Source organism: Qipengyuania aestuarii (genome assembly GCF_019711535.1).
Lineage (GTDB): Bacteria > Pseudomonadota > Alphaproteobacteria > Sphingomonadales > Sphingomonadaceae > Qipengyuania > Qipengyuania aestuarii.
Genome location: NZ_JAIGNP010000003.1, coordinates 788,813 through 897,227 on the forward strand (window position 1 = coordinate 788,813; position 108,415 = coordinate 897,227).

Consider the following 108,415-nt stretch of genomic DNA (forward strand, 5'->3'; position numbering starts at 1 on the left):
CTTTGCTCGTGCGGGTTCGAGTCCCGCCACCCGTACCAGACCGTGATGGGTGCCGGGCGACTGCTCCAGCGCCAGCGCTGCGGGATTAAAGCGGCCGGTTAACCATAACCTAACCATTATTCTCCACTCCCCACCCAGTTGATCAGGCCTGGGGACACTCGTGGAAAAACCGAACCAATCCATCAAAGTCGATGTCGCCATTATCGGCGCAGGCCCCGCCGGGCTGACCGCCGGCTATCTGCTGACCCGCCAGGGCAAGTCGGTCGCCATCATCGAGCAGGACGAAACCTATGTCGGCGGCATCAGCCGCACGGTCGAACACGAAGGCTATCGCTTCGACATCGGTGGCCACCGGTTCTTCTCCAAATCGCAACAGGTGGTCGATTTGTGGAACGAGATCCTCGGCGAAGACGATTTTATCCAGCGCCCGCGCATGAGCCGCATCTATTACGAGGGCAAGTTCTACAGCTATCCGCTGCGCGCCTTCGAAGCCCTGTGGAACCTCGGCATCCTGCGGTCGACCATCTGCATGGCGAGCTATCTGCAGTACAAACTTTTCCCCAAGAAGGAGGTGAAGAGCTTCGAGGACTGGACCGTGAACCAGTTCGGCCACAAGCTCTATTCGATCTTCTTCAAGACCTACACCGAGAAGGTGTGGGGCATGCCCTGCGACGAAATGAGCGCCGACTGGGCGGCCCAGCGCATCAAGGGCCTCTCGCTCTGGGGCGCGGTGACCGACGGATTGAAGCGCAGCCTGGGTCTCAACAAGAAACCGAACGACGGGCAGGCGGTGAAGACGCTGCTCGAAACCTTCCGTTATCCGCGGCTGGGTCCGGGCATGATGTGGGAAGCCGCGCGCGACAAGATTCTCTCCACCGGCAAGGGCCAGATCGTCATGGGCCACGGGCTCAAGCAGCTGGCCAGCGACGGCAAGGGCGGCTGGCGCATGAGCGCAGCCGGGAAGGATGGCGAAATCGTCATCGAGGCGGCGCATGCCATCAGCAGCGCCCCCATGCGCGAGCTGTCCAAGCGCCTGCATCCGCTGCCGCAGTCGACCCTGCAGGCCAGTGAGCTGAAATATCGCGACTTCCTGACCGTCGCCCTGATGGTGGAAGGCGAAGACCTCTTCCCCGACAACTGGATCTACATCCACGACAGCAAGGTGAAGGTCGGCCGCGTGCAGAACTTCCGCAGCTGGTCGCCCGAAATGATCCCGGACGCGGACATGGCCTGCGTGGGCCTCGAATATTTCTGCTTCGAAGGCGACGGCCTGTGGTCGAAGAGCGACGATGATCTGGTCGCCCTCGCGACCGACGAGATGGAAATCCTCGGCCTGGTCGATCGCAAGAAGGTCAAGTCGGGCGCCGTCGTGCGTCAGGAAAAGGCCTATCCGGTCTATGACGAGGATTATGCCGCCAATGTCGATGCCATGCGCCGCGAACTGGAGGACAAGCACCCGACGCTGCACCTCGTCGGCCGCAACGGCATGCATCGCTACAACAATCAGGACCACGCCATGATGACCGCCATGCTGACGGTCGAGAACATCCTGGCAGGCGAGCGGGTCTACGACACGTGGTGCGTCAACGAGGATGCCGAATATCACGAGGCGGGAGACGAGGGGCATGCGGCCTCGCTGCCCAGCCGCCGCCTGACCGAAGATCAATCGGCAGCTCTCGCCTCGGTGCGTGAGGTTCCCGAGCGCGTTTCCGGCGCCCGCGACGCAGCCTGAGATGTCGGACGTCGCGCTTCCGGCTGGTCTGATCAGTCAGACCGCTTCTGCATCCAAGGTCCTGTCGATCAACAGTACCCAGTGGCGCAGGTTCGGCAATTGGGCGCTGATCTGGCTGGTTCTCGCGAACGTGGCTTTCGTGGGCATGTGGGCAGTCGGAGCGCCGCCACGCGTCATCGACATCCTCGCTATCGGTGCGGTCGGGCTTCTTGTCCGACCTCTGCCCGTATGGGTGCGCGGTTTGGCCTTTCTTGCAGCGATGACCTATTCCGTCCTCGCTTTTATTGCAGGGCTGTTCAACCTTGCCCTCTCGTCGCTCCTTCATTCTCTGCGTTTCCTGGCGGAGATCAGGCCGATAAATTCGACCGAATATATCGTCGGAGGCGTGCTGCTCTTCGGGATCACCCTTTTGGCTCTGTGGCTTCAGCGACGGAACCAGAACTTCACCGATATCCGGCTGGTCGCCCTCGCGATTGTCGCCACCGCCGCGCTGGCGGCGTGCGATGCATTGATGGCGCAAGGAATGCGCGGCCATTACCAGCGCGCCGCCGTGGAAGGCACGCCCTTCATGTCGGGCAGCGAGCTTTCCGGCCTGGTCCCGGCGGATGGCAAGCCGAAGCGCCATCTGATGCTGGTCATGGTGGAATCGCTGGGCGAGCCCGTCGGGAACGCGGACATGGAGCGCCTTCTCTTCGCGCGTTACAATGATCCGGCCGTCACCGACCGGTTCGTGATCAGCAAGGGCGACACCGTCTATTACAACTCCACAACCGCAGGCGAGATGCGTGAATTGTGCGGACGGTGGGGCGATTATTACGAGGTGCTCGACAGGGTCGACGCTGCCTGCCTGCCCGCCAGACTTGCCGCTGCGGGCTATGGGACGCGGGCGTATCACAGCTTTACCGGCGGGTTTTTCGAACGTTCCTCATGGTATCGGAACATCGGGTTCCAGCATGAGGAATTCGGGCCGCAATTGCTGACGCGCGGGGCGCGGGAATGCGGCGGAGTTTTCCCGGGCGCCTGCGACCGCGATGTCCCGGCCTTGCTGGCCCAAGACCTGAAAGCGGCGGAAAAGCCCCAGTTCGTCTATTGGCTGACGGTGAATTCGCATCTGCCGGTGCCGCCAGGGATGAATCTGGATGTCGACGATTGCAGCCGGATTTCCGCCAAGCTTGCCGCCGAATATCCCATGATCTGCCGCCAGTTCGCGCTGTGGGACCAGCTTGATCAGGCGCTGATCAGGGAATTAACCGCTCCGGACTTCCCCCCGACCGACATCTTGATCGTGGGCGATCACATGCCTCCTTATTTCGATCGTCACCATCGCAGCCAGTTCGCGCCCGACCGCGTTCCATGGATGCTGTTGAAGTGGAAGGAGCAGCCGGCAGCGGATACGGCCGTCGCCGCCGGGGCAGGGAAAGCAAAAGAAGGCTCAATTGGCTGAGCTGCGAAACTCCAGGGCTGTGGCCCTTGCCCGGCGCTGGGACCTGATCAGGCTAGTGACCTATGGGTTCGCCAGCGTGGCGGCGCTGGCGGTAGATGTCGGCGTGTTCCTGCTGCTGCTCATGGCGCCCGTTTCGGCAGCAGGGGCAACAGCGGTCGGCTATTGCGCAGGCATCGTCACCCACTGGCTGTTATCGAGCAGGGTTGTCTTTGCCGATAGCGTGGTGGCGGCCGGGCCGCTGCGGCGCCGTCAGAAAATGCTCTTCGGAATTTCCGCGCTGGTCGGCCTGCTGCTGACGACAGTGATCGTCGCGAGTGCGGACCGGGCCGGGATCGACCCGCGGATCGGCAAGGTCTTCGCCATTGCGGCGAGTTTCGCGCTCACATGGCTCTTGCGCAGCAAGATCGTTTTTCGCCCGCTTTCCTGACATGACCGACAAAAGACCAGCCGACAAAGGTGCTTTTCCGGCGCTACCGCTCCTGCTCGCATGGGCGGTGATCTGCGCGATCCTGCTCGCGACGGGCGCGCAGGCGATGCTGACGCGCAGCTTTTTCGATCCCGACGATGCCATGCGGCTGGTGCAGGTCCGCGACCTGATCGGCGGGCAGGGCTGGTTCGATCTCACCCAGTACCGACTTGATCCCCCAACGGGCACGCCGATGCACTGGTCGCGGCTGGTGGATCTGCCGATCATGCTGGTGATTGCGGGCCTCACGCCGCTGATGGGGCAGGCAGCGGCCGAAACCGCTGCATTCGTGATCGTCCCTTTCGCCACCCTTGGCATTGCGCTGGCAGCCATCGGGCGGCTGGCCTGGAGCCTGCTCGGCACGCGCCCCGCCATTTTTGCCGTGGCAGTCTGCGGCCTCATCACGCCGCTGCTCTTCCAGTTCCTGCCAATGCGCATCGACCACCATGGCTGGCAGGTGGTGAGCGTGGCGATCGCCCTGTTCGCTATCGGCTGGCCGAAGGGCAAATGGGCCGCCCGCCTGGCGGGTGCCGCGATGGCATTCGGCCTGTCGGTCTCGCTGGAAATACTGCCGATGGCGGCAGCTTTTGCCGGCGTGCTTTTCCTGCGCTGGGCGCGGGGGCCCGAGCAGCGTTACTGGCTGATCGGCTATATGCAGGCCTACGCCGCTACGCTGGTGATCCTCTATATCGCCACGCGCGGTCTTGCGACGACGCCCTATTGCGATGCGGTCTCGCCAGCGCACCTCGCCTTCTTCGCCGTGGCCACGGTGGGCACCATGCTGATCGGACAAGCGCACCGGCAGGGATGGATTGCCCTTGTGGCCCTGTTCGCAGTGGTGGGCGCCGCCGCGGCTGCCAGCTACGCGATCATCTCGCCCGATTGTCTCGCGACACCTTTTGCCCGCCTCGATCCCATGGTCGACCGCTACTGGTACCGGCTGATCCTGGAGGGGCAGCCGCTGTGGAAACAGGCTGCGTCGCTTGCCGTCCCGGCGATCATCCAGCTGGCGGCCGCGCTCGGGGCGACTGTCGCGCTGTGGCGCGGTGCGAAAGGCCCGGAGAGAGGCTGGTGGTTCGATCACCTGCTGATCCTGCTGGCGGCAATCGCCCTGTCGGTGATGGTCACCCGCTCGCTCGCCTTTGCGGCGATTATCGCGGCGATCCCGCTGGGCTGGCTGGTTTCGCGCCTGCTCGACACCATCCGCGAGGAGGGAGCGACAGGCAAACGGATCGGAGCGCTGGCGATGCTTGTCCTGCTACTCGCGCCGTCGAGCCTGTTCAGCGCCGCAGAGCAGCTCGCGCCGGCCGCTGCGGACGAACGGAGCAAGGCTGCCGCGATCAATGCGGAAGACAAGTGCGACATTTATGGTTCGGCGGACCGGATCGCAGGCCTGCCGCGCGGTACGATCTTCGCGCCGATGGATATCGGGCCGGCCTTGCTACTCAACACCGGCCACGGTGTTGTGGCGACCAGCCATCACCGCGCGGCAGATGCCATGGGCGATGTGATCCGCGGCTTTCTGGCTGGTCCACCTCAGGCGCGCACTTATGTGACCAAACACGGGGCCAATTATGTCGTGTTATGCGCGGGCGTTGCCGAAAGTCGGCTCTATGCCCGCGCGGCCCCCGACGGTCTGGCGGCCCGCCTGCTCGGCGGCGAGGTGCCCGCATGGCTTGCACCGGTGGACCACGATGGTCCGGCGGAACTACGCGTCTACCGCGTCCTTCCTCAGGTTGGGCCTCAGACCGGGCGTCAGGCCGGGACGAAGTCCATCGCCACGCCATTGATGCAGTGACGCTTGCCGGTGGGTTTCGGCCCGTCGTTGAAGATATGGCCCAGGTGCCCGCCGCAATCGGCGCAATGCACTTCGGTGCGCGGATAGCCGATCTTGTAATCGGTGGCGGTGCCCACGGCTCCCTTGTCGATCGGGGCCCAGAAGCTGGGCCAGCCGGTGCCCGATTCGAACTTGGTCTTCGACGAATACAGCCGGTTGCCGCAGCCGGCGCAGACATAGGTACCTCTGCGCTTTTCCTTGTTGAGCGGCGAGGAATAGGGCCGTTCGGTCGATTCCTTGCGCAATACGCTGAATTCCGCGCTGGTCAGCTTCTTGCGCCACTGCGCCTCGCTCATCGAAACGGGATAGCTTTTCGCCTCTGCCCGGCCCGATCCACAGGCACTGAGGGCAACGAAACTGGCGGTGGCACCGATCCAGCCGAGTAGGCCGCGGCGCGTCTGGGTGTGTTCAGGCTTCATGGTCATATTAGCCTTATATCATAGAGTGGCTGAACCGGGGCTTTCCGGGGCTCAGAACTCCGACAGCTCTACCTCGAGCTTGCGAAACCCGTGCACGAAATTGGCGCGTACGCGCTCGATCTCGCCCTTCACATGCACCCGCAGCCGCCGCTTGTGCATTTCTTCCAGCAGCACCCGCAGCTGCAATTCCGCCAGCCGCGCACCGACGCAGCGATGGATGCCATAGCCGAATGCGATGTGCCGGCGCGCATTCTCCCGCTCGATATCGAGCTTGTCGGGATTATCGAATACCTGCTCGTCGCGATTGGCGGACAGATACCACAGCACGACCTTGTCGCCCTGTTTGATCTGCTGCCCGAAGACCTCGGTATCTTCGGTGCAGGTCCGCCGCATGTGCGCCAGCGGCGTCTGCATGCGCAGGATTTCCTGTACCGCATTGGGGATGAGGTCGGGCTGCCGTTCGAACAATTCGCGCTGGTCCGGATTCTTGTCGAGCTGGTAGATAATCCCGCTCATCGAATTGCGGGTCGTGTCGTTGCCGCCTACGATCAGCAGCACCAGATTGCCCATGAATTCTTCGGGCCGCATCTGACTCATCGCCTCCGAATGGATCATCATCGAGATGAGATCGTCGCCCGGCTCTTTATCCTGCGCGCGTTCCATCCACAGCGACTGGAAATAGGCCGCCATTTCGTGGAGGAAGCCCCAGCGCATTTCGTCCAAGCCGCGGACGGTGGCGAGTTCGGTATCGCCTGCCCAGTCGGACCACAGCGTCAGTAGGCGGCGATCCTCCCACGGGAAGCCGAACAGGATCGCCAGCATGCCCGTGGTCAGTTCGATCGAGACCTTGTCGACCCAGTCGAACACCTCGCCGCGGGGCAGCGAATCGAGCAGTTCGCCGGTGCGGGCGCGGATATCCCCTTCCATTTCGGCCATGCCGCTGGGGGTGAACTTGGGCGCCACGGTACGGCGCTGGCCGGTATGTTCGGGCCGGTCCATGGCGATGAACATGGGCAGTTCGCGCCGCTCGCCGCCGCTCTGGGCGATTTCCTCCTCGCTCAGGCGGTTGAGAATGGTGATGCCGCCATATTCCCAGCTCGACGAAAACAGGTCGGGCAGTGCCTCGATATGCTGGATCGCCTTGTGCTGGACGACCGCCCAATAGGGGCCGAACGGGCTTTCGGGGATGTAGTGAAGCGGACCTGCCTCGCGCATTTCGCGGAAGATCGGCTGCCAGGTGTTGTCAGCGTAAATATCGCTGCGGGACACATCCCATTTGTGCGGATGGTGCAGCCGCTGCTCGGGGTGCTCGTCGAAATGCTGCTTCAGCGCGGCATAGGCCGTAGGCGATGTGCGGCATTCGGGGCGGCTGGCGGCGGCGGTGGCCATGGCTCTCTCCTCGTGGCGACAGCGAGGCGCTGCCGCTATCCTCTCTCGCCCGGCATCCTGCCCTAACTTACACAGCTGTCAATAGTGCGTTGCAAAAGCGAACCCATGTCTTGCGTGCAAGCGGGTGGGAGAGAGGCGGCGCGCGCTATCGCCGCACGAGGCCGCGGCGCTTTGCCCGTTTGCCACCTGCCTTGCCCGATTTCATGACCTTGCGGCGGAAGAGTGTCGCCCCGGTTTTCACGAAGATCGCCACCCACAGGATCTGCCATGCCAGCGCCAGCACATGGGTCCACAGCACGGGAGACTGCGCCGCGCGGGCGACCATCGCATAGGGCGAGGATACCGGGAACAGCACGGCGAAGATCTCCGGACCCGAGCCGGGATCGCTCATCGAATAGGTGGCGAGGAAAAACACCGCCAGCTGGAGAATGGTGGCCGGCATCGACAGCGTCTGCACGTCGCGCACGGTAGGCGCCATCGATCCGATAGTCAGGAAGACCGAGCCGATGAGAAGATACGCCATCGCGAAATAGATAACGAACAGCGCGGTGAAGAGCGGCCAGCCCACGGCCGGTTCGGGCAGCGGCCCGAAGGCCGATTTGCCCAGCGCGAAGATCACTGCGCCGATGCTGCCCCACACGGCGATGCCCACGAAACTGACCGCCAGCATGGCGAACAGTTTGCCGTAGAAAACGGCGTCCATCGGAATGGCGGCGGCCAGGATCTCGATGATCTTGTTCGCCTTTTCCTCCACCAAATTGGACAGGACCATCCCTGCCAGCAGCATGGTCAGAAGGAACAGCAGCGTGATCGCGCCGGTGGCCGTGGCAGTCTGCGAACTGCGGGTATTGGCGACGCTGGAGCGTGTCGGCTTCAGCGCCACTTCGGGCATGGCTGCCGCGCCGCCGCTGCCTGCCTGAGCGCTGAGCAATGCGACTTCGCCGCGCCAGCTTTCGATCCGTTCGGGCGTGCCCGTGAGTTCGGGCCGCTCCAGCGTGCCGGTGAGCACGGCGCCGAAATTGCGCGAGCCATCGCCCAGCAGCGCCGCAGGCGCGTTACCACCCGTTGCGGGCACGCGCTCGATCCCGGGCAGGCTGATCGAATCCTTCAATCGCTCATGCGCGGCGACGAAAGCGGAGCTTCCGGCATCGTCCAGCATGACCGCCAGTTTGGGCGGCGCGGCGCTTTCCACTGCCTTGGCGCCCAGCGCACCGGCGGCAAAGCTGATCGCGGCGAAGAAGACCGGGCCAAGCAGGAAGAACAGGAAAGCCTTGGAGAACAGAATCGCGCCGAAATCGCGGCGCGCGATGACAAGGGCGGCACGCCACAGCGGCAGGCGGCTGGCATCGGCGCTCATGCGGGTTCTCCTGCTGCGGGGTCTTGCATGGCGCGGGCGGCGGCCTCGCCCGCGATTTCCACGAAGGCATCGTGCAGGCCGGCGCGCTCGATCGAAAGCGACAATATGCCCGCCTCGCCGTCGATCAGCCGCCGCAAGAGCGCCTCGATCCCTCCGTCAGGCATGGGGAAATACCAGAAATGTCCGCCGCCCTGCTTGGCATCGTGGCGGGCGTCGGCAGGCAGGGCCGTCCGCCAGTCGCCATCAGCCCGGTGCGTTTCCAGCCGGACCTGCGCGGGAATGCGGTCGCGCGCGGCGTCCACCGACCCGGCATAGGGCACGCGCCCGCCGGCGATGATCGCCACATCGTTGCACAGCCGTTCGGCATGGTGGATCACATGGGTCGAGAAGATTACCGTCGTGCCGCTGTCGGCAAGTTCGCGGATCATCACCTCCAGCTTGCCCTGGTTGATTGCGTCGAGCCCGCTGAAAGGTTCGTCGAACACCACCAGCCGGGGGCGATGCACCAGCGTGCCCAGTAGCTGGACGGTCTGCGCCATGCCCTTCGACAATTGCCGGATCTGCCGGTCGATCGCATGGGACAGGCCGTGCCCTTCCATCAGCTCGCGTCCGCGCCTGCGCCCTTCGTCCAGCGACAGGCCGCGCAAGGCGCCCATGAAAGCGATCGCTTCATCGCATTTCATCGCGGGGTAAAGTCCGCGTTCCTCAGGCAGATAGCCGATCCATTTCGCGATCTCGTGCGGCCGGTCATGGCCGAAGACACGGCGCACGCCCTCATCGGGGTCGATGATGCCCAGAAGCATGCGCAGCGTGGTCGTCTTGCCCGCGCCATTCGGGCCGAGGATGCCGTAGATCGCGCCTTCGGGGACGGATATATCGACCCCGTCGACCGCCAGCGTATCGTCGAAACGCTTGACCAGCCCGCGCGCTTCTATCGCAAGGGCACTGTTGTATTGATCGTCGTTTCGCGACATCGCGTCCATCGAACTCCCCAATGTGGAGTGTGACCTACCCTCGCCGGGTGAACGGGAGCAACAGCAAGTTTGGTTAAGACCGCGTCACTGGAAGAATTGCAGCATGCGCTGAGGCAGGAGGCGCGCGCGCTGGGTTTTGCCGCCTGCGGTTTCACCTCGGCGGTGGAGGATCCGCTGCGCACGGCACGGTTCGAGGAATGGCTGGCCGAGGGCCGCCACGGTTCGATGGAATGGATGGAAAGCCGCAAGGTCCAGCGCGCCTCGCCGCAGGGGCTGTGGCCCGAGGCGAAAAGCGTCATCGCGCTGGGCATGAGCTATGCCCCCGATGTCGATCCGCTCGCGCTGGCGGGTGATGAGGAGAAGGCCCGCATATCCGTCTATGCCCAGGGGCGCGATTATCACGATGTGGTGAAGAAGGCGCTGAAGGCGCTCGCCCGCTGGCTGATCGCGCGAGAACCGGACAGCGAACTGAAGGTCTTCGTCGATACTGCGCCGGTGATGGAGAAACCGCTGGGGCAGGCCGCGGGGTTGGGCTGGCAGGGCAAGCATACCAATCTGGTGAGCCGCGCGCATGGCAGCTGGCTGTTTCTCGGGGCGATCTATTCGACCATCGAATTCGCGCCCGATCCGCCGCATCGCGACCTGTGCGGAAGCTGCCGCGACTGCGAGGACGCCTGCCCCACCAATGCCTTTCCGCAGCCCTATCATCTCGACGCGCGGCGCTGCATTTCCTATCTCACGATCGAGCACAAGGGCCCCATCCCGGAGGAGTTCCGCGCCAGCCTCGGCAACCGCATCTATGGCTGCGACGATTGCCTTGCCGTGTGCCCTTGGAACAAGTTCGCCGACACCGCGCATCGCCATATCAAGCTGGCCCCGCGAGAGGAGCTTGCCGCGCCGCAGCTCGCGCGCTTCCTCGAGTTCGACGATGCCGGGTTCCGGCAGTTCTTTTCAGGCTCGCCGATCAAGCGAGTCGGGCGCGACCGGTTCGTGCGCAACTGCCTGTATGCGGCCGGTAACAGCGGCAATGCAGCGCTGAAACCGCAGGTGGCGAGGCTGAAAGCCGATCCCGATCCCGCAGTCGCCGATGCAGCCGCATGGGCCGCTGGGCGGCTCAGCCCATCTCCTTGAGCGCGATTTCGGTATCCGCCAGCAGGTCCGGATCGATCTCTGCACCATTGGCGACCAGTTTGCGCCCCTGCGCGTAATCCCGGGTATTGTTCACGCAATCGAGCGCGATCACCCGGCCTTCCCTGAGATAGATCAGGCTGAACTTGCGATCCGACGGCGTGCCGCGCAGGACGGCCTGATCATAGCCGTTCGAAATGCCCACCGTCTGCAGGCGCAGGTCATACTGGTTCGACCAGAACCACGGCACGGCATCATAGCTTTCCCGTTCGCCCATGATGCTTTTTGCAGCGACGCTGGCCATGTCGTTGGCGTTCTGGACCGACTCGAGGCGGATCACCGCATTGTCGGCATAGGGATTGGGATGTGCGGCGCAGTCGCCGATGGCGTAGATATCGTCGAGCGAGGTGCGGCCGTATGTGTCGACATCGACCCCGTTGCTGCCTGCCGCGCCCGCCGCGATCAGCGGTCCGACCGATGGCACGATGCCGATCCCGACGATCACGATCTCGCATGCGATCGTCTCCCCTGTCGAAAGGGTGACGCCGGTGACCTTCTCGCCGTCTCCTTCGATCCGGTCGACTCCGGTCTCGAGGCGGACTTCCACGCCCTGTGCGCGGTGTTCGGCCAGATAGAAGTCGGAAATTTCCGGTCCGGCAACGCGGGCCAGCAGGCGGTCCTGCATTTCCACCACCATGACCTCGCAGCCCAGCTTGCGCAGAACCGCAGCGCCTTCCAGCCCGATATAGCCGCCGCCCACCACAACGGCGCGTCTGGCACCCGCGGCGAGTTCGCTCTTGAGCGTATCGGTATCGCGCCGGTTGCGGATGGTATGGATGCCCGCGAGGTCCGCGCCCGGACAATCGAGCCGCCGCGCATCGCCGCCGCCGGCCCAGATCAGCTTGCGGTAGGACAGGCTGCTGTCGTCCGACAGGGTCAGCACATGCCGCATCCAGTCGACCTCGTTGACATTGCAGCCAAGGCGCAGGGTCACGTTCCGGTCGGCCCAGAATTGCTCGGGCCGGATCAGGATTTTCTCGAAGGGCTTTTCGCCGGCGAGATATTCCTTCGACAGCGGCGGGCGTTCGTACGGCGGGTTGCGGTCGCGGCTGATCATGAGGATGGGCTCCTCGTGACCAGCCTGCCGCAGCGCTATAGCAGCCTGCGCGCCGCTATGGCCCGACCCCACGATGACGACATCATAGTGCTCCATGCGCGGGAGGGCTGGCCTCAATTGCCGGTCGGGTCAAGCCTTGCGGGCCGTTTCACCGAGCCAGCAGGTTGCGTGCCATGCTTGCCACCTGGGCCAGCATCGCCGGGGCGACAGGGGTCTGCGCCTGCGCCCGGTCCACCATGGTGCGGAACTGGCGGATCGCGGTTTCATGGTCTTCCGCCCAAGTCTCGACGACGCCCGGCATATCGGTCTTGGCATCCTTTCTGCGCGCAAGGCGGCGCAGGAGTTCGAGCCGCATCTGCTGGAAGTCCCGGGCAAGGCCCGATGTCAGCAGCCGTTCCCAGACATCCGAAGGGTTCATCTTCGCCGCCGTGCTCTGTGCCCAGTCGATCCCGAGCATCGCCCCGAGATCGGAGAAGCCCTGCGTGACCATCTTAGGGCCGATGTCCGTATCGGCGGCGAGCTTCGCCAGGCCGACCGACCCGTCGAGGTCGAAGGTATTGGTCACCTTGACGGCAAGGTCGTCAGGGGCGCCGGCGGTGGTGAAGACTTCACGCAATTTCAGCGACTGGGTCTTCAGTTCGGCACCAAGCAATTGCTCGGAAGATTCGACGAGGACCTTCACCCCTTCGCCAAGTTCGGCGACCATGGCTGCCGGCTGGACGCGCCCGCCAGCCGTGCGCAGCACATCGGACATGAGATTGCCGGTGGCTGCGGCCAGACGGTCGAACAGGACCAGACGCCCGCTTTCCTCCATCTCGGCAAGATCGATTTCCGCCCAGAGAGTGCTGAGGTCGAACAGATGCGCGACGGCGACGAAGGCTGCCGCCACTTCGGACAGTTCGACGCCTTCTTCTTCGGCGAGCTCGAACGGATGTACCATGCCCATCCGGTTGACGATCGCATTGGCGAGCTTGGTTGCGATAATTTCGCGGCGCAGCCGGTGATTTTCGATCTGGGTCCGGAACTTCTTGCGCATCGGTTCCGGGAAGCTGCGCATCAGCAGGCCTTCCAGGATCGGATCGTCGGGCAGGTCGCTCGCCTCGATCGCGTCCTGCAGCACCAGCTTGGTGGAGGATAGCAGCACGGCCAGTTCGGGCCGGGTCAGGCCGATACCGTCGGTAGCGCGGCGCTGCAGCGTCTGGTTATCGGCCAGCCCTTCGGTCCGGCGATCGAGATTCCCGCTGGCTTCCAGCGTCTCGATCAGGTGCAGCTGCGACGCCATGGCCCGTTCGCCGCCGATTTCGGCGATGGAAATGGCAAGCGCCTGCAGGCGGTTGTCTTCCAGCACCAGCGCGGAGACCTCGTCGGTCATCTCTTCGAGCAATTCAACCCGCTTGGGCTCAGTCAGCTTCCCCGCGCGCTTGGCCGCCGCGAGGGAGATCTTGATGTTGACCTCGTTATCCGAGCAATCGACCCCGGCGGAGTTATCGATGAAGTCGGTGTTGCAGCGGCCGCCATTCTGCGAATATTCGATGCGCCCGGCCTGCGTGACGCCAAGATTGGCGCCTTCGCCGATAACCTTCGCGCGCACTTCCTTGCCGTCGACCCGCAAAGGATCGTTGGCCGGATCGCCGACCTGCACGTTATTCTCGGCGCTCGACTTGATGTAGGTGCCGATACCTCCGAACCAGATCAAATCGACCGGAGCCTTCAGAATGCCGGAAATCAGCACATCGGGTTCGATTTCCGCGACATCGAGGTCGAGGACCTTCTGCATCGACTTCGACAGCTTGATGGTTTTCGCATCGCGCGAATAGATACCGCCGCCGCGCGAGATGAGATCCGCATCGTAATCCTCCCAGCTCGACCGCGGGAGGTCGAACATCCGCGACCGCTCTTTCCAGCTTGCCGCAGGATCGGGATCGGGATCGAGGAAGATGTGCCGGTGATCGAACGCCGCGACGAGCTTGATTGCCTTGGACAGCAGCATGCCGTTGCCGAATACGTCGCCCGACATGTCGCCGCAGCCCACGACCTGGATCGGGTCGGTCTGGACGTCGATACCCTTCTCGAGGAAGTGGCGCTGGACACTGACCCACGCGCCCTTGGCGGTAATGCCCATGGCCTTGTGGTCATAGCCCTTCGAGCCGCCCGATGCGAAGGCATCGTCGAGCCAGAAATCCTTAGATTCCGCGATCGCATTGGCCACGTCGGAAAAGCGTGCGGTGCCCTTGTCGGCGGCGACCACGAAATAGGGGTCCTCGCCATCGGTGATGACTACACCGTCGGGATGCACCACCTTGTCGTCGACGATGTTGTCGGTGATCGACAGCAGCGTACGGATGAAGACTTCGTAGCTGGCCTGGCCTTCTGCCGCCCAGCCATCGCGGTCAATCGCTGGATCGGGCAATTGCTTGGGATAGAAGCCGCCTTTCGCCCCGGTCGGGACGATCACGGCGTTCTTCACCCGCTGAGCTTTCATCAGGCCAAGAATCTCGGTGCGGAAATCGTCGCGCCGGTCCGACCAGCGCAGGCCGCCGCGGGCGACAGGGCCGGCCCGCAAATGGATGCCTTCGACCCTGCGCGAATAGACGAAGATTTCGCGCCAGGGAATCGGCTTGGGCAGGTTGGGCACCAGCGAACTGTCGATCTTGAACGCCAGCGCCTCGTTCGCCGCCGGGGCGAAGGAATTGGTGCGCAGGATCGCGTCGATCAATGCGTTGTAGAGTCGCAGCAGGCGGTCGTCATTGATCGCCTTGACCTTGGACAGGCCGCGCTTGATCACATTGCGCGCATCGTCGACCGCGCCTTCCCGGTCGCCCTTGAAGGCGGGATCATGGCGGGCGGTGAACAAATCGATCAGCGCGCGGGTGATGTCGGCATTCTTGGCCAGCGCATCGACCACCGTGTAGATGGTGAAGCCCATGCCCGTCTGGCGCAGGTACCGATAAAAGGCGCGCAGCCAGTCCGCATGGGCGGCATCCAGCCCGGCTTCGGTGACCAGGCGGTTGAAGACATCGTTTTCGGCATGGCCATTGAGGACGGCAGCTATTGCCTCTTCGATCGTCTCCGAACGCTCGAACAACTCGCCCGCATCCACGCCCGGCGCCAGTTCGAGCGCGAAATCGTGGATGGTGCCCAGCTTTCCTTCATTCAGAACAGTGGGCATTTCGGCCTGTACGTGGAAACCGAAGTTTTCCAGCACGGGCACGGCGTCCGATAGCGGCAGGCTGCCTTCGGACTGGTACAGCTTGAGGTGCAGGTTAGACGGGCCATCCCGCTCTGAAAGATACAGCCGGGCGCCGCGCTGCGGCGCGTTGTTGGCGTCTTCTTCCGCGTCGTCTGCGTGGATGCCCAGACCGCGCAAGCGCGCAATGTCTTCTGCGGCCTCGCGCGGGCCGAAGCGCGCGCGGAAGGCGGTGGGGAAATGTTCGGCGAACCGGATCGCCAGCGCAGCTGCGCGTCCGCTTTCGACCATCGTGCCAAGTTCGTTCTCGACCGCTTCGCTCCAGCCGCGCAGGAGGGTCTGCAACTGCTGTTCAAGCAGCGCTTCGTCGGGCGATTTGGCGCCATCACGAATGTCGAGCACGAAGCGCAGCATGGCGAGATTGCCACCTTCGACTTCAAGGCTCCAGTCGAGCAGACGTGCCGCAGCGTTGTCTTCCAGCAGCGACTTGATCTGCAACCGGACCTGCGTCGCCAGCATGTCGCGCGGCAACCACACGAATGCGAACAGGTGACGGGCCAGGGGCGCTTCGACCAGCGAGAGGCGCGGACGCGGACGATCGACCAGCGCCATCATGGTGGTGGCGACGCGTTCGCAATCCTCTTCGCTGAAACCGATCAGGAGATCGTGCGGCAGCGTGGTCATCGCATGGACCAGCGCCTTGCCCGCATGGCCGCCCTCGTCGAAATTCAGGCGGTCGCGGATGCGGTCGACCCGTTCGCGCAGGATGGGGACAGCGCGTGGCGGGGCGGCCAGGGCAGCACTGGTCCAGACGCCGGCATGGACCGACAGGGCAGTGACCTTCTTGCCTTCCCGGCGCGGCACGATGAACAGGTCGAGCGGCACATGGCGGTGCACGCGTGAAATGTGGTTGGCCTTGATGATCAGCGGCGTGCGCTGATTGCCGCCCTTTTCGAACCAGGCGAACGCGCGTTCGAAGCTGCTGTCCACAAGCAATTCGGGCTCGCCTGCGCGGCAGATGCCCAGCGGGTCCTGCTGGCTCCCGTCGCGCAGCCGCACGACGTGGCCGAGCTGCGTCAGCATGCCCGACTCAAGCCATTCCAGAAGCGCGCTGCCCTCATCGTCGTCGATGGAGGCGGCATCGGCTTTCATCTGTTCCTGAAGCTTGGCCCAATCCTGTACCGCGGCGCGCACATCGGCCAGCGTCGTCTGCAGCTCTTCTTCGAGAGCGCGCCGCTGCTTGGCATCGACACGCGCGGTCTCGAGATAAATCATCGATTCCCAATAGGCGTCGTCAGGCTCGCCCTCATGGATCTGGCTGAGCGTGCCATCCTTGGCCCGGGCCACCGGGACGACCGGATGGACGAGACGGTCGATCGCGATGCCCAGCGCCGAGATCGCGTTGGCGGTCGAATCCACCAGAAACGGCATGTCGTCATTGACGATGGCAATGCGCGTATAGCGATGCCCTTCGGTTACCGACTCGATCCGCATCGCAACCTCGCCGAACTTGCGTTGCTGCGCCGTCGCAGCGACATATTCGGCTGCGTCCTTCATTCCCTCCGGGCTGAACGGCGTATCGCCGGGCAGCATGGAATCGCGCATGTGCTGGACAAGTGCGTCAATCTGGTTGGCAGGAACGGTAGCGGGCTTCGAATCGGTTTTGGAACCCATGGGGCCTCTCAAATATGACGCGAAAACTTGCCGCGCCTTGAAACATCCGAGTCTTCACCCGGTATCGATCAGACGCCGCGATTAGGCCCGTTGCCCAGCAAGGGCAAGGCACTGAACATGCATTTTCGCAAACCTATGCATGAACCACGGACGTAGCGTCAGCGCGGACAATCAGGCCAGCGCATCCAGCGCCAGCTTCAGGCTGTCGATGCGCGCTTGCGGGTCGAAGGTCGGGCCTGCAAAGATGATCTCATCGGCCTGGGTGCGTTCGGCGAACCGGTTGACGGCCTCTGCACATTGCTGAGGCGTCCCGATCGCGCTCGCCTGTCCGATATGGTCGAGCATCGCGGCCGCTGGGGGCGGCAGATGCGCGCGATAGCCTTCCACCGGCGGCTTGAGCTTCGAAGGACGTCCGGTGCGCAATGCGACGAAAGCCTGCATCTGCGAAGTTCCCAGCGTGTGCGCTTCATCCTCGGTTGCGGCGCAGAACAGGTTCATCGCGGCCATCACATGCGGCTTCTCGCAGGTTTCGCTCGGCTGGAAATCCCGGCGGTAGATGGCCAGCGCGCTGTCGAGATGGTCGGGCGCGAAGTGGCTGGCAAAGGCATAGGGCATGCCCAGACGTGCGGCGAGCTGCGCCCCGAACAGGCTCGATCCCAGCATCCAGAATTCGGGCCTTGCGCCAAGACCAGGCGTGGGATGGACCGCAGTATCGCCGGCCATTAAATCCTGCAATTCGACGACGTCCTGCGGGAAGGTTTCCGCCGCCCGGTGAAGGTCTTTGCGCAGCGCCCGCTGCAATTCCGGTCCGGCCCCCGGGGCGCGGCCCAGGCCGAGGTCGATACGGCCCGGGAAGAGTGCGTCGAGCGTCCCGAATTGCTCGGCGATCTGAAACGGCGTGTGATTGGGCAGCATGATCCCGCCCGAACCGATGCGGATACTGTCGGTCGCATTGCCGATATGAGCCAGCACTACCGAAGTCGCGCCGCCCGCAACACCTTCCATCGCGTGATGTTCCGCCACCCAATACCGTTTGCAGCCCGTCTCCTCGGCCCCTTGCGCCAAAGCGACGGCGGCCTCGAAGCTTTCGGTAAGGGTGCTGCCTTCGCGGACAGGGACGAGATCGAGGACGGAATATGCGGTCATTCTGGAGATGGTTTCCTTAGCTGGTCGAGATAGCCTTGCGCCCGCTGAGCCTCGGGGCTGTCCGGCGCGACTTCGAGGACCGAAGAAAAGCTCGCGATTGCATCGGCTTCGCGCCCCGACATGGCGGCGATTACTCCGGCTTCAAGTCCGACCTGAGGGTTGCGCGGATCCAGCAGCGCGGCGCGCTCGATCTGCGACTGGGCCTCGCCTAAACGCTGTAGCCGGCGCGAAAGGGTCGCTGAAAGCAGCCAGGCTTCGGCATTTCGTTCGTCGGCTTCGCGCGCCTCGGCGAGAGCGGCGGCGGCATCTTCCTGGCGGTCTGCGCGCACGAGAATGCGGGCAAGATCTACGCGAAGGCTGGCTGCCAAAGGTCCTTCTTCTGCGGCCAGCGCCATGCCTCCTGCGCGGTCGAGCAGCGGGAGGGCAGCTTCGATCTCTCCTTCGGCAACGGCTGCGTTACCCGCCATTGCGGCAAGCCGCGCCGAATAGGCCAGATTGTCTGCGGGGGCTTCCGCGCTGGCCAGTTCGAAGGCCTGCCGCGCCTCGTTCATGCGGCCAAGCTTGACCATGGCGAGGCCGAGGCAATGGGCGCTCTGCGCAAGGCCGAGATCGCTGTCTGCCGTCTCCCGCCAGCGCTGGGCCGTGTCGAGCGCGCGCTGCGGATCGCTGTTCGTCTGCTGCAGGCACTTGGTAAGCGCGCTTGCCTCGCTGTTCGTTTCAGCCCTCTCTCTCGGCGGCCGGTCCCGCAATTCTTCAGGCACGCCGGGCATCCCGCCCGCAGCGGGATTGAGCCCGACCTGCATAAGCATCAGGGCGAGGGGGGTAAGGAGATTGGTCACGTGGTTTCCAGCTGCTGCAAAAGGCCTTCGACTGTTCGCAGCAGCAGGGCGATATCCTGCGGCCGCGAAAGCCGGTGGTCGCCATCCTTGATCAGGGTAAGTTGAACAGCATCCGAACGCAGCGCCTCGGCCAACCGCTGGCTGATCTGCCAGGGCACATCGGCATCGCGCTGGCCATGCAGCAGGCGTGTGGGCGCCGCGATCTCAATCGTTTCGTCCAGAAGGCGCAGCGCCTGGCCATCGGCGAAGAAGCGCGGATATGTCGGCGTTGGCTCGGGGCCATAGGGATTTTCTTCCCGCACCACCGCGCCCGATGCCAGCTGTTCTTTCTGTTCGGCGGAATAACCCCAGTCGGTGAAGTCCGGCGCGGCAGCGATGCCGATCATGCCGGCCAGCCGTTCGCCGAGCTTAAGTGCGGCCAGCAGCATGAGCCAGCCGCCCATCGAAGACCCGACCAGTACCACCTGGCCAGCGATGTTGGCGTCGATCAGGGCCAGCACCTCGTCCCGCCATGTCGACAGGGTTCCATCGGCAAAATCGCCGTCGCTGCGCCCGCAGCCCGAATAGTCGAGCAGGAGGCAAGCCCGGCCGTGCCCACGCGCCCAGTCGAACAGGGCGGTAGCCTTGCTGCCGTCCATGTCGGACATGTAGCCCGGCAGGAAGACCAGCGCGGGGCCCTCGCCCTCGCTAAGCCGGAAGGCGATCCGGCGTCCATCTGCCATGGAGTGGAATTGTACGTCGCTCATCGACAGGACATGTCGTGGCGAAGGGTTGGGGATGCAACCCTGCAGGGGAAACGCTCAGAAGAAGAGATCGAAGCTCTCTACATCCGGATCCTGTTGGCACATGTCTTTCAGTGCCTGAAACTCCGCGGCGGTTAGAACCGGCTCGAACGTCTTCCCGCGCGCTGCGGCGCGATAGGCCTTGGCGCGTTCGGCCGGCCCGGGATGGCTGGACACCCAGCCGGTCAGCCCTTCGTCATCCCCGCCCAGGCGTTCGAAGAAGCGGGCCGCACCCAGCGGCGAAATCCGGCTCTCGGCCATGCGCTCGCGCGAATATTCATCCGCTTCGCGTTCGGCGTCGCGCGAATATCCCATCGCCGCCAGGCCAAACATCGTGTCGCCCACCGTTGTATTCGCGCCGGACAGAAGGATGGTCAGCCCGAACTGCCGCAGGAGAGCGGTCATGACGTGCCGTTCGCGGACATGACCGACTTCGTGGCCCAGCACGCCGGCCAGCTCTTCGGGGCTTTCGGCATCCTGCACCAGCCCATCGAACAGCAGGACCTGTCCGCCCGGCAACGCAACCGCATTGACCATGCCGATATTGGCGACACCGGCCCGCACTTTCTCCTGTTCCGGATCGACCTTGGCCAAGAGCTTGGTCAGCGCTCGGTCACCATCGCGCGTATGGCACAGGCGGTTGCCGAAATCTCCGACCATCGCATCGCCAAGATTACGCTCCCAGCTTTGCGGGATTCGCGGGCCGAGCCATTCGGGCGCTGTCATGAAAAGCGCGACAGCGGCCACGCTGACTGCGGCGAAGATGGCAGTTGCCTTGCCGAGGCCAAGCTTGTCCACCCAGGCACCATAGGTCTGCCGTTCGGGCAGTTTCGAAGCAAGGCCGGGCGGCAGATCGGCAGGCAGTATGAGGCGGAAATCGGGTTCGCTTGCCCGGCGATAGACGGTTTCGCCAAGGCGCTCTTCACCGAACTCCAGATCGGCGAAAGGCACTTCCAGGCTGCCGCTCGCTCCGCGTAGCCGAAGCAGACCGCCGCCATCCCAGATTGCCTCGCCCTCATGCTTGATGGCGGTATGACCGTCATACCACTGGGCAAAGCTCTGGAATGCCGGTTCGCTCATGTCAGATCGCCCCCATGTCGAAGGCGTCGAGCAGTCCTTCGCCATGCTTCGCGGTCCTGGTGGTGGATTGCGTCAGTTCATCAAGCAGGATGTTTCCGTCTGCCTGCATGTGCACGATGAAGAACTTCCAGTGGCGATAGGAAAGGAAGATGAAGCCGATGCCAAGGGTCAGAACCACCAAGACGAAGTCGCCGAGATACAGCTTGATCCAGTCCGCAGTCGACGCTTCGAAACCGAATCTGAGGTCTTTCCAGCGCGCCGATCCCACAACTTCGCGGAAATATTTGGCATAGAATGCCGCCGCGATCAGACCGAGGGCGAAAAACCATACGAAGAGCGCGATGGCGATGCCGAGGCCCACGCCGACACCCGTGCCAGCTTCTCCGCCCAGCCCGAAACCGATGCCGCCGCCCGTGACGGCTGCGATCGCCATGGCGACAAACAGGAGGATCGGCGCGAGATAGAAGAGGAGATAGCGTCCGAAGATGTCGCCCGACTGGGCATCGGCATCGAAATGATAGGGGCCGAAGCTCATCTTGTTCCAGCGCTCGTTCCACAGGCTGGTCATGGACCATGGCACGAGCAGACCCATCGGGAGCTGACCCACGATGGTTTTCCAGAGATAGGACCAGCCGAACTTGAAGCCTTGATCATTGCTACCCCCTCTGATGCCGCGCCAGCGGGTCCGTGACATGCGATACCGCAAGGCACGAAACTGGGCGACGCCGGTGAGATAAAGAATGAAAAAGAACGATCCGGCAGTGAGCAACACTGCCCAAAGTGCCTGGCCCCGCGCTACCAGCGCTTCCGACACCATACCGATAAGCGAGAAAGGCAGGAAGAAGAGCAGCATGACGAGGACGAAGCCGATGAAAAGCTCCATTCCCTTGCCGGTCCATTCGAGCCGTTCGTCCACGAACCTAGTATGGGCCCACAGATATTTGCGTTCGCGGGTCGTGGCCCAGAAGCGGTAAATGCCCAGCGTGACGATGGTGAGCAAAAGATTGGGCAGAGCGATTTTCGCGAAATCCTGCCAATTGCCGTCGAAGCCGAACGCACTGTCGGCGTCGTTATTCTCGTAATGCATAAATAAAGGCGACCCCCGTAGCCGAATGCCTGTTGTATTCCCGTCCGGAACCGACATTCCAAGGAGGCATCGTTCAAGTCAAGCGAGGTCGATACAAATCGTGTTCAGTCACGCAAAAAGATCTCCTCGATAGCCAGTTCGAAAAGGTCGGCGATCCTGAATGCGAGCGGCAGGGAAGGATCGTAGCGGCCTTTCTCGATCGCGTTCACGCTCTGGCGGCTGACTTCCAGCTGGTCGGCGAGGTCCTGCTGGCTCCAGTTGCGTTCGGCGCGCAGGACCTTGAGGCGATTATTCATTCACCGCTCCTGTTCTGCCACGCCTGGCCGATACCCATACCGAAAGCCCATATCGGGACAGACCACCAACCCGGAACATGCGGTACAAGTTCGAAGGTCTCGAGAAACCCCCAGAAGCTGCCGATGGCGAGTACAAAGCCAAGCCCAATGAGCGAGGCAATAATTGCCCGGTAGCGAAGATATTCGTCGTTTTCCTCTTTAAGATAGCGAGCCATTACAAAGATCATCCAGAAAATCGGGATGATCGGTAGCATCGCGAGCAACCATGTGAATCCAGTCGAAGGATCAAGATTACGCCAGACCGAAAGAGCAATACCCAGCCCAAGCAGATAGGCGAGCGAACTGGCCATGATTCCTTTCGTGTACCGGACTGCCGCCTGGTTGGATCGGCTGGCTGTTTTGCTCGCTTCAAGAGAAGCGCGAAAGCAGAGCACCATCAGAACCAGCGGAATGATAGCGAGAATATAAATCGTGGATCTGTCGATCGTGCCAGAGAACTTTAGCCCGAGAATGGCAGCCGCAGTGCCGACCGATAGGCCGCCCCACATACTAGCACGGCGGGACCTCGTTTCAGCGTCCGCACTCATGCCTTGCTCCGCCCCAGAATGTTGCAGCAACGGTCGCGGCCCAACCATGCCCCAGGGAACATTGCGAGAAGGGCAAGGGGCGCAAACTGCGCTACCTTTTCCGGGACAACATCGAAGATGGCGAGAAGCCCCACACCTATCATGGCGGCCGCGAGAAGCAGGCTTTTGTAAATCTGTTTCATGGCAAGATTCCTTTTCTTTGTGTAAAGGGTGTTTGTCATATCGGAATTTGAATGTCAAGCACCCTTTCCATTAAGTAAAGCTCACCCTGGTGTTTTGAAAAATCGCCTGTCACGAAGTTGCCACGCGCTTCGGTCATCCGGCGCGCAAAGGAGATAGCCATGTCGCTCACCGCACCGCCTGAATCAGCCTGCCTGCCCGCACTCGATCGTCGCACCTTGCTCAAAAGCGGTGTGCTCGGAGCTGGCCTCGCAGCGACGCCTGCCATCGCGCAGACCGGGCGCTCCTCGCAGGGCTTCACCCACGGAGTGGCCAGCGGCGAACCCGGTCGTGATCGCGTGTTGCTCTGGACCCGGTTCGCGGCCGCGCAGGATACGCCTCTTACCTGGCAGGTGCTGGAAGCCGATTCCAACCGCCGGGTCATGGCCGAGGGCGAGGTGCGCGCGTCCCCGGACAACGATTACTGCTGCAAGGCCTGGGCCACCGGTCTGGAGCCGGGCCGCTGGTATTATTTCCGCTTCGTGGCGCCGGACGGGACAATGTCCGATCTGGGCCGGACCCGCACTTTGCCAGCAGGTCGCGCAGCCAGCTGGAAGATGGCCGTGTTCTCCTGCTCCAACATCGGCTTCGGCTGGTTCAATGCCTATGCCCACGCCGCGGAGGCAGGCGATTTCGACTGCGCCTTGCACCTCGGCGATTATTTCTACGAATATCCGGCCGGTAATTATCCTTCCGCCGAACAGACGGCTACCGGGCGTAATGTGCTCCCGCAGAGCGAAACGGTGTCACTGGCCGATTATCGCAACCGTTTCGCGATCTATCGCAGTGATCGCGACCTGCAGCGCCTGCACCAGCTTTATCCGATGATCGCCGGCTGGGACGATCACGAAAGCACCAACGATAGCTGGGAAGGCGGCGCGCAGAACCACCAGCCGGAAACCGAAGGGTCATGGTCGGTGCGCAAGGCCGCCTCGATGCGAGCATACCGTGAGTGGATGCCGGTTTCGGACGAGCCATGGGCCGAATACCAGGTGGGCGATCTGGCCACCCTCTACCGCCTGGAAACCCGCCTGACCGCCCGCGCGGAGCAATTCGATTACACCAGCATCCTCAAAGGCAGCGGCTCACCCGAAGAAACCGTGGCCCGTCTGGAGGCGTTCCGCGACGGTACCTATCTCGACCCGGCACGAGAAGTGCTCGGCACAAGGCAGCAAGCCTGGCTGGCCGAGGGGCTGAAACGTTCGCGCCGCGAAGGCACGATCTGGCAGGTGCTGGTCCAGCAGGTCCTGATGGGCAAGGTCAGCAGTGCAACATCGCTCAATGACCGGCTTTCCGTCGGCGTGCCCGATTACGTGCTAGAGAGAATTCGCAACAGCGCCTTTGCCAGCGAAGCGGGATTACCGCTCAACATGGATGCATGGGACGGGTATCCGGCGGCGCGGGCAAGGGTATTCGAAGCTGCGCTCGATGCCGATGCCAATCTAATCAGCCTGGCGGGAGATACGCATAATGCCTGGGCGTTCGACCTGGGTCACGGTGGCCAGAAGGTCGGGGTCGAATTCGGCGGCCATTCGGTCACCTCTCCCGGCTTTGAGGGCTATCTCCCGCAGATTGCCCCCGAAGATATCGCCAGGGCTATGGTGGAGCGCAATTCCGAGCTCCAATTCATGGACAGTTCGCAGCGCGGCTACATGGCCGTCGAACTGACCCCTGGTAGTGCGAGCAGCGAATATCGTTTCCTTTCCAGCGTGAAGCAAAAAGGTGCCGGCATGGTCGGGACCAAGCGCATTTCGACCCTTGCCGGCGCGCGCCGCCTCGACATGGCTTGAGGAATCACGCGGCCTCGCTTATCTGCAGGGTCATGATGCAGGCGCGCAGCACCTTCACAACTACCACCACCCCGGCGCTCCGGGGGCGGCTGCTCGCTGCTTAGCGAAGCACCGCCACCCGGTTTCGGGTGGCTGGCGTTTCCTCCCGAAATCGCGAAATTCTCCTGAAACGCCGCTTCAAGCGCGTGGCTTCCTGTGCCATGGGCCTCCTCAAGTCGAGGCCGGACCAGGAAACCCTCGCAACCAGACGGATGAGACGATGACGGAACTTCTTAAGATCAGCCTGCCCGATGGATCGGTGCGCGAAATGGAACCCGGCAGCACGCCCGCCGACGTTGCCGCCGCGATCGGACCGGGCCTCGCCAAAGCCGCCATCGCCGCGCGTGTGGACGGCGAACTGCGCGACATCAACCGGCCCTTCGACGGCGATGCGGAACTCGCGCTGGTCACCACCCGCGACGAAGAGGACGCTCTCGAACTCGCCCGCCACGATTATGCCCATGTGCTGGCCGAAGCGGTGCAGTCGCTCTTTCCCGGCACGCAGATCACCTTTGGCCCCGCGACGGACGACGGCTTTTATTACGATGTGAAAGCGCCTGCCACGCGCGAGCCTTTCTCCATGGACGATCTGCCCGCGATCGAGGAGGAGATGCGCCGGATCATCAAGGCCGACAAGCCGCTGACCCGCGAAGTCTGGTCGCGCCAGCAGCTGATCGAAAAGTGGGAATCCGAAGGCGAGGTCTTCAAGGCCGAATGGGCAAAGGAACTGCCCGAAGGCGAGGAACTGACCGTCTATCGCAGCGGTGAAGACTGGCTGGACATGTGCCGCGGTCCGCATCTGGCAAGCACGGGCAAGCTCGACCCGCAGGCTTTCAAGCTGATGCGCGTTGCCGGGGCATACTGGCGCGGGGACCAGAAGAACGCGCAGCTCACACGCATCTACGGCACGGGCTGGCTCAACAAGAAGCAGCTGAATGCGCACCTTACGCGGCTGGAAGAAGCCGCGAAGCGCGACCATCGCAAGCTTGGCCGCGAGATGGATCTCTTCCACCTTCAGGAAGAAGCGCATGGCAGCGTCTTCTGGCACCCCAACGGCTATCGCATCTGGCGCGAGCTGGAAGCCTATATGCGCCGCAAGATGGACGGCGCCGGCTATCAGGAAATCAAAACGCCGCAGTTGATGGACGTGCGCCAGTGGGAGCAGTCCGGCCATTGGGGTAAATATGCCGAGAACATGTTCGCCGTGCCCGACATCGTCCCCGAAGTCGACGGATTGGGTGACGATAACGATGGTCAGGGGGCATCGCCCAAGGTCGCCGACGATGCGGACTGGATGGCGATCAAGCCCATGAACTGCCCGGCCCACGTGCTGGTCTTCAAGCAGGGTATCACCTCTTATCGCGACCTGCCGATCCGGCTGGGTGAAATGGGCTGCTGTCACCGCAACGAACCGCACGGCGCGCTCCACGGGCTGATGCGCGTTCGCCAGTTCACGCAGGACGATGCGCATATCTTCTGCACGGAAAAGCAGGTGGTCGAAGAGGTTCGTGCCTTCTGCCGGCTGGCCGATGCCGTCTACAAGGATTTCGGCTTCACCTATGAGGTCAAGCTGGCGCTGCGCCCCGAGAAGCGGTTTGGAAGCGAGGCCGACTGGGACAAGGCCGAGCAGGAATTGCGCGATGCCGTCGCCGAGGCGGGCATGGCGAACGAGGACTACGGCTGGGAAGAATTACCCGGCGAAGGTGCCTTCTACGCCCCCAAGCTCGAATGGCATCTGACCGACGCCATCGGCCGCACCTGGCAGGTCGGCACGATTCAGGGCGACCGCGTCCTGCCCGACCGCCTCGATGCAAGCTATATCGGCGAAGATGGCGAGAAACACCGCCCGGTCATGCTGCACCGCGCAATCTTCGGATCGTACGAGCGCTTTATCGGCATCCTCATCGAGCACTTCGCCGGTCGTCTGCCTGTCTGGCTCGCTCCGACGCAGGCGGTGGTCGCGACGATCGTGTCCGACGCGGACGATTACGCGAGGGAAGCGGTTGCCAAGCTCGAAGCGGCTGGCATTCGCGTGGAAAGCGATCTCCGTAATGAAAAGATCAACTACAAGGTGCGCGAACATTCCGTCGCCAAGGTTCCGCACCTGCTGGTGGTCGGCAATCGCGAGGCCGAAGAAGGTACTGTCGCGGTTCGTACGCTCGGCCAGCAGCACCAGAAGGTGATGACTCTGGATGAGGCGATTGCCATGCTGAAGACAGAGGCGACGCCGCCGGATTTGCGCGAAGGCTAGGCCAACATGGATCTTCTGGCGGGCTACGGCCCAGCGGCGATCGCCGCCGCGCTGCTCGCAGCTTTCGGTTCCGCTTTCGTGCGGGGGCTGACGGGGTTTGGCATGGCGATCCTGCTCGTGCCGATCCTGGCGCTGGCCTTGTCGCCCGTGCATGCGGTGTTGCTTACCAACTTTCTGTCCGTTTTTATCGGGCTCACCGAGATCAGACGTTTGCTGCGCGGGGCAGAGAAATCTGCCTGGGCCATCATCGCATTGGTGGCGGCCACCACGCCGCTGGGCCTCTACGCGCTGGGTCTCACCACTCCGGCGGTGGCGCGTGTGGTCATCGCCTTCATCGCTCTGTCGGCATTCGGGGCGGTACTGCTTCCGCGCCGCAAAACCGCTGGCCATCATCCCGCCACTACCGGCGCGGTCGGGGTGATGAGCGGGCTGATGACGGGTTATGCCGGCATGCCGGGCCCCCCTGTCGTGCCCTATTACGTGGGGCGCGACATCCCGCGCGAAACGGCCAAGGCCTCGATGATGCTGATTTTTACCTGCGCATCGGCAACCGGCCTTGCGAGCGGGGCAGCGCTGGGCGTGCTCGAAGGATCGCTTGCCCTGCTCGCCCTGTTGCTATTCCCGGCCATACTGATCGGCAATTGGCTGGGAGACCGTGCATCCGGCAAAATTGAAGACCGCACCTGGCGCGTCTGTGTGGGGCTGGTCCTGGGCGGCGCTGCGGCAGCTGCGCTGTGGAAGGCCTTTGCTTAAAAGGGCAGTACCGGTCCCGCGAGGATAAGCGCGAGACCGCAGCCGCTCACCAAGGCAGTGCGCACCACTTCACCCAGCGGGAGCGCCGGGACGGTGGAGCGTGCGAGAGCGATAGCTTTTGCCATCCGCCTATTCTCCGCTCAAATTCCTTACGAAAAGTTAACTTTGCGTCGCGCGGGGCATTTGCTGGCTTGCACAATGGAAGCCGCCGCCGCCTGCAAGCACGGCATCGCCGCGCACGCCGACGGTGGCGCGGTCGGGGAAGAGTTCGGCAATGGCCGCCACGCCACCATCGTCATGCGGGCTGCCAAAGGTCGGGACGACGACGAGGTGGCTGGTTATCGCGAAATTGGCGTAGCTTGCCGGCTCGATCCGGTCGCCGCTGGTGACGAGGCCGGGGGAGGGGATTTCCTTGACGGTGATCCCGGCAGCCTCGGCCCGCGCTTTGGCATCGGCATAGATGGCAGCGTTGGGGTCGTCTTTCCCGGCAGCGCGCGGCAGGGCCAGCGTGTTGGGACCGACGAACCGCGCAAGGTTGTCGACATGCCCGTCGGTGTGGTCGTTGATGAGCCCGTCGCCGAGCCACAACACGCGGGTGAAGCCGAGGTCGCGCTTGAGGCGATATTCGAGATCTTCGCGGGTCAAATCTGGATTGCGGTTAGGATTGAGGAGGCATTGCTCAGTGGTGGCGACAAGACCGGTGCCATCGCCGTCGATCGCCCCGCCTTCGAGAATCCAGTCGGCGACTTCCAGTGGCAGACCTGAGTCTTCCGCCAGCTCGGCCCCGATAGTCTGGTCGCCTTCCATCAGATATTTCCCGCCCCAGCCGTTGAAGCCGAAGCGCCGCGCCGCGCGATTGCCAGCGCCATCGGTTAGGACCAGCGGCCCGGTATCGCGCAGCCACACATCGCCAAACTCGCGCCGTTCCAGCTTCACTGCGCCGCTGACGAGATCGCGCGCGCGCTGTTCGTTATTCGCATCGCGGACCAGCAGGCGTACTTCCTGTCCGCTTTCGGCCACGGCATTGGCGAAGGCCGCGATCTGCTCCTGCGCGGGCCCAAGCACTTCGGGCCATTCCTCCGCATCGTGCGGGAAGCCGATCCACAGCCAGTCCTGCGGTGCCCATTCGGGGGGCATGGTCCATTTGGGCGTTTCGCTCATGGCGCGCGGTTAGGCTGGGGCGGCCCCTTGGCGCAACAAAAAAGGGGACACCGCAGTGCCCCCTTTTCCCGTTAGCGTAACGTTCTGATCAGGCTTCGGCGCTCTCGCCTTCGCCCTTCGCCTTGTCATTGGCCGGAAGGGCTTTGGGCTCTTCCTTGGTGTCCGCAACATCGTCGTGGACATCGAACCCGCCGGTCTGTTCGGCCGGACCCTTGACGAGATTGTTAAGGCTCGAGCCGTCGAGGCCCAGTTCCTTCATCAGCCCGTCGAGCACCGGGGCCTGCGCACGGTAGGCAAGCGCTGCGCTGACCGCATCGGTGGCAAGGTTGCCCGAGCCTCCGCCCGATCCGCCTGCACTCGCGGCTGCGCCTTTTCCGCCGCCATTCGTAAGCCCGTCGACCTGGACGATCTTGATGCTTTCGATGGCTTCCATCGGCTTGGCGCTTTCGCGTACCAAGTCCGGCAGGACCTTGAGCAGGGCCAGCTTGGTCTGCAGGCTGATCTGGTCCGAGGACAGGATATTGGCCGCCTCGTTGATCGCCTTCTGACCCGCAGCCTCGACTTCGAAGCGGACGCGCGCAGCTTCTGCCCGCAGCTTCTCGGCCTCCGCCTCGCCCTGCGCTTCCAGCCTTGCGGCTTCGGCGCGGTTCGATGCGGCGTCCTTTTCGGCTTCGGCATCGACGCGGATCTTGATCGCGTCACGCTCGGCCTGCTTCGACGCCTCGATCAGCTCGATGCGCTTCTGACGCTCGGCGATCTCGGTTTCGCGGGCCGTGCCGACCTGCTCCTCCGCGGAGACCGCCTTGGCGCGCGCCTCGTCGGCATCTGCCTTGGCCTGGCTTTCCTCGCGGCTCTTGTTCTGGACCGCGATCTGCTGCTCCTGCCGGGCGATTTCGAGCGCCCGCTGCTGATCGATCCGTGCCTCTTCGACGAGCCGGTCGGCTTCGATCTGCTGCGCATCAACCTGCTTCTTCGCTTCGATCCGCGCTGCATCGGCCTCGCGGGTCCGCTCGGCCTGCTCGCGGGCGATTTCCGACGACTGGGCCGCGCGGCGCACCTCGACTTCGCGTTCCTGCTCGAGCCGCGCATATTCCTGGTCACGTTTGATCTGGAAGCTCTTCTGGTCGGCTTCGAGATTCTTCGTTTCCATCTGCACGCGCGTGTCCTGCTCGATATCGTTGCGCAGTTTCTTGCGCGCTTCGATCTGCTCGGTCAGCTTGGTCAGACCTTCGGCGTCGAAGGCGTTGTTTGCGTTGAAATGCTCGATGCTGGTCTGGTCGAGACCGGTCAGCGAGACCGATTCCAGTTCCAGACCGTTCATCGCGAGATCGTTGGACGACACCTGCTGCACCTTCTGCACGAAATCGGCACGCTGTTCGTGCAACTCGTTCATCGTCATGCCGGCAGCCACGCTGCGCAGCGCGTCGACGAACTTGCCTTCGACGAGGTCCTTCAGCATTTCCGGCTGCATGGTGCGCTGGCCCAAGGTCTGCGCGGCCATGGCGATGGCTTCGCTGTCGGGCTTCACGCGAACGTAGAATTCCGCCTTCACGTCGATCCGCAGGCGGTCGAGCGTGATCAGCGCCTCGCCGTCGCGGCGGACGACCGAAAGCACCAGCGTGTTCATGTTGACCGGCATGGTTTCGTGGAAGACCGGCAGCACCAGAGCGCCCCCGTTCATCACGACCTTTTCGCCGCCCACGCCGGTTCGCACGAAGGCGATTTCCTTCGAGGCGCGGCGATACATCTTCAGCAGGAAAGTGATGATGATAACGGCAAGGATCACTCCTCCGCCGATCATCACCAGCGATGTTCCGATTAGACTTTCCATTCTTACCCCCTATTGTTCGATTTGTGTTGGCGACAGGCGGCGCTCGGCGAGCGCGGTCGCATAGAATTGGCCACCCTCGCGGCGGACGAGCAGAACCTCGTCGCCAGCGTGGATTTCCGATAATGCCTCATGCGGTTCGACCATCACGTGATGCGTCTGGCCATGCACGTCCTTCACTTTTGCGCGTGCGGGAGATCCTGCCCGGGCAATACCGTCGGTGATGGTGGCACGGCGGCCGATGAGGCTTTCGGTGCTGACCGCAGTGGTGTGATCCTTCGGCAGGATACGGCCCAGCGGACGGGCGAACACACCGGTGACCGGAAGCGCGGCGACGCCCGCTATCACGGCGGCAAGCCAATCGTAGAGCGGGCTACCGGTAAGGCTTGTCGCCAGTTCCTGCACCGAAAGGCCGATGCCTGCGAACAGGAACAGGAACAGCGCGAGCCAGATCGTGAGCGGGACCCGTCCGATGCCGAGCAGCGTCAGCAGCCCATCGAGCATTCCCGCATCCGGCAACCCGTCGCCATCGGCATCCAGATCGAAGTCGGCATCGCCGAAATCGGCGATCCCGATCAACTGTACCACTGCGAGGATCAGCATGATGACCAGAGCGGCCGCAAACGGCATGTTGTGCGGCTCGAGCAAAGTCATAAAACCCCCCTTTCTTGGCGCAGGAAGACATGGTCTCCGACTGCTGCCGAAAACCTATCGTCCTACTGTTGTATCCATGTGAATCACTTACCAGAACGACAGCTTCAACCGTAGAAATATGCGACGAACCGAGTTCGATTCTTCCCGCAATATCGCGGGTTTGCGAAGGGTTGGTTAAATGACGCCCGTCTTTTGGCAGGCGCTCTCAGCCTGGACCTTCATCATGATCGATGGCGGTAAATTGCCTTGCCTTCGTGGCAGCTGTCAGGCCTGAGAGGCCACCTGTTCTGCCTTGCGTTCATATTCGTCACGCAGCTCGCGCTTGTAGAGCTTGCCATTCGCCTCGCGTGGCAGCTCCGGCCGGAAATCGAACAGTTTCGGCATTTTTATTCTGGACAGGCCGGTGGCCAGAAACTCGCGCAGTTCCGCCTCGAGGGCGCCGCCTGCATCGTCCATGTCTTTCGGTTGGACGATGGCGACGACCTTCTCTCCGAATTCGGCACAGGGCGCGCCGATCACGGCCGCGTCCATCACTTTGTCATGCGTCACCAGCAGGTTCTCGATTTCCTGCGGGTAGATATTCACTCCGCCCGAAATGATCATGTGGCTCTTGCGGTCGGTGAGGTAGAGATAGCCGTCGGCATCGATGTGGCCGATATCGCCGAGCGTCATCCAGCCTTCCGGATGCATCGCTTCGGCGGTCTTCTCGGAATCATTGTGATAGCTGGGAATGGTCGCATTCTCGAAGAACAGCAAGCCGTCCTCGCCCGCCGGTAATTCCTCGCCATCTGGGCCGCAGACATGCAGCGTGCCGTAGATGGCTTTGCCCACGCTGCCGGGATGGGTCAGCCATTCCTCCGCCTTGATCAGCGTCATCCCGATGCCCTCGCTGCCGGCGTAATATTCGTTGATGATCGGGCCCCACCATTCGATCATGGCCTGCTTGATGGGCACCGGGCAGGGCGCTGCGGCATGGAGGGCGCGCTGGTGGCTGGAAAGATCGTGGCCTTCGCGCTCATGCGGTTCCAGCTTGAGCATGCGGACGAAATGGGTCGGGACCCACTGGCTGTCGGTAACCCGGTATTTCTCGATCGCTTCCAGTGCGTGGACCGGATCGAATTTTTCCATCACCACGACAGTCCCGCCGAGCCTTTGCGCGGTGGTGCACCAGCCAAGGGGGGCAGCATGATAGAGCGGTGCGGGTGAAAGATAGACCATGCTACCGTCCGCTGGCATGCCTGCGCCCATGACCGCCAGACCGACCAGCGGATTCACTGCTTCGATATCGTCGGTTGGCGGGGCCGCAGGGCGCACGCCCTTCGGCGCACCTGTCGTCCCGCTGGAATAGAGCATGTATTGCCCCGGCGCCTGATCGGGTATCGGCCGGGCAGGCTGCGCCGCCAGCCTGGCCTCATAATCTTCCTCGCCTTCCCCGCCCACGATCAGCAGGTCGACTCCGGCGCATTGTTCGCGGATGCCCGCAATCACGGGATCGAATTTTCGCGTGGTGACCAGCAGGCCGACTTTGGCATCCTTCATGATGTAGCAGATTTCCGGTGCGGTCAGCCGTGTCGAGATCGGCACCAGCATGGTGCCTGCGCGCTGCGCGCCCCAGACGAGCGGCAGGTAGTGGATGGTATTTTCCATCAGGACGCCGAAGTGATCGCCGCGCTTAATGCCGTTCGCACGGAGGAGCTGGGCGAAGCGATTGGCATAGGCGTCCATCTCGCCGTACGTCATCGTCTCCCCGCTCCCCGCCATTATCAGCGCGGGATGATCGGGGCGGGTTTTCGCATGCTGGATCGGGTGCATCGGCGGTCCTCTCTCGTGCCGGCGGTCCTCATTGGCGGGACTCGTCCGGTTGCATTGAGAAACCTACCTTGAGAATCGGCAGGGGCAAGAGAAAAGGGCAAAGCAAAAGGGCGGCCAGGTCATCCCTGCCGCCCTTTTCGATCTGCGCAATACTTTGTGCCGTTCGACTTATTCTTCGTCGTTACCGCCCTGGCCGCCTTCGGTCATTGCAAGCGCGAAGGCCTGCTGTGCCTGCGATTCGACCATATAGGGAACCGGGTTGACGGCCTGCCCGTCGATGCGGACTTCATAATGAAGGTGCGGGCCGGTCGAACGGCCGGTCGAACCGACATATCCGATCACATCGCCCTTGCGCACTCTAGTGCCCTCGGCAACGGCGATGCGCGACATGTGGGCATAACGCGTCTGAATGCGGGCACCATGTTCGATCGCGACATAGTTGCCGTAGCTGGAAAACGGTGCGGCCTTGGAGACATAACCGTCCGCCGTTGCATAGATCGGCGTGCCGGTGGTGGCTGCAAGGTCGACGCCCTTGTGACCCATGCGGCGCTTCAGAACCGGGTGGGTACGATCGCCATAATCGCTGGTCATGCGTGCATCATGCAGCGGCATGCGCGACGGGACCGAAACCATCGGCTGGGCCGACATCGTCTGACTGGGATTTTCCCAGCGAGCGAAAAGCTCGGTAAACTCGGCGTCACCTTCGTCGGAAGTGGGCGATGCCACCTTCGATACGTCGATCGCGCCAGTAGCAACCGCGGTGTTCGTGTCAGCCTGCGCAGGGGCAGCGGCGATCGTAAGACCTGCGGCAGCCACGGCGAAAGCAAGCGTTGTGCGCTTGGTATTCATGCTAAACCCGTCCATCCAGCGCGGGTTGACCCCGCGCCCCTTGTCCTGGATCGGAAAGGGCGTCCCGGCCGCTTTCCGATCTTTTTTCAGTCCCGCCGGAACCCCCCGGCATCTCGTGAGTTTGGTTTTTGCTGGAAAAGGTTAATCAGACAATACCTTCGTAGAAGTCCCGCGATAAACCGGCTGCCGAACGCGCTGAGTCGTTGAATGGTGGCTTCAGACCCCCCGAAAAGTGGATTTTGACCAAATTTCGCCATGATTCCGGCGGGTTTTCATCGCGCGTGGCGCAGATGCTTCGGAAATGCTTGGCGCCGAAAGCGACATGGCGGATTTCGTCGTCAAGGATTCGCTGAAGAATTTTCGCCCCGTTTTCATCACCTTGCGTACGGACCCGCTCAAGAGTGGCGGGAGTAACGTCCAGCCCCCGGGCCTCGAGCACCATGGGAACGATGGCGAGCCGGGCCGCGACATCGTGGGCGGTGTCTTTCGCCGCACTCCACAATCCATCGTGAGCAGGCAACGCTCCGTAGGTGGACCCCAGCGAATCGAGTTTTCGCTCGAGCAGCGCGAAATGCATCGCCTCGTCGGCCGCGACCGAGAGAAAGTCCGCAACGAAGTCCTCACCCATCGATTCGCCGAAACGCCCGGCCATGTCCAGCGCGAGGTCAATGGCGACGAATTCGATATGCGCCAGTGAATGCCACAGGGCCAGGCGGCCCTTTTCGGACCCACCCTTGCCCCGGCGGGGCATGTCGCGCGGCAGGCGCAGGTCGAGGTCGGACGGCCATTCGGGCCGATCGGGCATTGGACAATCGAAACGAATGGCCAGCTTTCCGGCGCGCCAGTCACGCGCCAGCTTGCGCGTGGCGAAGACTTTCGCCGACTTGTCGCCCGTCAGCAGAACCTCGCGGATGGCGCGGGAGACAGAGGTCATGCGCCTTGTGCGGCGGCCAGCACCTCTGCTGCGTGATCCTTGACCCGTACCTTGGGCCAAATGCGCAGGATCTTGCCTTCTGCATCGAGGAAGTAGGTCGAGCGGATCATACCCATATAGGTGCGTCCGTAATTCTTCTTCTCACCCCAGATGCCGAGTTCGTCGGACAGACCCGCTTCCTCTGCATCGGTGGCGAGGTCGACCGTAAGATCGTGCTTGGCGATGAAGTTCTGGTGCTTGCGCGCCGAATCCTTGCTCACGCCCAGCAATTGGGTTCCCGCCTTCTCGAATTCGGATTTGAGCGCGCTGAAATCCTTCGCCTCGGTCGTGCAACCGGGCGTATTGTCCTTGGGGTAGAAAAAGATGACGGTTTTCTTCCCAAGCAGATCGGCCTTGGTGACCGTGCCGCCGTCAGGCGTTTCCATCGTGAACTCGGGAAAGGCATCGCCTTCGGCATATGTCGTCATTGATCAAGCTCCAGTCGTTCGTCGAATAGGTCGTGCCAAACCTGCGCGACCACGCGCCGCTGGTCGGCAAGATGCGCCAGCAGGCCCTCGAAATCGCCGGTTTCGCATAGCCGGGCGAGAATTGCCTGCTGGGAGTCTGCCGGAATATCGAGATCGGGGGCGAGCAGCCGGGTACCGACCAGCAAGCGTGTCATCAAGACGTGTGCCGGGACTAGCTTCGCCAGATCGGGAATCTGCGCCAGGGCCTCGTCAACCGCCGGCATCAGTCCCACCCGGTCGCGCAGCTGCACGAAATGCACGAGGAACTCGGTATCCACCAGGCCGCCGCGCAGCAGCTTGGCATCAAGCGGTCCCTTGGCCGGCTTATGCGCCCCCATTTCGCCGCGCATCTTGAGCAGGTCGTTCTTGAGCGCCGCCGGATCGCGCTGCGCGCCAAGCACCTCGGCGAGAATAGCATCGATCTTCCGGACCGCTGCCTCGCTTCCGGTCAGCGGGCGGGCACGGGTCAGCGCCATGTGCTCCCACGTCCAGGCATCTTCCATCTGGTAACGCGCGAAACTGTCCAGATTGACCGCCAGCGGCCCCTGCGCCCCCTGCGGCCTCAGCCGCGTATCGACCTCGTAAAGAGCGCCTTCGGCCGTAGGTACGGACAGGGCCGCACTCACGCGCTGGGCCAGGCGGTTGAAATAGAGCGTTGCCCCCAGCGGCCGGTCGCCATCGCTTTCGCCATCGTGGCTGCCGGTGAACAGATAGACGATGTCGAGGTCCGACGCATAGGTAAGCGCGCCGCCGCCCAGCCGGCCGAGGCCGAGGACGACGAGTTCGCTGCCCTCGATGCGGCCATGCTTGCGAGCGAATTCTTCCTCCGCCGCCTCCTGCGCGCTCGCGATGGCGGCTTCCGCCACGCGCGAGAGGGCGGCGGCGACATCGAGCGGGTCATGCGCCGCCTCGATCAGCTGGACGCCCAGGGCGAAGCGCTTCTCTCCGGTCACGATCCGGATCCGATCGAGCCGGTCTTCATAGGTATCGCCGCGCTCGGACTGGACCATCTCTTCGATCAGGTCGCCGCGGCTGCCGGGCAGGTCGAGCGCGCTGCGATCGATCAGCGCATCGACCAGTTCGGGCCGCCGCGCGATCGCATCGGCCAGCGGCGGGGCCAGCGTCAGGCAATCCGCCAGCAATTGCATCAGCCCCGGCCGCGCTTCCAGCAGGCGGAACAGGTTGATCGCGCTGCTCATGCGCTGCAGCACGCTTTCCCAGCGCGCCACCGCCCGCTCCGGCTCGGGCGACGCGGCGAGCGAGGCCAGCAATCTGGGCCGGATCGCTTCGAATGCCGACAGCGCGGCCGTGCTGCGCAAGGGAGCATACCGCCCGTCGGTCCAGTCGGTCACGCGCTCGGTCAGTTCCGGAGCGAGCACCGCCTGCGATTGTTCTGCCACGACATGCGGCGTATCGACCGGGACGGAGACTTCATCCTCGGCCAGCAGGGCATCGTAGCGCTGGGCTACCGGCGCGGTGAGGCTGGCGATATGCTCCAGCCATGCCGCCCCGTCCGCATAGCCATCCAGCTGGGCGACATTATCCAGCGCCTCGCCGGCGGGAAGCGTATGGGTCTGCTGGTCGGCCACCATCTGCAGCCGGTGTTCGATGCGCCGCAATCCGTCATAGCTTTCGCCCAGAGCCCGCGCATCGTCGGCGCCGATCCGGCCCGTGGCCGCAAGCGCATCGAGAGCGGCGCGCGTATGCCTGCGCCGCAGCGACGGATCGCGTCCCCCATGCACCAGCTGATGGGTCTGGGCGAAGAATTCGATCTCGCGAATCCCGCCGCGCCCAAGCTTGACGTTGTAATCCGGCGCCGGTTCGCGCGGGCCGGACTGCTTGTCGCGAATGCGGTGCGTGAGGCGGCGCACCTCGTCGATCGCCCCGAAGTCGAGGCTGCGGCGCCAGACGAAGGGGCGGATATGGTCAAGAAAGGCTTCGCCCGCCGCGATATCGCCGGCGCAGGCTCGCGCCCGGATGAAGGCGGCCCGCTCCCACGCCAGGGCGCTGCTTTCATAATGCGTGATCGCGGCATCGAGCGGGATGGCCAGTGGGCTGACCTCCGATGCGGGCCTCAACCGCAAGTCCACGCGGAAGACATAGCCTTCGGCGGTCACCTCGGACAACAGGCGCACCACTTCGCGGGCATAGCGCTGCGCCGCTTCGCCCGGCTCGTCACGCTCGCGCCGCGGCAGGGTCTGCGGATCGTAGAGCAGGATCGGATCGATATCGGACGAATAGTTAAGCTCGCCCGCCCCATGCTTGCCCAGCGCGAGGCCGATCATGCCCTGCGGCTGCGCATCCGGCACACGCTTGAGGATCGCCGTGTCGATCGCGCGGTGCAGGGCGCGGTCTGCAAAGAGCGATAGCTCGCGCATGACCTTGTCCAACGCAAATGCCCCGGCAAGGTCGCCGACCGCCAGCACCAGCCCCAGCGCGCGCTTTTCCCGCCGCAGCGCAACGCCGACATCCTCGATACCCTCGCCCGCGTCCTTCGCCAGATGGAGCGCGTCATCAGCCTTGCCTGCAGCCAGCAGGGCGGCCAGCTCTTCATGTTTCTCGAGCCCGCGCGCGAGGAAAGGCGCGTGATCGCGCGCGCGCTTCAGCGCATCGGTCCATCGTGCAGCCATCGCCGTGGCTCTGCCCAAGCCTGCCGCATCGCGCAAGGCAGCAACTTGCGCCCGGGCGTCGCCCGGTGCAGAAGCTGCCGCAACGCAGACACGCAAACGAGAGGTTGCCCCAAGGATGATCCGCAAGTCCATCGCCGCAGCGACGGCGCTTATGCTCGCCGCCTGCAATGCCGCCATCGACGATGAACCGGGTTCGGCGCCCGGTCTCGATATCCCGGAAATCGCGAGTGGCGAAATTTCGGAAGAGACGATGAAAACCGTGACCGAGAGGCTTTCGTCGGACGAATTCGAAGGCCGCATGCCGGGTACCGCGGGCGAACGAAAAACGGTCGCCTATCTGATCGAACAGTTCAGGAAGGCGGGGCTCGAACCGGGCAACAACGGCAGTTGGACTCAGAAAGTCCCGCTGGTGGAGATTACCGGCAAGGATTTCGCCCCGCTCACGATTTCGGGCGCGAACGGCGAGCCGATGGAGCTGGCCTATGGCGATGACTGGGTCGGTGTCTCCTACAAGGGAGATGTCCAGACCAGCCTCGAAGACAGCGAACTCGTCTTCGTGGGCTACGGCATCGATGCGCCCGAGAAAGAGTGGAACGATTACGAAGGCGTGGACATGACCGGCAAGACCGCGGTCATCCTCGTCAACGATCCCGACTTCGGTGCGACCAGCCTCGACGGGCCCTTCGGCGGGAAGGCCATGACCTATTACGGCCGCTGGACGTACAAATATGAAGAGGCCGCCCGTCAGGGCGCAGCTGGCGCGATCATCATTCACGATACCGAACCGGCATCCTATGGCTGGAATGTCGTCGAAAGCAGTTGGTCTGGCCCGCAGGCCTATGCGCAGCGCGGAGAGAATGCCCCGCCGCTTACCACGATGAACGGCTGGGTGCAGAACCAGGTCGGCAAGGACATCATCAAGGCGGCGGGCAAGGATTTCGACAAGCTTGCGGCGGCGGCCAAGAAGAAGGGCTTCAAGCCCGTGCCGCTGGGCCTCACCGCTTCGACCAGCTTCCGCAATGACATCCGCACCTTCGAATCGCAGAACGTGATCGGCATCCTGCCGGGCACGGAACGGCCGGACGAATATGTGATGCATACCGCGCATTGGGATCATCTGGGCCGCTGCACGCCTGCCGACGATGGTGACGACATCTGCAATGGCGCGGTCGACAATGCCACTGGCACCGCCGCGCTTGTCGCGCTGGCCGAAGCACAGGCCAAGGCCGGGCCGACCGCGCGCAGCCTGGTGTTCCTGGCCGTGACGGCGGAGGAATCGGGCCTGTTGGGGGCGGATTATTACGCTGCCAATCCGGTCTTCCCGCTCGCCCAGACGGTCGGCGGGATCAATATGGATGCCTTTCTGATTGCCGGACCAAGCAAGGACGTGACTGTTGTGGGGCCGGGCAAGTCCCAGCTCGACCAGTTCCTCGAAGCGGCGCTCAAGGCCGATGGCCGTGTCGCAACGCCCAATCCCAATCCTGAAGCAGGCTCCTATTACCGCTCCGATCACTTCGCTTTCGCCACGCGCGGCGTGCCGATGCTTTATGTCGATGGCGGCGAGGACCTGATCGAAGGCGGCACGGAGGCGGGCAGCAAGATCGCGCAGGATTATCGCGACAATCGCTATCACGGGCCGAAAGACGAATACGATCCCAATTGGGACTGGTCGGGCGTGATGGCCGACCTGCAGCTATTCTACCGGCTCGGCCGGATGATGGGCATGAGCACAAGCTGGCCCAATTGGACCGAGGGTGACGAGTTCAAGGCGACGCGCGACGAGGCTTGCGCGGCGCAGGGTGCGGCCTGCGGCGGCGCCTGATCTGATCGGGACCAATAGGAAAAGGGCCGGCTCGCATTCGCGGACCGGCCCTTTTCGGTGGTGTCAGTAATGCCCCTTATTGGGCGAGGAGCCGTTCTGCGATGGCGCGCACTTCGGCGCCCATGTCTTCACGCTCCAGAGCGAGCGCGAGCGTAGCTTCCACGAAGCCCGTCTTGTTGCCGCAGTCGTAACGGTTGCCGGCGAAGGTCACGGCGTGGAATGGCTGCGTGCCGATCATTTTCGCCATGGCGTCGGTCAGCTGGATTTCGCCGCCCGCGCCCTTTTCCTGATCTTCCAATACGCGCATCACTTCCGGCTGGAGGATGTAGCGGCCCGAAATGATCTTGTTCGACGGCGCCTGTGCCACGGGCGGTTTCTCGACCAGGCCGGTGACTTCGGTCAGTGTGTCGCTGACCTCCTTGCCCGGTGCGATCACGCCATAGCTCGACACTTCCTCTTCGGGGATTTCCAGCACCGAGATGAGGTTTCCCCCCACTTCCTCATAGGCATCGACCATCTGCTTCATGCAGCCGGGCGCGCCGATCATCAGCTCGTCGGGCAGGAAGATCGCGAAGGGTTCGTCGCCCACGATGGACCGGGCGCACCAGATGGCGTGGCCCAGCCCCAGCGGGACCTGCTGCCGGACGGACATGATGTCCCCGGGCGTGGCGCGGGTCGGGTCGAGGACACCCATGTCCTTGCCGCGCTGGTCCATCGTCGCCTCCAGCTCGAAGGCGAGGTCGAAATAATCCTCGATGGCGGTCTTGCCGCGACCAGTGACGAAGATGATCTGTTCGATCCCAGCTTCGCGCGCCTCGTCGACCGCATACTGGATCAATGGCCGGTCGACGATCGGCAGCAATTCCTTCGGAACGGCCTTGGTAGCAGGCAGGAAACGAGTGCCGAGCCCCGCGACGGGGAAGACGGCTTTCTTGATCGGTTTGCGCTGGCTCATGTGGTGATGGCGTACGCCCTGGGCTGGAACAGGTCAATTACGTGGCGGTTCGTAACATCATGAAGGGGCGGGATGACACATGGATGACGCTTGTCAGCAGCCCCGAGACATTTAAAGGCAGGGCATGGACAAACTCATCGTACGCGGCGGCAATCGCCTATCGGGCACAATTCCCATCTCCGGCGCCAAGAATGCGGCGCTCACGCTTATCCCCTGCGCGCTGCTGACCGAAGAAGCGGTGACGCTGCGCAACCTGCCGCGGCTCGCCGATATCGACGGCTTCCAGCACCTCATGACGCAGTTCGGCGTCAGCCACACGATTCCGGGCAAGCGGCCCGAAGACTTCGGCCGCAACGTGACGCTGGAGGCGATGCGAATCACCAGTTCGGTCGCGCCTTACGATCTTGTGCGCAAGATGCGCGCCTCAATCCTTGTGCTTGGCCCGCTGCTGGCTCGGACGGGCGAAGCGACCGTATCGCTGCCCGGCGGCTGTGCCATCGGCAACCGCCCGATCGACCTCCACCTCAAGGCGCTGGAGGCGTTCGGCGCCAATATAGAGCTGGCGCAAGGCTATGTGAAGGCCAGCGCTCCTGACGGCGGGCTGCCCGGCGGCGAATTCGACTTCCCCGTGGTCTCGGTCGGTGCGACCGAGAATGCGCTGATGGCGGCGGTGCTGTGCAAGGGCACCAGCGTGCTGCGCAATGCCGCGCGCGAGCCGGAAATCGTGGATCTGTGCAATCTGTTGACCGCCATGGGCGCCGAGATCGAAGGCGTCGGCACGTCGGAAATCACCATTCACGGCGTTAAGGCCCTCCACGGGGCGACCTATCGCGTCATGCCCGACCGGATCGAGGCGGGCTCCTATGCCTGTGCGGCGGCGATCACCGGCGGCGAAGTGCTGCTGAGCGGCGCGGATGCCGGGGACATGGGTTCGACATTGCATGCGCTGCGCAATATCGGCGTCGAGATCGAAACGGTGAAGGAAGGCGTGAAGGTCGCGGCCAATGGCCCGCTCAAGGCCTATAACCTCACCACCGCGCCCTTCCCAGGTCTAGCCACCGATATGCAGGCGCAGCTGATGAGCCTCTTGTGCAAGGCCGAAGGCACCAGCGTGCTGAAGGAAACGATCTTCGAGAACCGCTTCATGCATGTGCCCGAACTGGTGCGCATGGGGGCCGATATCGACACGACGGGCCGTACCGCCATCGTCAAGGGGCCGGTCGAGCTGACCGGCGCCGAAGTGATGGCGACCGATTTGCGCGCGTCGATGAGCCTGGTGATCGCGGGCCTTGCCGCCAAGGGCGAGACGACGGTGCGCCGCCTGTACCATCTCGACCGGGGTTACGAGCGGCTGGAAGAGAAACTTCAGCTGGTCGGCGCTGATATCGAACGGGTGGGCGACGACTGAGCAGATTCTGCGGACCTTTCGGCGGCCGCAACAGTTGGTTTGGTAACATCTATCCGAAAGGGAAGCAGACATGATTATCAAGCTCGCAGCACTCGGCGCACTCGGCTATGCCGGATATCGCTATTACGAGAAGAACAAGGTCGACCAGAACGGCGTGGCCTTCGCTGGCGGCGAACCCGAAGGCAGTTTCCGCAACGCCGGATCGGATGCCACGGCATCGCATGACCGCATGAGCACGACCGACGAAGCGCTCGACGAAACCTATCCGGCGAGCGACGCGACTGCGAAATACTAAGTTGCTAGATCATAATTCAGGATGACAATTCCTGATCTGAAGGGACGGCGGAAGCGATTTCGCCGTCCTTTTCATATCCGGGTACCAGCTCGGAGGTCACCAGCCACACGCGGATCGCGCCCGCCAGTCCCGGCGGGGTCTCGCTCCTGATACGTTCGGCATCGATCCGGGCGACCAGCGTGTTCACGGCAATCCTGCGGCGGGCGGCGGCTTTCTGCAACAGGTCCCAGAACACCGGTTCGAGACTGATCGAGGTGCGATGGCCTTCGATACGCACGGAGTATTTGGCCGGGGGGTGGTAGGGCGTTGTCATTCGGGCGCTTTTGTAAGAGAGACTGTCAGACGGGACAATCCATCCTTTCGGTACAGGGCAGAGAGACGGTTCGGCGGGCAAGGTGAAAGAAACGCAGCATCAGGATGGCGACACGCCGCCATCGCTCGAAGGCGCTGCGCCTTTGCGGCCCCGCAGTTTTTCCGCCGAGGAACTGGCGGAACTCGAACGGCGAGAGCGCCTCGGGGGCTGGCTGATCCTCTTTTTCGCCGGCGCCGCGCTCGCCACGGGCGCGCTCGCCTTTTATCTCTTTGCCGACGACGTCGAGCAGAACGATGAATTCGTGCGTGCGGACCGGCCCGCGCAGACGGTGCAGCCCGCTGCCGAGGAGGAGGAGCCATTTCTGTGGGGCGGAATCCTCCCCGAACCCGAAGAAGAGGCCGAACCGGAGCCCGAGGAACCGCCCGCCCCGCCCATCGGAAAGGCTGCCCAAGCCCCAACCAGCGCGCGCGATGGCGAAACGCCCGTGCAGACCTTCAACTTCCCCGGACCGCCCGAGCCCGGTGAAACACCCCGTTTCAGCGGTCCGCGCCCCGGCTCGGTCGACCGCGAAACTTCCCGCGCCCTGCGCAGCGGCGAGGCCGAGCTGTGGCGCGAGGATGGCCAGCGCGGTTATGTGTTGGTCAGCGATGCGGTGGTGTACGGCGACAGGGAATGCCGCCAGGTCAGCTACACGCTGTTCGCCGATGGCGGACAGCGCACCTCACCCTCCAGCCAGTGGTGCCGCACCCGCGGCAGCGCGCGGTGGCGGCCGGACCCGCGCGGCGCCGAATAGCGAGCGCCTACGAATTTTTTGGGGTGGCTAGGCCAGATGGCGGGGCATAGGCAGGAAGGAATGACGCCGGCCTCTTCCAAACCCCGCCACGGCCTTGAGGAACTGACCGAAAAGGAGAAGGAAACCCTTCGCCTGATGGCCCGTGGCCACGATGCGAAATCGATGGCGAGAGAGCTTTCGCGCTCGGTCCACACGATCAATGAAAGGCTGCGTGTTGCCCGCCGCAAGCTCGACGTGACCAGCAGCCGCGAGGCGGCCCGCCTGCTGTTCGAGAGCGAGGCCGATTCCTACAAAAACCCTGTATACGAAAGTTTGCGGGATGCCGAAGCACGGCAAACAACCGAGTTACCTCCCACTACCAAACCGGCCCGCAACCGGGCCATCGTGATCGGAGGTATTCTCATGTCCTTACTCGCTGCCGCGCTATTTCTGGCTACCCCCCTCATTTTCCAGGAAGCGGGTTCTCCCGCATCCGAAACCACCGCGCGCGATGCTGCCGTCGAAGCGGCTGCCCGCAATTGGCTGGAGCTTGGCGATGCTGGCAACTGGCAGGCCAGCTTCGCTGCGGCCGGAGAAAGCTTCCGCACGGCGAATACGGTCGAAGGCTGGACCGACGCTTCGGAAGATGTGCGCGTCCCGCTTGGGGCGGTGATTTCGCGCAACCTTGCCACGGTGCGCTTCCTCAACGCGCCGCCTAGCGGTTTCATGGAGGTCACTTTTCACACGCGCTTTGCCAACAAGGCCGATGCTGTCGAGACCGTGACGCTGGTGAAAGAAGAGGGCCAGTGGAAAGCGGTCGGTATCCTGATCGACTGACCGGCGCTCGTCCTTACGACTGCCTTCCCTCCATCGCTGACCACAGCCGCTCGGCAAGCTGGTCGAGCGGCACCCAGTGTTTGCCGCCGCGCAAATTGATAACCGTGACGTTGTTGCCGCCAGCCTGTTCGAGCAGGGCCGCCGCCGATGGGGCCACGACATCGTCCTCGCTGCCGTGCAGCAGCAGCACGGGTTCCTCCACGCGGCGGATCGCAGCGCGGTTGTCATAGCGGTCCTTGACGAAGGCCCGCGCCAGTTTCGGGACCATCGATCTGAGATCGGTAAAGGCGCCCATCGTCGCAACCGCTTCGACCTCGTGCCGCGCGGCCATTTCCAGCGCCACGGCCCCGCCGAGCGAAAATCCGAAAAGATAGAGCCGCTTGTCTGGATGCAATTCGCGCGCCTTGGCCATCCACGCCTCGGCATCGCGCATCAACCCTTCCTCGCTCGGCTTGCCGGGATTGTCGCCGAAGCCGCGATAGGAAGCGACGAGAACCCCGCGCCCGCCGATGCGCAGGGGCTCGGCGCGGGCTGCCATGACGAGATGATTGTAGGAATTGCCGTGGAAGACGATGACCAGCTGGTCCACGGGCGCGACCGGCGGCCAATAGGCGCCTTCGAGCACCAACCCGTCTTGCGTCCGGGCCGAAATCGTCTCCGGCGGGTCACCGCGAAAGGATACTTCGGTATCCGCCAGGGCGACGGGTTCGTAAATCCGGTCCGCAACCGGATTGGCCAGAACCGGGGCGGCAGCGAGGCAGCAAAAGAAGGCGCCGCAAGAAACGAGGGCTCCTGATGCTGCGATCCGTGCCATTGCCTTCACTCGCTACTCCCGCTCGCCGCATCCGGTTGCGACCGAAGCCGCACCGCCAATACAGCCATTAATACATATGCTGGCCGCCATTGATGCTCATCGTCGATCCGGTGACGAATTCACCATGCTCGGAGACGAGGAAGCTCACCCCGCGGGCGATCTCGCTCGCCTTGCCGAGGCGGCCGACTGGGATCTTGGCGACGATCTTTTCCAGCACCGGTTCGGGCACGGCAGCGACCATGTCGGTGTCGATGTAACCCGGCGCGATGGCGTTGACGGTGATGCCGAAACGCGCGCCTTCCTGCGCCAGCGCCTTGGTGAAGCCGTGGATCCCGCTCTTGGCGGCGGCATAATTGACCTGGCCATACTGGCCCGCCTGCCCGTTGATCGATCCGATATTCACGATCCGGCCCCAGCCGCGTTCCTTCATTCCGGCAAAGGTCGCCTTGGCCATGTTGAAGCAGCCGCCCAGATTGGTGCGCATGACCGCATCCCAATCGTCATAGCTCATTTTAAGCAGCGTGCCGTCACGCGTGATCCCGGCGTTGTTGACCACGATCTCGATCGGGCCGTGTTCGTCCTCGACCTTTTTGCAGGCGGACTGCACCGCCTCGAAATCGCCGACGTCGAACTTGACCGTGGGGATGCCGGTCTCGTCGGTGAATTTCTTCGCCGCTTCGTCATTTCCGGCATAATTGGCAATCACAATGCATTCGCGCTCGTCGCGCAAGCGTTCGCAGATGGCGCGGCCGATTCCGCGCGTACCACCCGTCACAATCGCAATACGTCCCATCCAATCCTCTCCTCGCAATTTTTCGCGCTGTTTGGAGTAGCCTTACGCAAGATTACGACAGCGTAAAGACAATGCGCACGCCGAGGGGCGAGGATTCAATCGTATTCTTGCTGGAAAAGCCGCGCGGAGCGGAAGATCAGAAGCGGATCTGCGTTCCGACATAGACCGCCTGATCATCCTCGATCCCGTCGGTCAGCGGGTTGAGGCGGTCGCGTTCCTGCGACAGGCGGACACCGGCCGTCACATCGAGATTGCGGCTCAGGCTGTATGCGCCGCCCAGATCGACACGCTGCGAACCGGCACCTTCGACCGTCAGCGGAGCCGTACCGGCATTGTCCCGGTTCTGGAGCGAGATGCGCGATTTGAAGCGGCTCGGTTTGCCGTCATCATCCGAATCGTCGAAGCTGCGCAGGTCGGGCATGGCGAAATCCTTCACCTTGTCACCGATACTCGCGGCCGCAACGCTGCGGGTCGGCTGGGCGAAGCTCTGATAGCCGCGGGCGATGCCAAGATTGTAACGCGCGGCGACCATCGACAGTCCGCTGTCGGGGCCTGCGCTCTTGGCCAGGGTTTCTGCCGGGCTGCGGCCGGACAGCGTGCGGGCGGTTGCCGCGTCCACGCGAACCGCGAAGTTCACCGTCCGCTCACGCGCCGGGGCTGGCTTGTTGGCGGGGGTGAAGCGCAGGGCATCCTTGCCCACCAGCTTGGCCACCTTCTGCGCCAGTTCGGGATCGACACCGGCGGGCGTGAAGGACAGGAATTCCGTGGCTGCGGGCTGAACCGAATCGCTCTGTACCGAGGAAACGGCCATGCCGGCGCCGGGAATGGCGAGAGCCAGACCGGCAACAGCAAGCAGCGCCGGCGCGAACCGACCCTTACCTGTGCTGTTTCTGGACTTGCCCATCGAACGCCTCTCTGCCCCTATCGCGGTGTTCATGCCGTTATACCACGGTATCCGCTTAATGGTTCCCGAACATCGCACCACATGTTTTCATGTAAGCGACTCCGGTATTTCAGAAGATTAGGTCTTCGATCCGAATAATTCCAGCTTTTCCACAAGCATCGCCCTTTTGGCGCAAATAGTGTTGCCCTGCGCACACAGGGTGCCGCTTGCGAGGGCCGCGATTAAGGACGCATTCACGCGTCCGGTAGTGTCTGTGCGCGTGGCCCGGCGGGGCAAAGGCAGTGCTTGCCCCTGTCTGCCCAGCCATTATAGAGCCGCAACGACATATTCCGATCCAAGGACCGTTCATGACCGCATACCGTAATCTCCGCCGTCCCGCCGCCATCGCCCTTGTCGGCGTGGCCAGCATCGGCCTTGCGGCATGCAGCAGCGGCAATCGCCCGCAGGCCGATCTGGCCGCGGCGCAGGTATCGACCATCGGCGTGAACTCCTATCTTTGGCGCGCCAGCCTCGAAGCGGTCAGCTTCGCGCCGCTGCTGCAGGCCGACAGTGCCGGCGGCGTGATCGTGACCGACTGGTATGCCAATCCCGGCAATCCGGGCGAACGGGTGAAGATGACCGTTTCCATCCTCGATACCGACCTGCGCGCCGATGCGCTGCGCGTCGCCGCTAGCCGCCAAGTCAATCAGGGCGGCACCTGGGTCGATGCGCCGGTACAGGCCGCCACCGTGCAGAAGCTGGAAGACATCATCCTGACCAAGGCGCGCGAACTGCGCCGTCAGACGATCTCCAACTAATTCGGCCGATAACGGCCTGCAAACCGGCAATCTCTGCGCTTCCGGTGCTCACGACCTTTAAGGTCGCTGCGCTCCGGTTCACGCGCTTACCAATTTTGACCAAGGTCATCTAAGATTCCGCGCCGTTCTAGGCCGAATTGGTTTTGAACGCCTTCCATTCGCGCCTGAAATCCTTACAGGCGTGCGCATGAGTGACACCCGTTTCAATCCGGCCGCGGCCGATGCGCGCTGGCAATCCGCATGGGACGAGGCGCAGACCTTCCGCGCCGATAGCGATTCGCCCAAACCCAAGAGCTACGTGCTTGAGATGTTCCCCTATCCCAGCGGGCGCATTCATATCGGTCATGTGCGCAATTACACGATGGGCGACGTGCTGGCGCGCTTCAAGAAGGCGACCGGGCACGAGGTCCTGCACCCGATGGGCTGGGACGCCTTCGGCATGCCCGCGGAAAACGCGGCGATGGAAAAGGGCGTGCATCCCGGCGGCTGGACGCGCGACAATATCGAACACATGAAGGCGCAGCTGAAGCGCCTCGGCTTCGCGCTCGACTGGTCACGCGAACTGGCGACCTGCGAGCCCGACTATTACGGCCACGAACAGGCGCTCTTCATCGATCTCTACGGAGCGGGGCTCGTCTACCGCAAGGAGAGCGAGGTCAATTGGGACCCGGTCGACATGACAGTGCTCGCCAACGAACAGGTCATCGACGGCAAGGGCTGGCGCTCGGGCGCCGAGGTCGAGAAGCGCAAGCTCAACCAGTGGTTCCTCAAGATCACCGACTTTGCCGAGGAACTGCTCGAGGGACTGGGCAGCCTGGAAAACTGGCCCGACAAGGTCCGGCTGATGCAGGAAAACTGGATCGGCAAGTCCAAGGGGCTGGAATTCAGCTTCGACCTGTCGAACGGCGACAAGCTGCCGGTCTACACCACGCGGCCCGACACGATCTTCGGCGCGAGCTTCGTCGCCGTCGCTGCCGATCATCCGGTGGCGCAGGGGCTGGACAGCGATGAAGCGCGCGAGTTCATCACGCTGTGCAAGAAGGGCGGCACCACCGCGGCAGAGCTGGAAACGGCGGAGAAGCTCGGCTTCGACACCGGCATCACGGCCAAGCACCCGTTCACGGGCGCGGACCTGCCGGTCTATATCGCGAATTTCGTGCTGATGGATTACGGCACCGGCGCGATCATGGCCGTGCCGGGGCACGACAGCCGCGACTTCGAATTCGCCACCAAATACGGCCTGCCGATCCCGCGCGTGGTCGCGCCGAGTGTCGAGCAGGCGGACAAGCCCTTCGACGGCGAGGCCGAGGCCGGAGAGGGCGTGATCGTCAATTCCGACTTCCTCGACGGGATGGAGATCGAGGACGCCAAGCGCGAGATCATCGCCCGCATCGAACAGCAGGGCCGGGGGACAGGCAAGACCGTCTGGCGCCTGCGCGACTGGGGCGTGTCGCGCCAGCGGTACTGGGGCACGCCGATCCCCTTCATCCACTGCGAAAAATGCGGCGTGGTCCCGGCGCCCAAGGACAGCCTGCCGATCACGCTGCCCGAGGATGTCGACTTCCAGACGCCGGGCAACCCGCTGCTGCGCCACGCCACGTGGAAGCATGTCGACTGCCCGAAATGCGGCGGCAAGGCGGAGCGCGAGACCGACACGCTCGATACCTTCGTCGATTCCAGCTGGTATTTCCTGCGCTTCGCCAGCCAGCCTGCCGATAAGCCCTTCGACCAGGAAGAGGTCGCCAAGTGGCTGCCGGTCGAACAGTATATCGGCGGGATCGAACATGCGATCCTGCACCTGCTCTACGCCCGTTTCTGGACCCGCGCGCTGGCGCATATGGGCCAGATCGAGGTGAAGGAGCCCTTCGCCTCGCTCTTCACGCAAGGCATGGTCACGCATGAGACCTACAGCCGCAAGGACGGCAGCAAGACGCTCTATTACGCGCCCGACGAGATCAGCCGCGAGGCCGAGCGTGCGCTGCTGAAGGCCGATGGCGGCGAGGTCGAGATCGGCCGCGTCATCAAGATGTCGAAGTCGAAGAAGAACGTCGTCGATCCCGACACCATCATCGACACATACGGCGCCGACGCGGTGCGCTGGTTCATGCTGTCCGACAGCCCGCCCGAGCGCGACCTGCCGTGGTCCGAAGCCGGGATCGAGGGCTGCAGCCGCTTCGTGCACCGCTTGTGGCGCCTCTTCTCGGCCCATGAGCCGCAGGCGCAGGGCGAGGACAAACCGCTCGACCGCAAGACCCACCAGACCGTGGCCGCAGTGGCCGAGGATATCGAGGCGCTGGGCTTCAACAAGGCCGTCGCCCGGATTTACGAGCTGACCGGCGCGGTCGAGAAGGCGCAAGCCTCCGCCAGCCGCTCCGCCGCGATCCGCAGCCTGGTGCAACTGGTCGCCCCGATGATGCCGCATCTCGCCGAAGAAGCCTGGGCGGGCATGGGCATGGACGGCCTGGTGGCCGATGCCGCCTGGCCCGAGGTCGATCCCGCGCTGCTGGTCGAAGACGAAGTGACCATCGCGGTCCAGCACAAGGGCAAGCTGCGCGACACGCTCACCGCGCCCAAGGGCACGCCTAAGGAAGATCTCGAAGCCATGGCGCTGGCATCGGAAAAGGTGCAGCGCTCGATCGACGGGGCAGAAGTGCGCAAGGTCATTGTGGTGCCCGACAGATTGGTGAATATCGTCACCTGATGCGCCAGTCTTTCGCCCTCTCGCTCGCCCTGCCGCTCGCATTCGCGATCGGCGGCTGCTCGCTCCAGCCCATGTATGCCGGCGGCGGCAGCGGCGCGGTCGCGCAAGGTCTGGCCGCGGTCGATGTCCCCCCGATCGAGGGCAAGGCCGGCTGGCTGGTGCGCAGCGCGCTCAACGATCAGCTGGGCGCGGCGGGTACGGGCGAGTTCCGTTACCGGCTCGAAGTGCGGCTGGACGACAGCCTCGAAGGCCTCGCCGTGGTGGCCGACGATACCGTCAGCCGCGAACGCCGCACCCTGCGCGCGCGCTATCAGCTGGTCGATTCGGCGACCGGGGCGATCCTGCTCGATGCGACCGAGGGCGTGGATGCCGGGATCGACGTGGTTTCCAGCGAATTTGCCGTGATCGCGGCGGAAAACACCGCGCTCGAAAATCTCGCCGTCGAAATCTCCGACCGGATCGTGACCCGCGTGGCCGTGGCGCTTCGTGAAAGGGCGCAGGGCGAACGGTGAAACTGACCGGCAAGGATTTCGCTGCCAAGGCGCGCGATGTGGCCGCCAGCTGCGGCGTCTTCTTCTTCTGCGGGCAGGACGAGGCCGGTGCCAGCCAGGCCGCCAACGACATGGCCGCCATGCTGCCCGATCCGGGCGAGCGGGTGGAAATCCCCGGCGCCGAACTGCGCGCCGATCCGGCCAGGCTGGGAGACGAGGCCCGTTCCAGCTCGCTGTTCGGGGATACGCGCCACATCTGGTGCCGGGTGGCGGGCGACGAGGCGCATGAGGCGATCAAGATCCTGCTGGAAACGGGCGACATGGGGGCTGGCGAGGCCTGCCCGGTGATCGTCGTCGCCACTTCGGCCACCGACAAATCGCGCACCGCCAAGCTGCTGGAAAAGCGCAAGGATGCGGTGGTGGCCATGTTCTATCCGCCCGATCTGCGCTCGGTCACGCAAAGCGTGCGCGCCATGGGCGATGCGGCGGGCGTGCGGCTGGATGGCGCCGTGGCCGAACGCATCGCGCGCGCGGCCAATCTCGACGTGCGGCTGGCGCAGAGCGAGGTGACCAAGCTCGCCACCTATCTCGATGGCAGCCCGCAATCGCCGCGCCCGGCGGAAATGGAGCATCTCGACGCCGTGGGCGCGGCGAGCGAGGAGGACGGGTTCGCCGGGCTCGTCAACGCCGTGCTGGCGGGGCAGGGGCCCAAGGTGGCGCAGGAAATCGCGCGGATGAAGCAGATCGGGCTGAACCCGGTCGGCACGCTGCTGGCGATCGAACGGCGCGCGGCGCAGCTGGCGCGGATTTCCGCCGCGCTGGGCAATCGCCGCTATCAGGATCTCGACAAGGGTGAGAAAGCGCGGCTGGGCATCTTTTGGAAGGAGGAACGCGACATTGCCGAACAGGTCCAGCGCTGGCGCGGGCCCAAGCTAGACCGGCTGACCCTGCGGCTCACCGAATTGCACCGCGAATTGCTGACCAACAGCCAGGCGTCGGAATTGCTGCTGGCACAGGGGCTGACGGGCATCGCCCGCGTGGCGGGGGCCGGCCGCCGCTAGAGCCCGGCGTTAGAACTGGCCGCTAAACCCGCGCTCAGTTTTCGGGGACGGAGAACGATCCGGTTACGCGCCCGCCCGAAGACGAACTGTTGCCGGTCACGCCCGACGATCCGCTCGCGCGGCCATCCACGCTCGACACGCCGCTGGCCAGGTCGATCACCAGCCGCCCGCCGTTCAGCGTATCGCCGCCGCGGTTCAGGCGGACATTGCCCGCCATGGTGATGATACGGCGGTTGAAATCATAGACCGCCGTATCGCCGCGCGCGCGTTCGTTGCCGCGCGTCACATTCACGCCGCCGGTGGCCATGATCCGCTGGATCTTCAGGCTGCCCGCATCGGAATAGTTCACGATGGTGCGCGCCGCGTTGAGATTGAGGCCGCCCTGCGTGATCTCGACATTGCCCGACAATACCACGCGGTTCTGCCGGTCCTGCAATTCGATCCGGTCGGCGGCATAGGATACCGGCGCGTTGGAATTGTGCCCGGCGATCGCCTGGGCGGACAGCTGGATGCCGCCCATTGCGGCCGCGGTCAGGGCAAAGCCCGCCAGCGCGCTTTTCGCCATGGTGGGGAACTGGCTCTTGATCATGGCATCCTCAGCTTTCCGGGCTCCATGCGCAGCCGCGCATTGCCGGTCAGGGTAACAGTGCGTTGGTCGAGATCGGCATCGAGCCGGTCGGCGCGGAACGTGCCTGCCGGAACCGCGCCTTCGACGCCGCCCGATCCCTCTAATGTCTTGTCTTTCAGGTCGAGCGATACGCCGCTCGCGCTCATGCGATAACCGTCGGCGGCGGCCATCGTCATGGTGCCGTTCACATCGACCACGTCTTCGCGGATATCGTATTGCCCGCCGGGCGCCTCCACCCGCGCGGGGCCTTCGCTCATCAGCAGGCGGGCGACCAGCTCGTCGAGGCGGACGATCCCCTCCACGCTCGATTTCTGGACCGCTTCGCCCGCCGTCAGCGAGAAGGGGCGGCCCTGGGCATCCTGTCCGCGATACAGCGCATTGTCGACGCGCAGCCGTTCCTGGATCACCGCCACTTCATTGCGGTCGAGCAGGAAACTGATCTCGCCGCGCGGGCTCAAGGGGGTGATGATCATCAGCGCGGCAACAATCCCCACGCCCATCGGCAGGAACCGCGCAAGGAAGCGCACCAGCCGGTCATGGCTGCCGCCGGGCGCAGCGAAATGCTGGCGGCGCGAGCGTAATTGCTGCGCCTCCTGCGTTTCGATCCTGCGCTTGCCGATGGCCATGATGGGGTTGGTGCTCCGCTAAGCCTTACGCGTGGCTGAAGATGTCGTGATCGGCCCAGCCGAGGATATCGAGATGGGCGCGCGTGGGAAGGAAATCGAAACAGGACTGTGCCAGTTCCATCCGGCCTTCGCGTTCGAGCCGGCGATTGAGCTCTTCGCGCATCCGGTGGAGGAAGCGCACGTCGGACGCGGCATAGTCGCGCTGCGCCTGGTTGAGTTCCGGCCCGCCCCAGTCGGACGATTGCTGCGCCTTGGAGATATTCTCGCCCAGCAGTTCCTCGACCAGATTCTTCAGGCCGTGGCGGTCGGTATAGGTGCGGACCAGCTTGCTGGCGATCTTGGTGCAATAGCAGGGCGCCGCCGTGACGCCGAGGTAATATTCGATCGCGGCGAGGTCGAAGCGGGCGAAATGGAACAGCTTGAGCCGGTCCGGATCGGCCAGCACGGCCTGCAGATTGGGCGCGTCATAATCGCTGTCCGGCGCAAAGCGGACGAGATGCTCGTCGCCATTGCCGTCGCTGATCTGGACGACGCACAGCCGGTCGCGCGTGGTGACGAGGCCCATGGTCTCGGTATCGACGGCAACGGGGCCATCGGCGAGCACGCCTTCGGGAAGGTCTTCTTCGTGGAAATGAACTGCCATGGGGCGGCTTTAGGGTTCGCAGAGGGAACTGGCAACGGACCTTCGTCACTTCGCTCGCTGCTTGGGCTTGGGCTTGGGCTCGGGCTGGGGCTTGGGCGCCATAGCCCGGATGCCTGGACCCGGGTGATCGGGGATTGGTGGACCGGGGCGACTGGTCCTGCCGCGCCGGGACGGGCAAACAGCCTGTCATGACCGATCCCGTTCCCGATAGCTGGAAGCCCGCCCTCGATCCCGTTCTGGCCGCGCCCGAAGCGCGCGCGCTGGGCGGCTGGCTGAGAGAGGAGGAGGCGGCCGGCAAGGTGGTCTATCCCCCGCGCGGATCGCGGCTGAAGGCGCTGGACCTGACCCCGCTGGACGCGGTGAAGGTCGTGATCCTGGGGCAGGACCCCTATCACGGGCCGGGGCAGGCGATGGGCCTGTCCTTCTCCGTGCCGCAAGGCGTGAAGCTGCCGCCGAGCCTGCGCAATATCTACAAGGAACTGGCCGCCGATCTGGATGCCGCGCCGCCGCGGGACGGCGATCTGACGCCGTGGGCGCGGCAGGGGGTGCTGCTGCTCAACAACACGCTGACCGTTGAGCAGGGGCAGGCGGGCAGCCATGCGGGGCGCGGCTGGGACGCGATCACGGATGCCTGCGTGGCGGCAGTGGCGGCGCGCGATGTGCCCAGCGTCTTCATCCTGTGGGGCAGCCATGCGCAGGCCAAGGCGAAACGGGTCGCGGGGCTGCAGGCGGCGCGCAGCGGGGCGGGACCGCATCTGGTGATCGAAAGCCCGCATCCCAGCCCGCTGTCGGCGCATCGCGGTTTCTTCGGCTCGAAACCCTTCAGCCGGGCGAATGAATTTCTCGAAAAGCACGGGCGGGGGCCCGTGGACTGGGCCGCCCGCTGATCGAAAATGGGCGCGGTCTGAGCGAAATTTGTGGTGGCCCGATGGAAACTATCGGCCGCATAAAATTGTGACCGCTACCATTAAGCGATTGCATTTTCGGCCCGGATGGTGTGGTTTTGTGCAATGCAGCATCAATCTTCCTTCGAATTCGTCCAGGCGGTGCTGGGCGAAGCCATGCGCGAACGCACCATGATCAGCGCGACCTACAACTCCAGCACGCTGAAGCTGGCGCCGCACCAGATCGTGCTGCGCAACAACGCTTTCTATCTGGGCGCGGTCAATCCGAACAAGAGCCGCCGGGTCGATGAAGATCCCGCGCTCGGCTATTTCAAGATCGATGGCCTGTCGGATATCGCGCTGACCCGCGAAGGCTTCGATCCGATCCCGGCGGAAAATTGCGCCCCAGTGCGCGAAGGCGATCAGGTCATCGTCGCCATTCACTGAGGCTTCGGCTGCTGGCCTGCCGATTGCGCGCCTGTCCGGCCCGCTAACCCGGCGCGTCGGCGTCTTTCCTCCCCCGTTCGGCCTCGGACCCGGCCGATTCGGCGTCCCGGCACGGGTGTCCGGCGCTGCGGCCTCCGATCAAGTGGGTGTTCGGAGCCTTTTCCGGAACACTTGAGGGGCGGCCAGCACCCCCTCGATCTGCCTTCGACCTGCCCTCAGCGGGGCAGTTCGCTCACGCCCATCAGCGCCTCGTCCACCGCCCGCGCGCACTGCCGACCCTCGCGAATCGCCCAGACGACAAGGCTTTGCCCGCGCCGCATATCGCCGCAGGCATAGACGTTCGGCTCGCTCGTGGCATAGCGATTGGTGTCGGCTTTCACATTGCCGCGCTCGCACAATTCCACGCCCGCCCGGTCCAGCAAACCCCGGCGTTTCGGCCCGGTAAAGCCCATCGCCAGCAGGATGAGATCGGCTTTCAGCGTGAATTCGCTGCCCGCAACCTCTTGCATTTTCCCGTCTTTCCACTCGACCCGCACGCATTCGAGCCCGGAGACCTGGCCCCCGTCCTCGACCACGCGCTTGGTCAGCACCGCCCAGTCGCGGTCCACCCCTTCCTCGTGGCTGGAAGAGGTCCGCAGCTTCAGCGGCCAGTCGGGCCAGGTCAGCGCCTTGTCTTCCTTTTCCGGCGGCTTGGGCATGATCTCCAGCTGCGTCACCGAAGCCGCGCCCTGCCGGTTGCTGGTGCCCACGCAGTCGCTGCCGGTGTCGCCCCCGCCGATGACGATCACATGCTTGTCCGTCGCCGTCAGGCTGCCACGCGGCGCCGCGCGCACCTCGTCATCGCCCGCATTGCGCTTGTTCTGCTGGGTCAGGAATTCCATCGCCAGCCGCACGCCCGACAGCTCCGAGCCCGGAATATCGAGCTTGCGCGCCTCTTCCGCGCCGCCTGCCAGCACGACCGCGTCGAAATTCTCCTTCAGCGCCTCGAAGCTGACTTCGACGCCCACTTCGCTGGAGGTGCGGAACTGCACGCCCTCGGCTTCCATCTGCACCGCGCGGCGGTTGATGAGGTGCTTTTCCATCTTGAAGTCGGGGATGCCGTAGCGCAGCAAACCGCCGATCCGGTCGCTCTTTTCGAAGACGGTCACGGCATGGCCCGCGCGCGCCAATTGCTGTGCGGCGGCAAGGCCCGCGGGGCCGCTGCCGATTACCGCGACCGACTTTCCGCTCTGCTTTTCAGGTACTTGCGGCTTGACCCAGCCTTCCTTGAAGCCGCGGTCGATGATGGCGCATTCGATGCTTTTGATGGTCACCGGCGCATCGACGATGTTCAGCGTACAGGCCGCCTCGCATGGGGCGGGGCAGACGCGGCCCGTGAACTCGGGGAAGTTATTGGTCGAATGCAGGACCTCGAGCGCGCTCTTCCAGTCGTCCTCATAGACCAAGTGGTTCCAGTCCGGGATGATGTTGTTCACCGGACAGCCGTTGTGGCAGTAGGGAATGCCGCAATTCATGCAGCGCGCGGCCTGTTTCTGCAGCGCGCCGCGCTCGTGCGGAATCACGAATTCCTTGTAGCTTTTCAGCCGTTCCGCAGGATCGGCATAAGTGCGATCCTCGCGCTCATATTCGAGAAAGCCGGTTTCCTTGCCCATTACTCTGCAGCCTCCATCGCCGCGTCTTCGCGTTCTTCCTCGAGTGCCTTCAGCGCCTTGGCGTAATCGCGCGGCATCACCTTGCGGAAGTTTTTCAGTTCGTTGGCCCAGTCGTCGAGCAATGCCTTCGCCCGGGCCGAGCCGGTGTGGAGGTGGTGGCGTTCGACCAGCACCTTCAGCCGCTCGGCATCGTGATAGAGCGGATCGCCCATGCCGGGATTATCGACGCTGACCGCGCGTTGCTGAGGCGTGCCCCAGCTCCTTTCCGCGCCTTCCCCGTCGCCGGGTGCGACATCGAGAATATCGACCTGCGCGTGGTTCACGAGGCGGTCGAACGCGCCATCGGGATCGTAGACATAGGCGATCCCGCCGCTCATCCCCGCGGCCACATTGCGTCCGGTCTTGCCCAGCACGCAGACCACGCCGCCGGTCATGTATTCGAGCGCATGGTCGCCCGTGCCCTCGACCACCGCGACCGCGCCCGAATTGCGCACGGCGAAGCGTTCGCCCGCCACGCCGGCGAAATAGGCTTCGCCCGCGATGGCGCCGTAAAGCACGGTATTGCCCACGATGATGTTGTTGGTCGGTTCGCGGGCGACGTCCTTCGGCGGCTTGACCACGATACGGCCGCCAGAAAGGCCCTTGCCGACATAGTCATTGGCATCGCCGGTGAGGCTCATCGTGACGCCGTGCGCCAGCCATGCGCCGAAGCTCTGCCCCGCAACGCCGGTCAGGTCGATGCGGATGGTATCCTGCGGCAAGCCCTGATGGCCGTATTCTTCCGCGATCCGGCCCGACAGCATGGCGCCGACGGTGCGGTTCACATTGCGGATCGAGCGGTTGATCTGGACGGCCTGACCGCTCTCGATCGCAGGTTTGCAGGCTTCGATAAGCTCCACGTCCATCGCGGCTGCAAGGCCATGGTCCTGCGTTTCCGTATGGCGCGGGAGCTGGCCTTCCTTGAGCGGCACGGCATGCAGGATGCGGCCGAGGTCGACGCCATGCGCCTTCCAGTGGCGGCGCACCCGGCGCATATCGAGCTTGTCCACCCGGCCGACCATCTCCTCCACCGTGCGGAAGCCCATCTCCGCCATGATCTGGCGCAGTTCTTCGGCGACGAAGAAGAAGTAATTGATCACGTGTTCGGGCGTGCCGGTAAAGCGCTTGCGCAGCACCGGGTCCTGCGTGGCCACGCCAACCGGACAGGTGTTGAGATGGCACTTGCGCATCATGATGCAGCCCGCCGCGATCAGCGGTGCGGTGGCAAAGCCGAACTCGTCCGCACCCAGCAGCGCGCCGATGGCGACATCGCGGCCGGTGCGCAGGCCGCCGTCGACCTGCACCGCGATGCGGCTGCGAAGATCGTTGAGGAGCAGCGTCTGCTGCGTTTCGGCAAGGCCGATTTCCCACGGGCTTCCGGCATGCGTCAGGCTGGTCAGCGGGCTTGCACCCGTACCGCCTTCATAGCCCGAAATGGTGAGATGGTCGGCCTTGGACTTCGAAACGCCCGCAGCCACCGTGCCTACGCCCACTTCGCTCACCAGCTTGACCGAAATGCGCGCCGAAGGCTGCACGTTCTTCAGATCGTGGATCAGCTGTGCCAGATCCTCGATCGAATAGATATCGTGATGCGGGGGCGGCGAGATCAGGCCCACGCCCGGGGTCGAATGGCGCACCTTGCCGATGCGCTTGTCGACCTTGTGGCCGGGCAGCTGGCCGCCTTCGCCGGGCTTTGCACCCTGCGCCATCTTGATCTGGATATCGTCCGAATTGACGAGATATTCCGCCGTGACGCCAAAGCGGCCTGATGCCACCTGCTTGATCCGGCTGCGCATGGAATCGCCATTGTCCAGCGGTTGGAAACGCTCGGGCTCCTCGCCGCCTTCGCCGGTGTTCGAACGCCCGCCCATGCGGTTCATCGCGATGGCGAGCGTCGAATGCGCCTCGTGGCTGATCGAGCCGAAGCTCATCGCGCCGGTGCTGAAGCGCTTGACGATCTCGGCAGCCGGTTCGACCTCGTCCAGATCGAGCGGACGTGCGGCCTTCTGCAGTTCCATCAGCCCGCGGATCGTCAGCAGCCGTTCGGACTGCTCGTTGATGCTGCGTGCGTATTCCGCGTAATTCTCGGGGTTCGACCCGCGCACGGCGTGCTGCAGATTGGCGATGTTCTGCGGCGTCCAGGCGTGATCCTCGCCGCGGATACGGTACTGATAGATGCCGCCCACATCGAGCATACCCTTGTAGAGAGGACTGTCGCCAAAGGCCTGCGCATGGCGGCGCACGGTTTCCTCGGCCACTTCCTTCAGGCCCACGCCCTCGATGGTGGTGGCGGTGCCGGCGAAATAGGCATCGACGAATTCGCTCGACAGGCCGACCGCATCGAAGATCTGCGCGCCGCAATAGGACTGGTAGGTCGAAATGCCCATCTTGGACATGACCTTCAGAATGCCCTTGCCGATGGCCTTGACGAAGTTCTTCTGCACGTCCTCGGGGTCGAGATGCGGCAGCTTGCGGGCGCGCAAATCTTCCAGCGTTTCGATCGCAAGATAGGGGTTGATGCCTTCCGCGCCATAGCCCGCCAGCGCGCAGAAATGGTGCACTTCGCGCGCTTCGCCGGTCTCGATGACGAGGCCGGTCTGCATCCGCAGGCCCTGCCGCACCAGCTGGTGGTGGACCGCCGCCGTCGCCAGCAGGGCAGGCATGGCAATACGCCCCGGCCCCTGACCGCGGTCCGACAGGATCAGGATATTCGCGTCGCCCAGCACCGCCTCGGTCGCGGCCCAGCACATTTCCTTCAGCGCCATGGCGAGCCCGTCAGCGCCCGTGCTGGCATCCCAGGTGATATCGATGGTTGCCGTGCGGAAAGCGCCGTCCAGCGCCACTTCGACCGAACGGATCTTGGCCAGATCGATATTGGTGAGGATCGGCTGCGAAACCTCGAGGCGCTTGTGCGTACCGCCGTCGCGGCCCAGCAGGTTCGGGCGCGGGCCGATCATCGAGAGCAGGCTCATCACCAGCTCTTCGCGGATGGGGTCGATCGGCGGGTTGGTCACCTGCGCGAAGTTTTGCTTGAAATAGTCGTAGAGCAGGCGGCTCTTTTCGCTCAGCACCGCAATGGGCGTGTCGGTGCCCATAGAGCCGATGGGGTCTTCGCCATTGGCGGCCATGGGTTCGAGGAAGCGGCTGATGTCTTCCTGCGTGTAACCGAAGGCCTGCTGGCGGTTGAGCAGCGGAATGGTGCTCTCGGCAATCTCGGACAGGTCGGGCTCGATATGGTCGAGATCGGCAAGCTTGTACTGCGCCTTCTCCAGCCACGCCTCATAAGGCTCGGCGGCGGCGAGATCGGCCTTCAGTTCCTCGTCCTCGACGATGCGGCCTTCTTCGAGGTCGATCAGCAGCATCTTGCCTGGCTGGAGGCGCCACTTGCGGGTGATGTCTTCCTCGGCAAACGGCAGCACGCCGCTTTCCGAGGCGAGAACCACGAGATCGTCCTTGGTCGTGCACCAGCGCGCGGGGCGCAGGCCGTTGCGGTCGAGGCAGGCGCCGATTTGCTTACCGTCGGTGAAGCACACGGCAGCGGGGCCATCCCATGGCTCCATCAGCGCGGCGTGGTATTCGTAAAAGGCACGGCGCGCCGGATCCATCTGCTCGTTCTTGGCCCAGGCTTCGGGCATGAGCATCATCATGGAATGCGCGAGGCTGTAACCGCCGGTCAGCAGCAGTTCGAGCGCATTGTCGAGACAGGCGGTGTCCGACTGGCCATGCGGGATCAGCGGCCACATCTTGTCGAGGTCGGCGCCCAGAAGCTCGCTTTCCATCGTGCGGCGGCGCGCTTCCATCCAGTTCACATTGCCGCGGACCGTGTTGATTTCGCCGTTATGCGCCATGAAGCGATAGGGGTGCGCAAGCCGCCAGCTGGGGAAGGTGTTGGTGCTGAAACGCTGGTGGACGAGGCCCAATGCGGACACGCAATCGGGATCGCGCAGATCGTCGTAGAACGTGCCGACCTGATTGGCGAGCAGCAGGCCCTTGTAGACCACGGTTCGGCTGTTGAAGCTCGGGATGTAGGCCTGGCTGAGGCCCGGGATGTCATGCTTGGCTTCCAGCGCGGCGAGCGGGTTCAGCGTCTGCTTGCGGATGACGACCAGCTTGCGCTCGAAGGCCTCGCGGCTGGCACAGTTCATCCCGCGCGCAATCACGCACTGGCGAATGACCGGCATGGAGGCGATTACCGCTTCGCCCAGCCCGTCGAGCGTAGTGGGCACATCGCGCCAACCGACCACGCGCTGGCCTTCCTTCTCGGCAAAACGTTCCAGCTGGCTCTCGACGAACCGGCGCGCTTCGTCTTCCTGCGGCAGGAAGCACATGGCGAGCGCATAGTCGCCTTCTTCCGGCAGGTCGTGGCCCTGCGCTTCGGCCCATTTGCGGATCAGCGGATCGGGCGTCTGGATCAGGATGCCCGCGCCATCGCCCAGCAGCGGATCGGCGCCCACCGCGCCGCGATGGTCGAGATTGGCGAGGATGGTCAGCGCCTGTTCGATAATCGCGTGGCTCTTCTCGCCCTTGATATGCGCGACCATGCCGACGCCGCAGGCATCGTGTTCATTGCGCGGATCGTAAAGCCCCTGTGACCGGGGGCCGTTACCGGGTGTATGATGAGCCGGAACCTGCATTCGCCGAAGCGTCCTCCTCCAAGCCCGTTCCCCATCAGGCCCAACGCCGGGCAGCGGAAACGGATTTTGTGCAGCGCCGCATGCGCGGCCGCAAAATGTCGCGAAAAGGCTTTTTGACGGCAATTAACCGGATTTGCAATGGTGGCCCGGCGAAGCAAAATTTCGCACAGCCCAAGATTTCCCGATTTTTGCCGCGTTGCAGCGGGACGAATTCGTATCCGCTTTCAGTCCGGTTCAGTCGTGCCGGTTGGAAAGGCCCATGCGATCGAGCATCTTGCTGACGGCGGAATGGGCTGCGCTCGGCGTGCGTTCCCGGCTGGGCGGTTCGGCCGTATCGCCGGTGCCAGCGTCAGGTACCTGATCCGGCTTGGAGAGCCTTCGATCCGCCTCGCGTTGCAGAAAAGCGACCATGGGATCGTCTTCCGCGCTTTGCGCATCGGAAGCCATGCGCTGAAGCGCTTCATTCTGGATAGGCGCGTTTGGCAGCGGCACCGGCTGCAAGGCAGGCTGGCGCGCGGCGCGCTCGCTCCTCTCCACGGTCTGGCGCCGCGTATCGAGCGCGCCTTCAAGCCGTGCGAGCAGGGAGTCGAGGCTCATGTCGCCGAGCGGTTCGGCCTCCTGCGCTTCTTCGGGCTCTGTATATTCCTCATGCTCGGCGGCTTCGAAAGGGGCCGCTTCTTCTTCCGGCAGCACCTCGAATTCATGGAATTGCTCGGTATCCGCCGGCCACTCTTCGGCCTCGGCCGCGAATTCGGGCACGTTTTCAAAAGTGTCCAGCTCTTCTTCCGGGTCGCTCTGGAATACCGGTGCATCGAAAGAGGGCTCTTCGTCCGGCTCGATCACCGCCTCGACCAGCTCGAAATCCTCTTCCTCGGGCTCAGCTTGCTCGGGCTCAGCCGGTGCGCCTTCTGTTTCCGCCTGAAATTCCTCGGGTGCGTCGATCGAGGGGGGGATGCCTTCCTCGCCGATATCCTCGCGTGCGGACAGGACGCGGCGGCGGCGCGGTTCCATCGGTTCTTCTTCCGGGCTGCCCAAACGCGCATTGTCGACCGGGTCCGCATCGGAAGTCAGGGCTTGCTGTCTCGCCGGCCTTGCCAAGCGAGCGGCCAGGGCCCAGCCCAGCATTCCGCCGAACAGTGCCAGCGCGGCGCACAATATCGCCGTGCCTGCAGCGCCGATGGGGGCCGCGAACAGCGGCAGCATGCGATCGAGGCCGAGCAAGGATGCAAGCGAATCGTGCACTCGCGGCGGCATGAACCACAACCCGGCGCCCAGCAGCAGCGCGAACCACACGGCAACTGCCGGCCTGAACCATGCCCTGTCGGTGATACCGCTATCTTCCAAATCGTCGCCCATTCGGTTCCAGTCCGCCTGATAGATGCGAAGTTGCCCCGTCAGCTAGGGCTGCTTGGTTAATTTACGGATAATGATGCCCTGAACCCGCAGCTCGTGCAATTGGCGAAACACTTTGCCCCGCTATGCCGTAACGGCAGATTTCGGGCGGTTGCGCACCCTCTTTCCATAGGCCATGTGTCTGCCCGCACGCGCGAAGAGTCGCGCGAATTTGACGTATATTCGAGGAGAGCGAAATATGAGCCCCCAGGACATAGCAGCCAAGGTCGGCGAACAGGTCGGCACCAGCGAATGGGTCGAGATGAGCCAAGAGCGCATCAACCAGTTCGCCGAAGCCACCGGCGACCACCAGTTCATCCATGTGAACGAGGAAGCGGCCAAGATGACGCCCTTCGGCGGCACCATCGCCCACGGCTTCCTGACCCTGTCGATGATCCCCTACCTCACCGCGAACAGCGACGTGCCGCGGGTCGAGGGCATCAAGATGGCCGTCAACTACGGCGGCAACAAGACGCGGTTCATCAACCCGGTGAAGTCCGGCAAGCGCATCCGCGGTCACTGGAAGATGCTGGAAATGACCGAGAAGCGCCCCGGTCAGTGGCAGCAGACCATGGAAATCACCATCGAGATCGAAGGCGAGGAAAAGCCCGCGCTGATCTGCGAATGGATGACCATGTATTTCGTCTGATTTTCTCTCCTCCCCGGAAGAAACAGACCATTCAGCTAATTCGAGGAAATTCCCATGCGTGACGCAGTCATCGTTTCCACCGCCCGTACTGGTATGGGCAAGGCCTATAAGGGCGCTTTCAATTCCACTCCGGGCGCAACGCTCGGCTCCTATTCCCTGAAGCCCGCGATCGAGCGTGCCGGCATCGATGCCGGCGAAATCGACGACGTGCTGTGGGGCGCCGCGCTCCAGCAGGGCGCGCAGGCAGGCAACCTCGCCCGCCAGGTCGCGCTGCGGGCCGGTTGCCCGATCGGCGTGTCCGGCATGACCATCGACCGCCAGTGTTCTTCGGGCCTGATGAGCATTGCCACGGCCGCCAAGCAGATCATCACCGACCGCATGCAGATCGTCGCTGCCGGTGGGCAGGAAAGCATTTCGCTGGTGCAGACCAAGGAAATGCGCGTGATGCCCGACCCTGAACTGATGGGCATGCACGGCGCGATCTACATGCCGATGCTGCAGACTGCAGAAACGGTCGCCCAGCGTTACGGCATCAGCCGCGAAGCGCAGGACGAATATGCTCTCCAGAGCCAGCAGCGCACCGCCGCCGCGCAGGAAGCGGGCATTTTCGACGACGAAATCGTTTCGGTCAGCACCAAGCACAAGGTGCAGAACAAGGAAACGGGCGACATCACCGACGAAGACGTGACCATCGCCAAGGACGAAGGCAATCGCCCCTCGACCACGCTCGAAGGCCTGTCCTCGCTCCAGCCCGTCATGGGCCCGGGCACCACGATCACGGCGGGTAACGCCAGCCAGCTGTCCGATGGTTCGGCAGCGGTCGTCGTCATGGAAGCCAAGGAAGCCGAAAAGCGCGGCCTCAATCCGCTCGGCCGTTACATCGGCATGGCGGTTGCCGGTACCGAGCCTGACGAAATGGGCATCGGCCCGATCTTCGCCATTCCCAAGCTGCTCGAACGCTTCGACATGAAGATGGAAGACATCGACCTGTGGGAACTGAACGAAGCCTTCGCCGTGCAGGTACTCTATTGCCGCGACAAGCTGGGCATCGACAATGACAAGCTCAACGTCAACGGCGGCTCGATCTCGGTCGGCCACCCTTACGGCATGACCGGCGCGCGCTGCGTCGGCCACATCCTGCGCGAAGGCCAGCGCCGCAAGGCGAAATACGGCGTCGTCACCATGTGCGTCGGCGGCGGCATGGGCGCAGCGGGCCTGTTCGAAATCTTCTGATCGCAGCCGATCACGAACCAAGCAAAAAGGGGCGGTGCCAGCGATGGCGCCGCCCTTTTCATGTCATGCCTCGGTTGGTTGGCGGAACCCTTCGCGCGGACGGATGCTTTAAAGCGCAACCATACCCGCATTTCCGCCCCCGCACGTCCGAGGTCTCATGACATATTCCGATCCCATTCCCTTTTCCGCCGAACTCGAAAATATCGAGCCGGAGAAGGAAGCCGACACCATTCTCGATCTCGACGACAAATTCGACGAGATCCTGGAGACGACCTATGAAAACTCGGGCCACGCCATCCGCAGTGTCCATGCCAAGTCGCATGGTATCGCCAAGGGTACGCTGACGATCGAGGATGGTCTTCGCCCCGAACTGGCGCAGGGCCTGTTCGCTCATGCAGGGCAGCACGATGCCTATATCCGCATGTCCACCAATGCGGGCGATATCCTGCATGACAATATCCACCTGCCGCGCGGCTTCGCGCTCAAAGTGTGCGATGTGAAAGGTGCCCGGCTGCCCGATGCCGCTGGCGACACGCAGGATTTCATCTTCGTCAACGCCCCCGCTTTCGCCGCCCCCAATGCGCAGGCCTTCGCCAAGAATCTCGGCCTGCTCGCCAAGACGACGGACCGGGTCGAATGGCTCAAGAAGATCGCTGCCGACATGTTCAAGCTGGGCAATGACGTGCGCCAGAAGGTCGGGCTCGATCCCGCCCCGGCGCTCGCTTCGATGGGGGGCTTGCCGCAAAGCGAACCGCTGGCGCTCGACTATTTCTCGGCCACCCCGTTTCGCTATGGCCGCTATGTCGCCAAATTCCAGCTGCGCCCGGCGGCGGAGTGGATGAAGGCTCTGGCCGGCGAGACGGTGGAGATCGGCGATGATCGCGACGGGCTGCGCCACCATGTCCGCGAACAGTTCATGCGCAATGACGCCGAATGGGATTTCTGCGTCCAGCTGCTGCGCGATGTGGACCGGCAGCCGGTCGAGGATTCCTCGGTCGAATGGCCGCAGGATGTCTCGCCCTTCGAAAAGGTCGCCACTCTGCGCATCCCGAAACAGGATAGCTGGGATGAACAATTGGTGCGCAAGGTCAATGAAACCATGCGGTTCAGCGTGTGGACCGGGGTGATGGATCACCTGCCGATGGGCAACACCAACCGCGCCCGGCAGGAAACCTATCGCCATTCGGCCCGCTTTCGCTCAGAAAAGAACGGGTGCCCGATGCACGAGCCGAGCTGATCCGGCCCGAAATGGGCTGGGCCGGTGCTGGTTGAGCGGCATCATCGCGCACTGACAGGAGGATGGATATGGGCGTGATGGAAATCATCGGGATAGCCGGCAGCGTCAGCCTGCTGGCGGGCTGGCGGCTCTATCTCAGCATCTTTGCCACCGGCCTTGCCATGCGGCTTGGCGCGCTGCCGCTGCCCGAACATCTGCAGAGCCTCGATGCGCTGGCCAACCCCTGGGTGATGGGCATTGCCGCCATTGCCGCGCTGGCCGAATTCTTCGCCGACAAGGTGATGTGGCTCGACAGCGCGTGGGACGCGGTACACACTTTCGTGCGGCCGGTGGGCGGCGCGCTGCTGGCGCTGGCGATCGTCGACCCGTCCGATCCGGCCACGCAGGTGGTGGCCTTCCTGCTCGGCGGCGGCGCGGCGCTGACGGCCCATGCGGGCAAGGCGGGGGCGCGGGGCGTGGTCAATGCCAGCCACGAACCGGTGAGCAATGTGGCGGTGTCTACCGTTGAGGACGTGGCGACCGCGGGCCTGCTCTATGCCGCTTATGAATACCCCTATGTCGCGGGCGGTATCGCGGTTGTCCTCCTGGCCGTCATCGTCTGGATGATCTGGCTGGCGCGCAAGATCGTGCGCAGCCTGTTTCGCCGCAAACCCATGGACCCGCCTGTCAGCGGCTGAGCTGGAACACCGCGAATTCGGCGCGCAAATTCACCCCGGCGCGGACGGGCGACCCATTGGCGAAGAACCATTCGCGTTCGACATGCGCGCCTTTCTGGCGCGCGAGCTCGCGAAAATCGCTGACCGTGACGTGGTGGATATTGGGCGTTTCGTACCAGCTGACCGGGATCGCGCGGGTCACCGGCATGCGCCCGTGCAGCATCAGCGCCGACCGGGTGCGCCAATGGGCGAAATTGGGAAAGCTGACGAAGGCCTGGCGGCCCACGCGCAGCAATTGATCGAGCATCAGGTCGGGGCGCAGCGCGGTCTGCAGCGTCTGGCTGAGCACGGCATAATCGAACCCCTTGTCGGGATAATCAGCGAGGTCGCGGTTGGCATCGCCCTGGACCACCGACAGCCCCTGCGCCACGCAGCGTTCGACACAGGTGCCGTCGATTTCCATCCCGCGCGCGTCCACCTGCTTGGTATCGCGCAAATTGGCGAGAAGGGCCCCGTCGCCGCAGCCGATGTCGAGCACGCGGCTGCCCGCACCGATCGCCCCGGCGATGGCTTCGAGATCAGGCCGCAGGCTCATTGGTATACGTCCGGGAAATGGCGCTGCATCATGATCGAAGGGTCTGGCACGTCGGTCCAGCCCATGCCGCGATATAGGCTGTGCGCATCTTTCGTCGCCAGCAGCCACCGGCGCAGGCCCTGAAGATCGGGATGATCCTGCAGCCGGGCGACCATGGCCTGAGCCAGTCCCTTGCCGCGATGCGCATCGAGAACATAGACATCCGCCAGATATGCGAACGTCGCCCGGTCGGTGACCACCCGGGCGAAACCGACCTGCGCATCATCATGCCAGACCGCTACGCACAGGCTGTTGTCCAGCGCGCGGCGCACCGTCTCCAGCGGTATGCCGAGCGACCAATAGCTCTGCGAAAGGAAGGCGTGTGCCGCCACGGCATCGATCCGATCGAAACTGATGTCGTATCGGTTCCTGCTCTCGCTCATTCGATGAAGCCTTTCACCACGCGGTCGAGCGCGGGGACATCCAGCAGGAAGCTGTCGTGCCCATGCGGCGCCGACAGTTCGACGAAGCTGACCGCGGCGCCTGCGGCGTTGAGCGCGCGCACGACATGGCGGCTTTCCGCCGTGGGGTAGAGCCAGTCGCTGTCGAAGCTGACGAGGCAGAAACGTGCAGCCGTACCCGCGAAAGCATTGGCCAGCTTGCCGCCATTTTCTTCGGCGAGATCGAAATAATCCATCGCGCGGGTGATATAGAGATAGCTGTTGGCGTCGAAACGCTGGGTGAAGCCATTGCCCTGATAGCGCAGATAGCTTTCGACCTGGAAATCCGCATCGAAGCCGAAGCTCTTGGCCCCTCTCGTGCCATCCGGCCGGTCCTGGAGATTGCGGCCGAATTTCGCGGTCAGCGCCTCTTCCGATAGATAGGTGATATGCGCCGCCATGCGCGCCACGGCCAGCCCGTTGTCGGGCGCCTCGCCGCCGTAATAATCGCCCTTGTTCCACCGCGGATCGGCCATGATCGCCTGGCGTCCCAGCTCGTGGAAGGCGATGTTCTGGGCCGAATGGCGGCTGGTTGATGCAATCACCAGAACCCGGGCCGCGCGCTCGGGCCAGTTGGCGGCCAGGCTCAGCGCCTGCATCCCGCCCATCGATCCGCCGACGACCGTGTGCAGCTTTTCGATGCCCAGCGCATCGAGCAGGCCCACGAGCGCGCGGACCATGTCGCGGATGGTGATGACCGGAAAGCGCATGGCATAGGGCGTACCGTCCCCGGCAAGGCTGGCCGGTCCGGTGGAGCCCATGCAGCTGCCGATCACATTCGCGCAGATCACGTGATAGCGGTCCGTATCGATCGGCTTGCCGGGGCCGACCATGCGTTCCCACCAGCCCGGCTTGCCGGTGACGGGATGCGGGCTTGCGACATGCTGGTCGCCGGTCAGCGCGTGGCACAGGAGGATGGCGTTGGACCGGTCCTCGTTCAGCGTGCCGTAGGTCTGGTATGCCAGCTGCGCGCGCGCCAGCTCGCCCCCGCCATCGAGCGGCAGCGGGTTCGGCAATTCGATGGTTTTCGACGTCCCGGCCATGGGCGATGCTCTAACGCTGCGCGGCGCGCTTGTCGAAGGGCTGTTTTGCTTTATTGGCCTTCAACCGAGATGGCAGACAAACCGCAGATGAAACTCTGGATCGAAAAGATCCACGCCTATGTCCCCGGCAAGAGCAAGGGGGCCGACGGACGCGAGCTGATCAAGCTTTCGGCCAATGAGAACCCGCTTGGCTGCAGCGAGGCGGCGCTGGCGGCGCTGGCCGAACCGGCAGGGCCCGCGCGCTATCCCGATCCCGATTCCACCGCGCTGCGCGCCAAGATAGGCCAGGTGCACGGAATCGATCCGGCGCGGATCGTGTGCGGCACCGGCTCGGACGAATTGCTCAATCTGGCGGCACAGGCCTTTGCCGGGCCGGGGGATGAGGTGCTCTATGCGCGCTATTCCTTTGTGGTCTACGAAATCGCCGCGCGCCGCTGCGGGGCGACGCCGGTGGAGGCGCCAGATGTCGATTACGCCACCGATGTGGACGCGCTGCTGGAAGCGGTGACCGATCGCACGCGCGTTGTGTTCCTAGCCAATCCCAACAATCCGACCGGCACCTATCTGCCGCGAGCCGAGATCGAGCGGCTGCATGCCGGCCTGCCCGGCGATGTGCTGCTGGTGGTCGACCAGGCTTACGGCGAATACCTCGCGCAGGGCGAAGACGATGGGGCCATGGCGCTGGCCGCGGCGCATGACAACCTTCTGGTTACACGAACCTTTTCAAAGATTTACGGTCTGGCGGGCGAGCGGATCGGCTGGGCCACCGGGGCTCCGCATCTCGTCGATGCGCTCAACCGCATCCGCGGGCCGTTCAACGTTACCGCCTCGGGCCAGAAAGCCGCCATCGCCGGGCTGGACGATCAGGCCTTCGTCGCCCGCTCGCGGGAAGAGAACCGGCGCGAGCTGACGCGCTTCGCCGAAGCGATCGCGGGCATGGGCAATCACGGGCTGCGAGGCGTGCCAAGCAAGGCCAACTTCCTGCTCGTCCTCTTCGAAGGCCGGCTGACTGCCGAAGCCGCGCTCGCCGCGCTGGCCGAAGGCGGCTACGCCGTGCGCCACCTGCCCGGCCAAGGCCTCCCCCAAGCCCTGCGCATCACCATCGGCACCGCCCGCCATATGGATGAGATTGCTGAACTTCTGCGCCGCGCTGCCGAAGCCGCCTAGTCGTTCAGCGCGTTGATCGCGTCGAGCACGCGGGCCTCGATCTCCGCACGCGGCAGGCCCGGCGAGATCGGCTCGCCGAAGCGATAGGTGATCCTGCCCGGCCGTTTGAGACCGTGCTGATAGACTGGACCGCTATCCACCGCGACCGGGACCACTGGCAGACCAAGCATCTTGTAGAGGCCCGCAAAGCCTGCCTGCAGCGGTCGCCGCTCGCCATGCGGGACTCTGGTGCCCTCAGGGAAAATGACCAGCGGGCGTCCGTCGGCAGCCATCCGCTTCGCGCTGCGGATCATGCCCATCAGCATCTTGGCGCCCTGATCTCGGGCAACAGGGATGAGCCCGTATGCGAGCGCTGCGCGGCCCCAGCCCGGGATGGAGAAAAGTTCCTGCTTGGCAAAGACCGAGGGGCTGTCCAGCAGATTGGGTGCATCGATCGCTTCGAAGAAGCTTTCGTGCTTGATCGCATAAAGGGCGGGCTCGTCCAGCGGCGCGCCTTCGATGACCACATCGGCCCCGATCACGTGCTTGAGCAACCAGCGCTGCCACTGCCCCCAGTTACGCACCCGCCGACGAAAGGCATCGAGCGAGAAAGGCGCGCTCGCAAGCGAGGCCGCGGTTATGCAGATGGAGCCCAGATAGAAGAGCGGATAGAATATCAGGTTACGTACCAGGAGCATCCGGCATGTCCGATGTCGCTTCGGTGTTGTCCTGTCCGCCCGAGACGCTTGCAAAATCGTCGGGCAGGCCCTGGGAGATGACCGATGCGATCAGCTTGTTGTATTCAAGGAAAAGCGTGCCAAGCGTGGGGTGCGAGGTGACTGCATCCTTCACCACGCTGATGCTGTCGGGCAATGTTTCGGTGACCTCCGAAAAGGCGCGCGCCATGTGCCAGTCAGTGGTCACCAGGCGCGCGGAGGAGAATTGCTTCTCCTTCATCCACTGAGTTACCTCGCCTGCATTGCTGCGCGTGTCCACCGCCAGAAAGCCTAGCGTCACGCAGCAATCCATGGTGCGGCGCGGGACTTCGAACTGCGCGGCGAATTCTTCGGGTTTCACCTCTGGATCCACGCCGGAAACGAACATCTCTTCTGCCAGTCCCTGATCGACGACCTCCAGCCCCCGGGCGATCCGGCCCGGGCCTCCGGTCAACACGATGACGGCGTCCGTTTCGACCTTGGAAGCGGGCTGCGGAAGCGTGACCGCGAAGGCGAGGAAGCCAAACGCATAAACCAGAAAAACGGTGGCAAACAGACGCAGGATCACAGCGATTTCCGCAGGGATGAAAGCAAGGTCATGCGCGCCGTGTAGACTGCAATCGCGACGGCGAAAAGCGGCACGAGGGCAATCAGCACCCAATCAATCGCCATCAGTTGCCCGCCAGCCACCATTCCCGATTGCAGGGCCGCAAACTGGCGCGCCAGCAGCGATGTCGCTCCGATCCCGACGATAAAGCCGAGAAGTCCCCCGATCACGGAGTCGAGCAGAACCGAACGCTGGAAAATACGCGCGATCTGGTCGTCATTGCCGCCCAGCAGATGGACTATCTCAATGGTGTCCCGATTACCGCCCAATGCATTGCGCGCGGCAAGCCAGACTGCGGCAGCACCGACAATCCCGAGTGTGACGATGAGCGTCAGCGCCATCCATTTGAGCGCGGAGAGAGCGGAGAGAACAGGGGCGAGCCAATGGGCCTGGGCATCAATCCGCGCGCGCGGCGCCACCTGCTGCAGCGCTTGTTCGATTGCGGCATAGGTCCGCTCGTTTCCTGTCCCGCGCAATTTCACATCGATGAGGCCGGGGAAAGGGACGATCTCGCTCTCGCTTGCCGTGCCCAGCCAAGGCTCAAGAGTGGCGGCGACCTCTTCCTCGGGCACCACTCTGAACCCGGCAATCGCCGGAAGCTGGGCAAGAACGTCGGTCGCCGCGGCAACCTGCCTTGATCTGACTTCGGAATCCGGTTCAATAATCTGGACCGTGGCGCTACCGGCCACTTCGCCGCGTGCTGCGGAGACCATGTTGGACAGCGCCAGCGCTCCGCTGGACGCCACCACGGTGAGCGCAACCATGACTGCAATGACCCAAGGCAGCGGCCCTCCAAGCCGGGCCTTGGGCAGCAAGCCCGAAGCTTTGCGGCCTCGGAACGGAGCAAGCCCGCGGTCGACGGCGTCACCTATGGCAGGAGGGCGTTTCATGGCCTCGCACCGTTTTGTTCGCGGCGCGGTGGGTAACGCAGGGCACCGGTCGGGTCGGACAACATGCCTTTCGACAGCCGCATGATCATGCTGTCGGGCACCTTCTGCAGCAATTGAATGTCGTGAGTGGCGACCACCACCGTCGTGCCGAGCCGGTTCAGCGCTGTGAACAACCGCAACAGCTTCACTGCCATTTCCGGATCGACGTTACCGGTCGGTTCGTCGGCGATAAGGATTTCGGGCCGCCCGATGACCGCGCGGGCGATGGCGACGCGTTGTTGCTCGCCGCCCGAAAGCGTGGCGGGGCGAGCTTCGGCACGATGCGCCAGCCCGACCCACTCCAGCATGTCGGCCACCGGCTCGCGAAGGTCCGCCTCGCGGACGCCGGAAACGCGCAGCGGCAGAGCCACGTTGTCGAAAGCGGACAGGTGATCGACGAGGCGGAAATCCTGGAAGACCACACCCATCCGGCGGCGAAACGCTGGCAGCTTGTCGCGCGGCAAAGTGATCACGTCGCGGCCGAACATCCGGATGCCCCCGCGCGAAGGGCGCTGGGCCAGATAGAGCAGCTTGAGAAGCGAAGTTTTGCCCGCGCCGCTGGCGCCGGTGAGAAAATAGAAGCGGCTCGAAAAGAGCGTGAAGGAGATATTGGACAGCACTTCGCGTTCGGTGCCGTAACGCAAACCGACATTGTCGAATTGGACGATCGCCTCTTCGCGCATGCTCATCGCGCCAAATTCCGGGAGGTTTCAAGGAAAACTGATGCCGCCATGGTTCGGGGCGAGCCTATAACGGGCCTTCGCTGGGGAAAAAAGCCATTCAGGGCTTTCGCGCACAGTTCCGCCGCTTGTGGTGATTCGCGGGTCACGATAGAGCTTCTTTCCACGATGATTATTGCCTGTCCGGCCTGCAATACCCGCTACGTCGTGCCCGACAATGCCATTGGCATGGATGGCCGAACGGTTCGCTGTGCCAAATGCAAGCATTCGTGGTTCCAGGAAGGCGCGGAAGAAGAAGGCGCTGTCCAGCCTGCAGCCTCATCCAGGGAGCCGGTGCAGCCCGAACCCGCCCAGGATGCCGGCGCAGCATCGGTTGTCGGAACCGGTCCGGATAAGGAAACGTCGAGGCAGGAAAACCGCAACAGGTCTTCGTTCGGAAGCGAAGAGGATCAAGGAGCAGGCGCCAATCCCGAGCCGGTTTCGCTAGCAGCCAGTGCGCCTGACACAGAGCAGCCGGAGCCTTCGTCGCCCCCGCCGCCGCAGCGGCGTCGACCAGTCGAGCGCGCGCAGGAGAGCGAGGGCGAGACTGGCGCGAAGCAGGAGATGCGGCAGCCCGATTTCGATGAGCGCCCGCCTCCCTCATTCGGCGAGGGTCGACATGAAGAGAGGGGCCCGAATTTCGACGCTCCATCCGAAGACCAGGTCCATGAAGACGATCTGATTTCTCGGTTCGACCATTCGCCGCCGTTCGGCCCGGGCCGCAATCGCCTAAGAATGTGGACATGGGCGGCGGCGATCTTTGCGTTGCTGGCGGCAGGCGCAATTTTCGCCATGTCGCGTTACGGAACGCCCGAATGGTGGCCAGTGGAACAGCCGCTTTTCGGCGAGGCACAGCCCGACCTCTCGCTATCTTTCCCGTCAGACGCTCAGCGCTGGCGCGAACTGGAAAACAAGACGTGGATGTTTACCGCACGCATCGAAGTGACGAACAATGCGCGCGAAGCGCGGCGTCTGCCGCCGGTGCTGATCGTTATGCTCAACGAGCGTGAGGACCAGATTTACAGCTGGGTCGTCCAGCCACCGCAGCCCACCCTTGCTCCCGGTGAAACGGTAACCATCGACGAGGCGCGGACCGACGTTCCGCGCGGTGCCGTCTATGCCGATGTCGGCTGGGCTCCTCTCTAGACAAATCTTTCGAAATAGGTGCTTGCCGCCCAGTCGGACCGCTGCTAGGGGCGCGCTCCTACCGGCGGAAGCAGGTGGTCTCACCCATGTGAGATTCGCTTCCGATACAGACTGTGTGCGGTCGTGGCGGAACTGGTAGACGCGCAACGTTGAGGTCGTTGTGGCCGAAAGGCCGTGGAAGTTCGAGTCTTCTCGACCGCACCAACAGTTTCAATACTGTCCCAAAATCTTACGGTACCTAAGACGATCTGCGAAATCGGTGGAATTGCGCCTGCCGATAGTAAATCCTTTGCCTTAGCAAAATACGTCTAAGTATTAAGGGTCGCTAATAAATGGGTCTGGGGGTAAATACTCTACAGTGGGCTGCGCTTGTCGTGGCAACACTCATCGCATTGTCTTCCATCGATGATCTTTTTGTCGATGCCGTATTCTGGGCGATTGTCCTGAAGCGCAAAATACTGCGATTGCGCAGACCTGGCCCCGCGTCCGCAGAATCGATTGTCGAAAAGATCGAAGCCCCGCTGGCGATCATGTTGCCGGCTTGGAAAGAATTCGATGTGATTGAGAGCATGATCCAGAATGCGGCAAGTGCATTGGCATACCGTAACTACTTTATCTTTGTCGGCACCTACGCCAACGACGCTGAAACCATCGAGGCCGTCGAGAGGGTCGCTCAGCGGTATAAGCAGGTTCGTCATGTAAAGCTTCCTCATGACGGTCCGACCTGCAAGGCAGACTGCCTCAACTTCATCATTGCAGACATTATCGCGTTCGAAAAAAGCCGGGAAATAGAGTTCGCGGGTGCGGTGCTGCATGACAGTGAAGATGTATTGCACCCGCTGGAGCTGCACCTCTTCAATTATCTGCTGCCTTACAAAGACATGATCCAGCTGCCGGTCGTCAGCCTAGAGCAGCGTTACTCCGATTTCGTCGCTGGCACTTATATGGACGAGTTCGCCGAATGGCATGCCAAGGATCTGCTGGTCCGGCAGAGGTTAGCCAAGGTGGTGCCGTCGGCAGGTGTCGGCACTTGCTTTTCCCGCCGAGCGATCGGCGCGCTTCTTGAAGCCGGCCAACCCTTCAATACCGATACGCTGACGGAAGATTACGATATCGGAAACCGGCTCGCGGAGCGGGGGATGAAATCTGTAATCGAATTCTATCCGGTGGAATTCAGGACGCGTCGCGGGGCTTTCTTCGGTTTCGGCCCGGATCGGATGGTAACATTCAGCATGCCTCTGTGCGTTCGTGAGCATTTCCCCAACACATTCAGGACGAGTTACCGGCAGAAGGCCCGCTGGATCCTTGGAATTACCATTCAAGGCTGGTTGCAGCTGGGATGGAACCGCTCGCTCACATCGAATTACTTTCTGTTCCGCGATCGCAAGGCGCTCTTCACTCCTACCCTGACGATGACCGCTTATCTGCTAGTGCTGGCCTATCTGGGCGTCAGCCTTCACGCCTTTCTAGCAGGAAATCCGCCGGTTACGCTTTTCTCGGGGCATTGGCTCGAAACCGCTTTGTTGTGGTTCAATCTTGCTGCTCTGGGAGCGAGGATGGGACAACGCATCTTCTTCGTCGAGCGGATTTATGGCTGGGGGCACGCTGTTATGTCCATGCCTCGTGTATTCGTGCTCAGCTTCATTAATTTCGCTGCCTCGATGCGCGCGATCCGCATTTTTATCGTCAGCAGGTTGCGAGGAAATTCGATTGCCTGGGATAAGACCATGCATCGCTTTCCATCCGACGAATGGCTCGGCGAGGACCGGCGCAGGATTGGTGAAATCCTTCTTTCGTGGGAAGCGGTCACTCCGCCTGCGTTGGAAAAGGCTCTGCGCGCTCAGAAACTCAAGGGCGGTATGATCGGCGACTTGCTGATCCTCGATGGCGCCATAGACGAGGAAATGCTCGCCGATGCGCTCGCCACCCAGAGCCAGTTGCCACGCGCCGAATTGAACCTGGAGATGGTCGAAGAGAATCTTCATCTCTTCAATGAGGAAATCATGGCAAGATACAGTGTCCTGCCATTCGGGGTTGCGAAGGACGGGCATGTCATGCTCGCAGTGATCAGGCCCCTTCCATCAGTTGAAAAGGACTGGCTGCGGTCTCGCCTGAGTCGACCTTTTCGCCAATATATCGTCAGGGAAAGCGTATTGCGCGCCATAATGTCTAATTTGGTCGAGCAACCGAACTGGGCTGCCCCCATTCCGCCGGTGCCAAAGGTTCACGAATGGCTGGTCGACCAAAAGCTCCTGTCCAAACGTAAGCTACGCTCTGCCCTCCAGGACTACGATATTGCGAGCGACGGTACCATTGCGCAGTACTTGGTCGCAAAAGGCGTAATTACCCAACATTTGCTGAACGATGCGATGGCCGCGCGCGCAGAATTGATCGAGAAGCACCGCAAAGAAATTCAGAAGGATCTTGTCCGTGCGTAGCCTCTATATATTCGCCGCTTTAGCATGCGTTCTGTCTGCACCGGTACATGGTCAGGATGGCGGACCGTTCGCCGACTTTGACGCTGGGAGATTTGAGGAAGCTGCGAGCGGAGCAGAAGAGGCTTTGGCTGCCGACAGTAAAAATCCTGTCCTATGGGCCCTCTTGGCCGAAGCCAGAGCGAAGCTCAGTGCGCATTCGGCAGCGGCTCAAGCTTTCGCCCTCGCTGCGCAGCATGAGGTCAAGGTCGACGCGCGAAGCTATTATCTGCGCGCGCAAGCGCTTCAACTGGTTTATGCCGGGCAGCACGCCGAAGCGCGCCGTGTCATTCGCACGGCCATGGCAGAAACGGCACTTACTTCAGTCGACACGCTCGACTGGGCGATGGTCGCAATCGCAGCCAAGGACGATGCGGCGGCGCAAGAGCTTCTCGGCGATGAGACCCTTTACCAAGGCTTCACGCGCCAGACTGCACTCGACGCTGGATACAGCGCCAAGCGGGAGGGGCTGGATAAGCGGGCGGTTCGTTTCTTTGAAAAGGGTCTCTTTCTCGACGAGACCGAGACTGACCGTCTGTCAGACGAAGATCGTGAGAGCATTCGCCGTGAGATTCGCGAGCTGACCCGCGACTGGTCGATCATCGGCCAGATCAGCTACAGCACATCGGGGAGGCCTGCCACGCTCGGCGTGTTGCCAGACGAGGATCAGCGCTCACTCCAGGTCGGCGCCGAAGTATCGCGCCGTATCGGCGGATGGCGCAACGGGCGACCGTTCAGCGTGTTTGGCCGCACTTACCATTCCGAATTTCTCGATGACGACGCTTTTGCAAATGATGCGACACAGGGCTGGCTCGGTGTACGCTACAAACCGTTTTCCAGTCTCAATCTGAATGTCGAAGGAAGCCGCCTCATTGGTTTGGACAAGGAGGGCATCGACGACTGGTCTGTGCGTGCTGCTATATCCGGCGGGGAAGGGATCGAACCGGAATTCCCCAGAAACAACTGGAGCTATTCCCAGTTCTACGGAGACATCTCATACCTGTTCGACAATGATGTGACTTACGGCATTGCAGAAGGCCGTTATGGCCGCGCGTTTGCCATCGACAACTGGTCGACAACTTTGACTCCATATGCATTCGTCCGCGCCGGCCTGGATACCGGACGGGTCGAGGAAGGTTCACTGGGCGCCGGCGGCGGGATAGCCCTGCGACACTGGTTCGACGAAACCGCAACTACTGCGTGGCGCGGCTTTATCGAGTTCGACATCCAGGCACGCGAACGCATCGCCGGCGACGAGAGCGCAGGCGGCGTGATCGCCAGCATTACGATCGGGCGTTGACCTCTCTTATCCGTGCGCCCCGAACAGGTTTGCAATGGCGGTCGAGATACGCAGGCTGAGAGCATGCGCATCTTCGATAGGGTCGATGAAATCCCGGCGGATCGCATCGTAACCTTCGCCGCCCTCACGCGGATACTGGGCGTCTTCCTCCATGGCAAAATCGCCCGTTTCCGGGTAACTCGCGGGGAAGGCCCGGCGCATCTGCGCCAGCGCCTCGTCAATCCGGAGGGTAAATACCATCTCCAGAACATCCCTGCGGCTGATGTCATTGGCCCGGCTGAAGGCAGGGACGGATACGGCCTTGAGGAACATGTGCTGAAGCAAGGCTAGCCGGAGCGATTGAAGAACGCCGATGGTGCGGCGGACCTGTTCGCGCTCTGGATGGGGCTCCTCGTCCGGTACCAAGTCGAACAGGCGGTGGAGTTTCAGTCCGTCGACCCTCAGGCGTGAGGCGAGGCGGCGGAAAACGCCGTTACGATCATCCTGAATGAGATATTCTGCCAAGCTTTCGCAGGCATTCGCGAGGTGGTCTTCGGTGCCGCGATAGGGGCGACTCGCCCAATAGGCCGAATTGAACAGCTCACCATAAGCTGCCACCGTCTTGATGCTGGCCAAGGCATTCGATGCCCGGACCAGACGCATGATCTGGCGGCCGCGCGGCGATTCCCGCAGCAATTCGGCGATATCATCGTAATTTCCTTCGGCCGCACTGCCGATCCCTGCGATGATATTCACCGGGTAGCCGAGCTGCTGCAGAATCGCATTGTGCGGGATTGCCCGGATCTGGCGAAGACTCATTTCGCGGTCGGCCGAAAGATCCGACTGGCGCCGCGATACACGGCTCCCGGTCGAATCGAGCAGTCCGAGTCCGAAAGCGGTTACTGCCCGGCTATATGTCCGGCTGGCGAGATGATCCTGCTGATGATCTTTCACCGCCCGATAGAAATCGAGGGACAGGTCGGTTCGCCGGTAGAAAGGATCGGTCGGAGCTTCCGGGTCAGTATCTGCCGGTGCCAGCTCGGCAATCGTCGAAAGTGTCGCCCGTGCCAGTTCCGGCGTCGAGAAGAACAGGTAGCCGTCACCGCCCTGAAAACTCGCTTCGGGTTCGAGGCGAATACCTGCCCGAGCGAAGCGTCGGCGTGCCCACGGGCTCATTGGCCATTCGAGCCGGTCCTTGAAGCTTGCGGGATGGGCGCCGCGGCCCATGCCTTCGCCATGTGTATTGAAGACGAGCGCAGCGACATCGGTCATGTCATTGGCCGCCATCGCATCCGATAAACGGCCCTGAAGACGCTCGATGGCCAAGCTGGCGGGAATCTGGCCGACGAAGCGGCCAGCATCGGAGAACCCGGTCTGGATCGCTACGCGGCCGCGCTTGCGGGCGTAATCCTGGAAGGCCTCTTCGGCGAGCAGGGCATCGAGGAATCTGCCGCCATGTTCCAACGCAGTTTCGGTTTCGAAAAGCGGCGACACGTCGACCTTGTCTTCTATCCCGAAGAGCTTCGCGAAATAGAGCGCGGCAAGAACTGTCGCGGGCTGTTCGCATTCAGCGACAAGCATGCGGATCGGCGCGTCGGCATCGATATGCTTGAGCATTTGCGCCATGGCCAGAAACTGGCGCACGGCGGTACTGCTCTCGACAGCAAGCGAGGCAAAATTGGCCGAAAGCGGTTCGGCATTTTTGAGCAGGTCGCGCAAGGCACCGATGGCTCCCTGACTTCCGAGGTCGAGATCGGCCCCCCCATCGATACGCGACCGAATGGCGTTATGAAGTTGCTTCGCGTTCACTCTGAAATGAATGAGACCCATGCCCAGCCCGTCCGCCCGCATCGCGGCGGCGAGTCCTTTGAGAGCGATCGCCCTTTCCTGCTCGGCAGACAATGCTTCTTCTTCCAGCGCCTCGATGACCGGGCGGAGACTTAAGAGCTTGTCGTCGCCATCCGCGGTGAGCCGGTTGGCCGCAGCCGAGAGATCGGCGCGGTCGGACAGATCCCCCGCAAATTCGTCTGCACTGGCCTCGGTGCGTTTCTGCGCCTTGCGCAGCCTATCTACCAGGGAGTGGGAAGCATCGATCTGTGCCAACTGATCGGCATAACGTTCCAGTCGCTGCGCTTTTTCGGCGAGGCGGAAGGAAATCGAAGTATACCACTTGATGTCGGTGCGCCCGTCCATGTCGTAGCCCACCCAGCTTGCAAACCGGAAGGGCAGCGGCTCGAGTGAGCGCCACTGGTCGGGCCATTCGCTTGCCGCACATTCGAACAGGCTGGTGTTGATCGCATCCCGGGCGTCCTGAGCGTTGGCCATCGCTGCCATCGCCCGCGAATGTTCGTAACGCAGGGTAATCTCCGGGCGACCAGCTTCGACTGGCGCCACCGCATCGCCGCCGCTGGCCGCTTCGGCGACGACATCGGTCTGGGCCGGCGTAAGCAGGAAGGTCGGATGAGCGGTAAAGACCACATGCAGCTGCGGATGCGACCATCGTTCGCGGAACGCTTCGAAATCGCTCGCCCCGGTACAGAAGCCGGCCATGCGCTTCGCGGTACTTTTGGGCGTTACGAGGTCGCACATCCGGTCGGCGCGCGCTTCGAGCGAGCGCGTTTCAAGTTCTGCGATAAGCGTTGCAAAGTCATCGAGAGAGAGCTCACCCGCCTCCAGTTCGCGGGAGAGGTCGTGTGCGAGCTGGAACACGGGATTGAAAAGCGGGGTATCCTGAGTTCGCTGGTGCAAATCGCGCAGACGATGCGTGAGAGTTGCGAAAGTGAGCGGTTGCAGGCCTGGCACAGATGTTCCCCCGGGTTATGACGATGCGACGGTTCCTATACGATGAATGCGCGTAAAAGTGCCGCGCGTGTCAAACAGGCCGGCGGTGAAGAGGAATGAATAGGTTTGCAGACCTGGCAACTTTAGTTGTCGACCCGGCTTCCCCAAGCCCCTCCCCCTTGTTAACCCAAAATGCAAACCTGCCGGTGACGCCTCGAAGCCATGGGCGCGGCGGTTAATAAGGAACTGATTATGAGTGAATGGACCATCGGGATCATCGGCGGCTCGGGCCTGTATGCGATGCAGGCGCTCGAGGACCGTCAATGGATCGAGGTTTCTTCGCCGTGGGGCAAGCCGTCCGACAAGATCCTGTGCGGCACCATCGGCAACGTGCGGGTCCGCTTCCTACCGCGCCATGGGCGCGGCCATCCCATCATCCCGGGAAAAGTCGATTCCCGCGCCAATATCGATGCCCTCAAACGCGCCGGCTGCACCGATATTCTGGCGATCAGCGCGGTTGGTTCCCTGTCGGAAGATCTGCCGCCAGGCCGCTTCGTCTGTGTCGATCAGTTCATCGATCACACTAAGGGCCGTCCGTCGACCTTCTTCGATAATGGTTTCGTGGCGCATGTTTCCATGGGTGATCCTGTCTGCGAACGGCTTTCCAAATACGCGGTGAAGGCGGTCGAGAAGGCCGGGGGCGAAGTGACGATGGGAGCAACCTATCTTGCGATGGAGGGTCCGCAATTCTCAACCCGCGCCGAGAGCCGACTTTATCGCCACTGGGGCGCCGAAGTCATCGGCATGACCGGAATGCCCGAGGCCAAGCTCGCGCGTGAGGCCGAGCTGCCTTACGCCATGCTGGCGATGGTGACCGACTGGGACAGCTGGCGCGAGGAAGAGGCGGCGGTCGACGTGGGTGTCATCATCGAACAGATGGGCAAGAATGCCGAACTTGCCGTCGCCACGGTCGAGGAGTTGTGCCTGAGTTTGCCCAAACGGCGTCCGCCTTCCCCGATCGATCGGGCGCTCGATTCTGCGATCATCACGGCACCGGAGAAACAGGATCGTGGCCTGTTAGCCAAGCTCGATGCGATCGCCGGCCGGGTGCTGAACGAGCGGTGAGCGATCCTTTCGATCTTCTGATCATCGGCGGGGGCATCAATGGAGCGGGCATCGCCCGCGATGCGGCAGGCCGTGGAATGAAGGTCGCGCTGGTGGAGAAGGACGATCTGGCTTCCCATACTTCGTCTGCCAGCACCAAGCTGGTGCATGGCGGTTTGCGTTATCTCGAACAGTTCGAATTTCGCCTAGTGGCGGAGTCTTTGCGCGAGCGGGAGGTTTTGCTGCGCAATGCCCCGCACATCATCTGGCCGCTGCGCTTCGTTCTACCGCACGAGGCGAGCATGCGCCCGAAGTGGATGTTGCGGATCGGCATGGGCCTTTATGATTGGCTCGGCGGGCGCAAGAAGCTTCCGGGCTCCCGGCAGGTCGATCTCGGCGTCAGTCCGCACCGATCGATCCTGCGAGACGGTTATGAGACCGGATTCGAATATTCGGATTGCTGGGTAGAAGACAGCCGACTGGTCGTGCTGACGGCAATGGATGCTGCGGCCCGAGGGGCAAGCATTCACACGCGCACCGAATGTGTCGGCTTCGTGCGGCAGACCGATCAATGGCTGGTCACCCTGCGCGACGAAAGTGGCGAACGGCAAGTGGCGGCACGGACGGTCGTCAATGCAGCCGGTCCGTGGGTCGATCAGGTGGCGAAAACCGCGCTGGGCCGAGGTACTCCTGCGCATCTACGCTTGGTGAAAGGCAGTCACATCATCGTGCCGCGCGCCTATCCGGGCGATCACGCCTATATCTTCCAGCAGGATGACGCGCGGATCGTCTTCGCCATTCCCTACGAGCGCGATTACACTCTCATTGGCACGACCGATCTGCTCTACGAAGGCGATCTCGACCATGTTCATATCAGTCGCGAAGAGCGCGACTATCTTCGCAAGGCCGCGACGAAGTATTTCCGAAGCGGCGTTACGGAAGAAGACATCGTCCATACCTATGCCGGGGTGCGCCCGCTTTACGAAGATAAGGCGGCCAGCAATTCAACTGTGACGCGCGATTATGTGTTCGAGCTTGAAACAGAGGGCGGCGCGCCGATCCTGTCCGTCTACGGCGGCAAGATCACAACGTACCGCAAGCTTGCCGAGCACGCTCTCGCCAAGCTCGCACCGCATGCCAATGCTTCCCGCAAGCGCTGGACAGCAGATGCGCCTCTTCCAGGTGGTGACATGGCGGATAGCGATTTCGCCCGATTTCTCTGGGCAGCGAGCGAGCGGTATGAATGGGTCCCGCCTGAAATGCTGCTGCGCCTCGCACGCGCATACGGCACCAGGCTTGATGCGCTGATCGGCAAGGCCGGGTCACTGGCCGATCTCGGCCAGCACTTCGGCGGCGATCTGTATGAAGTGGAGGTCGAATACCTCATCGCCAACGAATTCGCTCTCGGCGCCGAAGACGTGTTGTGGCGGCGCAGCAAGCTGGGTCTCCACCTTCCGGCTGAAGCAGTGCAGGCCCTGCAGCAGTGGTTCGCTGAGCGTGAGTTACGCTAGGGCCGGAATTCACAGAGCTTGAAAGCGGCCTGCATGAGGTCCAAGTGGCCATCATCCGTAAACCCTGTTTCCCCCGGAGTCGTATGGCTTTGAATGATCCTGTCCGTCTTTCCCCGATCTCTCGCCAGGCCGTGCGCGAAGCCTATCGCGAGGAAGAAAACGCCTGCGTCGCCCGACGGATGGAACAGGCCTCTTCATCCGCAGCGAAACATGCGGAGGCGGCGGATCTTGCCGGTCGGCTGATCGAAGGCGCACGAAGCCGCAAGGCGAGCGGGATCGACGCTTTCCTGCACCAGTACGGACTGGCCACCGAAGAGGGCGTGGCGCTCATGTGCCTCGCCGAAGCTCTTCTTCGCGTACCAGACGCGGCGACGGCCGATGCGCTGATCCGGGACAAAATCGGCGACATCGACTGGTCCGAGCATGTGGGTGAAAGCTCGTCGACCTTCGTCAATGCTGCGACATTCTCGCTGATGCTTACGGGCGAAGTGCTCGAACGGCCTGAGGAAGCCCAGAGGGGCATGGGGTCGACGCTCAAGCGCACGATCAATCGCCTCGGCGAGCCGGTCATTCGGAAGGCGACGCTGCAAGCCATGCGGATTCTGGGCGGTCAGTTCGTCTATGGGCGCACTATCGAAGAGGCGATGAAGCGCGCTTCGCCGGAACGCGCTCGCGGTCTTACGCATAGCATCGACATGCTGGGCGAAGCCGCGATGACCTATGAGGACGCCGATCGATACGCCGCGGCGTATGAACGCGCCATCGACCGCCTGGCTCGCGAAGGAACTGGCAAGGTATCGACCAGCCCCGGAATTTCGGTCAAGCTTTCGGCGCTGCATCCGCGATATTCCTTCCTCCATGCCGACCTTGCTGTCGGCGATCTGCTGCCGATCGTCCGCCACCTGATGACCAAGGCGCGGGATGCGAACATCCACTTCACCATCGACGCCGAGGAAGCCGACCGGCTCGAATTGTCTATGGACATCATCGAGGCGCTGGCACGTGACGACAGCCTTTTCACGCGCCCCGACGGTAGCCAGTGGGAAGGTTTCGGCCTCGCCATTCAGGCCTATCAGAAGCGCGGCGTGCCCATGTGTGAATGGGCTGCGCGTCTGGCCCGCAAATATGACCGCAGGTTCTTCGTGCGGCTGGTGAAGGGTGCTTACTGGGACACCGAAATCAAGCTCAGCCAGGTTGGCGGGTTCGACGATTTCCCAGTGTTCACTCGGAAGCTCGGCACCGATGTCAGCTATCTGGCCTGCGCGGAGAAGCTGCTGGCCTGTGACGATGTCATCTATCCCGCTTTTGCCACCCACAATGCCTATACGATTGGTGCGATCAAGGCGATCGCGGGCGGCAAGGACTTCGAATTCCAGCGCCTCCACGGCATGGGAGAAGATGTCTACGGGACGCTTGCCCAGATCGAAGGCAATGCGCGCACCAATGTGCGGATTTACGCACCAACCGGCACGCACAAGGACCTGTTGGCCTATCTCGTGCGCCGCCTCCTGGAGAACGGCGCGAATTCGAGCTTCGTCAACCGCATGGCCGATGCCGATGTGCCGGTAGAGGAGCTGACGACATGCCCCATCGCCGACATGAAGGCGCTCGAGCCTTATCGCAATCCGGCGATCCCGCTTCCCGCAGACATTTTCCCGAACCGCCGCAATTCGGCCGGTATCGACCTCAGCGATCCGCTGGTACGCGAACCGCTGCTTGAACGGCTGGAGAAGCTGGATGCAAAACAGTGGCGCGCCGAACCGACTTTCATGTCGGGGGCCGACGGCGAGGTTGCGCCGATCAACAAGCCACACGATCTGTCCGCGCAGGTGGGGACCCGCCGTGATGCACTGGATTTCGAAGTAGAGGAAGCGATCACGCGGGCACAGGCGATCCAGCCGGGCTGGAATGCGCTCGGCGGCGAAAAGCGTGCCGTGTTGCTCGAAGCGGCTGCCGACCTGTTTGAAGAGCATACGGACGAGTTTCTCTCGCTCTGCCAGCGCGAAGCCGGCAAGACCCTGCAGGACGCCGTGCTCGAACTGCGCGAAGCCGTCGATTTCCTGCGCTACTACGCCACCGAGGCGCGCCGGTTGTTCGATCAGCCGATTCCGCTGCCCGGACCGACGGGCGAAGAAAACCGGCTTACTCTCAACGGTCGGGGCGTGTTCGCCTGCATCTCGCCGTGGAACTTCCCGCTCGCGATCTTCATCGGAACGCCTGCCGCTGCAATGGCAGCGGGCAACACGGTCGTGGCCAAGCCTGCTGAACAGACCCCGCTCATCGCGGCGCTGGCAGTCGAATTGTGCCATCAGGCCGGCATTCCCGAAGAGGTCTTTCAGCTGTTGCCGGGCGCAGGCGACGTGGGTGAATTCATCACTTCCGATCCGCGTATTGCGGGCGTGTCGTTCACCGGTTCGACCCAGACGGCGCAGGCCATCAACCGCAGCCTGGCCGCGCGCGACGGGCCGATCGCCACGTTGATCGCCGAAACCGGCGGCCAGAATGCCATGATCGTCGATTCGACCGCGCTGCCCGAACAGGTTACGCGTGACGTAGTGGCCAGCGCCTTCCAGAGCGCGGGCCAGCGGTGTTCGGCCCTGCGAGTCCTGCATATTCAGGAAGACGTTTACGACGAGATGCTGGAGATGATCCGCGGCGCCTTCAAAGCGCTGACGATCGGCAATCCTGAAAATCTCGCCACTGACGTCGGCCCCGTCATCGATCCGGATGCCAAAGCTGCGCTCGAGAGGCACATCGCCCGCCGTCAGACCGGTGGATCGCAGGTTTGGCGCCGCCGCCTGCACCGCGGTGCATCGGCCGGTTGCTATGTTGCGCCGACCATCATCGAGGTCAGTTCCATTCTCGACCTGAAACGCGAGAATTTCGGCCCGATCCTGCATGTCGTGAAGTACAAGGCATCTGAGATCGGCCGGGTGATGGATGACATCAACGCCACGGGCTACGGCCTGACCCTGGGACTGCATAGCCGCAACGACGACATGCGCGCTTTCATCGAATCGCGCGCCAAGGTCGGCAATTTCTACGTCAATCGCAACCAGATCGGTGCGGTCGTGGAGAGCCAGCCTTTCGGCGGGGAAGGGCTCTCGGGAACTGGTCCCAAGGCCGGCGGACCGCACTATGTTCAGCGCTTTGCGACCGAACGCGTAGTCTGCATCGATACCACGGCAGCGGGCGGCAACGCCACGCTGCTGGCAAGTGGCTGAGGCCAGTCATTGCGAATTCATGGCGCGCCGGTGTAAAAGGCTCGCCATGGTTCGCATCTTCAGACATCTTGCCGTTCTCATCGCCTTCGCCTGGGCTTCCATGGCGGCGGCCTCGGTCGACATCACTTTCCATTCCTTCAACGGATCGATCTTCGCGGGTCGCTATCCGCACACCTTCGTGTCCATGGAGGGCACGTTGAATGATGGAACGCCGGTGAAAGAGAATTTCGGTTTCTCGGCAAAGCGCGCTGGCCCGGCTGTCCTGGCCGGTCCGGTCGAACACATCGTAATGACCGAGAAGGAGAAATGGCTGACTAAGACTAATCGCCATTTCACTCTCAGCATGACCGACGCCGAATACCGCGAGGTGCGCAAAATGGTCGAGGACTGGCGCAATGCGTCGGGCAAATATTACGACCTCGACAGCCGGAACTGCATTCACTTCGTCGGCGAGATCGGACGCATCATGGGGTTAAGGATAGAATACCCCAAAAAACTGCTGCGTCAGCCCAAGAGCTGGCTGAACCATATCTCGACCCTCAACCCGCAGCTTGGGGCGGCGCAAGTCGACTGACTGGTTGCGGGCCTTTCCGCCTGCCTATGAAAAGGGCGACCCGGACGCCGTGAGGCGCCCGGGTCTGGAGTCCGACAAACCCGTTGGGGTTGGGGCAGGGAGATCGAATTCGCCGGACCCGTTCGTGAAGCTTCTTACAAAGCGAAGTTGACTACGGTGCGCAGGGCATACCCGACCTTGTCGTTGCGCTGCTCTGCCGACAGTTCGCCGGTCACCGTGTAATAATTATCGCCGCCCTGACCGCGCAGGCGCGCAAACCATCCACTTTCCCGTTCGTCCGGAACCAAGGTGAACGCCTCGCCTTCACCGAAGTGTGCGGTCGTCGCACCCAGCGCGCCGTCGAGGATTTCGCGCCAACCGCCCTCGGCTTCGAGGCGGAACCAATTGTCGTCTCCGCTGCTCATGCCCAGAAGGTCGAAGCCGACCGCGGTGGCGAGGTTAAGGCCGAGCTCGTCGCTGGTGCGATCCTCGATCACGAGGTCGAGCGCCTTCCCGCCGCCGCTTTCCTCATATCCGTCTTCGCTCAGCCGCACGTAGTCGACGGTGACCGATGGCCGGATGAAGAAATACTGCCAGCCGCCTTCCATCGAGCCGCCTGCGATGAAGGAGGTCGTGTTGCCCGACCAGTCGCGTTCGATCCGGCGTTCGATCTTCTCTTCGCCATTCATGCCGACGAAGTAACGCGATCCCTCGAAGTCGCTGAAGCCATAGGAGCCGCGCGCGAAAGCCGAGAATGCGCCCCAATGACCGCGCCAGAACAGCGCGGCTTCATACGTGTTCGAGATGATCGAGTTCTCGACGCCGGTTTCATGCTCGTTCCACAGCCAGTTGGCGGTGGCACCGATCTTGCCCAGTCCGGTGACCAGTTCGAGACCGCCGGAAAAGCCAAGTCCGTCGAGATCATAGGTGGCGGATTCGTCTCTGCCCTTGCTCGAATCCCATCCGGCTGCATCGAGGATGACCCTTAGCCTGCCTTCCTGCTCCATCGGGCCTTGCGGCGCGGCGAGGGAGCGCGCGAATGTGCGCATGCCCAGGCTAATGCCATCGAAGGCTCCGCCTGCATGATCGGGCAGCGTCTGAGCGACCGTGGCAGCGAACAGCTTCGCATCGGTGATCCCTAAGAAAACGCCGGCAACATCATCGTCGGCGGACAGGGCCTTGTAGAGCGCGTCATAAGTACCGGCCTCGGCCCGGTTCAGGCCCAGATCCTTTGTATCCTTGCGGGAAATCGCGACATTTATTTCGCCTGCCGATTGATTGACTGCCAGTGCCGCCTTGAAGATGAAGGGCACCAGCGTGCTGTCGGTGTCGAGATCGCCTGCGCCGGTAAGGCTGCCAGCGCGGATGACGGTGTAGGTGCCTTCCGCATTGTCGATGTCGGTGAGCCTAAGCTTCAGCTTGGCACCATCGGCGAAGCTGGCATTTCCGCCCACGGTCAGCGCGCTGCCGGCACCTGCATCCTTGCTCAGCGTAGCGACGATGGTGCCGGTTGCGCCAACGTCGAGCGAGGCGATCGACGTCGGCGATGCAAGGTCGAGCGTGCCTCCGTTGACCGCCACGGCGACGTTTTGGCCCTGCAGCAGCTTGCCGCTGAAGACGGCCTTGTCCGTCAGCGTCAGCGATCCCGCTGCACCGCCGAAATCGGCCTGGCCAGAGAAGGTGGAGGTGTTGGAGAGAGCGAGCGCGCCGACCTGGGCGACGTTCCCCGCATATTGGCCATCGCCGGACATGGTCAGGCGATTGGTCCCGGCCCCGAAGGACACGTTGCCGGTTACCTTGCCATCCGCAATCTTCAGCACGTCGTCGCCGCTACCAAAGCGGATGTCGCCCTCGATCAGAGGGGCTTCGACGCCCGAGCCAACCGCCGTCTGCGAGACGGTGGCGCCCGAAGTGACACTGGTCAAATCGATCGCGATCTTGCGTCCGGACGCGGCTTCGGGGCCGCTCGCCACGATCTTTCCGCTGTTCTCGACCGAAGTGAGCGTACCGCTGCGATCGACGATGGCGATGGCGGTGCCATCCTTGCCGCCCGCAGTCGCCCGGATGGTGCCGCTGTTGCGCAGGACGGGCAGGGCCGCGCCGCTGTCGATCGCGACTGCGGTTGACACTGCGCCGGTCGCCTTGCCGCCCGCTGCCGTGATGGTTCCCGCATTGCGCAGTTCGCCGGTCGACGCGCCTGCGCCAAAGCGCAGGGCAGTCGCATCTGCATCTTTCGAAGTCGCGGCAATGCTGCCTGAGACGCCCATGCCATTGGCGATCGATACCGCACCGCCGCGGCCCCCGATGACCATGCCGTTACCGTCTATTCCGGCGTAGACACCCTGGCCTGCGATAGCGCCATCGACGATGAGGCCGAAGCCCGTGCCGGTTGCTGCCACCCGTCCGATCGCAATATCGCGGTCGGCGGCGCCGATCACGACGGCAGGAGCCGCGCCATAGGATACGACCTTGGCGTTTCCTTCCTTGGCGTCCTCGATCCCGTCCTTGTCTTCATCGGGATTGTCCTTGTCGGCATCCTTGGGCGCGACGGCGAAGATGATGCCCTTGGCCACATCGCCTTCCACCACGACGGCGCTGCCGCCCTGGAGAAGGTCGTCCGCATCCAGTTTCGAGGCGTCTCCAGGTGCGGTGGTATAACGGTAGCCGGTGCTTCCGATGTCTCCCTGAACCACCAGCGCGCCGTCGATGTCGCCCGCAAACTTGGCGGCCGTCGCACCCTGACCGATCGCGGTGACGGTGCCGGCCAGTCGCACATCGCCCGTGACGTCATGCAGGCTTACGCCCATAGTTTCGTTGCCGAGCACGCTGGTCTTGCCGTCATGCACGAACTTGCCGTCCAGCGTTCCCGCGACTGAAATGCCGGCGGACTGGTTGCCTTCCACTGCAATGGTGCCTGTGTGGCGGATGTCCCCGGTCAGATTGCCGCGGACCCGGATACCGGCGCGGTCGGTCCCGACCGCGAAGGGGCCATCAAGATCGCCGTCCTTGTCGCTGTCGGTCGGGGTGTAGGTTTCATCAATCGTGATGCTGCCGGAATTGACGATGCTGCCCTGCCGGTCGCCCGTGACTTCGATGCCGCTCGCCCCGTCGGCATTGCTGACGACAAGCTTGCCTTCATTGGTGGCGCTATGGTCGGAATCCACGATGATCGCCGAACCGGCAGTCAGCTCGACCGATCCGTCCTTTGTGACCTTTACCGCGTCTCCTGCGCCGTTCTTCAGCTGCGAGGTGCGGATCGGCTGCGTGCGTTTCGCGTCGACGACTGTCTGGGCGGCAAGCGGGGTAGCCAGGGCAGCAAGCGCGCTGCCGGCCAGAAGGGTACGATACATGAAGTCCTCCGTCTGTGTCAGAGAGGGGGACGGAGACCTCGGCGGATTGCCTTGGCCCGGCGCGACATTTTTTGATCGCACAGAGTCAGAAAGAAAAATCGACGCCCAGGCGGATCGAGCGCGGGCGCAGCGGCGTCACTTGTTCGCGCATGACGGCAAAGGGCGTTCCCAGCGCGAAGCGATTGCCTACGGTGTCTGCGAGATTGGTAATGGCGAGCGTTGCGCCGACCCGCGGATTGCCGAGGCGCACTGTGGCACCGCTGTCGAGATAGTCGCCTTGCAGATCGCCGAGTTCGGGCCCCATGCCGAGCCGGGATTTGCCGATATAGCTTGCCCACAGCCGCGCATCGAGATCGAGATCCCGGCTGACCGGATACGAATATTCGATCCCGGCTCTGCCCGAAAACCGCGCGATGTTCGGAACGTGGCTTACACGCGAAGCGGCCAGCAGCCGCGGCTCATCGATATGGCTTTCGTTGACTGTCAGGCCGCCGCTCAGCCGCAGGCCCGGCGCTAGGCGCGCGCCGCCCGTGGCACTGACGCTCCAGACCCGGCCATCCCCGATATTGGCGGTGCTGGGCAGGCCGAAATCATCGATGAAATCCGCCTGGATGTCCTCCCATCGCGTATAGGACAGGTTCACGGCGAGATCGAACGGGTCTCGTCCCGGCCGGCCGTTGCGGATGCCAAATTCGATCGCGCGGGCGTGGTCCTGTTCGAACCGCCGGACAAATTCCTTTTCGATGGCAAGACCGCCGGGCCGAAAGCCTTCCTGATAGCGCGCATAGAGGCTTGTGGAGGGGCCTGGATGGGCGACCAGAGAGACGGACGGAAGGAAGGCCGATTGCGTCCGGCTCTCGGTAACTTCCGCCCGCGCAATCATCAGCGCGAGGGGCACGTCTTCAGCACCGCCGCCGAGCCGCACCGTGGTATAGCGCGCGCCCGCCGAGGCGATGAGGCCCTTGCGAAGCCGCACGGACACTTCGCCATAGGCAGTCGCTTCGGTCACGGTATTCACGACACCCGGCGTCGCGGAGCGCAGGATCTGCTGCTGGAGGGAGCGGCTCAGCTGAGTCTCGTTATCGATCAAGCTGACCCCGGCCAGCCATCCGAGCGTCTGCGTGTCGTCGAGCGGTCGCCACAGCCGGGTTTCGTGCGCCAGCATGTTGGTGTGATTGCGCTGCGTGAAAATCCGCTCGTTCTGTTCGACCGTGGTCGCATCGTAGCGCTCCTCCAGGTCCTGGCTGACGATGCCGGTCGTGGACCGCAGATGGACCGTGCCCATTCGCCCGGCGACAACGAGCTGGCCGTGCCGGTAATCAGCGGCGGACCCTTCCTGTACGCGGGCCATGCTTTCGTAAGGCGGCCCGTTCCTGGCGGTATACTGGCTGTCGTCGGCCCGGGTCGATTGCGCCAACCCAATGACATCTACGGTCCAGTCGGGCGCAAGTTGCAGCCGCGCCATGGCTCGCCCCGAAAGGATTTCGGTGCGGTTGACGTTGTCACGGCCGAGCATCGGCTTGTCGATATAGCCGCCCTCGCTTGCCGCATCGGCGACCACCCTGATGGCGGCCCGATCGGTAAGGAGCGGGATATTCACCATGACGCCGGCATCGGCGCTGCCGGTGCCGCCCTGGGTCAGCCCGCCGCCGAGCGTACCGCGCAGCGATGCGTAATCGAGGTCGGGGGAGTTGGGCACCATCCGGATGATGCCGCCGAGCGAGCCGGCCCCGTAGAGCGTGCCTTGCGGCCCTTCGAGCACTTCGACACGCTCGAGATCGGATAGCCGAAGATCGGGGTCGGGCGCGTTATAGCTCAGCCGCATATCCCCTAGGTACTGCCCCACGGTCGCCTGCGTCGGCCCTGTGAAACTGGAATCGGCGATGCCGCGAATGAACAGCTTGTTGCGACCGCTGCCGAGATAGGTGGATGCCACCGTCGCGATGCGCTGGGTGATCCGTTCGGTCCCGCCGACCCCGCCCAGTTCCAGCTCTTCGCCCGTCAGGATAGATGCCTGCGCGGGGAGATCCTGCAGCTTGGTATCCCGCTTGCTGGCGATGACGACGATTTCTGGCATGGGCGCCGGTGGGGGAAGCGGCACCGCAGGCTGTGTCTGGGCCGTTTGCCTCGACTGCTTTTTCGGCGGCGATCTGCGGGAGAGTTGGCGCGGAGCCGGTTCGATCCGCCAGGCGCCGCCGCGCAAGGGCACTGCCCTCGCATTCACGCTGCGTGCGAGACGGTGCACTGCCTCGCGCGGACTCATGCGGCCGCTTATGCGCGGCGCGCGGCGCCTGGATACGGCGCTGTCGGCGATCACGATGCTCGTGCCGGTCTGGCGGGCGATGGCGATGGCCGATTCCGCGACCGGTCCCGCCGGCGCATCAATGGCCATATCCTCTGCGGCAGCTGGCGATGCCAGCGCGCAAATCACGGCAAGCGTGCAGGCAGGCCCGGTCCGCATCGTCACTCGGCGTGGAGGACCCAGCCGGTCTCTTCACGCTCGACCCGGATGCCCAGCAATTCGCCGAGCATTGCCGGATCCGATTTCAAGGGATCGAGCAGGACGCTGCCTGAAACCGGACGCTCGCGGCTGCCGGGCGATACCCGGTAATCCACCCCGGTCTCGGCCGCGATTTCGGCCGCGACGTCTGCCAGAGATGCATCGCGGAACGTCAGGCGGCCGTCCTGCCATTCGCCCACCTGGTCGGTGGAAAGCTGATCGAGGCGGTATGAGCCGTCTGCGCTGGCGATGGTCAGCAACTGGCCGGGATTGACCATCCGGTTCTGCTGTTCGGGATTATAGATCACCGCGCCTTCGGAAACGCCCACCCGGATCTGGGCCGACCGGATCGCTACGTCGAACACCGTGCCTGCATCGACCAGGGTGGAAGAACCGACATCCAGATGAAACGGCGCGCGTTCGTCATGTTCGATGCGGAACAAGGCACGGCCCTGATCGAGGCGCGCATAGCGCGTCTGATCACTTTCCAGCGTCAGCGCGCTGTCACCGCCGAGCAGGATCGAACTGCCATCGCCAAGCTGCACCAGCTGCGTTTCGCCTGGAGCCGTGCGGTACATCTCTTCGCCCGCGCCCGGCTGCCACAACCACAGCGCACACAGCAGGGCGACACAGGCGGCCAGCGCCGCGCCATACCAGCGGTAATTCCGGCGCGGGGTGTCGGACACTTCGGGGGGAGCGCCGTCATTGGCCGGGGCCAGGCGCAGCGCCTCGGCGCTCGTTTCGGCGGCCATCACCGCGTGATCATAGGCGGCGTTATGCGCCGGCGATTGCTCCAGCCACAGCGTGAAGTCCTCCCATGCTGCGAAGTCGGGCTCGGCCGTCCGCATCGCCCAGTCAGCCGCCTCGGCCATTATTCGTGAATCATGCGCCATGCAAAATCGCTCCTGTCCCTAGGACGGAGTCCTCGCGATCATTCCTCATCGAACCGCTCCTTGAGCTGGGCGAGGACGAGGTAAACCTTGCGCAAATCGCTTTCCACCGTGCTGACGCTGATACGCATGTCGCGCGCGATCTCGCGCTGCGGTTGGCCGGCGATCCGGCTGCGCTGGAAGATTTCCCGCGCGCGCTCCGGCAGGTCCGCCAGTGCGGCATCGACCTGCAGCGCCATCTGCCGCCCGATAACCAGTCTCTCCGCCGATGGCGCTTCGGAGACGCCGCCTTCCGGATCGCCCGTCGCCTCCGACCAGGCTGCCTCGCGCAATTGCGCCTGCCGTGCGGAGCGGAAGCGGTCGATCATCACGGTGTTGGCGATGCGATAGAGGTAGGACATGGGTGATGCCACCGGCCCTGGCGCGCTGCGCTCGAGCTTCAGCCAGACCTCATGCAGCACATCCTCGGCATCGCCGCGGGCCCCGCGCGCTTCGAGAAAGCGCAGCAATGCCTGACGGTTGGCAAGAAATACCGCCTGTAGTCCTTCGTCCGGTTCATGCATTACTGCCGGCGTTTCTTCCTGAGTATCCAAGCAAGCGACTGCGCAGAGCTGAATGTGAAGCAATTCAAATAAACGCGGCAATTAGTCTTTCAACCGACAAAGGACAATCGGCAGCCTTCCTTTTTACAATAAGAAACGGGCCGCCTGAACATATCAGACGGCCCGTTTCGTCGTGGTATTATACGCTGGCTGGCATCCCGATCGAGATGCAAAACTGTACCGAGCGGGGCTTAGAACTGGGCGCGAACACCCAGGCTGATTCGGCTTCCGGAAAATTCGTAAGTCGTCGGGAAGGACGGATCGATGGTGTAACCGGTCGTCGGCTCGTCGGTAAAGTTGATAGCCTGAAGCTCGACACGCAAGCTCGGGGTCATCTGATAGCTCGCCGAGAAGTCGAACTGGCCATAGGCGTCGCGGTAGACGGGGTACATGTTGCGCTCGATGCGCTCGACATAGGCGCCCTTGCGATTGTAGCTCACCCGGACTTGGAATGGACCTTGGTCGTAAAAGCCGGTGATGTTGTAGACGCTGTCCGCCAGCCCGACCGGTGATGTCGGGACATCGATATCCGATTCCCCGGTCAGCGAGCTGTCGAGGAAAGTGACGTTGGCGTTCACCCCGAACCCTTCGAAAGTGCGGCTGAACATGCCAAAGGGGAGGACCGCCACCAGTTCCACGCCGCTGACGTCGTATGACCCTTCCGCATTTACGGGTTGATAGACATCGAAATCGTAAACGCCGTCGATCGTGCCGTTGGCGTTATATTTGGTCACATCGCGCACGACGCCGGTCAGTTCGTTCTGAACCACGCCTTCGATATTCTTCCAGAAATAGGACGCCGCCAGCAGCCCGCCGGAGCCGAAATAATATTCTGCGCCTGCTTCCCATTGATCCGCATAAGTCGGCTTCAGGCCCGGGTTGCCATCCGTGAAGCGGAAATCGTTGAAGCTGGCGGTCCGCTTGTAGGCCAGATCGGTGAGAGCCGGGCGGATCAGCGTCTGCGATGCGGCACCGCGCAGGATCAGGCCGTCGGTCACCTCGATCGTGGCGTTGATGGCCGGCAGCAGTTTGTCATAGTCGCCATCGCTCGAAACCGGCTCGTCCGTGTAGCCGGTGGTGCCATCGGAATTCTGAATCTGGAAGAAACCCGACGACCGGATATCGGTCTTGATATACCGCGCGCCAGCGTTGAGAAGCACTGGCATCGAGCCGAGATCGAAATCGAAATTGACCATGCCATAGGCGGCCCAGGTCTTTTCCTTCACCCGGTAGAATTGCCCGTCGTCAAAGGGCGAGAGGAAGCCGTCCGGCCGGAAGAAATCGCGAGCATAGTCATTGGAGATCTGCTGCCACGTCAGGTCGCGGGCCTGATAGTCCTTGCCGCCGACAATATCGATGACATCCATCAGATCGCTGTCGGCAAGCGTGCGTTCGTTGACATACGAGCTATCCCCCGGCGTGGGGCCCTGTATCTTCTCCTCGCCGTAATTCCGCTCTTTGGTCTTGTCGGTATAGCGCGCACCGATGTGGACCGAACTCAGGCCCAGCAGGCTGCCGCGATCGAAGCTGCGGCCAATGTCGATCTGCGCGGCATATTTGTCGTCCGAGATCTCCTCATAGGTCGTCTCATAGGCCTCGAACAAATAGGACGAGGGCGAATTGTACATATCGAAGGATGCCGGGTCGTCGCTCGGGATCGTTTCGCCTCCGGTCTCCGTGTAGCGCGTGCGGGAGGGCGCATAGGCGACATGCTTGAGATTGGCATAATCGCTCGACTTATCGGCGCCCGAATAACCGCCGAGCATGTCGATGGTCCAGTTTCCGGGCGCCCAGTTCAGTTCGCCTCCGAACTGACGATAATTGGTTTCGTTCACGCGTTCCTTGCTCAGGAATTCGTGCTGCGTCGCGGTGTAAGATACATCGCGCAGGACTACGATGCCATAATCGGCGAGCGTCGTATCGTCGTAATCGTGAATGACGTCGAGCGTCGACCGGCTCGATGCGGAATAGGCTGCGGCGTCATATTCATCTTCAGTGGAATCGTATGAGCCGAGAAAGGCGTCAAACGTCACGCTCAGCTCGTCGCTGGGCTTGTATTGAAGCGAACCCGAGAAGCCGAGGCGTTCCTGATCGTTGAGGTAGATGCGGTCACCGACCTTGTCGAGGAACACAATGCGGCTCGTCTGGTCGTCGTCCGCCGGGTCGAGAATGATGCCGGCGTCGCGTTCCAGAACCGCAATTGCCTGATCCGTTTGCGCGTTTCCGCGATCGGTCCAGCGCGAAATCGGCCGAAAGTTGATGCCGGAATTTGAATCGGTACGATTGGTCCGCTTGCCGTAAGCTGCCGACAGCAGAACACCGAAGGGCCCCCATGTCTGGCTGACCAGCAGCGAGGCCTGCGGATCGATTTCCTCCGAAATGGAATTGTAGGCGCCTTCGACGGAGCCAACTATGCGCGAGCCGGAAAAATCGAAGGGGCGGGCAGTGCGGATATCGACGATCCCGGCGATTCCGCCCTCCTCCTGCGCTGCCGTGGGCGATTTGTAGACCGTGACGGTCTGCACCAGTTCGGATGCGAAGATGTCGAATTCGACATCGCGCCCGCCCGAACCCGAAGCGGTTGCAAGATCGTTGATCTGCACATGAGTAAATTCGGTCGGAAGGCCGCGAACGTTCACCCGGGTTCCCAGGCCCTTGTCACGTTCGATCGTCACGCCGGGTACGCGCTGTAGCGCTTCCGACAGATTCTGCTCGGGAAAGTCGGCGATGTCGGTGGCGACGATGGAGTCGGAAAAGCCGATGGTGTCGCGCTTGATGTCGATCGCGCGTTCGAGCGACTCCCGGTACCCGCTGACGACGATAACGTCGCCTTCGCCGGCGTCATCCGAAGTTGTCTGATCGGCTCCTTCCTCAGCCGTCTGGGCTGCGGCGGGTATGGCCAGAAAGGCCGCTGCTGCCGCACTGGCGAGGAGAATGGACTTGCGCGCCGTGACGCTGGAATTTCTTGTCATGTAGATGATCCCTTCATGGTGAGACGGACAGCGCCTTGCGCAGCCCGCGTCCCCTCCCGAATGTGCGTTTGTCCCGCTCGCCCTGCGTGGGTGCGGCGGTGATCTGTTTTTAGGATTTGGTGCAGTTTTCCGGCGCATCAGCCGCAGCGCGTGCAGCACGAAGCTCCTTGCGGGCGACCTCAAGATCCTGCCGGAATTCCTCGGAGTTCATTTCAGCCGCGAAGATCACCGCTCCGGCCAGCGTGCCGGCTTCGGCGGCGCTCTGACTGTGCGATCCGCAAATCCAGCGGCTTTCCCCGAATTCCCGCCCCCGGGCGAGCAATTGGGTGACGCGATCCGGAGCCAGCGCGGCCAGAATCATGGCGACGTGCTGGCCGTGCGCGGCATGACCGGAAGGATAATCGCCATTCCCGGCCAGATGCTCGGTGCGCGGCTCGCAGATCGGCAGATCGTTATCGAGCCAGGGCCGCGCCGTCTGGTAATGCTTTTTGGCATCGCCAACCACTCGCCGGTCGTTGCCCGCCCGGTCGAGCAGGCGGCTCAGCGCCGGTACGTCGTCCTCTTCCAGCGTGGCGCCCAAGGCGCAGGAAAAATGATCGAGCATACCGCCGGTGACGTCGCGCGTGGCGAGGTCCCAGCGCGGGCTGTCCTTCATCTCGCGGCTTTCACGATAGATTGCCCGGTCTGACTGCGCGCGCGGCGATCCCGGTTCCGGGGGCGGCGGCAAGATCTCCACGAGATTCGGGCGATCCTCAGGTTCGAGATAGCCGCTGCTTCCGCTCTGCGAATCTGCCGGCATCGCAGCGCCCGCAGCAAGCAGGACTGCCAGTGTCAGTCTTTTCATCATGTCCCTCCGACGATCCCAGTCAGTCGGGCGGCCTATGATGTGGGCCGGTTACCCCAGCGTGACGGAGAATGGTCGGTTCGGTGACAATGAGACGATATTGGGACAGCTGGGGGCGAGGCCTTCGGAAACATGCCGATTTCACTCAGGCTTTTCACGCAATCTCACGATAGAAGCAGGCCTTATCAGAGCATATCTAAAATTATCCGTTCAACGCTATCGGGGGTCGCATACCCAACAAAGCGAGCGGAAGCGCTCAGCTGGCGTCAGGGACACCTATCTCTTTGACCAGTTGGACGCAGTATGATCCGCCAATGTGTAGGACTCATCACAAGTCCTTCACAAGGTATTCGGCACTCGCCGGGCAGAGCGTCGTGAACTCCCGTGAACGGGCAATGGTATCGGGAGCTTCATCTCGGCTGGCAGGCTGGTAGCCGTGTTTGCGAAAGAACTTTGCGGCCGTTGTGGTCAAAAGATGCAGCCGTCTGGCGTTGTCTTCGCGGACCCGGTTTTCCAGAACGGCGAGGGCTCTGCTGCCTATTCCTGCGGCACGGTGATCTGGCGGGATGACAAATGATCTCAGCAGACGGTCGCTCCCGGTTCCCTCGACACCGATAAAGCCGAGCTGGCGATCTGCGCGGCGGATACTGTAAAACTGGCGGCCCGGTTCCGAAAGGTCGTCATGAGGTAAGCCGCTGGCAGCGAGCGCCGCGGCAAGGTCTCGCATTTCGCTGGTATCGCCAATGGGGCGGAGCGAAACCTCGTCCACCGCTCAGCCTTTTTTCAGCGCCGACAGGGCTTCGGCGAGCGGCCCGCTGGGGGCGCGTTCCTCGTCGCTTTCGATGCCAGCTTCGGCGCGCCGTTCCTCTGCGCCCGGGCCTTCGCGATAAGGGTCGATGGCAAGGCCGAGTTCCTGTGCGATCGCTTCGCCGAGATCGAAGGTCTCGCCTTCATATTCGATCTCGTCCAGATCTTCCTCGGTCAGTTCGAATTCCTCGTCCTCCTCGTAATCCGCCATGGTTCCGGCAGGCACGAAACGGAGCGCGAAGCTTTCGGAAATGTCGTAGGTAATATCCTCGCGCGTGACCGCGCAGGGCTGCTCGATCCGGGCCGACAGGGTGCCATTGGCGAGGACTGCCTCGTCCTTCTCGCCAAATTCGACCGTCGCGGTGAGCTGGTGGATGGCGGTAACCGAAAACCGGCGGGCAAGCGCGCTGCGTTCGGTGTCGCTCGCCTCCACGCTCATCTCTCCGGCGGGAAGGGCGCGCGGCTTCACCAGCCGGACCAGTTCGTTGTCCTGCCCGCTCATGCCGCAATCTCCCCGGCGCGCAGCTGGTCGGCGCTCGTCCGTCCCAGCCGTTTGTGCAGGCGGATCATCCGTTCGGCCAGCGCGTAGCTTTCATCTTCCTGTGCCATGGTCACATTGCGCCTGAGAGCATCGGCCAGAGCGGCGCGATCTTCGTTACCCAGCGCCGTGCGATAGCTGCCGAGGCGGCCGCCCATGCTGCTCATCAGATTGCCGATCTTCTTGCCCACGGTGGGATCGCCGATCCCGGCTTCGCGCAGCTGGCCTTCCATATCCTCCACGAAAAGCTCGGTTACCAGCGCGGTGTGCGGGGCAAGCTCCTTGTCCGCCTCCATCCGCAGGAGCACCAGGCTGAGGACCAGCGTGACCATGTCGAAGCGGCCTTCCAGCGTGTCGGCCACGCCGCACATGCGATACCAGTCGGGTTCGCGCGCCTGTTCCACGATCGTGTGCCACAGCGGGCGCCACTCTTCGCGCGGGTCGGGCTGCGTGCCGAAAAGGCGGGTGAGGAAGGACATGGATCGGGTCTCGTTTTGCGAAATCGTTCAGCGGCAATTCAAACCGCCGCGGGCAGGCCCATCCCCTGTTGCACGCAAAGCCAAGTTGCATGGACGCGCGCGGCGGTTTAGGGCCTCGCTCGCGCATATAGGGCGCGCAGGCCAGCAGGCCAAGCGCCTCGGAAACGGAGTAAAGCAGTTCCCATGAGGATCACGAAAATCCTTGCCACGTCCGCACTGGTTGCAGCCGGCCTCTCCCTTGGGGCCTGCTCGTCGATCCGGGAGAACCGCGGTTATGTCATCGATTCGGTGCTGCTGAATTCGGTCCAGCCGGGAATCGACAACCAGCGCAGCGTCGAAATGACGCTGGGCCGCCCGACCTTCACCAGCCAGTTCGGCGATCCGACCTGGTATTACGTGTCGTCCACCACGGGCCGCAAACCCTTCGTGCGCCCGCGGGTCGAGGCCCATCAGGTGCTGGCCGTGAAGTTCGGCCCTGATGGCGATGTCCTCTCGGCTGATCGCACGGGTATCGACGAAGTGGTCTATCTCACGCCCGATGGTGCCGAAACGCCCACGCTTGGCCGCGAGCGGGGCTTCCTCGAAGATCTGTTCGGCAATATCGGTACGGTCGGCCAGCCGGGCCTCGGCGGCACCGGTCCGGGCGGTCCGGGACGCTGACGTCAGGCTTTACCGCATCGCCTTGACCCCTCTGCCGCGCACCCCATATCGCGCGGCATGAGTGATCAGGACAATCGCCACGGCCTCGTCCAGTGGCACGGAACAACCATCATCGGCGTCCGCAAGGGCAATCGTATCGTCGTCGCCGGCGACGGGCAGGTGTCCATGGGCAATACCGTGATGAAGCCCAATGCCCGCAAGGTCCGCCGGATCGGCGAAGGCGGCAAGGTCGTCGCCGGATTTGCCGGCGCCACGGCCGATGCCTTTACCCTGTTCGAACGGCTCGAGAAGAAGCTCGAGCAGTATAACGGGCAGTTACTGCGGGCTGCGGTGGAACTGACCAAGGACTGGCGCACCGACAAATATCTGCGCAATCTGGAAGCGCTGATGATCGTGGCGGACAAGGACAACCTTCTTGTCCTCACCGGCAATGGCGATGTGCTGGAACCCGAAGCGGGCATTACGGCCATCGGCTCGGGCGGAAACTACGCGCTCGCGGCCGCCAAGGCCATCGCCGAATATGAAGACGATCCCGAAGTGATCGCCCGCAAGGCCATGCAGGTCGCCGCGGACATCTGCGTCTTCACCAACGGCAATGTCACAGTCGAAGAGGTCTGAGGAATCTCAGGCCAATCCTGCACTGCCGTCCCTCCTATGCGTGAAATTGGATAAGATAGCTTGATCGAAAATCTCACCCCCAAAGCGATCGTCGCAGCTCTCGATGAACACATCATCGGCCAGAAGGAAGCCAAGCGCGCCGTCGCGGTCGCCCTGCGCAATAGGTGGCGCCGTCAGCGGCTTGACCGTAATTTGCGCGACGAGGTGACGCCGAAGAACATCCTCATGATCGGACCCACCGGTTGCGGCAAGACGGAGATTAGCCGCCGTCTCGCCAAGCTGGCCGAAGCCCCGTTCGTGAAGGTGGAGGCGACCAAGTTCACCGAGGTGGGATATGTCGGACGCGATGTGGAACAGATCGCCCGGGACCTGGCCGAAGAAGCCATCCGCCTGGAAAAGGACCGCCGCCGCGAAGCGGTTCGTGAAACCGCCAGCCAGGCTGCGATGGAACGGCTGCTCAACGCGCTCGTCGGCGAGAATGCCAGCGAGGCCACGAGAGAGGCCTTCCGCCAGCGGATTGTCGAAAATGCGATGAACGACACCGAGGTCGAGATCGAGGTTAAGGACCAACCGCAATCCAACATGGAGATCCCTGGCATGCCCGGCAATGTCGGCATGATCGACCTGTCAGACATGCTCGGCAAGGCGATGGGCAAGTCCAACCTCAAGCGGCGCAAGTTGAAGGTCCCCGATGCGTGGGATCGTCTGGTCGAAGAAGAGGCTGAAAAACGCATGGACCAGGACGACGTGAACCGCGTGGCGCTGGAAAATGCCGAGACCAACGGCATCGTTTTCCTCGACGAAATCGACAAGATCGCGGTGAGCGACGTCCGCGGCGGATCGGTCAGCCGTGAAGGCGTCCAGCGCGATCTTCTACCGCTCATCGAAGGCACGACAGTTGCCACCAAATACGGTCCGATGAAGACCGACCATGTACTCTTCATCGCCAGTGGAGCGTTCCACGTATCGAAACCATCGGACATGCTGCCTGAATTGCAGGGCCGCTTGCCAATCCGGGTTGAACTGCGCGCGCTGACAGAGGAAGACTTCGTCCGCATCCTCACCGAGACGCGCGCGAACCTCGTACAGCAGTATAAGGCGCTGATCGGGACGGAAGACGTCATGCTCGAAATCACCGATGATGCGATTGCCGAGGTCGCAAAGATTGCCGCCCGCGTGAACGAGAGCGTCGAAAACATCGGCGCGCGCCGTCTCCAGACTGTTATGGAGCGCTTGCTGGAAGACATCAGCTTCGAAGCCGAGGAGCACAGGGGCGAAACGATAACCATAAACGCGGACTATGTTCGTGAACGCCTCGACGATCTTTCTGGCGACACGGACCTTTCCAAGTATATTCTCTGACGAACGTCGCCTTGACCGGATGATTCTTCTCTCCGGCCAAGGTGTTCGTGGGTTGGAGGGTAAATAGTGAGAAAGTTCATGGTGGCTGCATTGTTCGCAGCCATGATTTCATCGCAGGTCAGTGCACAGGATAGCGCGCCAGAAAAATATGCGAACTGGACGGAACGGGACTGGTCCGAAGCTGCACGTACAGATGTTCTCGCCGCCTATCGCGAGTTCGTAGAAAACCATCCGGGCGTTTATGACCTTGCCAATCCCGGTTTTCTCAAGCAGCTCGGCGAAGCAAGGTCCGCCGGACTGGCCGCTGCGAAAAAGGCAGAAGATCAGTCTGGCTATGCTTTGGCCTTGGCCAGTTTCAGCTCGATCCTGTCGGATGGCCATGCGCAGGCTCAAGCCTTCTCTCCACCCGTCCCCTCGGACGCGCCGCGATATTGGCCGGGTTTTGTCGCCCTTTGGCGCGGTGACCGTCTCATCGCCAGCACGCCAGATCGGAATGAGATGTTGAATGGCAGCGAGATCACTGAATGCGATGGCATGCTGATCAAGGAATTCCTGACGGACCGGCTATTAGTCCGTAATTTTCGTCCGAATGAAGCCGGCCAATGGTGGGTTCGCCCCTCACAGCTATTCTATTCGATCGGCGAGCTCTCGAGCAGCCATCCTCGCAAATGCACGTTTTCGTTAGCGGATGGCGAGAAAATGACACAGGCCCTGGATTGGTCCGCCGCTACCAAAGAACAGCGCGATTTCTACGGAGAGAGCGTTTTCCCTGCTGCAGAACCGACTATCCTCAGTGAGCCTCGCGACGGGATTTTCGTGATCGGATTAGGAGATTTCGATCCCGGCGATGACCTGCGTACGCAATACGCAGCGCTCTATTCAGCGGTTGAGAGGAGGAGAGAAGAACTCCTGAGGGCGAGAGCTGTCGTAATGGATATGCGTGGAAACAACGGCGGGTCGTCGGAATGGTCGCGCAGGCTGGCTTCGATACTATGGGGTGAAAGCGCCCTTCAGTCTCGTTCTCATCAGAGCGAGGCTATCGACTGGCGTACGAGTCCTGATACGATCGAGTATCTGGAAGAAGCGGAAACTGAATTTCGAGAAAATGGCGAGCTCGAAATCGCCGACTGGTTGTCGGCGACCACCGAAAGCATGACCGCAGCACATAACGCAGGCAAGCCGCTGTGGCGCGAAACCCAGGAGCAGGCGCCCGTCGAAACAGGTGGCGAAGCGCCGACACCGACCGATTTCACGGTACCGGTTTATGTGATCAATTGGGGACTGTGCGCCAGTGCATGCCTCGATGCGAACGATGTCTTCACGCGGTTCGCTAACACGAAGCTTATCGGCGCACCCACTTCCGCGGATTCAACCTACATGGAAGTGCGCACTGTTCCGCTTCCGGCAGGTCCTGGACAGCTTGTGATACCGAACAAAGTCTATGTCGGACGTCCGCGCGCGTGGGGAGAATTTTACGAGCCCGACATCATGATGGACCAAGTGGACTGGTCGACCGATGCTTTTCTGGACAGGATCGAGACCGATTTGGTGGCCGGATGAACGTGGGATCACGCTCGTTTCAATGACCTCCTGGTTAAAACCCAAGTTGGACGGGCAAACTTGGCGGTTTGTCCTGCTGGATTCCGCCAATGCTGCTGATCTCTTAGGCGCGGCAATCGGAACATTCCGGGAAGACGAAGGGGTGACAGCAATCGTCCCCGTCGATGTGGCTGATAAGCTGGGAATTGGCGGCCCGGATTTCGGCAGGATATCCCTTATGGTTCACTCCGATCTCGAGGAGGTCGGCCTCACCGCCAAAGTGGCGACCGAACTCGCCGAAGCGGGCATCGCGTGCAACATGGTCGCAGCTTTTTATCACGATCATGCTTTTATTCCCGCAGCGCGTGCCCACGAGGCCCTGGATCTGCTGGAAAGACTTGAGGTGCCACCCGATCAGGGATGAGGTGCCAGTCCGATTTCGACACCTGTCTTGTCGGTCAGAGCAAACTTGTCGACAAGGTCGCTGCTTGCCCTGTTCAAGCCACGAACTTGAACGCTGCGGCCGTTGCGGCGCATCCGTTCCACTACCTTGTCGAGTGCTCCGACAGCCGAAATATCCCAGAAGTGAGCCTTACGCACGTCTATTATCACATGGTCGGCGGGATCGGGCTGAGTACTTTCAGGGCCGAACGCGGCCTCGAAACGTTCGACGCTGGCGTAGAAGATCTGGCCCTTGGCGCGATAGACAGCGGTATTGCCATCCCGTTCGCGAACGACTTCGAACATCGTCATAACCTTGTGGGTGAAGAACACTCCGGAGAGCAGGACGCCCGCAAGGACGCCAAGCGCCAGATTATGCGTTGCCACGACCACGACGACCGTCGTCAGCATGACTACGCTGGACTGCCAGGGATGCTTGGAGAGATTGGGTATCGAATTCCAGGAGAAGGTCCCGATGGACACCATGATCATGATCCCCACCAGAGCGGGCATGGGAACCTGGCCCACCAAATTGCCCAAAACAGCCAAGAGGACGAGCAGGGCCAGGCCAGCAGTGAAGGTCGAAAGGCGCCCGCGACCACCGCTGGTCACGTTGATGACCGACTGGCCGATCATTGCGCATCCGCCCATCCCGCCGAAGAATGCCGCAACGACGTTTGCCACCCCTTGGCCGGCACTTTCCCTCCGCTTGTTGGAACCGGTATGGGTCATGTCGTCGACGATCTGTGCAGTCAGCAAGGATTCCAAGAGGCCGACGGCCGCCATCGTGGCCGAGTAAGGGGCGATGATCGCCAGTGTTTCCCAGGTTAGCGGTACGTCCGGAAGCACGAAATAAGGCAGGCCCTCTGGCAATTCCCCCATGTCAGCCACAGTGTAGACCGGTGCGTTGATCCAGATGCTGAGTGCCGTCAGAACGATGATGGCCACCAGCGGACTGGGGACCGCCGTCGTCACTTTGGGGAAAAGATAGATGATCGCCAGAGCGGCGGCGACCATTGCGTAGGTTTCCCATCCGACATTGGTCAATTGCGGCAGTTGGGCGGTGAAAATGAGAATGGCCAGAGCGTTTACGAACCCGGTAATTACCGAGCGCGAAACGAATTGCATGAGAAGATCGAGGCGCAACAGGGCAGCGATGCCTTGAAACACACCCATGAGAATGGTCGCAGCGAAGAGATATTCCACGCCGTGATCGCGCACGAGAGGGACCACGACTACGGCCACGGCGGCTGTCGCCGCACTGATCATGCCGGGTCTTCCGCCTGTGAATGCAATGACCATCGCGATCGCGACCGAGGCATAAAGGCCGACACGCGGGTCCACCCCTGCAATGATCGAGAAACCGATCGCTTCGGGTATCAAAGCAAGCGCCACGACGATCCCGGCAAGAACGTCCGCACGGATGTTGGAAAACCAGTCGCGTTTGATCGCGCCGAGATCAGGCATGTTGTCTATCCAGCATTGGAGGAAAGGCGCGGTTGCGCCGAAAAACTGCTTGCCCCTTTAGCAATTGTGCAATGCAGCACAACCCTGGTGCCCGATAGCATCGCCGCGATTAAGCAAGCGCGCCTTCGTCCTCGCTTTGCTCTGCCTGCTGGCGAGCCCACATCTCGGCATAAAGTTCGCCCTTGCGGAGCAGTTCAACATGGGTGCCGATTTCGGCGAGGCGCCCATGGTCCAGCACCAGGATACGGTCCGCATCTGCGATGGTCGAAAGACGGTGCGCGATTGCAAGCGTGGTTCGGTGCTCGCTGACACGCTTCAGCGTACGAAGAATGTCCTGTTCGGTCCGGCTGTCCAAGGCGCTGGTGGCTTCGTCGAGAAGCAGGATGGGTGGATCCTTGACTAGAGTTCGGGCGATCGCAACGCGCTGTTTTTCACCGCCGGACAGTTTGAGACCGCGTTCCCCCACTTCTGTCTCGAAACCGTCCGGTAATCGTTCAATGAACGGCAAGATCGCGGCGGCATCGGCTGCTGCCACTATGTCGTTGTGATCCGCGCCTTCTCGGCCATAGGCAATGTTGTAGCCAACCGTGTCGTTGAACAGCACGCTGTCCTGCGGGACTATGCCGATATGCGAGCGCAGGCTCTGCTGAGTGACGCCCGCGATATCCTGCCCGTCGATCAGAATGCGGCCGCGTTGGGGGTCGTAAAAGCGGAAGAGCAGGCGGGCGATGGTGCTCTTGCCTGCTCCGGAAGGTCCGACAATGGCAACATTGCTGCCCGCTGGTACCTCGAATGTGAGGCCGTGGAGGATGGTCCTGTCCGGTTCGTACCCGAAGTGCACGTGATCGAAGGTGATCGTCGGGCGCTTGACGACGAGGGCGGGCGCGCCGGGCCTGTCCGCCACTTCGACCGGGGTATCGATGAGGTTGAACATGGCGGCCATGTCGATGATCCCCTGCCGGATCGTGCGATAGACCCAGCCCAGCATATCGAGCGGGCGAAAGAGTTGGGTGAGGTAGGTGTTCACGAACACCAGATCGCCGGTCGTGAGCTGTCCCTTGCTCCAGCCCCATACAGTGTAGGCCATGGCTCCGCCCATCAGCAGATTCATGATCAGCGCCTGCACCATATTGAGCATGCCGAGCGAGTTTTCGCTCTTGATGGCGGCCTCGGCATAAGAGCGCGCCGCGCGGCCATAGCGGTCCCGTTCCCGCTTCTCGGCGCCGAAATATTTTACCGTTTCATAATTAAGCAGGCTGTCCACCGCTCGCGACAGAGCCTGACCGTCGAGATCATTCATCTGCTTGCGCAGCTTCGTCCGCCACTCTGTGATCCAGCGAGTGACGGCAATGTAGGTGATGACGGTCATCCCCGTTGCCGCCACAAGTTCCCATCCGAAATTCAGATAGAAGATAACCGCGACAGCCGCGAGCTCAATCACGGTTGGAGCGATATTGAACAGCAGAAAATATAGCATCGAATCGATGCTTTTCGTGCCGCGCTCGATCGTTTTAGTGACTTCCCCCGTGCGACGGGAAAGATGGAACCTCAGCGAAAGGTTGTGAAGCCTCGCAAAGGTATCTTCCGCCAGATGGCGGGTAGCCTCCTGGCCAACTCGTTCGAAAACGATATTGCGTGTATTATCGAAGACCACACTGGCGAGCCTCCCGGCTGCGTAAGCCACAACGAACGCGATCGCCACCATCGCCGCCTCGTTCGCGGGTGTGGTCATCGCATCGACTGCCTTCTTGTATGCGTAGGGAAGTGCAAGGGTGGTGGCCTTCGCTAGGAGCACCAGCCCCATGGCAATCGCGATACGCCTCCTCAGGTCGGGATGCTCTTTCGGCCAGAGATAGGGAAGAAAGCGTTTCAGCGTCTTCCAGCTATCGGCGTCCTGACGCTGGTCGGAGGTGATCGTATCGGGCGGCATGCGCCGTTATTTGGGATACTGGACTGCCCGGGGCAAGGCCAGGAAGCGGAGTGGCTTGGATGGAAGACGTAGGCCGAGTGGTCCGTGTCGCTTAGATTTGTTGGGCAATCGAAAGTCCACAAAACATCGCGGACATCACCGGATGCAATTGGGAGAAGGAGGCATAAACTTGGTCGAGCCTCGATATTCCAGTTTCTGCACTGGCTGTAGCCAAGCCATCAGGCAGTCCGCGAAACCTGCGCAAGGAACCAATCGCCGATACTAATGTCGGCCTGATCGAAAGATGGATTGTGGAGCCCTTGAAAATTTGGCGCCGGTCACCATTTGGGAAGGGCAGAAATGTAGCGGAAACGGTCGGTTCCAAAAAAGTTCAAAAAACTTTTAAAAACCCATTGACCGAATCTTGGGTGGGGCCTAGATGGCCCTCACCGACGCGGCGCTGACGGTTTCTACCGGACGC

The 108,415-nt window shown here is 62.8% G+C and carries 90 protein-coding genes and 2 tRNA genes (1 of these 92 only partly in view); 38 read left to right on the forward strand and 54 right to left on the reverse strand.

Annotated elements, in window-relative coordinates; translation table 11 throughout:
* The 5 genes from K3175_RS13635 to K3175_RS13655 form a co-directional block, all read left to right on the forward strand.
* Positions 1-38, forward strand: a tRNA-Leu gene (locus K3175_RS13635) (it extends 47 nt beyond the left edge of the window).
* Positions 39-160: 122 nt separating this feature from the next.
* Positions 161-1,732, forward strand: a complete 1,572-nt coding sequence (locus tag K3175_RS13640) for an NAD(P)/FAD-dependent oxidoreductase (protein WP_221543997.1) — start codon at positions 161-163, stop codon at positions 1,730-1,732.
* A 1-nt stretch (position 1,733) separates the two neighbouring features.
* The gene (locus K3175_RS13645) at positions 1,734-3,176 is read left to right on the forward strand and encodes a sulfatase-like hydrolase/transferase (protein ID WP_221543999.1); all 1,443 of its coding nucleotides are present in this window, start codon (positions 1,734-1,736) and stop codon (positions 3,174-3,176) included.
* Positions 3,169-3,603 carry a GtrA family protein gene (locus K3175_RS13650; RefSeq protein ID WP_247710899.1) on the forward strand — a complete coding sequence of 145 codons (435 nt, stop codon included), beginning with the start codon at positions 3,169-3,171 and terminating at the stop codon, positions 3,601-3,603. The genes K3175_RS13645 and K3175_RS13650 overlap by 8 nt, the downstream gene beginning before the upstream one ends.
* Before the next feature lies 1 nt (position 3,604).
* Positions 3,605-5,440 (forward strand): hypothetical protein, encoded by a 1,836-nt coding sequence (locus K3175_RS13655; RefSeq protein ID WP_221544001.1) that lies wholly within the window; start codon positions 3,605-3,607, stop codon positions 5,438-5,440.
* Here K3175_RS13655 and msrB read toward each other — a convergent pair.
* The 4 genes from msrB to K3175_RS13675 all read right to left on the reverse strand — a co-directional run bounded on the left by msrB (position 5,398) and on the right by K3175_RS13675 (position 9,618).
* Positions 5,398-5,904: a peptide-methionine (R)-S-oxide reductase MsrB gene (gene msrB / locus K3175_RS13660; RefSeq protein WP_425594851.1), complete on the reverse strand. Its 507-nt coding sequence runs from the start codon at positions 5,902-5,904 to the stop codon at positions 5,398-5,400. The two genes, K3175_RS13655 and msrB, sit on opposite strands and share 43 nt — an antisense overlap.
* A gap of 45 nt (positions 5,905-5,949) precedes the next feature.
* Complete coding sequence (locus K3175_RS13665) at positions 5,950-7,287, reverse strand: cytochrome P450 (RefSeq protein WP_221544002.1); 1,338 nt, start codon at positions 7,285-7,287, stop codon at positions 5,950-5,952.
* Positions 7,288-7,432: 145 nt separating this feature from the next.
* The gene (locus tag K3175_RS13670) at positions 7,433-8,644 is read right to left on the reverse strand and encodes an ABC transporter permease (RefSeq protein WP_221544004.1); all 1,212 of its coding nucleotides are present in this window, start codon (positions 8,642-8,644) and stop codon (positions 7,433-7,435) included.
* On the reverse strand, positions 8,641-9,618 hold the full coding sequence (locus K3175_RS13675; RefSeq protein ID WP_221544164.1) for an ABC transporter ATP-binding protein: 978 nt from the start codon (positions 9,616-9,618) through the stop codon (positions 8,641-8,643). The genes K3175_RS13670 and K3175_RS13675 overlap by 4 nt, the downstream gene beginning before the upstream one ends.
* A 69-nt stretch (positions 9,619-9,687) precedes the next feature.
* On the opposite strand from K3175_RS13675, the gene queG reads away from it, so the two are divergent.
* A complete protein-coding gene (gene queG, locus K3175_RS13680; RefSeq protein ID WP_221544006.1) occupies positions 9,688-10,749 on the forward strand; it encodes a tRNA epoxyqueuosine(34) reductase QueG in 1,062 nt (353 codons plus the stop codon).
* On the opposite strand, the gene K3175_RS13685 is transcribed toward queG, so the two are convergent.
* From K3175_RS13685 to K3175_RS14305, 11 genes are all read right to left on the reverse strand, one after another.
* Complete coding sequence (locus K3175_RS13685) at positions 10,733-11,959, reverse strand: NAD(P)/FAD-dependent oxidoreductase (RefSeq protein ID WP_221544008.1); 1,227 nt, start codon at positions 11,957-11,959, stop codon at positions 10,733-10,735. The two genes, queG and K3175_RS13685, sit on opposite strands and share 17 nt — an antisense overlap.
* A 52-nt stretch (positions 11,960-12,011) precedes the next feature.
* The gene (locus tag K3175_RS13690) at positions 12,012-16,724 is read right to left on the reverse strand and encodes an NAD-glutamate dehydrogenase (protein ID WP_221544010.1); all 4,713 of its coding nucleotides are present in this window, start codon (positions 16,722-16,724) and stop codon (positions 12,012-12,014) included.
* Between the two features lie 171 nt (positions 16,725-16,895).
* On the reverse strand, positions 16,896-17,870 hold the full coding sequence (locus K3175_RS13695) for an LLM class flavin-dependent oxidoreductase (RefSeq protein ID WP_221544012.1): 975 nt from the start codon (positions 17,868-17,870) through the stop codon (positions 16,896-16,898).
* On the reverse strand, positions 17,867-18,709 hold the full coding sequence (locus K3175_RS13700) for a tetratricopeptide repeat protein (RefSeq protein WP_221544014.1): 843 nt from the start codon (positions 18,707-18,709) through the stop codon (positions 17,867-17,869). The genes K3175_RS13695 and K3175_RS13700 overlap by 4 nt, the downstream gene beginning before the upstream one ends.
* Positions 18,706-19,455, reverse strand: coding sequence for an alpha/beta fold hydrolase (locus K3175_RS13705; RefSeq protein WP_221544016.1), 750 nt, complete (start codon positions 19,453-19,455; stop codon positions 18,706-18,708). Before K3175_RS13705 ends, K3175_RS13700 begins: the two co-directional genes overlap by 4 nt.
* A gap of 54 nt (positions 19,456-19,509) precedes the next feature.
* The gene (locus K3175_RS13710; protein WP_221544018.1) at positions 19,510-20,571 is read right to left on the reverse strand and encodes a M48 family metallopeptidase; all 1,062 of its coding nucleotides are present in this window, start codon (positions 20,569-20,571) and stop codon (positions 19,510-19,512) included.
* A gap of 1 nt (position 20,572) precedes the next feature.
* Positions 20,573-21,658 (reverse strand): YjgN family protein, encoded by a 1,086-nt coding sequence (locus K3175_RS13715; RefSeq protein WP_221544020.1) that lies wholly within the window; start codon positions 21,656-21,658, stop codon positions 20,573-20,575.
* Between the two features lie 104 nt (positions 21,659-21,762).
* Positions 21,763-21,954, reverse strand: a complete 192-nt coding sequence (locus K3175_RS13720) for a helix-turn-helix transcriptional regulator (protein ID WP_221544022.1) — start codon at positions 21,952-21,954, stop codon at positions 21,763-21,765.
* Positions 21,951-22,541: a hypothetical protein gene (locus tag K3175_RS13725; protein WP_221544024.1), complete on the reverse strand. Its 591-nt coding sequence runs from the start codon at positions 22,539-22,541 to the stop codon at positions 21,951-21,953. Before K3175_RS13725 ends, K3175_RS13720 begins: the two co-directional genes overlap by 4 nt.
* Positions 22,538-22,723 (reverse strand): hypothetical protein, encoded by a 186-nt coding sequence (locus K3175_RS13730; RefSeq protein WP_221544025.1) that lies wholly within the window; start codon positions 22,721-22,723, stop codon positions 22,538-22,540. The genes K3175_RS13725 and K3175_RS13730 overlap by 4 nt, the downstream gene beginning before the upstream one ends.
* A 35-nt stretch (positions 22,724-22,758) precedes the next feature.
* Positions 22,759-22,893, reverse strand: a complete 135-nt coding sequence (locus tag K3175_RS14305) for a hypothetical protein (protein WP_282098263.1) — start codon at positions 22,891-22,893, stop codon at positions 22,759-22,761.
* On the opposite strand from K3175_RS14305, the gene K3175_RS13735 reads away from it, so the two are divergent.
* The 3 genes from K3175_RS13735 (at position 22,883) to K3175_RS13745 (ending at position 27,593) form a co-directional block, all read left to right on the forward strand.
* Entirely contained in the window at positions 22,883-24,550 is a 1,668-nt protein-coding gene (locus K3175_RS13735; protein ID WP_221544027.1) for an alkaline phosphatase D family protein, read from the forward strand. The two genes, K3175_RS14305 and K3175_RS13735, sit on opposite strands and share 11 nt — an antisense overlap.
* 259 nt (positions 24,551-24,809) lie before the next feature.
* Positions 24,810-26,840 carry a threonine--tRNA ligase gene (gene thrS / locus K3175_RS13740; RefSeq protein WP_221544028.1) on the forward strand — a complete coding sequence of 677 codons (2,031 nt, stop codon included), beginning with the start codon at positions 24,810-24,812 and terminating at the stop codon, positions 26,838-26,840.
* A gap of 6 nt (positions 26,841-26,846) precedes the next feature.
* Positions 26,847-27,593 (forward strand): sulfite exporter TauE/SafE family protein, encoded by a 747-nt coding sequence (locus K3175_RS13745; RefSeq protein WP_221544030.1) that lies wholly within the window; start codon positions 26,847-26,849, stop codon positions 27,591-27,593.
* Here the strand turns inward: K3175_RS13745 and K3175_RS14310 are convergent.
* The 9 genes from K3175_RS14310 to glnE all read right to left on the reverse strand — a co-directional run bounded on the left by K3175_RS14310 (position 27,590) and on the right by glnE (position 37,967).
* Entirely contained in the window at positions 27,590-27,718 is a 129-nt protein-coding gene (locus tag K3175_RS14310; RefSeq protein WP_282098264.1) for a hypothetical protein, read from the reverse strand. The genes K3175_RS13745 and K3175_RS14310 overlap by 4 nt on opposite strands.
* Positions 27,719-27,752: 34 nt before the next feature.
* Positions 27,753-28,754 (reverse strand): agmatine deiminase family protein, encoded by a 1,002-nt coding sequence (locus tag K3175_RS13750; RefSeq protein WP_221544032.1) that lies wholly within the window; start codon positions 28,752-28,754, stop codon positions 27,753-27,755.
* A gap of 88 nt (positions 28,755-28,842) precedes the next feature.
* A complete protein-coding gene (locus K3175_RS13755; RefSeq protein WP_425594854.1) occupies positions 28,843-30,555 on the reverse strand; it encodes a flotillin family protein in 1,713 nt (570 codons plus the stop codon).
* 39 nt (positions 30,556-30,594) lie between these two features.
* The gene (locus K3175_RS13760) at positions 30,595-31,236 is read right to left on the reverse strand and encodes a YqiJ family protein (protein ID WP_221544036.1); all 642 of its coding nucleotides are present in this window, start codon (positions 31,234-31,236) and stop codon (positions 30,595-30,597) included.
* Between the two features lie 264 nt (positions 31,237-31,500).
* Complete coding sequence (locus tag K3175_RS13765) at positions 31,501-33,048, reverse strand: acyl-CoA synthetase (protein WP_221544038.1); 1,548 nt, start codon at positions 33,046-33,048, stop codon at positions 31,501-31,503.
* 168 nt (positions 33,049-33,216) lie between these two features.
* On the reverse strand, positions 33,217-33,897 hold the full coding sequence (locus tag K3175_RS13770) for a M23 family metallopeptidase (RefSeq protein WP_224812656.1): 681 nt from the start codon (positions 33,895-33,897) through the stop codon (positions 33,217-33,219).
* Positions 33,898-34,042: 145 nt separating this feature from the next.
* A complete protein-coding gene (locus tag K3175_RS13775) occupies positions 34,043-34,831 on the reverse strand; it encodes a ferritin-like domain-containing protein (protein WP_221544042.1) in 789 nt (262 codons plus the stop codon).
* A complete protein-coding gene (locus K3175_RS13780; RefSeq protein ID WP_221544043.1) occupies positions 34,828-35,298 on the reverse strand; it encodes a peroxiredoxin in 471 nt (156 codons plus the stop codon). Before K3175_RS13780 ends, K3175_RS13775 begins: the two co-directional genes overlap by 4 nt.
* On the reverse strand, positions 35,295-37,967 hold the full coding sequence (glnE, locus tag K3175_RS13785; protein WP_221544165.1) for a bifunctional [glutamate--ammonia ligase]-adenylyl-L-tyrosine phosphorylase/[glutamate--ammonia-ligase] adenylyltransferase: 2,673 nt from the start codon (positions 37,965-37,967) through the stop codon (positions 35,295-35,297). Before glnE ends, K3175_RS13780 begins: the two co-directional genes overlap by 4 nt.
* Before the next feature lie 115 nt (positions 37,968-38,082).
* Between glnE and K3175_RS13790 the strand changes: the two genes are divergently transcribed.
* Positions 38,083-39,789: a M28 family metallopeptidase gene (locus K3175_RS13790; RefSeq protein WP_221544044.1), complete on the forward strand. Its 1,707-nt coding sequence runs from the start codon at positions 38,083-38,085 to the stop codon at positions 39,787-39,789.
* Positions 39,790-39,865: 76 nt separating this feature from the next.
* Here the strand turns inward: K3175_RS13790 and galU are convergent, their stop codons facing one another.
* Positions 39,866-40,744 (reverse strand): UTP--glucose-1-phosphate uridylyltransferase GalU, encoded by an 879-nt coding sequence (galU, locus tag K3175_RS13795; protein ID WP_221544045.1) that lies wholly within the window; start codon positions 40,742-40,744, stop codon positions 39,866-39,868.
* A gap of 124 nt (positions 40,745-40,868) precedes the next feature.
* On the opposite strand from galU, the gene murA reads away from it, so the two are divergent.
* Together murA and K3175_RS13805 are read left to right on the forward strand one after the other, a co-directional pair.
* Entirely contained in the window at positions 40,869-42,152 is a 1,284-nt protein-coding gene (gene murA / locus K3175_RS13800; protein ID WP_221544046.1) for a UDP-N-acetylglucosamine 1-carboxyvinyltransferase, read from the forward strand.
* 70 nt (positions 42,153-42,222) lie between these two features.
* Positions 42,223-42,447 (forward strand): hypothetical protein, encoded by a 225-nt coding sequence (locus K3175_RS13805; RefSeq protein ID WP_221544047.1) that lies wholly within the window; start codon positions 42,223-42,225, stop codon positions 42,445-42,447.
* 16 nt (positions 42,448-42,463) lie between these two features.
* On the opposite strand, the gene K3175_RS13810 is transcribed toward K3175_RS13805, so the two are convergent.
* Positions 42,464-42,760, reverse strand: coding sequence for a ribbon-helix-helix domain-containing protein (locus K3175_RS13810; RefSeq protein ID WP_221544048.1), 297 nt, complete (start codon positions 42,758-42,760; stop codon positions 42,464-42,466).
* A gap of 82 nt (positions 42,761-42,842) precedes the next feature.
* On the opposite strand from K3175_RS13810, the gene K3175_RS13815 reads away from it, so the two are divergent.
* A complete protein-coding gene (locus K3175_RS13815) occupies positions 42,843-43,553 on the forward strand; it encodes a hypothetical protein (protein WP_221544049.1) in 711 nt (236 codons plus the stop codon).
* A 60-nt stretch (positions 43,554-43,613) separates the two neighbouring features.
* The gene (locus tag K3175_RS13820; protein ID WP_221544050.1) at positions 43,614-44,369 is read left to right on the forward strand and encodes a DUF4019 domain-containing protein; all 756 of its coding nucleotides are present in this window, start codon (positions 43,614-43,616) and stop codon (positions 44,367-44,369) included.
* A 13-nt stretch (positions 44,370-44,382) separates the two neighbouring features.
* Here K3175_RS13820 and K3175_RS13825 read toward each other — a convergent pair whose 3' ends face one another.
* The 3 genes from K3175_RS13825 to K3175_RS13835 form a co-directional block, all read right to left on the reverse strand.
* Positions 44,383-45,183, reverse strand: coding sequence for an alpha/beta hydrolase (locus K3175_RS13825; protein WP_221544166.1), 801 nt, complete (start codon positions 45,181-45,183; stop codon positions 44,383-44,385).
* 67 nt (positions 45,184-45,250) lie between these two features.
* Positions 45,251-45,976, reverse strand: a complete 726-nt coding sequence (gene phbB / locus K3175_RS13830; RefSeq protein WP_221544051.1) for an acetoacetyl-CoA reductase — start codon at positions 45,974-45,976, stop codon at positions 45,251-45,253.
* A gap of 136 nt (positions 45,977-46,112) precedes the next feature.
* Entirely contained in the window at positions 46,113-46,913 is an 801-nt protein-coding gene (locus tag K3175_RS13835; protein ID WP_247710900.1) for a hypothetical protein, read from the reverse strand.
* A 314-nt stretch (positions 46,914-47,227) separates the two neighbouring features.
* On the opposite strand from K3175_RS13835, the gene K3175_RS13840 reads away from it, so the two are divergent.
* From K3175_RS13840 to holA, 4 genes are all read left to right on the forward strand, one after another.
* Positions 47,228-47,677 carry a DUF3576 domain-containing protein gene (locus K3175_RS13840; RefSeq protein ID WP_221544052.1) on the forward strand — a complete coding sequence of 150 codons (450 nt, stop codon included), beginning with the start codon at positions 47,228-47,230 and terminating at the stop codon, positions 47,675-47,677.
* Between the two features lie 187 nt (positions 47,678-47,864).
* On the forward strand, positions 47,865-50,378 hold the full coding sequence (gene leuS, locus K3175_RS13845) for a leucine--tRNA ligase (RefSeq protein ID WP_221544053.1): 2,514 nt from the start codon (positions 47,865-47,867) through the stop codon (positions 50,376-50,378).
* Positions 50,378-50,890, forward strand: coding sequence for an LPS assembly lipoprotein LptE (gene lptE / locus K3175_RS13850; protein ID WP_221544054.1), 513 nt, complete (start codon positions 50,378-50,380; stop codon positions 50,888-50,890). The genes leuS and lptE overlap by 1 nt, the downstream gene beginning before the upstream one ends.
* Entirely contained in the window at positions 50,887-51,930 is a 1,044-nt protein-coding gene (gene holA / locus K3175_RS13855) for a DNA polymerase III subunit delta (protein WP_221544055.1), read from the forward strand. Before lptE ends, holA begins: the two co-directional genes overlap by 4 nt.
* Before the next feature lie 34 nt (positions 51,931-51,964).
* Here the strand turns inward: holA and K3175_RS13860 are convergent, their stop codons facing one another.
* Genes K3175_RS13860 through K3175_RS13870 form a run of 3 tightly spaced genes read right to left on the reverse strand, consistent with a single transcriptional unit; the run spans position 51,965 to position 53,827 of the window.
* Positions 51,965-52,519 carry an LptA/OstA family protein gene (locus tag K3175_RS13860; protein WP_224812620.1) on the reverse strand — a complete coding sequence of 185 codons (555 nt, stop codon included), beginning with the start codon at positions 52,517-52,519 and terminating at the stop codon, positions 51,965-51,967.
* Positions 52,516-53,184 carry an LPS export ABC transporter periplasmic protein LptC gene (gene lptC, locus K3175_RS13865; RefSeq protein WP_221544056.1) on the reverse strand — a complete coding sequence of 223 codons (669 nt, stop codon included), beginning with the start codon at positions 53,182-53,184 and terminating at the stop codon, positions 52,516-52,518. The genes K3175_RS13860 and lptC overlap by 4 nt, the downstream gene beginning before the upstream one ends.
* A 25-nt stretch (positions 53,185-53,209) precedes the next feature.
* Positions 53,210-53,827, reverse strand: coding sequence for a ribonuclease D (locus tag K3175_RS13870; RefSeq protein WP_221544057.1), 618 nt, complete (start codon positions 53,825-53,827; stop codon positions 53,210-53,212).
* Positions 53,828-54,015: 188 nt separating this feature from the next.
* On the opposite strand from K3175_RS13870, the gene K3175_RS13875 reads away from it, so the two are divergent.
* A complete protein-coding gene (locus K3175_RS13875; RefSeq protein WP_221544058.1) occupies positions 54,016-54,714 on the forward strand; it encodes a uracil-DNA glycosylase in 699 nt (232 codons plus the stop codon).
* A gap of 123 nt (positions 54,715-54,837) precedes the next feature.
* Positions 54,838-55,158, forward strand: coding sequence for a WYL domain-containing protein (locus K3175_RS13880; RefSeq protein ID WP_221544059.1), 321 nt, complete (start codon positions 54,838-54,840; stop codon positions 55,156-55,158).
* A 215-nt stretch (positions 55,159-55,373) separates the two neighbouring features.
* Here K3175_RS13880 and K3175_RS13885 read toward each other — a convergent pair whose 3' ends face one another.
* From K3175_RS13885 to K3175_RS13895, 3 genes are all read right to left on the reverse strand, one after another.
* On the reverse strand, positions 55,374-56,810 hold the full coding sequence (locus K3175_RS13885; RefSeq protein ID WP_221544060.1) for a glutamate synthase subunit beta: 1,437 nt from the start codon (positions 56,808-56,810) through the stop codon (positions 55,374-55,376).
* Complete coding sequence (gene gltB, locus K3175_RS13890) at positions 56,810-61,483, reverse strand: glutamate synthase large subunit (RefSeq protein WP_221544061.1); 4,674 nt, start codon at positions 61,481-61,483, stop codon at positions 56,810-56,812. Before gltB ends, K3175_RS13885 begins: the two co-directional genes overlap by 1 nt.
* A gap of 234 nt (positions 61,484-61,717) precedes the next feature.
* Complete coding sequence (locus K3175_RS13895; RefSeq protein ID WP_221544062.1) at positions 61,718-62,839, reverse strand: hypothetical protein; 1,122 nt, start codon at positions 62,837-62,839, stop codon at positions 61,718-61,720.
* Between the two features lie 235 nt (positions 62,840-63,074).
* On the opposite strand from K3175_RS13895, the gene K3175_RS13900 reads away from it, so the two are divergent.
* The 4 genes from K3175_RS13900 (at position 63,075) to K3175_RS13915 (ending at position 66,671) form a co-directional block, all read left to right on the forward strand.
* Positions 63,075-63,524, forward strand: coding sequence for a MaoC family dehydratase (locus tag K3175_RS13900; protein WP_221544063.1), 450 nt, complete (start codon positions 63,075-63,077; stop codon positions 63,522-63,524).
* 54 nt (positions 63,525-63,578) lie between these two features.
* On the forward strand, positions 63,579-64,757 hold the full coding sequence (locus K3175_RS13905) for an acetyl-CoA C-acyltransferase (RefSeq protein WP_221544064.1): 1,179 nt from the start codon (positions 63,579-63,581) through the stop codon (positions 64,755-64,757).
* 157 nt (positions 64,758-64,914) lie between these two features.
* On the forward strand, positions 64,915-65,994 hold the full coding sequence (locus K3175_RS13910) for a catalase family protein (protein ID WP_221544065.1): 1,080 nt from the start codon (positions 64,915-64,917) through the stop codon (positions 65,992-65,994).
* Between the two features lie 68 nt (positions 65,995-66,062).
* Complete coding sequence (locus tag K3175_RS13915; protein WP_221544066.1) at positions 66,063-66,671, forward strand: DUF4126 domain-containing protein; 609 nt, start codon at positions 66,063-66,065, stop codon at positions 66,669-66,671.
* Here K3175_RS13915 and metW read toward each other — a convergent pair.
* From metW to metX, 3 genes are read right to left on the reverse strand one after another with little or no spacing between them, the layout of a single operon-like run.
* Positions 66,661-67,245: a methionine biosynthesis protein MetW gene (gene metW / locus K3175_RS13920; RefSeq protein ID WP_221544067.1), complete on the reverse strand. Its 585-nt coding sequence runs from the start codon at positions 67,243-67,245 to the stop codon at positions 66,661-66,663. The genes K3175_RS13915 and metW overlap by 11 nt on opposite strands.
* A complete protein-coding gene (locus K3175_RS13925; protein WP_221544068.1) occupies positions 67,242-67,667 on the reverse strand; it encodes a GNAT family N-acetyltransferase in 426 nt (141 codons plus the stop codon). The genes metW and K3175_RS13925 overlap by 4 nt, the downstream gene beginning before the upstream one ends.
* Entirely contained in the window at positions 67,664-68,767 is a 1,104-nt protein-coding gene (metX, locus tag K3175_RS13930) for a homoserine O-acetyltransferase MetX (protein ID WP_221544069.1), read from the reverse strand. Before metX ends, K3175_RS13925 begins: the two co-directional genes overlap by 4 nt.
* A gap of 69 nt (positions 68,768-68,836) precedes the next feature.
* Between metX and hisC the strand changes: the two genes are divergently transcribed.
* Positions 68,837-69,934, forward strand: coding sequence for a histidinol-phosphate transaminase (gene hisC / locus K3175_RS13935; protein ID WP_221544070.1), 1,098 nt, complete (start codon positions 68,837-68,839; stop codon positions 69,932-69,934).
* Here the strand turns inward: hisC and K3175_RS13940 are convergent.
* From K3175_RS13940 to ftsE, 4 genes are read right to left on the reverse strand one after another with little or no spacing between them, the layout of a single operon-like run.
* The gene (locus K3175_RS13940; RefSeq protein WP_221544071.1) at positions 69,931-70,611 is read right to left on the reverse strand and encodes a lysophospholipid acyltransferase family protein; all 681 of its coding nucleotides are present in this window, start codon (positions 70,609-70,611) and stop codon (positions 69,931-69,933) included. The two genes, hisC and K3175_RS13940, sit on opposite strands and share 4 nt — an antisense overlap.
* Positions 70,595-71,197 (reverse strand): YdcF family protein, encoded by a 603-nt coding sequence (locus K3175_RS13945; protein ID WP_221544072.1) that lies wholly within the window; start codon positions 71,195-71,197, stop codon positions 70,595-70,597. The genes K3175_RS13940 and K3175_RS13945 overlap by 17 nt, the downstream gene beginning before the upstream one ends.
* Entirely contained in the window at positions 71,194-72,126 is a 933-nt protein-coding gene (locus K3175_RS13950) for a cell division protein FtsX (RefSeq protein WP_221544073.1), read from the reverse strand. The genes K3175_RS13945 and K3175_RS13950 overlap by 4 nt, the downstream gene beginning before the upstream one ends.
* Positions 72,123-72,854 (reverse strand): cell division ATP-binding protein FtsE, encoded by a 732-nt coding sequence (gene ftsE, locus K3175_RS13955; protein ID WP_221544074.1) that lies wholly within the window; start codon positions 72,852-72,854, stop codon positions 72,123-72,125. Before ftsE ends, K3175_RS13950 begins: the two co-directional genes overlap by 4 nt.
* 159 nt (positions 72,855-73,013) lie before the next feature.
* Here ftsE and K3175_RS14245 point away from each other — a divergent pair, with 159 nt between their 5' ends.
* The 4 genes from K3175_RS14245 to K3175_RS13975 all read left to right on the forward strand — a co-directional run bounded on the left by K3175_RS14245 (position 73,014) and on the right by K3175_RS13975 (position 77,804).
* Positions 73,014-74,030 (forward strand): zinc-ribbon domain-containing protein, encoded by a 1,017-nt coding sequence (locus K3175_RS14245; protein ID WP_247710901.1) that lies wholly within the window; start codon positions 73,014-73,016, stop codon positions 74,028-74,030.
* Positions 74,031-74,147: 117 nt separating this feature from the next.
* Positions 74,148-74,234, forward strand: a tRNA-Leu gene (locus K3175_RS13965).
* A 128-nt stretch (positions 74,235-74,362) separates the two neighbouring features.
* Entirely contained in the window at positions 74,363-76,468 is a 2,106-nt protein-coding gene (locus tag K3175_RS13970) for a glycosyl transferase family protein (RefSeq protein ID WP_247710902.1), read from the forward strand.
* A 163-nt stretch (positions 76,469-76,631) separates the two neighbouring features.
* The gene (locus K3175_RS13975) at positions 76,632-77,804 is read left to right on the forward strand and encodes an NfrA family protein (RefSeq protein ID WP_221544076.1); all 1,173 of its coding nucleotides are present in this window, start codon (positions 76,632-76,634) and stop codon (positions 77,802-77,804) included.
* Positions 77,805-77,810: 6 nt separating this feature from the next.
* Here K3175_RS13975 and K3175_RS13980 read toward each other — a convergent pair whose 3' ends face one another.
* Positions 77,811-80,585: a phosphoenolpyruvate carboxylase gene (locus K3175_RS13980; protein WP_221544077.1), complete on the reverse strand. Its 2,775-nt coding sequence runs from the start codon at positions 80,583-80,585 to the stop codon at positions 77,811-77,813.
* Between the two features lie 231 nt (positions 80,586-80,816).
* Here K3175_RS13980 and mtnP point away from each other — a divergent pair, with 231 nt between their 5' ends.
* From mtnP to K3175_RS14000, 4 genes are all read left to right on the forward strand, one after another.
* Complete coding sequence (gene mtnP, locus K3175_RS13985; RefSeq protein WP_221544078.1) at positions 80,817-81,689, forward strand: S-methyl-5'-thioadenosine phosphorylase; 873 nt, start codon at positions 80,817-80,819, stop codon at positions 81,687-81,689.
* Positions 81,686-83,179, forward strand: a complete 1,494-nt coding sequence (gene glpD, locus K3175_RS13990; protein ID WP_221544079.1) for a glycerol-3-phosphate dehydrogenase — start codon at positions 81,686-81,688, stop codon at positions 83,177-83,179. The genes mtnP and glpD overlap by 4 nt, the downstream gene beginning before the upstream one ends.
* Positions 83,180-83,262: 83 nt before the next feature.
* Positions 83,263-86,403, forward strand: coding sequence for a bifunctional proline dehydrogenase/L-glutamate gamma-semialdehyde dehydrogenase PutA (putA, locus tag K3175_RS13995; protein WP_221544080.1), 3,141 nt, complete (start codon positions 83,263-83,265; stop codon positions 86,401-86,403).
* 46 nt (positions 86,404-86,449) lie between these two features.
* Positions 86,450-86,977 carry a hypothetical protein gene (locus K3175_RS14000; protein ID WP_221544081.1) on the forward strand — a complete coding sequence of 176 codons (528 nt, stop codon included), beginning with the start codon at positions 86,450-86,452 and terminating at the stop codon, positions 86,975-86,977.
* A 134-nt stretch (positions 86,978-87,111) separates the two neighbouring features.
* Here K3175_RS14000 and K3175_RS14005 read toward each other — a convergent pair whose 3' ends face one another.
* The 9 genes from K3175_RS14005 to K3175_RS14045 form a co-directional block, all read right to left on the reverse strand.
* Entirely contained in the window at positions 87,112-90,306 is a 3,195-nt protein-coding gene (locus tag K3175_RS14005) for an autotransporter outer membrane beta-barrel domain-containing protein (RefSeq protein WP_221544082.1), read from the reverse strand.
* Positions 90,307-90,391: 85 nt separating this feature from the next.
* Positions 90,392-92,698, reverse strand: coding sequence for a TonB-dependent receptor (locus K3175_RS14010; RefSeq protein WP_247710903.1), 2,307 nt, complete (start codon positions 92,696-92,698; stop codon positions 90,392-90,394).
* A 71-nt stretch (positions 92,699-92,769) separates the two neighbouring features.
* Positions 92,770-93,699 carry a FecR family protein gene (locus K3175_RS14015; RefSeq protein WP_221544084.1) on the reverse strand — a complete coding sequence of 310 codons (930 nt, stop codon included), beginning with the start codon at positions 93,697-93,699 and terminating at the stop codon, positions 92,770-92,772.
* Positions 93,700-93,737: 38 nt separating this feature from the next.
* Entirely contained in the window at positions 93,738-94,289 is a 552-nt protein-coding gene (locus tag K3175_RS14020) for an RNA polymerase sigma factor (protein ID WP_247710904.1), read from the reverse strand.
* Between the two features lie 200 nt (positions 94,290-94,489).
* Positions 94,490-97,270 carry a TonB-dependent receptor gene (locus K3175_RS14025; RefSeq protein ID WP_221544085.1) on the reverse strand — a complete coding sequence of 927 codons (2,781 nt, stop codon included), beginning with the start codon at positions 97,268-97,270 and terminating at the stop codon, positions 94,490-94,492.
* A gap of 109 nt (positions 97,271-97,379) precedes the next feature.
* The gene (locus K3175_RS14030) at positions 97,380-98,114 is read right to left on the reverse strand and encodes an acid phosphatase (RefSeq protein WP_221544086.1); all 735 of its coding nucleotides are present in this window, start codon (positions 98,112-98,114) and stop codon (positions 97,380-97,382) included.
* A 328-nt stretch (positions 98,115-98,442) separates the two neighbouring features.
* A complete protein-coding gene (gene arsN2, locus K3175_RS14035) occupies positions 98,443-98,883 on the reverse strand; it encodes an arsenic resistance N-acetyltransferase ArsN2 (RefSeq protein ID WP_345719366.1) in 441 nt (146 codons plus the stop codon).
* A gap of 3 nt (positions 98,884-98,886) precedes the next feature.
* Positions 98,887-99,423: a YceD family protein gene (locus K3175_RS14040; protein ID WP_221544087.1), complete on the reverse strand. Its 537-nt coding sequence runs from the start codon at positions 99,421-99,423 to the stop codon at positions 98,887-98,889.
* Positions 99,420-99,938, reverse strand: coding sequence for a ubiquinol-cytochrome C chaperone family protein (locus K3175_RS14045; RefSeq protein ID WP_221544088.1), 519 nt, complete (start codon positions 99,936-99,938; stop codon positions 99,420-99,422). Before K3175_RS14045 ends, K3175_RS14040 begins: the two co-directional genes overlap by 4 nt.
* A gap of 183 nt (positions 99,939-100,121) precedes the next feature.
* On the opposite strand from K3175_RS14045, the gene K3175_RS14050 reads away from it, so the two are divergent.
* The 5 genes from K3175_RS14050 to K3175_RS14070 all read left to right on the forward strand — a co-directional run bounded on the left by K3175_RS14050 (position 100,122) and on the right by K3175_RS14070 (position 104,541).
* On the forward strand, positions 100,122-100,598 hold the full coding sequence (locus K3175_RS14050; RefSeq protein ID WP_221544089.1) for an outer membrane protein assembly factor BamE: 477 nt from the start codon (positions 100,122-100,124) through the stop codon (positions 100,596-100,598).
* A gap of 57 nt (positions 100,599-100,655) precedes the next feature.
* A complete protein-coding gene (gene hslV / locus K3175_RS14055) occupies positions 100,656-101,216 on the forward strand; it encodes an ATP-dependent protease subunit HslV (RefSeq protein WP_221544090.1) in 561 nt (186 codons plus the stop codon).
* Positions 101,217-101,276: 60 nt separating this feature from the next.
* Positions 101,277-102,578, forward strand: coding sequence for an ATP-dependent protease ATPase subunit HslU (gene hslU / locus K3175_RS14060; protein ID WP_221544091.1), 1,302 nt, complete (start codon positions 101,277-101,279; stop codon positions 102,576-102,578).
* Between the two features lie 66 nt (positions 102,579-102,644).
* Positions 102,645-104,138: a hypothetical protein gene (locus K3175_RS14065; protein WP_221544092.1), complete on the forward strand. Its 1,494-nt coding sequence runs from the start codon at positions 102,645-102,647 to the stop codon at positions 104,136-104,138.
* A gap of 22 nt (positions 104,139-104,160) precedes the next feature.
* Positions 104,161-104,541 carry an ACT domain-containing protein gene (locus K3175_RS14070; protein ID WP_221544093.1) on the forward strand — a complete coding sequence of 127 codons (381 nt, stop codon included), beginning with the start codon at positions 104,161-104,163 and terminating at the stop codon, positions 104,539-104,541.
* Here the strand turns inward: K3175_RS14070 and K3175_RS14075 are convergent.
* Together K3175_RS14075 and K3175_RS14080 are read right to left on the reverse strand one after the other, a co-directional pair.
* Positions 104,532-106,025, reverse strand: coding sequence for a SulP family inorganic anion transporter (locus K3175_RS14075; protein ID WP_221544094.1), 1,494 nt, complete (start codon positions 106,023-106,025; stop codon positions 104,532-104,534). The genes K3175_RS14070 and K3175_RS14075 overlap by 10 nt on opposite strands.
* 109 nt (positions 106,026-106,134) lie before the next feature.
* Positions 106,135-107,955 carry an ABCB family ABC transporter ATP-binding protein/permease gene (locus K3175_RS14080; protein ID WP_221544095.1) on the reverse strand — a complete coding sequence of 607 codons (1,821 nt, stop codon included), beginning with the start codon at positions 107,953-107,955 and terminating at the stop codon, positions 106,135-106,137.
* Between the last annotated feature and the right edge of the window lie 460 nt (positions 107,956-108,415).

What these genes read in the sequence shown, in the direction of transcription:
- K3175_RS13645 (WP_221543999.1), top strand. Translation starts at nt 1,734, where the DNA reads ATGTCGGACGTCGCGCTTCCGGCTGGTCTGATCAGTCAGACCGCTTCT.
- K3175_RS13655 (WP_221544001.1), top strand. Translation starts at nt 3,605, where the DNA reads ATGACCGACAAAAGACCAGCCGACAAAGGTGCTTTTCCGGCGCTACCG.
- msrB (WP_425594851.1), bottom strand. Translation starts at nt 5,904, where the DNA reads ATGACCATGAAGCCTGAACACACCCAGACGCGCCGCGGCCTACTCGGC.
- K3175_RS13665 (WP_221544002.1), bottom strand. Translation starts at nt 7,287, where the DNA reads ATGGCCACCGCCGCCGCCAGCCGCCCCGAATGCCGCACATCGCCTACG.
- K3175_RS13670 (WP_221544004.1), bottom strand. Translation starts at nt 8,644, where the DNA reads ATGAGCGCCGATGCCAGCCGCCTGCCGCTGTGGCGTGCCGCCCTTGTC.
- K3175_RS13675 (WP_221544164.1), bottom strand. Translation starts at nt 9,618, where the DNA reads ATGTCGCGAAACGACGATCAATACAACAGTGCCCTTGCGATAGAAGCG.
- K3175_RS13685 (WP_221544008.1), bottom strand. Translation starts at nt 11,959, where the DNA reads ATGGAGCACTATGATGTCGTCATCGTGGGGTCGGGCCATAGCGGCGCG.
- K3175_RS13690 (WP_221544010.1), bottom strand. Translation starts at nt 16,724, where the DNA reads ATGGGTTCCAAAACCGATTCGAAGCCCGCTACCGTTCCTGCCAACCAG.
- K3175_RS13695 (WP_221544012.1), bottom strand. Translation starts at nt 17,870, where the DNA reads ATGACCGCATATTCCGTCCTCGATCTCGTCCCTGTCCGCGAAGGCAGC.
- K3175_RS13705 (WP_221544016.1), bottom strand. Translation starts at nt 19,455, where the DNA reads ATGAGCGACGTACAATTCCACTCCATGGCAGATGGACGCCGGATCGCC.
- K3175_RS13710 (WP_221544018.1), bottom strand. Translation starts at nt 20,571, where the DNA reads ATGAGCGAACCGGCATTCCAGAGCTTTGCCCAGTGGTATGACGGTCAT.
- K3175_RS13715 (WP_221544020.1), bottom strand. Translation starts at nt 21,658, where the DNA reads ATGCATTACGAGAATAACGACGCCGACAGTGCGTTCGGCTTCGACGGC.
- K3175_RS13720 (WP_221544022.1), bottom strand. Translation starts at nt 21,954, where the DNA reads ATGAATAATCGCCTCAAGGTCCTGCGCGCCGAACGCAACTGGAGCCAG.
- K3175_RS13725 (WP_221544024.1), bottom strand. Translation starts at nt 22,541, where the DNA reads ATGAGTGCGGACGCTGAAACGAGGTCCCGCCGTGCTAGTATGTGGGGC.
- K3175_RS13730 (WP_221544025.1), bottom strand. Translation starts at nt 22,723, where the DNA reads ATGAAACAGATTTACAAAAGCCTGCTTCTCGCGGCCGCCATGATAGGT.
- K3175_RS13735 (WP_221544027.1), top strand. Translation starts at nt 22,883, where the DNA reads ATGTCGCTCACCGCACCGCCTGAATCAGCCTGCCTGCCCGCACTCGAT.
- thrS (WP_221544028.1), top strand. Translation starts at nt 24,810, where the DNA reads ATGACGGAACTTCTTAAGATCAGCCTGCCCGATGGATCGGTGCGCGAA.
- K3175_RS13745 (WP_221544030.1), top strand. Translation starts at nt 26,847, where the DNA reads ATGGATCTTCTGGCGGGCTACGGCCCAGCGGCGATCGCCGCCGCGCTG.
- K3175_RS14310 (WP_282098264.1), bottom strand. Translation starts at nt 27,718, where the DNA reads ATGGCAAAAGCTATCGCTCTCGCACGCTCCACCGTCCCGGCGCTCCCG.
- K3175_RS13750 (WP_221544032.1), bottom strand. Translation starts at nt 28,754, where the DNA reads ATGAGCGAAACGCCCAAATGGACCATGCCCCCCGAATGGGCACCGCAG.
- K3175_RS13755 (WP_425594854.1), bottom strand. Translation starts at nt 30,555, where the DNA reads ATGATCGGCGGAGGAGTGATCCTTGCCGTTATCATCATCACTTTCCTG.
- K3175_RS13760 (WP_221544036.1), bottom strand. Translation starts at nt 31,236, where the DNA reads ATGACTTTGCTCGAGCCGCACAACATGCCGTTTGCGGCCGCTCTGGTC.
- K3175_RS13765 (WP_221544038.1), bottom strand. Translation starts at nt 33,048, where the DNA reads ATGCACCCGATCCAGCATGCGAAAACCCGCCCCGATCATCCCGCGCTG.
- K3175_RS13770 (WP_224812656.1), bottom strand. Translation starts at nt 33,897, where the DNA reads ATGAATACCAAGCGCACAACGCTTGCTTTCGCCGTGGCTGCCGCAGGT.
- K3175_RS13775 (WP_221544042.1), bottom strand. Translation starts at nt 34,831, where the DNA reads ATGACCTCTGTCTCCCGCGCCATCCGCGAGGTTCTGCTGACGGGCGAC.
- K3175_RS13780 (WP_221544043.1), bottom strand. Translation starts at nt 35,298, where the DNA reads ATGACGACATATGCCGAAGGCGATGCCTTTCCCGAGTTCACGATGGAA.
- glnE (WP_221544165.1), bottom strand. Translation starts at nt 37,967, where the DNA reads ATGGCTGCACGATGGACCGATGCGCTGAAGCGCGCGCGCGATCACGCG.
- K3175_RS13790 (WP_221544044.1), top strand. Translation starts at nt 38,083, where the DNA reads ATGATCCGCAAGTCCATCGCCGCAGCGACGGCGCTTATGCTCGCCGCC.
- galU (WP_221544045.1), bottom strand. Translation starts at nt 40,744, where the DNA reads ATGAGCCAGCGCAAACCGATCAAGAAAGCCGTCTTCCCCGTCGCGGGG.
- murA (WP_221544046.1), top strand. Translation starts at nt 40,869, where the DNA reads ATGGACAAACTCATCGTACGCGGCGGCAATCGCCTATCGGGCACAATT.
- K3175_RS13805 (WP_221544047.1), top strand. Translation starts at nt 42,223, where the DNA reads ATGATTATCAAGCTCGCAGCACTCGGCGCACTCGGCTATGCCGGATAT.
- K3175_RS13810 (WP_221544048.1), bottom strand. Translation starts at nt 42,760, where the DNA reads ATGACAACGCCCTACCACCCCCCGGCCAAATACTCCGTGCGTATCGAA.
- K3175_RS13820 (WP_221544050.1), top strand. Translation starts at nt 43,614, where the DNA reads ATGACGCCGGCCTCTTCCAAACCCCGCCACGGCCTTGAGGAACTGACC.
- K3175_RS13825 (WP_221544166.1), bottom strand. Translation starts at nt 45,183, where the DNA reads ATGGCACGGATCGCAGCATCAGGAGCCCTCGTTTCTTGCGGCGCCTTC.
- phbB (WP_221544051.1), bottom strand. Translation starts at nt 45,976, where the DNA reads ATGGGACGTATTGCGATTGTGACGGGTGGTACGCGCGGAATCGGCCGC.
- K3175_RS13835 (WP_247710900.1), bottom strand. Translation starts at nt 46,913, where the DNA reads ATGAACACCGCGATAGGGGCAGAGAGGCGTTCGATGGGCAAGTCCAGA.
- K3175_RS13840 (WP_221544052.1), top strand. Translation starts at nt 47,228, where the DNA reads ATGACCGCATACCGTAATCTCCGCCGTCCCGCCGCCATCGCCCTTGTC.
- leuS (WP_221544053.1), top strand. Translation starts at nt 47,865, where the DNA reads ATGAGTGACACCCGTTTCAATCCGGCCGCGGCCGATGCGCGCTGGCAA.
- lptE (WP_221544054.1), top strand. Translation starts at nt 50,378, where the DNA reads ATGCGCCAGTCTTTCGCCCTCTCGCTCGCCCTGCCGCTCGCATTCGCG.
- K3175_RS13860 (WP_224812620.1), bottom strand. Translation starts at nt 52,519, where the DNA reads ATGATCAAGAGCCAGTTCCCCACCATGGCGAAAAGCGCGCTGGCGGGC.
- lptC (WP_221544056.1), bottom strand. Translation starts at nt 53,184, where the DNA reads ATGGCCATCGGCAAGCGCAGGATCGAAACGCAGGAGGCGCAGCAATTA.
- K3175_RS13870 (WP_221544057.1), bottom strand. Translation starts at nt 53,827, where the DNA reads ATGGCAGTTCATTTCCACGAAGAAGACCTTCCCGAAGGCGTGCTCGCC.
- K3175_RS13875 (WP_221544058.1), top strand. Translation starts at nt 54,016, where the DNA reads ATGACCGATCCCGTTCCCGATAGCTGGAAGCCCGCCCTCGATCCCGTT.
- K3175_RS13880 (WP_221544059.1), top strand. Translation starts at nt 54,838, where the DNA reads ATGCAGCATCAATCTTCCTTCGAATTCGTCCAGGCGGTGCTGGGCGAA.
- K3175_RS13885 (WP_221544060.1), bottom strand. Translation starts at nt 56,810, where the DNA reads ATGGGCAAGGAAACCGGCTTTCTCGAATATGAGCGCGAGGATCGCACT.
- gltB (WP_221544061.1), bottom strand. Translation starts at nt 61,483, where the DNA reads ATGCAGGTTCCGGCTCATCATACACCCGGTAACGGCCCCCGGTCACAG.
- K3175_RS13895 (WP_221544062.1), bottom strand. Translation starts at nt 62,839, where the DNA reads ATGGGCGACGATTTGGAAGATAGCGGTATCACCGACAGGGCATGGTTC.
- K3175_RS13900 (WP_221544063.1), top strand. Translation starts at nt 63,075, where the DNA reads ATGAGCCCCCAGGACATAGCAGCCAAGGTCGGCGAACAGGTCGGCACC.
- K3175_RS13905 (WP_221544064.1), top strand. Translation starts at nt 63,579, where the DNA reads ATGCGTGACGCAGTCATCGTTTCCACCGCCCGTACTGGTATGGGCAAG.
- K3175_RS13910 (WP_221544065.1), top strand. Translation starts at nt 64,915, where the DNA reads ATGACATATTCCGATCCCATTCCCTTTTCCGCCGAACTCGAAAATATC.
- K3175_RS13915 (WP_221544066.1), top strand. Translation starts at nt 66,063, where the DNA reads ATGGGCGTGATGGAAATCATCGGGATAGCCGGCAGCGTCAGCCTGCTG.
- metW (WP_221544067.1), bottom strand. Translation starts at nt 67,245, where the DNA reads ATGAGCCTGCGGCCTGATCTCGAAGCCATCGCCGGGGCGATCGGTGCG.
- K3175_RS13925 (WP_221544068.1), bottom strand. Translation starts at nt 67,667, where the DNA reads ATGAGCGAGAGCAGGAACCGATACGACATCAGTTTCGATCGGATCGAT.
- metX (WP_221544069.1), bottom strand. Translation starts at nt 68,767, where the DNA reads ATGGCCGGGACGTCGAAAACCATCGAATTGCCGAACCCGCTGCCGCTC.
- hisC (WP_221544070.1), top strand. Translation starts at nt 68,837, where the DNA reads ATGGCAGACAAACCGCAGATGAAACTCTGGATCGAAAAGATCCACGCC.
- K3175_RS13940 (WP_221544071.1), bottom strand. Translation starts at nt 70,611, where the DNA reads ATGCTCCTGGTACGTAACCTGATATTCTATCCGCTCTTCTATCTGGGC.
- K3175_RS13950 (WP_221544073.1), bottom strand. Translation starts at nt 72,126, where the DNA reads ATGAAACGCCCTCCTGCCATAGGTGACGCCGTCGACCGCGGGCTTGCT.
- ftsE (WP_221544074.1), bottom strand. Translation starts at nt 72,854, where the DNA reads ATGAGCATGCGCGAAGAGGCGATCGTCCAATTCGACAATGTCGGTTTG.
- K3175_RS14245 (WP_247710901.1), top strand. Translation starts at nt 73,014, where the DNA reads ATGATTATTGCCTGTCCGGCCTGCAATACCCGCTACGTCGTGCCCGAC.
- K3175_RS13970 (WP_247710902.1), top strand. Translation starts at nt 74,363, where the DNA reads ATGGGTCTGGGGGTAAATACTCTACAGTGGGCTGCGCTTGTCGTGGCA.
- mtnP (WP_221544078.1), top strand. Translation starts at nt 80,817, where the DNA reads ATGAGTGAATGGACCATCGGGATCATCGGCGGCTCGGGCCTGTATGCG.
- putA (WP_221544080.1), top strand. Translation starts at nt 83,263, where the DNA reads ATGGCTTTGAATGATCCTGTCCGTCTTTCCCCGATCTCTCGCCAGGCC.
- K3175_RS14000 (WP_221544081.1), top strand. Translation starts at nt 86,450, where the DNA reads ATGGTTCGCATCTTCAGACATCTTGCCGTTCTCATCGCCTTCGCCTGG.
- K3175_RS14005 (WP_221544082.1), bottom strand. Translation starts at nt 90,306, where the DNA reads ATGTATCGTACCCTTCTGGCCGGCAGCGCGCTTGCTGCCCTGGCTACC.
- K3175_RS14010 (WP_247710903.1), bottom strand. Translation starts at nt 92,698, where the DNA reads ATGGCCATTGATGCGCCGGCGGGACCGGTCGCGGAATCGGCCATCGCC.
- K3175_RS14015 (WP_221544084.1), bottom strand. Translation starts at nt 93,699, where the DNA reads ATGGCGCATGATTCACGAATAATGGCCGAGGCGGCTGACTGGGCGATG.
- K3175_RS14025 (WP_221544085.1), bottom strand. Translation starts at nt 97,270, where the DNA reads ATGACAAGAAATTCCAGCGTCACGGCGCGCAAGTCCATTCTCCTCGCC.
- K3175_RS14030 (WP_221544086.1), bottom strand. Translation starts at nt 98,114, where the DNA reads ATGAAAAGACTGACACTGGCAGTCCTGCTTGCTGCGGGCGCTGCGATG.
- K3175_RS14040 (WP_221544087.1), bottom strand. Translation starts at nt 99,423, where the DNA reads ATGAGCGGGCAGGACAACGAACTGGTCCGGCTGGTGAAGCCGCGCGCC.
- K3175_RS14045 (WP_221544088.1), bottom strand. Translation starts at nt 99,938, where the DNA reads ATGTCCTTCCTCACCCGCCTTTTCGGCACGCAGCCCGACCCGCGCGAA.
- K3175_RS14050 (WP_221544089.1), top strand. Translation starts at nt 100,122, where the DNA reads ATGAGGATCACGAAAATCCTTGCCACGTCCGCACTGGTTGCAGCCGGC.
- hslV (WP_221544090.1), top strand. Translation starts at nt 100,656, where the DNA reads ATGAGTGATCAGGACAATCGCCACGGCCTCGTCCAGTGGCACGGAACA.
- K3175_RS14070 (WP_221544093.1), top strand. Translation starts at nt 104,161, where the DNA reads ATGACCTCCTGGTTAAAACCCAAGTTGGACGGGCAAACTTGGCGGTTT.
- K3175_RS14075 (WP_221544094.1), bottom strand. Translation starts at nt 106,025, where the DNA reads ATGCCTGATCTCGGCGCGATCAAACGCGACTGGTTTTCCAACATCCGT.
- K3175_RS14080 (WP_221544095.1), bottom strand. Translation starts at nt 107,955, where the DNA reads ATGCCGCCCGATACGATCACCTCCGACCAGCGTCAGGACGCCGATAGC.